Below are 115343 nucleotides of genomic sequence, written 5' to 3' on the forward strand. Positions count from 1 at the left end.
CGGCGGCGCCCATGTCCATGGCTGTCATGCGTCCACTCCTCGGTCAGGTGTCCTCGGCTCATCACGCTAGGCCGCCGCACTCCTGAGGAGGATGCCCGTGAACGCTGACGGACTGCCCGAGACTGCTGCGCCGCCGCCGGGCCTGGTCGTGGTCGGCCGCTACGACCAGCTCCAGGGGTACGGCGTCGACCGGCCGCGGGGCGCCGAGAGCTGGCTGTTCACCTGGACGACGGGCGGGCACGGCCGGCTGCGCCAGGGAGCGGCCGAGGCACGGGCGGGCGCGGGAGACCTGGTGGTGCTCGCCCCGGGCGTCCGGCACGAGTACGCCGTCGAACCGGGCGCCCGCAGCTGGCAGTTCTGGTGGGTGCACTGCCAGGCGCGCCCCGCCTGGTCGCCGTGGCTGCGTCCGTACGACACCGGCGACGGACTGTTCGTCGTCACGCCGACACCGGCCACCCTGCACGAACGGGTCGGGGCGGCCTTCCGCCGGATGCTCGCCGACGCCCGCTGGACGGGAACCGACGCACCGCCCGCCACCTCACCGGACGACCGGGTCGCGGTCGCGCACGGCACTGCGGCCCGGGAACTCGCCCTGTCCTCGCTGGAGGAGATCGTCCTTCTGTCGGCCGCCACCGCGCGGCCCCCGGCGCCCTCTCCCGGCGCAGACCCCCGGGTGCGGCACGCCGAGGCACTGATCGCCGCGGACCCCGGGGCCCCGCACACCGTGCGCTCGCTCGCCGAGAGCGTGTCGCTGTCGCCCTCACGGTTCGCCCACCTGTTCACCCGGCAGTCCGGGCAGTCCCCGATGCGCGCGCTGCGCGAGGCCCGCCTGCGGCATGCCGCTCGGCTTCTGGAGAGTACGGATCTGTCAGTGGACAGGGTGGCCGCGGCCTCGGGCTTCGCCAGCCCCTTCCACTTCAGCCGCGTCTTCCACGCGCGTTACGGTGCACCGCCCGGCGCCTACCGGAGGGGCGGCTCAATGGTTGAAACGTGAGCCGAAGTGCGCCGCACGACCCGTCGGATGTGCGCCGGGACGGCCGTTCAATGGTTGGGGAGGTGGGCCGCACCGCGAGCCTGCTGAATCCCATTCCCGATTACCGCCCGACAACGTTGACGATTCGTCAAATCTCCTCGGCGGGCAGGCGAAGCACAAAACCGCGAGATCTCTTGTTAGGCCTCCCTGACCTGTGTAAAGGTGTGCCCTGTCGGCGCACGGGCAATGGATTTTATTGCTGGGCGCACGAGGCCGCTCCCGTTCGACCTACGCTTCAAAAGAGCTTCCCCAGGTGGACGTTCGAGCTGCTGAATCCTGTACGGGCGGACACTGTCGCACGGGCGACGGGTCCTCATACCCATTGGTATGGACTTTATGCGCATGCCGCCGAGAGGAATGCAGCCGTGAAAGACGCCGGCCTGTCGAATTCCCCCATGTCCGACCGCCGGTTCGACGTCACCGACGAACAACTGAGCGCCGAGCTCAAGAAGTGGACGGGGACGACACCCGCGCTGCAGCCCGTCGGTGAGCTGCTCGACCGGCACTGGGAAGCGGCGTTCGCCTATGCCCGGCTGTGCACCGACGGTGCCCCTTCCGCGGGAATGCTCACGACCGCCGCATTCACCCGGCTCTTCGGCGAAACCCTGCGGCAGAACGGGCCGACGTCCGCCTGGCGTCCCCAACTGCTCGTCACCGTGCGCCGCATCGCGGCGGAGTGGGACAACGACCACAGACGGGAACACCTCCACCCCGAACTGTGCTCCCAGGGCGGTGACCGCGTCGCGGCCCGCCTGCTCCCGGCGGCCGACCGGCGCCTGCTGTCCGGAGCCTTCCAGCGGCTTCCCCAGTCGGCCCGCTGCCTGCTGTGGCACGTGGAGGTCGAGGCCGAGCCGTTGGACATACCCGGCGGCCTGCTGGGCCTGGAGGAGGACGACGCGCGCGTCGAGCTGGAGCGGGCCCGTGAACGCCTGCGCGAGGAGTGCCTCCAGGTCCACCGCGAACTCGCCCCCGACCAGGAATGCCGGCGCTACCTGCGCATGCTCGACGTGACCTACCGGCGCGGCGGTGTCGACATCGACCCCGACCTGAAGGCCCACCTCGCCGGCTGCCGGCACTGCCGCCACACGGCCGACCAACTCGCACAGTTCAACCACGGCATCGGCCTCGCCCTGGCGGAGGCGGTGCTCGGCTGGGGCGCCCGGGCCTACGTGGAATCCCGCGCCTCCCGGCCCGAGGAGCCCGGCGCTCTTCCCGAGGAGATCCCGGCCCCGCCCATACCGGGCGAGCCCTTCACCCGCGAGTACCCCTCTCCCGGCGCGGGCTCCCGTACCGGGGGCCGCGCCGCCGCCCGCCGCTCGGCCCACAGGGCGGCCCGGCACGCCGGAGCCCGCCGCCGCAATCTCGCCGCGGCCGTCCTGACGGTGAGCGGGCTGATCGTCCTCCCGCTGGTCCTGTGGTCCGTGCTCGGTTCCGGCGACGACGGCACCACGGCCGACGGCGGCCACCCCTCCGAGACACCCGGCAGCGGCAAGGGCTCGCCGGCGGCCGACCCGTCCTGGGTCAGCGCCGGCACGGGCTCCCAGGGCACCCTGCGCGGCGGGCTCCACAACGTCGACTCCGGACTGTGTGTCGCCGTCATCGGCAAGAAGGCCGTCGAGGGAGCCGAGACCGAGCTCGCCGACTGCTCCTCGGCCGCCGTCCAGCAGTGGTCGTACGAGACCGACGGCCGTCTGCGCAGCGTCGCGGACCCCGGCCTGTGTCTGGACTCCCACCTCGGCTTCGCGGTGCAGCTCGCCCCGTGCACGGGCGCGTCCAGGCCGGGTGCCAGGAACATCCGTTACGACTTCACCCTGCAGGGCACGCTCGTTCCGCGCTGGGACCAGGACCTGGCACTGACCCCCGCCGCCACCGACGGTTCGGGCGCGCTGGTCGTCAAGACCCGCGACGACGGCGCCGCCCAGCGCTGGGTCTTCGACACCTCCAAGGCCGACCTCCAGATGCAGGTGGTCAACTGGGACACCGACAGCGGTCCCCTGCACTCGCCCTCGGCGACGCCCACCCCCAGGGCCTCCAGGACACCGAGCCCCACAGCGACGCCGTCCACGACCCCGACGGCCACCCAGCCGACGCCGACCGGCACCCATCCCGCGAACCCCTACTGCTACTACAACCCGTCCCACTGCGGATGGGGCGGGTACGGCTCGGACCCTGGTCACGGATACGGCGGTGGCGGCCGCCACTGACCGGCAGGCTCAGCCGACGACCTGGAGCGACAGCCACAGCGCCGCCACGGCCGAGACGAGCGCGGCCGGGGTGGCGAGCAGACCGAGGCGGGTGAACTCCCCGAGCTCGACGTCCTGGCCGTGCCCGTGCACGATGCGCCGCCACAGCAGCGTCGCCAGCGATCCCGCGTACGTCAGGTTCGGGCCGATGTTCACGCCGAGCAGCACCGCCAGCACCGCACCGGGCCCGGCCGCCGCGGTCAGCGGCAGCAGGACCAGCACCGCCGGAAGGTTGTTGATCAGGTTCGCCAGCACGGCGGCCAGCGCGGCGATGCCCAGCAGCGCGAGCAGCCCCGACCCGCTGGGCAGCACGTGGCCGAGCGCGTCGGCGAGCCCGTTGTCCACCACGGCCCGCACGACGATGCCGAGCGCGAGGACGAACGCGAGGAAGGCGGGGGAGGAGGCCCGCAGTACGGAGAGGGGAGTGGCCCGCCGCCGTAGCATCGCGCGGCCGGCCAGCACCAGCGCACCCGCTGCCGCCACCCAGGCCGGATCGATGCCGACCGCCGAGGCCACGACGAACCCGGCCAGCGTGCACGCCACGGTGACCAGCGCGAACACGGGCAGTCCGGGCGTCTCACCGGGTTCGGGGGAGTGCAGGGACGCGGTGAGGTCGTCGGCGAAGTAGCGCCGGAAGACCAGGTACTCGGCGCCGATCGCGACCAGCCACGGCAGCGCCATCAGAGCCGCGAACCGGGTGAAGCTCAGCCCGCTCGTCTCGAAGGCCAGCAGGTTGGTGAGATTGGAGACGGGCAGGAGCAGTGAGGCAGTGTTCGAGAGGTGGGCGCACGCGTACAGGTGCGGCCTGGCCCGCACACCGGCACGGGCGGCGGTGGCGAGCACCACCGGTGTCAGCAGCACCACGGTGGCGTCCAGGCTGAGCACGGCCGTGATCGCCGAGGCCAGCACGAAGACCGCCGCGAGCAGTCGCCCGGGCGAACCCGCCGCTCGCCGGGCCATCCAGGCCCCGCACGCCTGGAAGAGCCCTTCGACGTCACAGAAGTGCGCCAGCACCAGTACCGCGGCGAGGAATCCGACGACGGGCCCGAGACTTGCCGCCTCAGCCCGTGCGTGGTCCAGGGAGATCGCGCCCGTCGCGATCACCACCCCGGCGGCCGGGACCGCCAGCACGGCCTCGGGCAGTCCCTTCGGGCGCAACACCGCCCATGCGAGGACGGCGACGAGCAGGACGACGGACAGTATTTCGGCGAGCGGGGTGTTCAGAACGGGGTCCTTCAGAGCGGATCTGGGCAGATCTGAGCGGATCTGGGCGGGCCGGGTCGGCGCCTTCAATGAAAGCAGGCCGACGTGAACGGTCCCGCCGGGCCCCCGCCCGCTCAGGGGCCGGTACCCGGGCTGAACACCATCAGGAACACGGAGGACGCGTTGCCGGACACCGGGACCGGTCCGCCCGTCCACTTCACCGAGAGGTGCGCCCGCTCGTCCGGCGGGGTCACCAGCAGCGAGGCCGGAGTGGCCGGGTGCGCGCCGCTGACCTCAGGGTTCGAGAACGTCATCCCGGCCCAGGCGCTCTTTCCCGGCGCCAGTGTCACCGTCGCGGGCGTACCCGACTCACGCTTCGGGTCCGGGCCCAGCTGCCGGCCCGACGCGTCGACGAACGCGGCACCCGGGTAGCCCCGCACGGTGCAGGTGCGGGCGGACGTGTTGGTCAGCACGATCGGGAAGTTCTCCTGCCCGGCACCCGGGTCGTTCCGCCCGACGCTCGCTCGCAGCTCGGAGGTGTGGCAACGTCCACGCATGCCGGCGCCGGCATGCGTGGACGTGGTCGTAGACCGGGGCGTGGCCCTGGACGCGGTCGCGGTGGCCTCGCCCTGCGCGGTGCCCGACGCGGAGGGGGACGCGCTGGCCTGGCCGGTGCTGTGGCCGCCGGTGGCGGGCGCGGCCGTACCGGACAGCGTGCGTGGCGAGCTCGCCGTGGTGCCGTCGCCGCTGCTGCCGCAGGCCGTCAGCAGACCCAGCACCGCGACCGCGCTCGCGAGCAGGGCCGTCCGGTGTACGGAGGGGGACTTCTTCGCCATGGTCCTCAACACTCCCGGTGATTCCACGCACACACCTTGGCGTGTGCGTACGGCGCTCTGTGCCCCGTCACACAGTTCCGATGCGCGCCGGGGCGGAAAAGTTCGCGCGCGACCCGAGTGGTCCGCGTCAGCTTGCGATGCGTACGGAGTCGAGGACGCGGTCGGTCGCCGAGGCCCGGCCACTCTGCCGGATCTGCACGTACACCCGAGTCTGCGCGCCGCCGGCCGTCGGGGCGAGTGCGGCCTCCGTGACCGACCCGCCTCCCGGGCAGCGACTCCAGCCGCGGATCCGGCCGTGCTCGGTCGGGCCGGTGTAGGCGCGACTGCCGTCGTAGTGACAGCCTGGGTGGGTGAGAGTGTTCACCGCGGCCGTGAGGTCGCCGTGCTCACTCAGGCCCACGAACACGCCGTTCACGTCGGCCCCCAGGTCCTGCCACTCGGTCAGGTGGTCGGCGACGACGAGCCCCGGCTGGTGGCCGGAGGGCAGGCCGAGCGCCCGCGGATCCCACCCCGAGTCGCGCAGCTGGCGGCCCCAGTCGCCCGGCACCTCGGCGACGATCCGGTCGCTCGTGTCCGTGACCCGCACGTCCGCGGCCGGGGACTGCCGCTCGACCAGCGCCGCGGTCACGCCGGCAGCCGCGACGAGGGCCACGGCGCCCGTCAGGGCGAGAGCCCTACGTCGTCTTCGGGGGCGGAGGCCGGACGAGGCGAGCCGATCCAGCTCGTCCGCGAAGGCCTCGGCGTCGGGCCAGCGGCGTCTGCGGTCCGGCGCAAGCGCCCGCATCAGGGCCCGCCGGATGGCCGGGGCCAGATCCGGACGCAGCCGGTCGGGCCGTACGACCCTGCCCGGCTCACCCGGAACCGTGCCGGTGACCAGGTGGTAGCCGACCGCGCCCAGACTGTACACATCGGCCCGGGCGTCGATGCCCGCGCCGGCCTCTGCCTGCTCGGGTGGCCGGTAGCCCGCGGAACCGGCCGCCTGCGTGAGACCCGACGCCTCGGCCAGGCTCTTGGCCAGCCCGAGGTCGGCGAGCAGCACCCGGGAGACGCCCTCGGGGGAGGTGCACAGCAGCACGTTGGTCGGCTTGATGTCCCGGTGCACGATCCCCGCCGCGTGCAGCGCGGCCGCGCCGCGGGCCGCCAGCGCCGTCAGACGCAGTGCCTCGGGCACCGGCAGCGGACCGGCGGCCAGCAGCTCGGCGAGGGTGCCGCCGTCGGCGTACTCCATCACGAAGTACGGTCTGCCGTCCGGGAGTTCACCGATGTCGTGGACCTGCACCACCCGGTCGGAGCCCGCCCGGCGCAGCATCCGCGCCTCGGCCAGGAACCGCTCGCGGACATCGAGCCGGTGGGACCAGTTGTCCGCGAGAACCTTGACCGCCACCGGTGCCCGCAGTTCGTCGTCGTGCGCGAGCCAGACCGTGCCGAACGCGCCCGCGCCCAGGCGCCGTTCGAGGCGGTAGCGCCCGATCCGCTCGACGGAGTGCATACGACTATCATGCCTGGCCGTGGATCGTTTCCGAGGAGAGCCCCAGGTCGCGCAGACCGAGGAGCTGGCCCGCGACGCCGCGGCGGGCGACACGGCGGCACTGGAGGAGCTGCTCCAGGCGATCCGCCCGGAGGTCCTGCGGCGCTGTGGCCGGTTCCTGCCCTGCCGCGAGGACGCCGAGGAGGCCGCACAGGACGTCCTGCTCCAGGTCGCCCGGAAGATCGGTACCTTCCAGGGCCGTAGCCGCTTCAGCACCTGGCTCTACACGGTCGTCGCCAACTGCTGCCGTCAGAAGTACCGCGAACTCAAGCGGCGCTCGGCCGAACAGCCGGCCCCGATCGACGCGGAGCGGCACGCCGACCCGCGCACGACCAGCGTCATCGCCGGATCCCGCCTCGACCTGCTGGAGGCGCTGGACCGGCTGGAGCGCGAGCATCCCCAGCTGGTCGAGCCGCTGGTGTACCGCGACATCTGCCAGCTGGAGTACGCCGAGGCGGCCGAGCGCGCCGGGATCCCACTGGGCACGTTCAAGTCGCGGCTGCACGAGGCGCGCCGGCAGGTCAGGCCCTGGCTGACGGACACGCCCTGAGCGCTCAGGCCTCGTCGAGCAGGCCGATCTCCGCCCAGATCGTCTTGCCGTCCGTCGTGTGACGGCTGCCCCAGCGCTCGGTGAGCTGAGCGACCAGGAGCAGGCCGCGGCCGCCCTCGTCCCACGTCTTGGCGCGGCGCAGATGCGGGGCGGTGTGGCTGGTGTCGGACACCTCGCAGATCAGCGTGGCCGTGTCGTGGATCAGCCGCAGCCGGATCGGGCGGGCGCCGTACCGGATCGCGTTGGTGACCAGCTCGCTCACCACCAGCTCGGCGGTGAAGGCCGCGTCCTGCAGCCCCCAGGTGTCCAGCTGCTCCACGGCCTGCTTGCGGATGGGCGCGACCAGCGCCGGGTCCGGGGGGATGTCCCAGGTCGCGACCTGGGAGGCGGGCAGTCCGCGGGTACGGGCCAGCAGCAGGGCCACGTCGTCCAGGGCGCCGCCCGTCGGCAGCAGGGAGTGCAGGACCCGGTCGCATGTCTCGTCCAGCGAGTCGGAGTACATCGCCAGCGCGTCGCGCAGCAGCTGGTGACTGGCGTCCACGTCCCGCTCGCGGCTCTCGATCAGGCCGTCCGTGTAGAACGACAGCACGCTGCCCTCACGCAGCTCCAGCTCGGCGGACTCGAACGGCAGCCCGCCCAGGCCCAGCGGCGGCCCGGCCGGCAGTTCCACCTGCTCCGGCTCGCCCCCGGGCGGCACCACGACCGGCGGCGGATGGCCGGCCCGGGCCAGCGTGCAGCGCCGCGAAACCGGGTCGTAGACCGCGTACAGACAGGTGGCGCCGACCTCGCCGGGACTGCCGTCGGTGCCGGCCTCCGCCGACAGCCGCACCACCAGGTCGTCGAGGTGGGTGAGCAGCTCGTCGGGGGCCAGGTCGATGTCGGCGAGCGTGCGGACGGCGGTACGCAGTCGGCCCATCGTGGCCGAGGCCTGGATGCCGTGGCCCACGACGTCCCCGACGACCATCGCGACCCGCATCCCGGACAGCGGGATCACATCGAACCAGTCACCGCCCACCCCGGCCCGCGCCGCCGGAAGGTAGCGCGAGGCGGCATCGACGGCGGCGGTGCGCGGCAGCGAGCGGGGCAGCAGGCTGCGCTGCAGGGCCAGGGCGGTCTCGCGCTCGCGGGAGAAACGGCGGGCGTTGTCGATGCACACGGCGGCCCGGGCGGTGATCTCCTCGGCGAGCAGCATGTCGTCGGCCGTGAACGGGTCGGGGCGCCTGAACCGGGTGAGGACCGCGACCCCGAGGGTGAGACCGCGGGCCTGGATCGGCACGGACATCGTGGAGTGGATGCCGTACGCCCTGACCCGCTCGGCGCGCGCCTTGTGCCAGCTGAGCCACTTGTCGAGTGCGCCCGAGGCGTACGAGGCGACGATCGTGCGGCCCGCCACCAGGGAGTCGGCCTGTGGTGAGCCGTCGGGATAGACCTCCAGCTGTCCGGGTTTGAGGACGGCCTCGGGCGTGCCGGGGTTGACCGAGCCGTGCGCGGCGCGGCGCATCTCGATCGGGGCGCTGAGCCGCGGCGGGGGCTCGACGCCGTGCTCCTGCAGGTCCAGCAGGTCGACACTGACCAGGTCGGCCAGCGCGGGCACGAACACGTCCGTCAGCTCCTGTGCCGTACGGGTGACGTCGAGGGTGGAGCCGATGCGCACGCTCGCCTCGTTGACCAGTTGCAGCCGCTCGCGGGAGAGGTAGTTGTCGGTGAAGTCGTGCGCGGCCAGGCACACGCCCCGCACCTGCCCCTCGGAATCCCTGACCGGGGCCATCCGGGCGAGCCAGGCGTGCGCGGCGACCTCGCCGCCGGTCCGCATGTACGTCTGGATGTCCGCCGCCCGCCCTGAGGCGAGGACCCGCAGCATGTTCTCCTCGAGCTGCTCGCTCTCCGGTCTGCCGCCGATCTCGGACAGGCGCAGCCCCCGGATGCGCTCCTCGGGCAGCCCGATCACGTCGGCCATGGCGTCGTTGATGTGGCGCAGCCGCAGCCGCTCGTCGTAGACGGCGACAGCGCAGGGTGACTGGGTAAGCGCGGCGGTGGCCAGTGCGTCTTCCGCGGAGCGGCTGCCGCCGCCGTCGAGCGGGCTGAAGGCGTGCCAGCGGCCGCGGCCGCCATCCTGCGCCCGTCGGTGGTGGGCCACCAGCCACACGGCCACCTCGCCTCCGTCCCGGCGGAGCAGGGTGACGGTGCCGTCCCAGCGCAGTCCGTCGGGCGGGAACGGCGTGTGCGGCCCGCTGCCGGCGAGCAGGCGCCCGGCGGGGCGCCCCACGACCTCGGCGGCAGGCCAGCCGAGCAGCCGCTCGGCTCCGACGTTCCACTCGACGAGCGTGCCGGAGTCGTCGACGGCGGCGCGCGCCGTCGCGGCATCGTCGAACGGATACTCCGGGTTCATCTCCGCCACTCCATCGCGAACACTCACAGTGAACCGGTGAGTCACTTGAGTTCCAGCCTAGTGCGTCCGCGTCGCGTACGGACGGGAACCCCGTCGCGCACCCGGCCCGACGGTCAAGGGGGAAATCCGGCCGTTGTGCCCCGTGGGGCAGAAGGAGGTCACCGCACCCTTGACGGCCACGTGTGGTCCAGCGTCAGAATCTGTTTGTTCACGATCAGTTATGAGTACTTCTGGGCCCTGATGAAGGGGAGCCGCCATGACAGTGACTCGGAGATCGGTCCTGATCGCTTCCACGGCCGCGCCGGCGGCCGGAGCGCTTCTGGGCACCCCGGTGGCCCGGGCCGCCGAGGCCGCGGCGGACGGATCCGGCCGCCGCACGCTTGCCCTGCGCGACGGATGGCGCTTCGCGCTGGTCGACCCGGGCGGGATCACCGACCCGACCGGCGCCTACGCACAGGCCGCCGACCCCGGCTACGACGACTCGGCCTGGCGCGAGGTCGCGGTCCCGCACGACTGGAGCATCGAGCAGACCCCGACCACCGAGCACGGCACCACCAGCGGCACCGGCTTCTTCCCCGGCGGCCTCGGCTGGTACCGCCTCGCCTTCACCCTGCCGTCCGGGTTCGCCGGCAAGCGGATCTCGGTGGAGTTCGACGGCGTCTACATGGACTCGTACGTCTACTGCAACGGCACTCAGGCCGGCCGGCACCCGTACGGCTACACCGGCTTCGCCTTCGACCTGACCGACCTGCTGCACACCGACGGCTCCACCGAGAACGTGATCGCCGTCAAGGTGCAGAACCAACTGCCCAGCAGCCGCTGGTACTCGGGTAGCGGCATCTACCGTGAGGCTCGCCTCGTGGTCACCGAGCCGGTGCACGTGGCCCGCTGGGGCACCCACGTCACCACGCCGGACATCACCCGCGAGCGGGCCGTCGTACGCGTACGGACCTCCGTGGTGAACGAGTCCCGCGCCGCGAGCGAGGTCGAGATCCGCTCGACGGTCAAGGACCCGGGCGGGCGGACGGTGGCCCGCCGGGCGACCACGGTGAACGTGACCGACAAGGCGGCCGAGATCCATGAACTCACGGTCCCCGGCCCCAAGCTGTGGGACATCGAAGCCCCGCACCGCTACACCCTGGAGACGGAACTGCGCGTAGGCGGCAAAGCGGTCGACACCTACCGCACCACCTTCGGCATCCGCAGCTACCGCTTCGACCCCGACGAGGGCTTCGCGCTCAACGGCACCCCCACCAAGATCAAGGGCGTCGACCTGCACCACGACCAGGGTGCCCTCGGCGCGGCGATCAGCATCGACGCGGTGCGCAGACAGCTGACCATCATGAAGTCGATGGGCGTCAACGCCTTCCGCACCTCCCACAACCCGCCCTCGCCGCAGATCATCCAGGTCTGCGAGGAACTGGGCATCGTGATGATGGTGGAGGCCTTCGACTGCTGGCGGACCGGCAAGACGACGTACGACTACGGCCGCTTCTTCGACGAGTGGTGCGAGAAGGACGCCACCGAGATGGTCCTCGCCGCCCGCAACTCGCCCGCCGTCGTCCTGTGGTCCATCGGTAACGAGATCCCCGACTCCACCTCGACCGCGGGCCTGGGCATGGCCGACCGGATCATCGGCGCGATCAAGGCCGTCGACGACACCCGGCCGCTGGTCATCGGCTCGAACAAGTACCACGGTGTGCCCGCCAGGGGCTCCGCGGCCGACCTGATGCTCGCCAAGCTCGACGGGCTCGGCCTCAACTACAACACCGCCACGTCGGTGGACGCTCTGCACGCGGCCTACCCACATCTGTTCCTCTTCGAGTCCGAGTCCTCCTCGGAGACTTCGACGCGCGGCGCGTACCAGGAGCCGGAGCACCTCAACACGGGCGAGAACCACACCCCTGGCAGGCGCGCCACCTCCTCGTACGACAACAACCTGGCTTCCTGGACCATGAGCGGGGAATACGGGCACAAGAAGGACCGGGACCGGAAGTGGTTCGCCGGCCAGTTCCTCTGGTCGGGCATCGACTACATCGGGGAGCCCACGCCCTACGACGTCTTTCCGGTGAAGGCGTCCTTCTTCGGTGCGGTCGACACGGCCGGCTTCCCCAAGGACATGTACTACCTGTTCCAGAGCCAGTGGACCGGCGAGCCCATGGTCCATCTGCTGCCCATGACCTGGAACCACGCAGAGGGCGACACGGTCGAGGTGTGGGCGTACTCCAACGTCGCCGACGTCGAACTGTTCCTCAACGGAAAGTCCCTCGGCACGCGCGCCTTCGACACGAAGAAGACCACGGACGGCCGTACGTATCTGGAGACCACGGAGGCGACCGGCGACGACAAGACCTTCACCACGGGCCCCTATCCGGGCAGTTACACCAGCCCGAACGGCAGCGCGGGCAAGCTCCACCTCGTCTGGAAAGTGCCCTACGAGCCGGGCGAGCTGAAGGCGCTGGCCCGCAAGGGCGGCAAGGTGGTCGCCACCGACGTGCTGCGCACGGCGGGCGCACCGCACGCCGTACGGCTCACAGCCGACCGCAAGTCCCTGGCCGCGGACGGGCGTTCACTCGTGTTCGTCTCCGCGGACGTCGTCGATGCCCGCGGAGTGGTGGTGCCCGACGCCGAGCACCTGATCACCTTCGACGTGAAGGGTGGCTCGCTCGCCGGACTCGACAACGGCCGCGAGGAGAGCGCCGAGCGTTACCAGGCGAGCACCCGCACCGCCTTCCACGGCATGGCGCTCGCGATCGTGCGCTCGGGTACCAGGGCCGGCACCCTGAAGGTGACCGCGCGGGCGGAGGGGCTGCGGCCGGGCACGGCGACCGTGCGCACCACACACGCCGGATCGGTCGCCACCACTCCGGCGCCCGCCTTCGCACCGCAACACCCGGCGCCCCCGAACCACCCGTCCGCTGACGCCAGTTACTCGGGCCGCCCGGACACGCTCCCCGCCGCGATGCTGGACGGCGACGCGGCCACCGGCTGGTCCAACGCCTTCGCCAAGTCGGCCACGGCCCTGCTGCCCGCCTTCAACGGCGCCCGGACGGAGGACTGGATCTCGGTGGACTACGGCCGGGCCCGCACCTTCGACCGCGTGGAGGTCTCCTTCACCGTGGACGCGACCCACAGCCTGCCCGCTTCGGTCGAGGTGGCCGTGTGGAACGGCCACCGGTACGTGCCCGTCACCGGAGCGGCGGTCGACTGGGCCACCGCCACGGACGCGCCGACGATCATCACCTTCGCCGCCGAGCGCGGCTCCCGGCTGAGGCTCACGCTGACCAGCGCTCACCCGGGTGAAGCCGCCGGCGCGGTGCGGATCAGCAAGCTGGAGGCGCCCGGCAGCTGAGCGGGTCGTGACGGTCCGGGCGGAAAACCAGTGCCGTCCGGACCGTTGACGGGATGTCATGGCGCGAACAAACATGAGCTGCATCCGCATCTGGGAGCGCTCCCATCGTCTTGGCGAGCGTCACCCGCCCCTCCGCCCGAGGAGCCCAGACGTGAAACGACGCAGAACCGTCCTGCTGACCATCACCGCCCTGTTGGGGACGGCACTCACCGCGTTACCGGCCGGACCGGCCGCCGCGGACGAGGTCGAGCAGCTGAAGAACGGCACCTTCGACACCACCAGCGACCCCTGGTGGACGACCACCAACGTCACCGCAGCCCTCTCCGACGGACAGCTCTGCGCGGACGTGCCCGGCGGCACCGCCAACCGCTGGGACGCCGCCGTCGGCCAGAACGACGTCACTCTGGTGAAGGGAGAGTCGTACAAGTTCAGCTTCAAGGCGTCCGGTTCGCCCGGGGGACACGTGGTGCGGGCGATCGTCGGGCTCCAAGCGGCGCCGTACGACACCTATTTCGAGGTGAGCCCGCAGCTGAGTGTCTCCGGCGACACCTACTCGTACACCTTCACCTCGCCCGTCGACACCACACAGGGCCAGGTCGCCCTCCAGGCGGGCGGGAGCCCGGACGCCTGGCGGATGTGCATGGACGACGCGTCGCTGCTGGGCGGGGTGCCGCCCGAGGTGTACGAGCCGGACACGGGGCCGCGGGTGCGCGTCAACCAGGTCGCCTATCTGCCGTCGGGCCCGAAGAACGCCACGCTCGTCACCGACGCCACCTCGAAACTGCCCTGGCAGCTGAAGAACGCCGAAGGGGCGACGGTCGCCCACGGCCTGACCGTGCCGCGCGGGGTCGACGTCTCCTCCGGGCAGAACGTCCACTCCATCGACTTCGGCGCCTACCGCAAGCGCGGCAAGGGGTTCACGCTGGTGGCGGACGGGGAGGCGAGCCGCCCGTTCGACATCGGCACCAGCGCGTACGAGCAGCTGAGGCTCGACTCGGTGAAGTACTACTACACACAGCGCAGCGGCATCGCGATACGGGACGACCTGCGGCCCGGGTACGCGCGTGCCGCCGGGCATCTCGGCGTGGCTCCGAACCAGGGCGACGTGAAGGTCCCCTGCCAGCCGGGTGTGTGCGACTACACCCTCGACGTGACCGGTGGCTGGTACGACGCGGGCGACCACGGCAAGTACGTCGTCAACGGCGGTATCGCCACCTGGGAGCTGCTGAGCACCTACGAGCGCGAACTGCTGGCCCGCACCGGGGAGGCCAGGAAGCTGCGGGACGGCACCCTCGCCATCCCGGAGAGCGGGAACAAGGTGCCCGACATCCTCGACGAGGCCCGCTGGGAGCTGGAGTTCCTGCTGAAGATGCAGGTGCCCGACGGGCAGCCGCTGGCCGGCATGGCACATCACAAGATCCATGACGAGCAGTGGACGGGCCTGCCCCTGCTGCCGAGCGAGGACCCGCAGAAGCGCGAACTGCACCCGCCGTCCACCCAGGCGACCCTCAACCTGGCGGCGACGGCCGCGCAGGCGGCCCGTCTGTACCGGCCCTACGACCGCGCCTTCGCGGCGAAGGCACTGACGGCCGCCCGCAAGGCCTGGTCGGCTGCCCTCGCCCACCCCGACATGTACGCCTCCGCCAGTGACGGCATCGGAGGCGGCGCCTACGACGACTCCAACGCGACGGACGAGTTCTACTGGGCGGCGGCGGAGCTGTATCTCACCACGGGGCAGAAGCAGTTCGCGGACTACGTGCTCAACTCCCCGCAGAACACGGCGGACATCTTCGGCGGCCTCGGCTTCGACTGGGGCAGGACGGCCGCGGCCGGACGGCTGGACCTGGCGACGGTGCCGAACCGCCTGCCCGGCCGGGACAGGGTGCGCCGGTCGGTCGTCGAGGCCGCCGACCGCTATCTGGCGACGCTCAGGTCACAGCCGTACGGGATGCCCTACGCGCCCGCGGACAACATCTACGACTGGGGCTCCAGCCACCAGGTCCTCAACAACGCCGTGGTCCTCGCGACGGCGTACGACCTCACGGGTTCCTCGAAGTACCGTGACGGCGCGGTCCAGAGCATGGACTACATCCTCGGCCGCAATGCGCTGAACATCTCGTACGTCACCGGTTACGGCGAGGTCAACTCCCATAACCAGCATAGCCGTTGGTACGCACACGAACTCGACCCGAACCTTCCGAACCCGCCGCACGGCACCCTGGCCGGCGGACCCAACTCGTCCATCCAGGACCCCTACGCACAGAGCAAACTCAAAGGCTGCGTAGGCCAGTTCTGCTACATCGACGACATCCAGTCCTGGTCGACGAACGAGACGGCCATCAACTGGAACGCGGCCCTGGCCAGGATGGCGTCGTTCGTGGCGGATCAGGACTGAGGCTCGCGCTCGACGAGTTCTCCCTGCCGCCGATGGGCGGTCAGGGTGTGCAACTCGGCCTGAGCGAGCGGCTGGTGCACCTCGACGTACTCGCCGTGCGGCAGCCGCTTGATCACGCCGGTCTCCCGGCCGTGCAACACCAGTTCACGGTCGCGCAGTTGGAGACCCAGGCAGATGCGACGGGTGACGACGAAGACGACCGCAGGGAGGAGGAACACCGCGACGCGGACCGTCCAGGTGACCGTGTTGATGGACAGGTGCAGGCGGGTGGCGACGATGTCGTTGCCGCCGCCCGCCAGCAGGATCAGGTAGAGGCTGATCCAGGCCGCGCCGACGGCCGTGCGGACGGGGCGGTTGCGCGGTCGGTCCAGGAGGTGGTGCTCGCGCCGGCCGCCGGTCACCCGGGACTCCAGGAAGGGGTAGATCCCGATGAAGACCAGGAGGAGGGGGAAGACCACGACCGGGACCAGCACACCCAGTACCAGCGTGTGGCCCCACAGGGTGATCTCCCAGCCCGGCATGACCCGGACCAGGCCCTCCGCGAAGCCCAGGTACCAGTCGGGCTGGGCGCCCGTGGAGACCTGGTCGGGGCGGAAGGGGCCGTAGACCCAGACCGGGTTGACCGTCGCCACGGCCGCGACGAGCGAGAGGGCGCCGAAGACCAGGAAGAAGAAGCCGCCCGCCTTCGCCAGGTACACCGGCATGAACGGCGTGCCGATGACGTTGCGTTCGGTCCGGCCCGGCCCCGCGAACTGGGTGTGCTTGTGGTGGACGACCAGGATGAGGTGCGCCACGACGAGCGCGGCCATGACGCCCGGGATCAGCAGGATGTGCAGCGAGTAGAAGCGGGCCACGATGTCGTGACCGGGGAACTCGCCGCCGAACAGGAACATCGACAGATAGGTGCCGACGACGGGCATCGACAGCAGGGCGCCGTTGACGAAGCGCAGGCCGGTCCCCGACAGCAGGTCGTCCGGCAGCGAGTAGCCGAACAGGCCCTCGAACAGGCCGAGGAGGAGCAGGGTCCAGCCGAACAGCCAGTTGATCTCACGGGGCCTGCGGAACGAACCGGTGAAGAAGTGCCGCATCATGTGCGTGAGCATCGCGGCCACGAAGACCAGCGCCGCCCAGTGGTGCAGCTGCCGGATCAGCAGGCCGCCGCGCACGTCGAAGCTGATGTCGAGCGTGGAGGCGTACGCCTCGGACATCCGCACGCCGTTGAGCGGGACGTAACCGCCGTGGTAGGTCACCTCGTTCATCGACGGGTGGAAGAACAGCGTGAGGTACACGCCACTGAGGATCAGCACCACGAAGCTGTACAGGCAGATCTCGCCGAGCAGGAACGACCAGTGATCGGGAAACACCTTGCGCAGGTACTTCCTGCCGAGTGAGTGGATGCCGAGACGGCCGTCGAGCCAGTCGGCGACGCGCTCGCCCTTGCCGGGGGTCTCCATGGCGCTCACTCCGCCTCCGCCCCCTCGCCCTGGTCCTCGTCCTCGTCCTCGTCCTTGTGCACATGCGTGAGCTTGTCGGGGTTGGTGACGATGTACACGTCGGACACCCGGTCGCCCTCGGGGGTGAGGTCCATGACCATCACGGCGTACGGGGAGTCACCCTCGAACAGGACGGCGGCCTCGTCGCCGTTGACGCGGCGGTAGCGCAGGTCGAGGTTCTGCGGGCCGCGCCGTGCCGCGTACGACGTGATGAGGCGGACCGCCTTGTCCCGGCCGTGCACCGGACGCAGCCCCGCCGGCCTGCGCTTGCCGCCGCCGTCCGTCCACACCGTGACGTCCGGCGCCAGGATCTCCATCAGCGCGGCGATGTCCCCGCCGAACGCGGCCCGTACGAACCGCTCGGTCGCCTCCCGCCGCACCCGCGGATGCGCCTGGTACAGCGGTCGCCGGGCATGGACATGGCCCCGCGCGCGGTGCGCGAGCTGCCGTACCGCCGCAGGGGTGCGGTCGATGATCTCCGCGATCTCGGTGTGGGCGTACCCGAACACCTCGTTGAGGACGAACACCGCGCGTTCCAGCGGGGTCAGTGACTCCAGGACCACCAGCATCGCCATGGACACGGACTCGGAACGCAGGACCGGGTCGTCGGCGCTCGCGTCGTCGGCGACCAGCGGTTCGGGCAGCCAGGGGCCCACATAGGTCTCGCGGCGGCGGGTGATCGAGGCCCTGCGCTGCAGGGCGTGGTTGACGGCGATGCGGACCAGGTAGGCGCGCGGATTGGCGACGCCGGCGGCGCCCCGGCCCGACCACGACAGCCAGGTCTCCTGCAGCACGTCCTCGGTGTCGGCGACGCTGCCCAGCATGTTGTAGACGAGGCCGAACAACAGCTCCCGATGGTCCATGAAGACATCGGTCGCCTCATCGGTCACAGCGCGTTCGGACATACGTGGGCCTCCCCGGTGGCGTACTCACTGCTGCGAGGCCGCCAAGGGGTCGGAATGTGACATCCAAGAGGCGAAATGTGACCCACGTCTCAGGAAAATCCCGCCGTGTCACACTCGCCCGCCGCCCCGCCCTCTTGAACGCGAGTCCGACACTAGGAGACCGACATCGTGTTCAAGAAGTGGCACGGCAACCCGTGGGCGATTCTCGCCACCCTTTCTCTCGGGTTCTTCATGACGCTCCTCGACCTGACGATCGTGAACATCGCGATCCCGCAACTGGGCGAGGACCTGGACGCGTCCCTCGACGAGATCCTGTGGGTCGTCAACGCCTACACCCTGGCGCTGGCAGTCCTGCTGATCACCGGAGGGCGCCTCGGCGACCTGCGCGGCAAACGCAACCTCTTCGCCGCCGGAGTCGCCCTGTTCACCCTGGCGAGCCTCGCCTGCGGCCTGGCCCAGGACCCCGCGCAGCTGATCGCGTTCCGGGCGGTGCAGGGGCTGGGCGCGGCGCTGCTGATGCCGCAGACCCTGTCGATCATCGCCGAGGTCTTCCCGGCCGACCGGCGCGGCGTGGCGATGGGGATCTGGGGAGCGGTCGCGGGCGTGTCCGGAGCGCTCGGGCCGATTCTCGGCGGGGCCCTGATCACCCACCTGAGCTGGCGGTGGATCTTCTTCGTCAACCTGCCGTTCGGTGTGATCGTGCTGGTGATGACCGTGGCGATCATCCCGGGCGCACAGCGCACGGTACGCCACAGCTTCGACACCCTCGGCGTGCTCCTCGCCTCAACTGCCCTGTTCTGTCTGGCCTTTGGGCTCACCGAGGGACAGCGCTACGACTGGAACCGCTGGATCTGGAGCCTGTTCACTTCGGCCGCCGTCCTGTTCGCCGCATTCCTGCTGCACGAACGCGGCCGGCAGACGGGCGAGCCGCTGGTCCCGTTCGCGCTCTTCCGCGACCGCAACTTCACCCTCGTCAACGTCGTCGGCGTCACGGTGTCGTTCGGTGTCGTCGGCATGTTCCTGCCGCTGACGATCTACCTGCAGTCCGTGCTCGGCTTCAGCGCCCTCAAGTCCGGTCTGGTCCTGCTCCCCGTCGCCATCGGCTCCTTCGTGACGGCCGGGCCCGCCGGCGCCCTCGCGGACAGAATCGGCGGCAAGTTCATCCTCATGGGCGGCCTGCTCGCCTGGGCGGCCGGTCTGACGTGGGTGGTGGCGGTCGCGGACGTCGGGTCGGGATGGCTGAGCATCGCCCTCCCGCTCCTGCTCACCGGGCTCGGCGTCGGCTGCACCTTCGCTCCGATGGCCACCGAGGTCATGCGGGGCGTCCCGGCCCGGCTCGCCGGAGCGGCCTCGGGTGTGACCAACGCGCTCAGGCAGGTCGGCTCCGTGCTCGCCGGCGCCGTCGTGGGCGCGGTGCTGCAGAACCAGCTCGCCTCCGCGCTGACGGACCGGGCCCGCGAGAGCGCCGGCCGGCTGCCCGCCGGGTACCGGGACTCCTTCGTCGCCGCCTTCTCCGGGGCCCGGCCCGATGTCGGCGCCCCGCAGCAGGGCGGCGTGCCGCACGGGGTGCCGCAGGACGTCGCCGAGCGCATGCGTGCCCTCGGCCAAGAGGTCTTCGGCCACGGCTTCGTCGACGCCATGGGCCCGGCCGTGTACGTGTCCGCGGCCGTGCTGCTCACCGGAGCGCTCGCCTGTCTCGCCGTACGGCGCCACCGCGGCCCGTCCGCCAACCCCCATGCCCTGCCCGTGTCCGATCCCGAACTGGAAGAGGCCAACCGATGACCGACAGTCCGCAGAAAACGATCGACTTCACCCCGATGTACGCCTCCCACGACGCCTTCCGCCGCGACATGGAGCGCCTCGCGGCCGCCGTCGCCGAAGGGCGGGCCCACTCGCCCCAGGTCCGCGCCGGCTGGGAGAACTTCAAGCGCCAGCTGCACATCCACCACACCACCGAGGACGGCGGTCTGTGGCCGCGGGTGCGCGAACGCGCCGCCGGACGGCCTCGCGACCTCGCCCTGCTGGACGACATGGAGGCGGAACACTCCCGCATCGACCCGCTGCTCGCGGCGGTCGACAACGCACTGGCCGACCGTGCGCCCGAACTACCCGATCTGGTACGGGCGTTGACCGCCACCCTCGACGACCACCTCAAGCACGAGGAGGACAGCGCCCTTCCGCTGATGCAGGACGTCCTGACGGCAGCCGACTGGGCCGCCTTCACCGGCCGCATCCGCAGGACCCAAGGTCTGCGCGGCGCCTCGGTGTTCGTACCGTGGATCGTCGACGGCGCCCCGCCGGCCGACCGCGCCCGCTTCCTGGGCGCCCTGCCGCCGCCGGCCCGGATCCTCAACCGCCTGCTGTGGGAGGGGAGGTACCGGCGCAAGGGCCTGTGGGCCGACGTGTAGGGGCTGCTGGTGTCCCGTCGGGCAACGATTACCCGTCAAGGAGCGGCGTCCGGTCCACGACGGGCAGGCGGACCTCCCACGCCCCCGCGGCAGGTGGGGCGGGCGTCGCGACGGGGCGAACGTCACCTGTCGGGGGCACTAGGACGCGTCATGGAAGACGATGCCCAGCGTGTGCCGGCGGCCTGAGCGGACCGTGCTCACGCCGTGCCGCATCGCTCCGGCCGACCAGCCGCGCCTGGTGCGCACCGGCCGGTCCCGGGTGGTGAAGACGAGGCCGTGGCCCTGCCGCAGCTCGGTCGCCGTACCCCGGGACTGGGCCCGGGGCCGCTGCTCGACCATCAGGAACTCGCCGCCGCAGTAGTCGCCGCCCGGTTCGTCGAGACCGACGACCACCTGCAGCGGGAAGAGCATGTCGCCGAACACGTCACGGTGCAGGGCGTTCCAGTCGCCCAGCCCGTAGCGCAGCAGGATCTGTGCCGACCGGTCCTGACCGGCCGCATGACACGCCTCCAGCCACTCCTGCAGGGAGTCCGGCCAGGGCGCCGGACGGCCGAGCCGCCCCGCCCAGTCCCGCGCGATCGGCAGCAGACGCGGGTACAGGGCGGCGCGCAGCGAGGACACCGGGGCCGGCAGATCGTGGGTGAAGTACCGGTACTCACCGGAGCCGAAGCGGTGCCGCGCCATGTCGACCGTGGTCCGGAACAGCTCCGGCTTCTCGTACAGCGCGACCAGTTCACGGCACTCGGCGGCCGTCAGCAGGGGACCGGTCGGTGCGCTGCCGTGCACGTCCAACTCGGCGGCGAGCGCTGCCCATTCGGTGCCGGCGACGCGCCTTCGGGCCTGGGCCTCGGTGAGAGTCATGCCGTCTCCTCCCCTCACACCAGCATCTGCTGCAGTGCACCCTCGTGCGTCAGCAGACGCACCTTGCGCTCGACACCGCCCGCGTACCCGCGCATCGAACCGTCGGCGCCGATCACCCGGTGGCAGGGGAGGACGACCAGCAGCGGGTTCGCGCCCACCGCGGCGCCCACGGCCCGGATCTCGCGCCGCGGCACGTCCAGCCGCGAGGCGAGTTCCCCGTACGTCGTCGTGGTGCCGTACGGGATCTCGTCGAGCGCCTGCCACACGCGCTGCTGGAACCCGGTCCCCCGGGGCGCGAGGCTCAGGTCGAAGCGGGTGAGCCGGCCCTCGAAGTAGGCGGAGAGCTGCCGGGCGGCCTCGCCGAACGCCTCGTCGTCGCGCCGCCAGCCGGCACGTACGACGGGGGCGTTGCGCTGCACCGGCATGGACAGTGAGGTCAGCGTCGTCCCCTCGCCCACCAGGAGCAGTTCACCCACGGGGCTGTCGATCTTCGTGTACGTCGTCATGGCTCAAGTCTGCTGCGCCGCGCGGCGAGTCACCGGCGGGAATCGGACCTGGTCCTCTGCCGGTCCGGGCCCGGAAGGTACCGTCGTGCAGGTGCTGTGACCTGCAGATATTTACGAGTAAGTACCCCAGCGGTACCGTGAAGGTATGCCAGCCCTGAATGTCGAGTTCAGCGACCGCGAACTTGAGGACCTGCGGCAGATCGCCAAGGAGCGCGGTACGTCGATGAAAGCGCTCGTGCGCGAGGCCGCCGCCGCGGACATAGCCCGGCACCGCGCGCTGCAGGAGGGCGCGGAAGCTTTCCGCCGCTTCTTCGCGTCCCACGCCGACGAGTTCGCGGCCGCCTTCCCCGATGACGAACCAGCCCACACGAGCGAGGGGTGGGTCGCCTGACCGATGGCACCCGTCATCCACATCGACGTGCCCTGGCTGCTGCAGCGCCACGAAGAGGTCCTGCCGGACCAGCCCACCGTCAACGACTTCTCCGCGCTGGTCGCCGCCGTCGCCCGCCACCGCGTCGACCCGCCGCGCCTGGGCGTGGACTCCGACCCGGCCTGGCGAGCCGCCGCCCTGCTGCACACCCTCGCCCTGCTCAGGCCCCTGCCCGCGGCCAACGCGCGCTTCGCCTGCGCGACGGCCGTGGCGTACATGTTCGTCAGCGGCGTCGGCATCGACCCGCCCTACGGCGCCCTCGTCGACCTGGCCCGCGATCTGATGTCCAACAAGGCCGATGTCTACGGCGCGGCCGACCGGCTGCGCTCCTGGCAGATCTGAGAGCCGTCGACCCGCCCCCGGGGCCGCCGACCGAGGGCGGGAGGAACAAGGTCGGCGGCCCGTGCGGCGCAGGAGAGCCGCCATCCTGCGCAGGGCCTCCGAGAAGGGCCGGTACCCAGTGCACTACGGCGTGGTGCGCGCCGGGAGCGTGCGCGGCGCTCCGGCGCGTGCGCCTCTTTCACACGGGGCGCATGGAATGACGAAAGGTCATGCGGGTGAGGCGAGTTGTCGCCGCTTCTGACCAACTTTCAAAGAGGCGGACGTTGCCTGAGTGCCTTGTTGGTCATGAGTGTGTTGTGCAAGAGTGAACTACCCGTGCGGGAGGTGTAATGGCCGGGTGTCGATCGGCCTATCGGAACCGGGTCGAATGCACATACCTGAATTCATGCCCTCCTGTATGTCCCATGCGCGTGGGAAGGAATCCGCTCAGTGCCCACCCCCCACCCACCTCGACCCCCCTACCCGCCGCCCGGCGGGGTTCCCGGAGAATCCGACGAGAACCTCGCCACCCGGCTCAGGGGCCGTCCCGACGGTGAGGTCGCCCCATCCGTCGCGCTGCTCATGGCGCGGCACTGGCAGCCCGCCCGCGATTACGCGGCCATCTGCCTCGCCTCCCAGGCCGAGGTCGCCTCCATGGTGACCGCGGCCACCTTTCACCAGGTCCTCGACCGGCTGGCGTTGGGCGAGGCCGCGCTCGCGGTGCGCCCCCGGCTCCTGGCGGCCGTCAGGGAGACGGTCCGTGTGTGGTCCGCCGAGGACCGGATATCCGGCGTTCTGCCGGAGCTGCTGAAACCCGCCGGCGGGCGCGGTATGCGTACGGCGAAGTCCATGACGCCCGAAAATCGCAAGCTGGCCGAGCGTTCATTCCAGGCCCTTCCCGGACTTTCCCGGTGTTTGCTCTGGCACACCGAGGTCGAGGCGGAGCCCATTTCCATACCCGCCGGCCTACTCGGCATGGATACCGACACCGCGTCCGCGGCACTCGAACAGGCGCGTGAAAAATTCCGTGAAGGTTGTGTACATGCCCATCGGGAACTCGCGCCCAGCAAGGACTGCCGGTTCTACAACCGCCTCCTCGACGTTCCGATTCGCCGGGGTGGGACCCTGCTGCCGGATGTCCAGCAGCATCTTGCGGAATGCCCCTACTGCCGTTTCGCCGCCGAGCAACTGAGCCATATCGAGGGCGGGTTGGGCGTACTCCTGGCCGAATCGGTGCTCGGCTGGGGTGCTCTCCGTTACTTCGACACCCGACCCGGCCGAGCACAGCAGCCAGAGCGCACGCGCAACTCCTCGGCACGGCACGGCGGCGGACGCCCGCGCATCATGCCCCGCATCCCGCTGCCGGGCCGCCGGTCTCCCGGGGCGCCACGGAACTCGCGGGCCCTGTTGACCGGAGTGGGCGTCGCCTCAGCCGGGCTGCTCGCGGCCTTGTTCGCGGCCGGACTGTTCTCGCACGACGACGGCGTCGACCCGGCCGCCTCCAACGCCTCCAACGGGGCGAACGGCGGCACCGCGCCGGGCGTCGGCTCCCAGTCGGCACCCGGCACCGCCCACCTCCCCACGGTGCCGGGCCAGTCCAGGCTGCGCAACGCCGGGGCGGACCTGTGCCTCGACATCAGGGGCGAGGTGAAGGCCGGGGCCGGGACCGAGCTGGCGGCATGCTCGGACGCACCCACCCAGCAGTGGTCGTACGAGAGCAACGGGCTGGTGCGCAGCGTGGCGGACTCAGGCCTGTGCCTGGACTCGCATGTGGACGCCGGCGTGGTCGTCCTCGGCAAGTGCGCCGCCGAGAAGGACAAGCGGGGCGAGGACGTGCGCTACGACCTCACCGCGCAGGGGGAGTTGCTGACCCGCTGGGACAAGCAGCTCGCCCTTACCGCCACCGCCGAGGACCCCGGCGCTGACATCGTCGTCAAGGTTCGCGAGGGTTCCTCGGCGCAGCGCTGGCTGGCAGATGCGACCGCCTCGGCCGACCAGGGCTCGCTGTCGATCCCGGGCACCGACACCCCCGTGGTGCGCGCCGCGCGGCTGTCGGAGCGGACCATGTGACCGGGTTCAGGCCACGACGTCCTTCGGCTGTCCGCCGGTCAGGAAGCCGGTCACGTTCTGCACGGCGGCCAGCGCGATGCGGACCACCGTTTCGCGGGTCACCCCGCCGACATGCGGCGAGAGCACCACGCCAGGGGAGCTGAGCAGGCGCAGGGCCCGGGTGGGCGGTTCGGGGTCGAAGACGTCGATGCCCGCCCCGGCCAGGGCGCCCTTCTCCAGCGCGTCCGCCAGGGCGTCCTGGTCGATGAGGGCGCCGCGCGCGGTGTTGATCACGAACGCCGTCGGCTTGAGGAGCGCGAGCCGCCCGGCATCGAGCAGATGCCGGGTCGCGGTGGTCAGCGGGACGTGCAGCGAGACGTAGTCGGCCGTGCGCAGCAGTTCGTCGAGCGGGACGTGGCGGGCGCCGCCGAGCCGGGCCTCCGTCTCCTCGGGCAGCCTGCGGCGGCCGGCGTACACGATGCTCATGTCGAACGCGACGGCGCGGCGGGCGACTTCCTGCCCGATGTTCCCGAGTCCGACGATGCCGAGCGTCTTGCCGGACAGCTCGGTGAGCGAGCGCTGCAGCCGGGGCAGCGCCCAGTCGGCCTCGACGAGCGCGGTGTGCGCCGGGATCAGCTGCTTGGCGAGCGCGAGCATGAGGGCGAAGGTCTGCTCGGCCACGTTCTGCGACTCGGCGCCGCTGGAGCCGATGTTGCACACGCGTACGTCGTGGGCCCGGGCGGCCTCCACGTCGACGTAGTCGAAGCCGTGGCTGGCGCACTGCACCAGCTCCAAGTCCGGTGCGGCGGCCAGGTGTTCGGCCGTCACGGGGGACAGCGCAGTGATGATCACATGGGCCGTGTGCAGGGCGGCCGGGTCCTCGTCGGTCGCCTCGACGACGATGACGTTCGCCTCGCCGGGAAAGAGGGAGGCGAGTCCGGCACCGGCGGCTCGGCCGCCGACATGCGGGGCGACGACGGCGAGAACGTTCTTCGGGGCAGTGGTCATGCGGATTCCTCGATGAGGTCGGCGGGCCCGATCGTGGCGGGAGTGGCGTGTCCGGACAGGGCGAGCGTGAGGTCGAACTCGGCGAGCAGGCAGCGGATCACGTGCTCGACGCCCGCCTGCCCGTCCAGGCCGAGCCCGTACACGTACGGCCGCCCCACCAGCACCGCCTGCGCGCCGAGCGCGAGGGCCTTGAAGACGTCGTCCCCGGTGCGCACGCCGCTGTCGAACAGGACGGTCAGCCGGTCGCCGACCGCCTCGGCCACCCGGGGCAGCGCGTCGGCGGCCGCGACGGATCCGGCGACCTGACGTCCGCCGTGGTTGGAGACGACCACGCCGTCCATGCCTGCGTCGGCGGCGAGCCGTGCGTCGTCCGGGTGCAGGATGCCCTTGAGAACGATCGGGCCGTCCCAGTTCTCCCGCAGGAACGCCAGGTCGGGCCAGGTCTTGCCCGGGTCGGCGAACATGCCGACGAAATGCAGCACGGCCGCGTTCGGGTCCTCGTGCACCGGCTTGGCGAGGCCCGCCTGGAAGGCCGGGTCGGAGAAGTGGTTCGCCGTACCGACCCCGTGCAGGAAGGGGAGATAGGCCTGGTCGAGATCGCGGGGGCGCCAGGCCAGCAACGGCGTGTCGAGGGTGACGACCAGCGCCGTGAACCCGGCCGCCTTCGCCCGGTTCAGGAAACTCCGCGTCACCTCACGGTCCTTGGCCCAGTACAGCTGGAACCAGCGCTCCGCGTCGCCCATCGCCTCCGCGACCTGCTCCATCGGCGTGCTGGACGCCGAGGACAGGATGTACGGCACCCCCTGCGCCGCGGCGGCGCGGGCGGCGGCCGGTTCGGCCTCCGGGTGCATGATCGACAGTACGCCGACGGGCGCCAGCGCCAGCGGGGCGGGCAGGGCACGGCCCAGCACCTCGACCGACAGGTCCCGCTCGTGCACGTCCCGCAGCATCCGCGGCACGATCCTGCGCCGCTCGAGTGCTGCCCGGTTCGCCCGTGCCGTGCTGCCGTCGCCCGCACTTCCCGCGACATAGCCGACCGGTCCAGGGCCGAGCCGCTGCTCGGTCAGCTCCTCCAGCCGGGTCAGGTCGGTGGGCAGCCTGGGTACGGCGCCCGACATCCCGTTGAGATAGATCTCGTACTGGAAGTCCGCCCAGTGCTTGGCCATGGAAGGGTCCCGTCTCTCGTCGCAGAGAACGCGCTGGACGCCGACGATACCGGCCGGTAGGTCGGGTGAAGAGGCAGGGTGCGACCTGCCGGCTCACGCAGGATGCGCGCCGGTTCACGAGGTGCGAGGAGAACGTGGGCCGGCCGGTCAGGCGCTGGGATCGAACGCGATCCCGGACGGCTTCGCCGACGAGAGATGTGCGGCGAAGCTGCTGTCCTTCAGACCGAAGTTGGCGCTCCCGAAGTCGTAGGCGCTCAGCTTGTCCCGCAGGCCCGCGGGGTAGCCGTTCCAGCCGACCAGCGGCGGGTACTGCCAGGTGTGCCGGTCGTTCTCCGGCGGCTCGTCGTTCGCGTTCGCCAGCCGGAAGCAGTGCGTTCTGATGCCGTCCTTGTGGTAGACGATCTTCGCGTGTGAGCCGTCGAAACGGACCTCGGAGGCCGTATGCACGGTGAATGAGCCGTGGTTGGACGTCGAGACGTACTTGATCTGGCTGTCCTGCACCCAGATCACCACGTGTTCCCAGTCGTGCCGGTGCCCGCCGATGCTGCTGCCGGCCAGGGCCTGGTCCTTCTCGAAGTACAGGCCGTACAGGTACGCGCACCAGCCGTTGTTGCACTTGTAGCGCGAGTAGCTGTTGGTGTTGTCGAGGTCGGAGGCGTCGTGGCACTGCCCGTTGAGGGCGCCGGTCGGCTTGAGGCCGCCGTTGATCGTGCCGTCGGGGCCGATGGCGGGGCTGGAGTAGCAGCCGTCCGTGTCGTAGTCGAAAGCCGGCTGGTACGTGAACTCCGCGGCCTCCGCGGCCGCGGGCAGCGCCTGGGGCGGGGCGGCGAAGGCGGCGGCGGGGAAAGCGATGACGAGCGTGGCGGCGCCGGCCAGGCCGGTCAGCCATCTCCTGCGATGCAGCTTGGACTTCTGCGACGACACCGCGTCCTCCTCCTGGTCCGGGCGCAGCCCAACGGCTGCGAGGGGCAAGGGAGTTCAGCATCCCGGGTTTTCACTTCCGGGCCAAGAGTCGCAGGCGTACCAGTGGTGAAGCGCAGCCCGGTGTTCGGCTGGTGACGGCGTGTCAGGAGGTGGGCGGAGCCGGATCCTCCGGGATGTCGGCCGAGGACTCCTCGGGTGTCAGGTCGGGTCTCAGCCGCAGCCACGACGGCTGGCGCAGCATTCCGGCCCGGGTACGGGTGCTGTAGCGGACCTCGCCGACCAGTCGGGGCACCACCCAGTGGGCCCCCGCGACCGGCGGTACGGGGTCGAAGGGGCATACGTCGGTCGCGGCGGACCCGAGCAGCCTCGCCAGTTGCGCACGTTCGGCCTCGCTCCAGCCGGTGCCCACGCTCCCGACATACCGCAGCCGCCCCGCCGCCCGTTGCCCGACCAGGACCGCGCCGGGCAGTCCCGACAGCCGCCCCCTGCCGGCCAGCCAGCCGCCCACGACGACGTCCTCACTGTGCATGTTGCGGATCTTGATCCAGGCGCGGGAACGCACCCCGGGTTCGTACACCGAGTCCAGTCGTTTGCACACCAGGCCCTCCAGACCGTGCTCACGGGTGGCCCGCAGGGCCTGATCGCCGTTCCCGACCAGCGCGGCCGGGGTGGACCAGAACGGACCGTCGAGACCGAGCCGCTCCAGTTGTCCCCGCCGCCGGGCATAGGGGAGCCCCGTGAGGTCCTGCCCGCCCAGGTGCAGTACGTCGAACAGGACGAGGTGCACGGGCACACTCGCCGCCTGCCGTGCCGCCCTGCCGGGCGCGTGCGCCAGCCCCATGCGGGACTGCAGCAACTGGAAGTCGGCGCGTCCCCCTTCGTCGAGCGCCAGCACCTCTCCGTCCAGCACCGCCGGTGTCGTACCGAGCACCGAGCCGAGCGGCCGCAGCTCGGGGTACGCGCCCGTGATGTTCTCCGCGGACCGTGCGCGCAGCAGGACGCTGCCGTCCCCTTCGAGGTAGGCCACCACGCGCTGGCCGTCCTGCTTGGTCTCGTAGGCCCAGCGGGCGTCCTGCGCGGTGGGCGGCAGCTTGCCGGCCCTGGCGAGCATGGGCGGAATCAGGGGGAGCGTCACGGGATGACTGTCGACGCCGCGGCCCGCCGCCATTCGCTCCGCGTGCCGCTTTCCCCTGAACGGCGCTGTCCGCAGGTGAACGAAGCTACCTACAGACTGCTTGCCCGGGTCAGCAGACCGTCCAGACCCACCCGGCGGAAGAACTCGACGCGGATGCGGTCGGCCACGGCGGAGACGACCTCGCTGCGGTCGCGGCTCGGTCCACGTGGATCCGGAACGGCCGCCTGCCGGGAGGCAGTTCCAGGGCCCGCACGACGGCCTCCGCCACGTCGGCGACATCGGCGGCACGCATGCCCCGCGTAGACCGGGTGCCCGAGCTCGGCGAGCGCGCGGACGGTGAGGGCGCCGAAACCGCTGGAGGCGCTGTTGCCCGGACCCGCGGTTTCTCCGGGCGGTTGCGCGACAGTGTGCTCGACTCGCTGACCCGTCCGGCCGGCACGGGCGAGCCGAGCGAGCGCGGCAGGGCCGTCCCTGTCGCCGCCGCGACGCCGGCCGCCCGCCTGCGTGCCCACCAGCCCCGGTGTTCACGGCCGCCGGGTCAGCGCTGCTGGAACAGTGGCTGGACAGACTCTCCGCAGGCTGAGCGCGTCACCCGTCGCCCGTCGCCCGTCAGCCGTCACCCGTCCGCCGTCAGCAGTCAGGTGTGGATGCCAGATGTCAGCCTCATCGCTCGGCGGGCGGCGACAGCGTCGTGAGGCCCGACTGGTAGGCGATGACGGCGAGTTGGGCGCGGTCGCGGGCGCCCAGCTTCGCCATGGTGCGGTGGAGCTGCGTGCGCACCGTGACCGGGCTGACGAAGAGCTTCTCGGCGATCTCCTCGTTCGAGTGGCCCTCCGCCACCCAGCCCATCAGCCGGCGCTCAGGGGCGGTCAGTGCGGGGAGGCCGGCGGACGCCGTCGGGTGCACCCCCTGTGCGGGGGCGGCCAGGAAGCGCGTGATCAGCGCGCGGGTGGCGAGCGGAGAGAGCAGCGAGTCGCCCACGGCCACCGTCCGGATGCCGTCGAGGAACGCGTCGGCGGTCACGTCCTTGCCGAGGAACCCGCTCGCGCCGGCCTGCAGCGCCTGGGCGACGTACTCGTCGATCTCGAACGTGGTGAGGATCAGCACGCGCGTGCTCGACAGATCGGGGTCGGAGCAGATTGCGGACGTGGCGGCCACGCCGTCGGTGCCGGGCAGGCGAATGTCCATCAGCGCGACGTCGGGGCGGTGCACGCGCGCGAGGGCGACGGCCTCGCCGCCTGTGGTGGCCTCGGCGACCACCTCCATGTCGTCGCAGGAGTCGATCAGGATCCGGAACGTGGCCCGGAGGAGGGCCTGGTCGTCGGCGAGCAGCACGCGGAGGGTCATGGTGTCCGTTCTTGTCGTCTCATGGCTGCCGTTCCCTGGTGCCGGGGAGTTCGTCGCGGGAGGGAACGGCGGAGTGCGGGGGGAGGCGGGTGGCGACCTCGAATCCGTCCTCCAGGCGGTGGCGGACCTGGAGGGCGCCACCGACGGAGCGGGCGCGTTCGGGCATGCCTATCAGCCCGGAGCGGTGCCCCGGGGCGGGGGTCGCGACGACGGCGGACGAGCCGTCGTCGTCGGTGAGGGCGATCGTCAGGTGGTCCTCGTCCTTCCGGCGCAGTACACCCACCGTGGCCTTCATCTCGCGCGGCGCGGACGTTCTCGTACAGGTGAGGTCGGTGAGGGTCTTCCGGGCGTGCTCGGGACGGGTACGCGCCAGATGGGCCGCCGAGCCCGAGGCGGTCATGGTGTCGACGGTGCGGACGTGGTCGTCCGCATATCGCTGCCAGGGGATGCTCATCGCGTCTTTCCGGTCGGGTCCTGGAAGCAATGGTGGGCGATGCACGCCGGGAACGACGGATGAGGATCGCCCGTGTCCCGCCACACGAGCGACGCTCTCGGGGGGAAGCCGGGGAGGTCAGACGGGGGGCGGGCGCCCCAGTGACCGGCTCCTCGGTGGCCGGATCGTCAGGGGTCCTTGCGGGTGAGCCGCTCGCCCGCCGCATCGACGAAGGACGCTGTGCCGGTCGGTCGACCGGACATACGCCCTGGCCGCCGTCGCCGACGGCATGCGCCACATGGAGCAGGGGCCCGCCCGCGGAAAGACCGTGGCCTCCCTGGCGTGAGAGAGCGGAAGGCCGCTCATGCCGGACGCCCGGGACGTCGCCCTTCTACCCTCCGGTAACATCGCCCGGCAGGTCATCAGAGGAGGAACCGTGCCACGGTCCGAACGCTCGCCCCTGCTGCTCGCCGGCCTGCTGGCCGCAGCAGGTGTCACCCACTTCGCCGCGCCGAGCCCGTACGACGCGACCATTCCGCGGGCCCTGCCGGGCGCGCCCCGGACATGGACGTATGTCAGCGGCGCCGCCGAACTCGCACTGGCCGCGGGCATCGCACTGCCCCGCACGCGCAAGGCCTCGGCGCTGGCCGCGGCCGCCTTCTTCGTCGGCGTCTTCCCCGCCAACGTGAAGATGGCCGTCGACTGGCGCCACCGCCCCACCCCGCAGAAGGCCGCGGCCCTGGGACGACTGCCCCTGCAGCTGCCCCTGGTGCTGTGGGCCCGCAGCGTCGCGAGGAGCGGGGAGGGACGGTCATGACGGAGCGCCTCACCATCGGTGACAAGGTCGACGACTTCGAACTTCCGGACGAGACCGGCACCCCTCGCATGCTGTCCGAACTGCTCGCCGACGGGCCGGTGGTGCTCTTCTTCTACCCCGCCGCCCTGACCGCCGGCTGCACGGCGGAGGCCTGCCACTTCCGCGACCTGGCAGCTGAGTTCGCCGCCGTCGGCGCCCAGCCCGTGGGCATCAGCGGCGACCCCGTCGAACGCCAGCAGGAGTTCGCGGGCCGCCACACGCTCGGCATGCCGCTGCTCTCCGACAGTGACGGAACGGTCCGCGAGCTGTTCGGAGTGAAGCGCGGCTTCACCCTGGCACCCACCAAACGCGTCACTTTCGTCATAGCCCAGGACCGCACCGTCCTCGACATCGTCCGCAGCGAACTCCGGATGAACACCCACGCCGACCGGGCCCTGACCGCTCTGCGCGCACAACAGAAGTGACACCCGTGAAACGGAGGACCCGGCCGGTCCTCCGTTTCGGTTGAAGCGGTGCGACAAAAGCACCATTCTGAAGGCTATGGAGCACGCCTCGAACGCGGCGGTCGTGGACGCCCTCGGCATCGTGACAGGGTGGAGCGAGGGCGCCCGGCAGCTGACGGGATACCCGGCGGGCGAAGTGGTGGGCCGGCCGGTGCGGGACCTGCTTGCCGAGGAACCCCCGCCCGAGGCCGTTGCGGCGCTGACCGGCACCGTCGTGGTGCGGCATCGTGACGGCTCCGCAGCCCCGCTCACGGTGCGGGCGTGCGTCGTACAGAGCGAGGGCGGCGAGGACGGCGGCTACATGATCACGGCCGAGCGCGCCGGTGACCACCACCGTTCGGTCCAGGCCGGCCGGGCCTTTCAACAGGCCGCCATGTCGATGTCCGTCTTCGACGTCAGCCAGCGCTATCTGCGCCTCAACGACGTCGCGTCCCGCGTCATGGGCGTGCCGGAGGACGCCCTGCTCGGCCGGTTCTTCTCTGACACGGTGGCGGACGCCGAGCACAGCAGCGGCTTCCTGGCCCATCTGCGCCACGTGGCCGAGACGGGCAGGCCGACCCGCTACGAGAGCTACGGCGGTGCCCCGGCCCTGAACCGGGATCATGCCTGGACCACGGAGATGTGGCCGCTGCGTGAGCCCACCGGTGAGGTGTACGCGGTCGCGCTCGCCTCGTTCGACAGCACCGAGCAGTACCTGGCCCGCCAGCGCCTGGCGCTGCTGAACGAGGCGGCGGCCTCCATCGGCACCACCCTGGACGTGATCCGCACCGCCGAGGAACTCATCGAACTCCTGGTGCCCCGGTACGCCGACTTCGCCAGCGTCGACCTGCTCGACTGGGTTCTCGGCGCGGAAGAGGGGCCCGTGATGCCGGAGGCCGACGTCATGATGCGGCGGGTCGCGCACGGCTCGGCCACCGAGGGCACGCCCGAGGCCGCCGTGCACGTGGGGGACACCGACATCTACCCGTCGTTCTCGCCGACTGCGAAGGCCCTGCACACGGGGCGGGCCGTCCTCAGCCAGGCGGGCGAGCCGGACTTCATGCGGTGGGTCGCCGAGCGCAACACACGGGAGCCCGAGGGCCGCCCGTACCGCAGGGGCGTCCACTCGATGCTCGCGGTGCCGCTGCGGGCCCGGGGCACCACGCTGGGCGTCGCGGTCGGCGTCCGTATAGCGAATCCTGACGACTACGGCGGCGACGACGCCGTCCTCGGCGAGGAACTCGCCAGCCGGGCCGCGGTCTGCATCGACAACGCGCGCCGCTTCGCCCGCGAGCGCACCACCGCACTGGCCCTGCAGAACAGCCTGCTGCCGAGGGGACTGTCCGGGCAGGCGGCGGTCGAAGTGGCCCACCGGTATCTGCCCTGCGGCTCGCCGGTCGGCATCGGCGGCGACTGGTTCGACGTCATCCCGCTGTCCGGCAGCCGTGTCGCCCTGGTCGTCGGCGACGTGGTCGGACACGGCATCCCGTCCTCGGCGACGATGGGCCGCCTCTGTACGGCCGTACGCACCCTCGCGGACGTGGACCTGCCGCCGGACGAACTCCTCACGCACCTCGACGACCTGGTCATCCACCTGGCGTCGGACGACAGCGGTGCCGAGGCCGCCGAGTTCGGCGCCACCTGTCTGTACGCCGTCTACGACCCCGTCTCGCGTCGCCTCAGCCTTGCCGCGGCAGGCCACCCACCGCCCGCCCTCGTGCTGCCCGACGGGACCACGAGCCTGATCCCCATGACGGCCGGGCCTCCGCTCGGTGTCGGCGGCCTGCCCTTCGAGGCCACCGAGCTGGAAGTGCCCGAAGGCTGCGTGGTCGCCCTGTACACCGACGGCCTGATCGAGGACCGCGACCGCGACATCGACCACGCCACCGACGAACTGTGCCGCGCGCTCACCGCCCCCGCCGACACCCTCGACACGCTGTGCGACGCGGTCCTCAAGGCCGTGCTGCCCGAGGAGCCCAGTGACGACGTGGCGCTGCTGCTGGCGCGCACCCGCGCGCTGCGCGAGGACCGGGTCGCGACCTGGGACATCACCCCGGATCCGGAGCGCGTGGCCGCGGCCCGGCAGGCGGCGACCGAGCAACTGACCGCCTGGGGCCTGGACGAGGCCGCGTTCGTCACCGAACTCGTCGTCAGCGAACTGGTCACCAACGCGATCCGGTACGGCTCACCTCCCATCCAGCTGCGTCTGATCCGCGACCGCACCCTCATCTGCGAGGTCTCCGACGGCAGTTCCACCTCACCGCACCTGCGCCGGGCGCACGCCTTCGACGAGGGCGGCCGCGGACTGCTGCTGGTCGCCCAGCTCACCCAGCGCTGGGGCAGTCGGCAGGCGGGCCAGGGCAAGACGATCTGGGCCGAACAGTCGCTGACCCCGCAGTGATCACTGGAACGAGCAGCCCGGGTTCGGCACGTCCTCCGAGAAGGGCGCGCCGTGCGGCAGGATGTACAGCACTTCCAGGATCAGTGGAGTGGTGCCCTCGTTGCGGCCGAGGTGGACATCGCTCGGTCCGCCCGGCTCGCGGAGGGCGGTGCCGGTCTTGTAGACACCGTCCCCGGCGCAGTCGGAGGCGTAGTGGCTGAGGGTGCCCTGTCGGACGAAGCCGTAGACGGTGCCGTCGTGGTAGTGCCAGCCGGTGCTCTGGCCGGGCGGGACGGTGATCTCCCGGACGACGTAGTCGGTGTCCCCGACGGTGGTCTGGCTGATCAGCCGCCCGGACACCCCCGGGCCGGGCGGTGTGGCTCCCGCGGAGTTGCAGGTCAGAACGGTGCCGGTGACGACCGCGCCGACCACGGCGGTACGGAGGGCGTTGCGCATGTGAAAGGCCTTCCCGAAACGAGGGACGAAGATCGACTGACGTCGTGAACATAGAGGCCCACAAGGGCGGCTGGGGCCGGATTCATTGAATCCGTACCGAGTGGCCAGACGGCGGTCCGCTCCCGTACACGTCAGCCGGTTTCCCGTCGCCCCTGAGACCCGGGAACCGCGGATGCCGCAGTATTCCGTCCCGGGACGCGGCGCGCCCGCGACGAGGACGCGCTCCGCATCCGGCCATGGAACATCCCTCGTGTTCCCTGCGAAGATCGGATACGAGACCGGCCGAGCCGAGCCGGTCCGGTGATCATCGGAGCGCGTATGACGACGGAGCGGGACACGGCGACGGGCGTCGAACAGGTCGCGGGGATCGAGGTGAAACCGGTCGCCGGGCACATCGGAGCCGAGATCACAGGAGTCGATCTCGCCTCCGCACCGGACGACGCCGTGGTCGCCGCGATCCGGGCGGCGGTGCTGCGCTGGAAGGTGGTGTTCTTCCGCGGGCAACGGCTCGACCACGCCGGGCACGTGGCGTTCGCGCGCCGCTTCGGCAAGCCCGTCGTGCTGCGCAAACGGGGCAGCGCCTCACCGCCGGACGTCCCCGAGGTCGAGACGACCGCCGACCGCCTTGAGCTGGGCGGAAAGTTCGGCATGGAGCACGACGAGTGGCTGCAGCGCCGACGGCACACGCTGCTGCGCGGCTGGCACTGCGACCACGGCGCGCGCATCGACCCGCCGGCCGCGACGATCCTGCGCGCCGAGGCCGTGCCGCCCTACGGCGGTGACACGACATGGTCGAACCTGGCGGCCGCCTACGCCGGACTCTCCGCTCCCGTGCGGGCGTTCGTCGACGGGCTCCGCGCAGAGCACCGCCTGGGCGTCGGCTACCAGCCGCGTCCGGGCGACGACAGCTATCTGCGCCACCTGCTGGACCATCAGGTCGCCTCCGTGCACCCGCTGGTGCGCGTGCACCCCGAGACGGGCGAGCGGGTGCTGTTCGTCAACGGCTACTACATCGAGCAGATCACCGACGTCTCCCGCCCGGAGAGCCGGGCGATCCTCGACATGCTGCTGGAGCAGGCGGTCCGGCCCGAGTACACGGTGCGGTTCCGCTGGGAGCCGGGCAGCGTGGCCTTCTGGGACAACCGGGCCACCATGCACCTCGCCCCCAGCGACAACACCCACCTCGACGTCCCACGGATCATGCACCGGGTGATGCTGACGGGCGACGTACCCGTCGGCGTGGACGGCAGACCCTCGCAGCCGGTAGTCGGGACCGAGCCGGGGCGCTGGTGACCTCAGCCGGCGGGCTGCCAGCCCAGCGCGGGACCGAGCTTCGAGGCCATGTCGGTGAGGATCTGCACATAGTCCTCGTGCCCGAAGGCGAACGGCAGCGCGAACGCGACCTCGTCCACCTCGCGGAACGCGGCATGAGCCTGGAGGCGTTCGGCGATCTCCTCGGAGGTGCCGACGATGTCCGGCGCGAACATCAAACGGGCCGGCCCCTGAGGTGAGGCCGTGCGAGGGGTGCGCCTGGCCGCGTACTCCTCGTATTTCGCGCGTTGTCCGGCTGAGGCGGAGTCGGTGGGGATGACGACCAGGCCCTGCGAGACGCGCGCGTTCTCGCCGTCCTGGTGCTGGGCGCGAAAGGCGCGGATGTGGGACAGCTGGATCTCCGCGAAGTCGAAGTCCCCTTCCCCGCCCGCCCCTTCGGCCTTCACGACACTGCTGGTGAGGAAGTTCATACCGTGCTCACCGGCCCAGCGCGCCGAACCCAGACTGCCACCGCCGTACCAGAGCCGCCGCCCCAGACCGGGGGAGTGGGGCTGGACCCGGTCCGAGAACACTTCGAAGCCCTCGACACCGCTGAAGTCCGTCGCGCTCCTGCCCCGCACGAAGTCCAGCAGGCGCCGCACCCGCTCGTAGGAGAAGTCCTCGACCTCGGCCGCGTCCGGGTACAGCGCTTCCTTCACCTGCTCGTAGTGCATCGGCGGCCCGACGCTGACACCCGGGTTGATCCGGCCCCCGGACAGGATGTCGACCGTCGCCAGGTCCTCGGCCAGGCGCAGCGGGTTCTCCCAGCCGAGCGGGATGACCGCGGTGCCGAGCTCGATACGGCTGGTGCGCTGCGAGGCCGCCGCCATCACCGCGACGGGGGAGGAGATGCCGTACTGGAGATGACGATGCCGCAGCCACGCGCTGTCGAAGCCGAGCCGCTCACCCAGCTCGATGATCTCCAGCGTGGATTCGTGCCCCCGGCGCGGATCTGTCTCGTCGAACAGGCCGATGGTCAGGAAACCCAGCTTGCGCAAGGGGCGTGAGGTCGTCGGCACAGCGTCCTCCGTCGTTCGTCGATCAAGGTCTACGGCTGCGTCAACCGGATCCCCGCAGGAAGTGTTCCCACTTTCAAGCTCAGGTCAGGGGAATGGTGAACTCGTCCTCGACCGGCGGTTCGACCTCCTGGGCGCGGTTGCCGGTGGCTGCGAAGCAGCGCAGCCGGATCGCCTCCGGAGTGACGTCCAGACGCAGGAAGCACTTGAAGAAGGGCGGACTGTACGTCGCCGAACTCGGCGAGAACAGCTGCGTGTAGATCTTGCGGACCGGGAGGCGGAAGCGCGAGGTGCGGTCGGGGCGGCCGCCGGCACCCAGCAGACTGGCCACGATGCGGGCACGGCGGGTGACGCGCACCGGCCCGCCGGGGGCACGGGTCGGCGGCATGCCGAGCCGCTCGGCGATCACGGCCATCGCCTCGTGCTCGGTGAGGGTGAACAGGCGCGGCAGGCGCAGTCGGCGTCCGTAGAGCCTGCTGTAGAAGGCGAGGGAGTCACCGCGCAACGGGTAGCAGCAGAAGTCCTTCTCGGTGACGTGCGCGATGTCGATGCGGGGGATGGTGTGGGTGGCGTGCATGAACGCGCCGCCGCCGCCCGAGACGACGTACTGGATGGTGCGATCGTCCACCTGGACCGGGTAGCGCTGGTAGTTGTGGATGTCGCCGCCTATCGCCGCGACGTAGTGGTGCTCGGGGTCCCGGACGATGTCGTCGACGGTGCCGTTGCCCCCTTCGATGGTGCAGGGGTGGTGCTCACCGTCGACGTACAGGGGCGAGCCGGTGATGAGGATCTTGGGCCGGGGGCCCTTCGACACCTCCCGCAGCCATGCGCCCTGTTCGGCGTCGATGGTGCCGAGCAGGCCCGTGTCGATGCCTATGATCCGCACCGGTCCGGCGTCCACGGCCCAGTACGGGCCCGGCTGCACGGCCCGTTGGTCCGGCTCCGACCGCAACTGCCGTGCCTCGTCCAGGTGTTGACCGTCCGTCGGGCGCGGTCGGTGCCACAGGAGACCGCGTGTCCAGGCCCGGGTCAGCGGGCGCGCTGCCGGCTCGGGCGCGAGGGGCGGGGCGTCGTCGCAGAAGACACGCATGAAGGCGCCGAGGTCCTCGTACCAGTCGTGGTTGCCGGGTATCGCGTAGATCGGCGCCCGGTAGTCCTGGTAGGGGCGGAAGAACTTCGTGGCGTAGCCGTCCGCGCTGCCCACCGGGTAGATGACGTCGCTGGCGATGACAGCGAACTCCGTCCCCTGACTGACCTTCAAGAAGCCCGGCACCACCGCGTATTGAGGGTCGTCGCCCTCCCCGGTGTCGCCGATGACCATGAACGAGAACCGGTCCGGATCCTCGCGCCGGATCACCTTGTCCGCGGGCGCGCCCGCGGCTTGGCGCTGGGCCACCCATCTGCTGCGGGTACGGCCCGTGGGGTCCCCGAACCAGGAGGCCAGCACGCCGTTGCGAGCTGCCCACAGCGTTTTCGGGCTGAGCCAGGAGAGCTTTTCCACTCTGTGCGGCATCAGCCGCTTGTACTCGCCGCGCTCTGCGGAGCCCCAGCCGGCGCCTTCGGCCGTATCGCGTGAAGAGTCAGACACCGCTGCACCGTAACAAGGGTGGCTTCCTCCGCCCCTGGTGGGGTGGGTCGCCCTACGCGGGAGTTCGGCCGGTCGCCCGGCCTACTGGTTCCTGCTTCGCGAACGGGCTGACACCGAGGCCTCCACAGGCTGGGACGGCGAGCCAGGCGGCCTTCGGTGTGCCTGGCTTCGCTGCCGAGGCTCCCGCCCGGTGCGCCGAACTGAGGGCCGGCTTCCCATGCGGACGGGCCGGCTTCCCGTGTGGAGGGGCCGCTGTACCGCCCGGTCCTTCCGCATGGGGAAGGCCGCCGCGGATCACCAGTCGTGGCCGGGCGGTGGGGCCCACTGTGGCGGAGCGGTCCCCTAGTGATCCAGCCGGGGGCGGGCGTGGCCGACCGGCCCGCCGAAGCCGGCGCTGCTGTGCTGCGGCGCTGGCTCTGTCGTCTCCTTGGCCGCCCAGGTCCGCTGGGACGTGGCCGACTTGCTCCACTCGCCGTCGCCCAGCACCAGCAGAGGGTCGAACATGACCACCACCCCGGCCAGCAGCAGGAAGACGGCCGGTCCCAGAAGCATGGGCAGCAGCAGGGAGGTGGGCGAGTCGCCCGCCCAGGCCCCGTTGCCGTTGCCGTGTACATGGACGCTCACGGCGGCCATGGCCGTGTAGTGCATGCCGGACACCGCCACACCCATGACCAGACTGGCCCCGAGGCTCGTCATGAAGCCGCGGATGCTGACGGCCGCCCACAGTGCGGCGGTCGCGGCGACGACGGCGATCGCGACGGACAGGACGACGGTGAGCGGGTCGTACCGGATGTCGCCGTTCACCTCCACCGCGGCCATGCCGAGGTAGTGCATGACGGCGACACCGATACCGGTGACCACGCCGGCGACGCCGAGGGTGATCTTGCCGGAGCCTCGGTAGCCGACGATGAACACGCCGATACCGACCACGATGATCGCCAGGGCCAGGCTCAGCAGGGTGAGGCCCGTGTCGTAGCGGATCCCGGTCTCCTCGACCTGGAAACCGAGCATGGCAATGAAGTGCATCGTCCAGATGCCGCAGCCGATCGACGCGGCGCCGAGCGCCAGCCAACCGGGCTTCCACGACTCTTCGTCGAGCAGGGACCGGACGATGCAGCGCAGTCCCAGCGCCCCTCCCAGACAGGCCATCAGATAGGCAGCCACAGGTGTCACCGCGCCATAGCGGAACCCGTCAACCGTGCTGTGCATGTGCCAACTCCCCCCAGAGCCATGGCAGATCGTGGGAAAGGTCTACGGGTGAAGGTCATGTGAAGGCAAGGCATTACCACTGGTAACTGAATAACTCTCAACTCTCAGCGGTTAACTCCGGTCACTCTTGGGCGAGTTTCAGTCATGTGCCACATTCAGTTGTCATATTCGTCGGATAGGGCCGGTCCGGCACCTCGGTGGTCGGCGGCCGGCCGGTGTCGGCCGGCCTCCGGCACATCCCGCTCACAAACGTCGCCGAATCCGGCACCTACCAGGTGCAGATCAGCCTCAGCAGCCTTGCCACCGGCACCGTTGACCTGACCCTCAAGACAGCCACCACGGCCACCACCGCCAAAGCCCTCACCGCCGATGTGCTCTGGCACGCAGACATCGCGATCCTCGCTCAGCCCGGAAGGCACACGTTCCTCGGGAAACCTGACCGTCGCCACGGTTACCCTTTTCCGGCCTCCCGGGCCGACCCAGAACAGCCGAGGTCACCCGGCGGCGGTGATCCGCCACTGCTGGTTGGCGCTGCCGGAGCTGCTGTACTGCCCCAAAGCGGAGCCGTTGCCGGTACGGCCCATCCCGTCGAGGTAGAGGCCTGTGGCGCGGTTCTTGATCCGGACGTTGTTGGCGTTGGTCAGCACCGACCATTGCTGGCTGCTGCCATTGGTGTCGGAGTACTGCCCTACCGCAGAACCGTTGGCGGTGCGGCCCTGGCCGTCGAGGTACAGGCCGGTCGCGCGGTTCTTGATGCGCACGTAGTTGCCGTCGTTCTCGATGCTCCACTGCTCCTCGGTGCGGCTGCCTGCGCCCGACCACTGGTCGGCCTCGGACCCGTTGGCGACGGCGCCGGCGCCGTCGACGTACAGGCCGGTGGCGGCGTTGCCGATCCTGACGTATGTGCCGCCTCCGTTGCCGTCACCCCAGGCGTACTGCAGCCGGGCCAGCCCCGAGGGGTTGACCAATGACAGCTTGGTGGCCGAGCCGGTGCCGACCCTGGTGGTCATGCTGTACCAGTCGCCGTCCCGCAGCCCCGGCCAGTACACGCTGCCCATGCCGAGCTTGCGCAGTTCGCTGCTGACGCCGCGGACGTAGTCGGCGAAGAACGACCCGCTGGGGATGCTGTAGTCGATCATGCCGTACTGGACGCCGTTCTTACTGCCCGGGCCCATCGGGCCGCCCCACTCGGTGGCTATCGTGCGATCGGCGTAGCCGCCTATGTAGCCGGCGATGTGGTTCGCCCACTCCGTCTCGTCCTCGTAGCCGGCGAAGAACGAGTAGTCGTGGACGGCGAGCATCGTGCCGTTCAGGCGGCTGTCGCCGCCGACCGCCGCGACGTTCTGGGCGTCGCCCGCTCCGTCGAGGACGACTCGCCCGCGCGGCACGCCGGAGTACCTGGCCAGCCAAGCGTTGTAGAAGTTGTCGAGGTCGCCGGTGCCGTAGCCGTACGGCTCGTTGATGACCTCGAAGTAGGCGTTGGGGTTGCTCCCGTACTTGGCGACGACGGTGTCCCACATCTGGTTGAAGCCGCTCGTGCTCGTCGGCTTGCCACCGGCGTGCGCCCAGTACGCCAGGATCACCTTGCCCTTGGTCAGCGCCGTGTCGATCGCCCCGGTGTACGTCGACCAGTAGGTCGAGACGGTGGGCTCGTTGATCGGCATGCGGACGGTGTTGGCGCCGGTGATCGAGTACATCTGGCCGACCACCTGGTTGGCCGTGGCGGCGGCCGACGTGTACGTGTCCGAGGGCCCGAGGCCTGACACGTAGAGGACGCCGTTGACGAAGTTGTCCCGCTGGTCTGCCCAGTTCACGCCTCTGAACTGGTTGGTGGAGGCGTGGGCCTGGCCGGATCCGAGGGTCGTGAGTGTGCCCGCCGCGAGAGCGAACACGGCGACGATCCTGCACAGCGTGAACAGGGCTCTTCTGGATAGGGCGTGAAATGACAATTCCACGGGCTGGTCCTTCCCTGCGGCTCCTCCCGCACGGTCGGCCCGCGCGGTCTAGAAAGGGCTTACCGTTCCGCAGAGGTTTTCGGAAGGCCCAGCTCCGAAGCGACGACCTCCGCACCCTAGTTCCGGCCACGACGATCATTTGCGAGGTACGCGCAAACCGCCATCGGCTCGCCCTTCCGGCCGACCGAAGCGGATGTCATCCACCCCGACGGCATACGGCCGGACCAGCCGGGAGTACACCGAACGCCATGCCGTCCCCCGCACACGGGTCAACTCGTGTGCGGGAACGCGGCGTTCGGCTTTCAGTTGAGAGGATCAAGGGTCAGGTACGCCTGCTGCGGGCTGCCGTCGTGCACCAGGGACTCCTGGTTGCCGACGTCGTCGAAGGCGAAGGCGTAGGCCTTGCCGTCGGCCATCTGAGCATGGATCTTGCGGGCGTACTGGTTGGTCACCGTGTCCCGGTAGAAGTTCGCCGTCGTGGTGTCCGGCTGGTTGGGGTTGACCAGGAGGGTGGAGCGGTTGAATCCCGCGCACAGGGTGCGGGAAATCGGTCCGCGCACCTGGTCGTTGGGAGCGTCGAGCAGCTTGTGGCACCCGAAGATGCTGTCCGCGTCCGGCTTCTGGAAGCTGGTGACGACGGCTCCCGAACTGTCGGTGAAGTTCATGACGTTGCCCGACACCCGGCCGATGTACTTCGTGTTCGGCTGGTCGGTGAACGGCGTCACCGTCAGTGTGGTCGTGGCGTACTTCTGCCAGACGCGGCTCACGTAGTCGTCCATCACGGACGCGGGGAGGGCTCCGTTCTCCAGGCCGTAGCCCGGTGCCAGTGCGCGCAGGACAGTGCCGTCGGAGCGCGTCTGGATCAGGTTGGCCCAGCCGCCCGGCTGTCCCCGCAGGGCGCTGAAGAAACCGTTGTAGCCACCCGACTTGAGGTGACCGGTGGTGGCCGTGCTGCCGTCGGCGCGCTGCACCCCGACCGCGTAGGGCGCGGAGAACATGTCCACCTGGGTGCTGTTGAGCCACAGGCCGGAGTCGTTGAGCGTGTACTCCGACCAGTTGAACAGGATGTTGCGGTTGGGGTCGCTCGGGTTCTGCACGGCGGGCTGCACCAGGCCGCCGGTCGTCAGCTTGAACACGAGCTTCTGGCCGTAGGAGAAGTAGATCCGGCCGGAGAACTTGGGGATCCGGATCGTCTTCGACTGACCGGCGGCGGGCCCGGCGATCGACGCGTCGGGTGCGGGAGTGGGCGGGTTTCCGCCCGCTGGCCAGGCATGGAACGTGCCGTTCGCGTCCGCCCAGCCCTGCCGGCCCGTCGAGAGCAGGGTGCCCAGGGTGTAGACGTAGACCGGCTCGCCGCGACCGGAGTTGTTGGTCAGCTTCAGGGGGATGGTGTCGGGCACCGCCGCGTCGGCGGACGACGGCGAGTGGATGGCGAGGACCGCAGCGAGCAGCGCGGCCGCCGCTGCCGGGGCCAGGAGCCGGTGAGTGAGCTTTCTGGGCACGCTCCACCTCCGTGGGGGGTTCACTTGTTGTGGGGGGATCACCTGAGGGGGATGGTCCGGACCTTGTTGAGAGCGCTCTCAAACTGGCACCGGGGCGCGCGCATGTCAATAAGTTGAACAATGGCCGACGAAAGGCGCCCGCGGAGCGAACTCCGCGGGCGCCTTGGCCGGGTCGGGCGGTACGCGTCAGAAGGTGCGCTCGAGGAGGTCGAGCAGCGCGGCCCAGTGCCGCTCGTCGCCGTCCTTGTGGTACGACGAGGTGTCCGCCTGCGTGAAGCCGTGGGCCGCGCCCGGGTAGACCTCGCAGCGGTGGCGTACGCCCGCCGCGGTGAGCGCGTCCTCCAGGCGCTGCATCTGCTCGGGCGGCAGCGAGGGGTCCTCGTCGGCGTGGCCGAAGTAGACCTCGGCGGTGACGTGTTCGGCCGCCAGGTGCGGGCTGTCCGGATCGTCCGTGGCCATGTGCCCGCCGTGGAAGCCGGCCGCGGCCGCCACCCGGTCCGGATAGTGGCCGGCGGTCAGCAGGGACAGCCGTGCCCCCATGCAGTAGCCGGTCAGCGCGACCGGGCCGTCGGTGACGAGAGGGGAGTCGGCCAGCCACTGCAGGTACGCGGCCGCGTCCCGCATGGCCAGGTCGGACGTGACGGACTGGATCAGCGGTCCGACCTTGCCCCAGATCTCCGGACGCGCCGCCGGGTCGATGAACTCGGGCAACTCGACAACGGGTGTCCGCCCGTGACGGTAGAACACGTTGGGCACCAGCACGGTGTAGCCGGCCTCCGCGATGCGGTCGGCCATCCCGGTCAGATGGGGACGGATCCCGAACGCATCCATGTAGAGCAGGACACCAGGACGGGCGCTGCCGTCTGCGGCGTGTGCCACATAGGCGTCGGCGACACCGTCCTCGGTGGTGATGTCCACAGTCGTTCCCTGTACGGAGGTCATGGGGGCTGCCTCTCTGCGCGCGGCGGCGACCAACTCTGCGGCCCGACGGGCCGGGTGCGGCCATCGTTGCATGCGCCACTCGCCTTCCCCGCGGTGCCCCCGGCCTCGTACGACGTGCGAGTTCACTCGAACCGCGTCGGGTCCCCGGCCCCCCGCCGCACGATCTCCGCCTCGCCGTCCGAGAAGTTGATGACCGTCGTCGGCTCGGTGCCGCAGTCTCCGGAATCGACCACCGCGTCCAGCACGTGGTCGAGGCGGTCCTTGATCTCCCAGCCCTGTGTCATCGGCTCGTCCTCGTCGGGCAGGAGCAGCGTGCTGGACAGCAGCGGCTCGCCGAGTTCGGAGAGCAGGGCCTGCGTGACGACGTGGTCGGGGATGCGCACGCCGACCGTCTTCTTCTTCGGATGCTGCAGCATCCGCGGCACCTCCTTCGTCGCCGGCAGGATGAAGGTGTAACTGCCGGGCGTCGATGCCTTGATCGCCCGGAACACGTCGTTGTCGACCCGCACGAACTGGCCGAGCTGCGCGAAGTCCTGGCAGACCAGGGTGAAGTGATGACGGTCGTCGAGGTGACGGATGGTGCGGATCCGCTCGATTCCGTCACGGCTGCCCAGCCGGCAGCCCAGTGCGTAGCAGGAGTCCGTGGGATACGCGATGAGGGCGTCGGCGCGGATGCTGTCCGCGACCTGGGCGATGGTGCGCGGCTGGGGGTTGTCGGGGTGCACGTCGAAGTACTTCGCCATTGGGCGAGCTTATGCCGTGGTCACGTTGGCGACGAACGCTGCGACGTTCGCCACGGTCCGCTCGATCTTCTCCTCCAGGGTGACCGTCTCGTGGAGCCGTGCGCCGGCGCCCGCGTCCCGCTTGCCGCGCACGTACAGGGAGCAGGCCAGATCGCTGCATATGTAGGCGCCCACCGAGTTGCCCTGCTGCCCGGCCTTCCCCGCCTTCGGCGCGACCATCAGAGACACCCCTCCGGAGTGAGTGGTGAGGCACATCGAACACATGCTGCGCCGTGTCTGCCAGGAGCCGGCGGTGGAACTGCGCAGCGCGAGGGCCCTGGGTCGGCCGTCCAGCTGGACCACGAGGTAGGCGCGGTCGGGGGCCTGTGGATCGCGCCAGCCGAGGTAGTCGAGGTCCTCCCAGGGCTGGAGGGCCAGGTCGCGGGGCATGTTCAGGCGCCTGGCCTCGCCCTTGGTGCAGTTCACGAACGCGGCACGGATCTCTTGCTCGGTCAGCGGTTCCATACGGTCACGCTAATTTGCCTAAAAGCTTTAGGCAAATACATAATTCACCCAGGCGAAGGAGAGGGTGGTTATGGCACGTGTGGGGCTGACGACGGAGCGTGTGGTCCGGGCTGGTGCGGAGCTCGCCGACGAGGTGGGCTTCGACCAGGTGACCGTCTCGGAGCTGGCCCGGCGCTTCGACGTCAAGGTCGCGAGTCTGTACTCGCATGTGCACAACTCCCAGGACCTCAGAACCCGGATCGCCCTGTTCGCCCTGGAGGAGATGGCCGACCGGGCTGCCGACGCCCTGGCGGGCCGGGCCGGCAAGGACGCCCTGGTGGCCTTTGCGAACGTCTACCGCGACTACGGCCGGGAACACCCCGGCCGGTCGGCCGCGGCCCGGCTGAGACTGGACCCCGGGACGGCAGCCGCCGGCGCGGGCGTCCGCCACGCCCAGATGACGCGGGCCATCCTGCGCGGCTACCACCTGACGGAGCCCGACGAGACGCACGCCGTACGGCTGCTTGGCAGCGTCTTCCACGGCTACTCGAGCCTGGAGACCGCCGGCGGGTTCAGTCACAGCGCCCCCGGTTCCGAGGAGTCCTGGACGCGGATCCTGGACGCCCTCGACTCCCTGCTGCGCAACTGGCCCCCACCACCCACCACTTGACCGACAGGCGGAGTACATGCACACCACGTACGACTGGATCACCACGCCCGTCACCGCCGACCTGCTGCGCGGCGCACTCGACGTGGAACCCACCGAACACGGCGTACTGCCGCACCGACTGCCCGCCCGGGCCCGCGCCCAGTGCGCCGATCCACAGCTGGCCGGCGCCGAGTCCCAGCCCTCGGGCGTACGGCTGGCCTTCCGCACGCGTGCGACCGCCGTCGAACTGGACACCCTGCCCACCAAGCGCGTCTACGTCGGCGCCCCGCCACGTCCCGACGGCGTGTACGACCTCCTCGTCGACGGCCGCTCGACCGGCCGGGCGAGCGCCACGGGCGGCAACACCGTGACCGTCGACATGGCCGCCGGCACCACCGAACTCCGTCCCGGCCCCGTGGGCACCCTGCGCTTCACCGACCTGCCCGAGGGAAACAAGGACGTGGAGATCTGGCTCCCGCACGACGAGACGACCGAACTGGTCGCCCTGCGCAGCGACGCCCCCGTGGAGCCCGCGCCGCCGAGCGGCCGCAAGGTGTGGCTGCACCACGGCAGTTCGATCAGCCACGGCTCCGACGCGGCGAGCCCCACCACCACATGGCCCGCACTCGCCGCCTCCCTCGGCGACGTGGACCTGATCAACCTCGGACTGAGCGGCAGCGCCCTGCTCGACCCGTTCACCGCCCGCACGCTGCGCGACACCCCCGCCGACCTGATCAGCATCAAGATCGGCATCAACCTGGTCAACACCGACCTGATGCGCCTGCGCGCGTTCACCTCGGCCGTCCACGGCTTCCTCGACACCGTCCGCGAAGGTCACGCCACCACACCGCTGCTGGTCGTCTCACCCATCCTGTGCCCCATACACGAGGACACGCCCGGCCCAAGCGCCATCGACTTCACCTCACTCGGCGAGGGCAGGCTGAAGTTCCATGCCATGGGCGATCCGGCAGAACGCGCCGACGGAAAACTGGCCCTCGGTGTGATCCGGGACGAGCTGAACCGCATCGTGGCCCAGCGGTCGGCCGAGGACCCGAACCTGCACTACCTCGACGGACGCGACCTGTACGGGGAGTCCGACTCCGCCGAACTCCCGCTGCCCGACCAGCTCCACCCGGATGCCGCCACCCACCTCCGCATCGGCGAACGCTTCGCCGAACTGGCCTTCGCCACGGGAGGCGTCTTCGGCCGTCGCAGCATGTGAAGGCGGCCGTCGCCTCGCCGTACGGAAGTCGTACTCGTGTCACCTTCGGGCACACGTGAGGTAACGTCCCCGACCGATATGCCGAGGTCGATGCGATGGACGAGGAGAAGTCCGAGATGGCTGGCCGAAAGGACGGGGCCCGCCCTGCTCAGGTGACGGGCGCCGACGGTACGACGTGGGCACAGGAACTGCTCGACCACCTCCGGCCGACCGGACGGGACATCCGCCGGGTCGCCGCCTGGCTCGCGGACGCGGTGCACGGGACGGCCTGTCTGCAGGACGACACGGGCAGCCTCCTCGCCGGAACGCCGACACCGCTCGACGAGGGCCTCGTCGCGGACATCGTCTCCGGCCGCATCGCCTCCGCGGCCTGGGACGGCGACGGGCGTCATCTGCGCCTCGTCAGAGTGGAGCTGCCGCCGCCCGCCTCGGCCGGTGTGCTGGTGGTGTCCCGCACGGACCCCTTCGACCGACGGGCCTCAGACATCGTGACCCACACCGCCCAGGTGGTCGAACTCCTGCTCAGGGCACACGAGTCGAGCATGGCCGGTCGCCGTCTGCAACGGGCGACGTCCGACCTGCGCCTGGCCATCCTGCAGCTCCTGATGGTCGAGGACACCGTCTCCGCCCGTCGTGTCGCCGCAGGCCTGTGGCCCGGCCTGCTCGACACCGACACCGCCTGCGTCTACGTGCTCGAAGCCGACGCCCAGGACCGCGACCGCATCGCCGAGGAATGCCTGGACGCGACGGACGAGCAGGCCCTGGTCGTGCGCTGCCCCGCCGTGGACGCGCACGTCATCGTCGTCGCTCCGTGCGACGCGGCCGCCGCGGAGCTGCGCCGGCTGGTCGGCAGGCAGCCGGGCACCTTCCTCGGCGGCAGCGCCCCGCAGAGCCTCGTCCGCACCGCGACCGCCTACGGACAGGCCGTCAGCGCCCTCGCCGTCGCCCGCTTCCGGCCCGACAAGCAGGCCGTCTACGCCGAACGCACCCACCCCGAACGCCTGATGGACCCGGCCGTGCTGCATGGCTGGACCACTGGGATCCTGCGCCCGCTGGACAGGCTCGCGCACCACACCCGCGCCGAACTCCTCGCCACCACCCGGCTGGGCCTGGAGTTCACCGCCGTGAACGCGGCCAAGGTCCTGGGCGTCAGCCGCAACACGGTCCGCGCCCGCATGGAACGCGTGGAGGGCCTGCTGCACGCGGACTTCTCCGACCTCCCCGCCCGCGCCGTCGTCCACCTCGCGCTCAACGCCCGCGTCGGCCTGCCGGAGGAAACCCGGGAGACCGGTCCCGCCGACACCGCGGACCCCCGGCTCGGCGACCTGCTGGCCGGGCCCGCACTGCGCACCTGGGCACACGACCTGCTCGGCCGCCTGGAGTCCGACGCCCGCGACCTCCGGCGCACTTTGCGCACCTGGATCGCGGCGGGCGGCAACGCCGAACGCACCGCCCACCTCCTGGGCGTGCACGCGCAGACCGTGCGCGAGCACGTGCGCAGCGCGGAACCGGTCCTCGAACGCCAACTGCTCGCCTCCGGCAGCGATCTCTACGAGGTCGTGCTCGCCCACCTGGCCCTCGGTGACCTCGACCAGCCCGACCTCAACCGGACGAACCGGGACCATCCGGGCCCGCCTGTGCACAAGTGAGCCCTGCGCACACCGCAGCGGGCACTGACGCGGTACCCAACGGATCCGCCCTAGACGTAAGTTCGACGGGCGGGGGCACGACCGGAACGGGGGACCGGTCGGGCCCCCTTTGCGGTTCTACGCACGCTGCATCCGCAGCGTCTCGTCGACGAAGCCGTCCCAGCCGATCCTCCCGGCTTGTACGGCGGCCAACTGGCCCCGGGTGCCGGAGCAGTGCGACGACCGCGTTGCCCACGAGGCTGACGGTGGTCTCGTACCCGGCGCCGATCACCAGCAGCAGTGCGTACAGCAGTTCCTCGGCGCTGAGCCGGTCGCCGTCCTCGTCCCGCAGCCGGATCAACGGTGGTCAGATCGTCCCCGGGATGCTCGCTGCAACCTCCAGTGCAACCGAGGGTCCTCGCTGACCGGCGCATCGGGAATCAGGTCTTTCAGGGTTGCCCGGCGAGCGCTACCCTACTCGCCAGTAACGAGACATGTTCAGGAGGCACGATGCCGCAGCTCGAGGTCGACGGCGCAGCGCTGACGTACGACGACGAGGGCCCCCGAGACGGCGACGGCGTGCCGCTGGTGTTCGTTCACGGCTGGACGGCGAACCGGCACCGCTGGGACCACCAGATGACGCACTTCGCAGAGCGGCGCCGGGTGATCCGCCTGGACCTGCGCGGTCACGGCGAGAGCAGCGGGGCGGGGGTGCGCACCGTCGCGGAGCTGGCCGGGGACGTCATCGCCCTCCTCGACCACCTGAAGGTCGACCGGGCGGTACTCGTGGGCCACTCGATGGGCGGCATGATCGCGCAGACCATCACCCTCGACCACCCCGACCGGGTCGAACGCCTCGTACTGGTCAACTCCATCGGACGCATGGCCTACAGCCGAGGCAGGGGTCTGCTGATGGCGGCCTCGACGCTCGTCCCGTACAAGCTGTTCGTCGCCACCAACATCCAGCGCGCCTTCGCCCCCGGCCATCCTCGCGACGAGATCCGCGCCTACGTCAAGTCCTCCGCCGACACCCCGCGCGAGGTGGTCATGACGCTCTACGGCGCCATGCGCGCCTTCGACGTACTGGACCGGGTCGGCGAGATCCGCGTACCCACCCTCATGATCCACGGCTATCACGACATCCAGCTGCCGGTGCAGCAGATGCTGCGCATGGCGAAGGACTACCCGGACGCGGTGGTCCGCATCATCGACGCCGGCCACGAGCTGCCGGTGGAGAAGCCGGCGGCACTGACCACGGCACTCGACCGGTTCGTGACTCCCGCCCGGGGCTGAGCCGAGGTGATCAGCGCGTCAGCTTGGCCCTGACACCGCCCACCGCCGCGGCGGGCCGTGCGGTGGCACCGACGGAACGCCGTACCAGACGAGCCTCACGGCGCAGGTCATGGGCGGCATGACGGCCCCGCCACGCCACGGAGGGGGCACCGGCGGTGTCGTCGGCCGCGATCAGCAGGCCCCCGAGCATCGACAGGTTCTTCAGGAAGTGGATGCGCTGCTGGGCGCGCTTGTCGGGATCGTCCTCCTCCCAGAAACGGTGACCGGCAAGCGTCGTCGGCACCAGCGTGGCCGCTATGGCCAGCGCGGCGGGCCGGGGCAGACGCCCGGTGCCCAGCAGCAGACCGGCCACCACCTGTATGGCTCCGTTGAGCCGTACGACCTGTTCGGTGCGGTCGGGCAGAGCGTCGATCCGCTCGGTGACGGGCTGGACGACGGGCTCGGCCACGGGGGCGACCTGCTCGGGAGCGCGCAGCGAGTTCAGTCCGCCGGTGACGAACATCGAGGCGAGCATGGGGCGGCCGACCAGACGCAGGAAGCTCATGACTTTCTCCCAGGGGTAGGAGCGCGTGCAGAGAGCCACCGGGTTCCCCGCGGTGCTGTGGTCGATGCCACGTCATCCGGCGAGGTGAGGGCATATCCCTCCCCGCAGCCGCGAGCTACCGTTTTTGCCCAGTTCCCTGTCCTCCCACAGTACGGACGGCCCCGCAGTGCTCGCAGACCTCTCTCCGCTGATCGCGGCGACCGCCCAGTGGCTGACCTGCGCCTACCCCGCGGGCGGTGGCGCCCTGGCCTCGGCCCTGTGCGAGGCGCAGGCCCGCCAGGCCGTGACGGTCGCGGCCTGGCTGCGCTATCCGACCCGGATGGACGCCGCGCTCGTCGGTATGGCGGGCCCGGGCGGATCGGCCCGGCTCGACCGGATCGCGGGCGCGCACGACCTCGCCGGCCGGGACACCGATGTCCATGCCTGGCGCACCTGGGTCGACGAGGTCGTCGCCAGCTGGGCGGCCGGCCTGCTGAGCGATCCGGAACTGGCCGGACTCGCGGTGGCAGCCGCCGCCGAGAACAGCCATACGGCCGGTACGCCCGTCGCGTTCCGACGCCTGCTCGCACCCGACGCCGGCGACCTGCGGGCGGCGACGCTGCTGCGCCACCCCGACCTGCTCGCCCCCGTCGCCGCGCTCCACCAGGACCAGCTGCTGTGCCTGCTCAGGCCGCCCCTCCCGCTCACTGCCTGACACCGGCCGCCTGCTGCTGAGGCGGTCGGCCGGCAGCTCGTCAGTCGTGCTTGCCGCGTCCGCTCAGCGCGTCCCGCATCCGGTCGACCGCTCCAGCCCCCGGCGCCAGCAGCTTGTTGGCGGGAGGGGTGTCCGGGGCCGAGGGATGAGGCCGGGTCGGCGCCAGCTTCTTGGCCCGGCGGACCTTGTCGCCAAGGTCGTCGAGTGCCTCCGCCGTGCACGCCGCGCGCAGCTGGGGGAAGAGGTTCTGCTCCTCGTCGGCGATGTGTGAACGGACCTCGCTCATCAGCGTCCCGACCAGCCGGTCGAACTCGGCGTCGCCCGCCTCGCAGCTCTCGAGATCCTTCATCAGCTGCTCGGCCTTGGAGTGGTCCTCGATCTCCCTGTCCGCCATGGTGTTCCCGTTGACCAGGTGTTCCCGCACCGCCGGGTAGAGGTACTCCTCCTCGGCCACCGAGTGCCGCACCAGTTCCATCGTGGCCTGGTCGGCGTACACCTTGCGGTCCTTGTGTCCGGACGGCAGTGCCTCGATCCGGCCGAACAGCTCCTCGACCTCCCGGTGATCGGTCATCAGCTCGTCAATGACGTTTCCACCATGTCCCATGCTCTCCACCTCCAGGCAGGAAGCGGTGGCTCCCGGTCCGGATCCACCGCGAGCCCCGAGTGCCCCGGCCTCCGCTGCGCTAACGCCCGACCACAGCAGCTCACCCGGCCGGACGTGGTGTGGGCCGCCGCCTTGTTGGAACCCGCCTACAAGAGCGGACATGGATGGCGCATCTGGGGAGGCCGGCGTGACGGACACGGTGGACTTGGCGGTCGGACGGGTGGGCGGGGAGGTTGCCGTGCGGGCGGAGCGCCTGTGGGAGATCGCCCTCGCCCTGCACGCAGACCCTGAGTACGCCTTCGAGGAACACCGGGCGGCCCGGCTGCTGAGCGGCGAACTCGAACGCGCGGGGTTCGTCGTCGAGCGTGATCTCGCCGGAATGCCCACCGCGTTCGTCGCGCGGGCGGGAAGCGTACGCCGCCCCGCAGTGGCCCTGCTCCTGGAGTACGACGCCCTGCCCGGGCTCGGGCACGCGTGCGGCCACAACCTGATCGCCGCGGCCGGCCTCGGTGCCGCACTCGCGGCACGGGCCGTGGTGGGGGAGGGCGCAGGGGCCGTATGGGCTGTGGGAACGCCTGCGGAGGAGGGCGGCGGCGGCAAGGTCGCCGAGACTGAGGCGGGCCTGTTCGACGATGTCGACGCCGCGCTGATGTTCCACCCGGGCGTGCACAGCTGGCAGTGGGCGCCCCTGACCGCCCAGACGCGTTACCGCGTCGGCTTCCACGGCCGCGCCGCCCACCCCACCGGGAACCCGACCGAGGGCATCGACGCCCTCGCGGCCCTCATCCAGCTGTTCAACACCCTTGCCGTCGTGGGCAGACGGCTCCCCGAGGCCTCACATGTGCAGGGCATCGTCACCGACGGAGGCGTGGCGACGAACATCGTCCCCGAGTACGCGGAGGGACTGTTCGGGCTGCGCGCCGGCACGACCACCGCTCTGGAGGAGCTGGCGGGGGAGCTGCTGACCTGCGCTCAAGGGGTGGCGCGGGCGACGGGGACGACGGTGACGTTCGGGCGCGTCTCCCCGTCCTACGAGCACTTCCGCGACAGCGGGGTGCTGTCGGGACGGTTCGCCCGGCACCTCGCACGCACAGGTATCGGCGTGACGCCTCCCCAGCCCGGCGTCTACCTGGGCTCCTCCGACATCGGCAACGTCAGCGGCCGCGTGCCCGCCATCCACCCCTTCGTCGCGATCATGGATCCGGACGGTTCCGACCACACCCCGGAGTTCGCCGCCGCGGCGTCCTCCGACCGCGGCCGCCGCGCGATGCTGGCGGCGACGGAGGCGCTCGCCTGCACGGCGGTCGAGCTGCTGATGTCCGCGGAACTTCGAGAGCAGGCGTGGCACGAGCACGAGCACGGGCGCAGTGCCGTGGTCGCGGCCGCGCGATGACGCCCGGAACGCACACCTTCGCGCCGCCGCCAGCCACGCGCGATGCCTGCGCCGTCATCCGACGACGGCGACGGCGAATCGCCGGACGGTGTCCGACGGCGGCCGGCTGTCGCGGTGACGGGTCCACACGCAGCGTGTGGACCCGTCACGGGAAGCGGTGGTCAGGTGTCAGGCGCGGGGCCGTTCGAAGGTGAGCAGCAAGCCCTCGACCGAACCGGGCCCTATGCGGCCCTTGACGTCGGCGGAGGTGATCGCCTTGAGGCCCCAGCCGTCCTCGGCGTGCTTGTTGAGGACCTTCTCCAGCTTGTCGCTGTCCAGAGCGTCACCGATCAGCGACTCCCTGAAGGTGACGACCTTGTACTCGTAGGTGTAGGCGTGGCTCATGGCTGCGGCGTCCTCCTGTGTATCGGCTGCGTGGCTGGAGCCAGCCAATCATGTGCAGGGGAACGTTCAGCGACCGGACGCCGACCCACCCCGGCGTGATCTTCTCCGGCGCGGGCAGCACGGGAGTGCCGGCAGGGGGCGCGTACTCCTGAGACCGTCAGACGTCCGGGCCGATGGGCTGCTCGTGGTTGTCGGTGGCGGTCTCGGCGGACGGCCACCGTGCCAACGAGATCATCCCCATCACGCGGTGGATCAAGTAGAAGGCGAGGGGCAGTTCACCGAACACCGCGAGCGCAGCCGACGGCCAGACCTCCGAGGTGCCGAAGGAGAGCGAGACGTCGAACCACGCATCGCAGACCAGCAGCACCGCTGTCGCCAGTGCCGACACCATCACGGCACGGTGCCGCAGCCAGCCGAGTATCGCGGTGGACGCCATCGCGACCAACAGCAGAACGTCGAATCCCACCCAGACCGCGCGCCAGTGGTGGACCCTGTACCCGGACGGCAACGTCAGCGCCAGCAGGACGGTCCACGGGACGAGCGCGATGGAGCAGACGGTCAGCAGTTCCAGGGTGTGCCGCCGGTGCCGGCGTACGCCCTCGAGCAGCTCGGCAGTCGCCGTCGGTACAGCAGCCCCTTCGCGGTCGCCGGTCTGCGTGTCGCTCACGTCGCCTGCTCCGTTCTCGTCTGTTCTCGGGCGGCCGGGCGTCCGGAAGTGTTGCAGCAACACAACCAGGCTAATGCCCGGGCCGGACGTGTCGTTCGGGGGTCCCGGCTGACCTGCCGTTCCGCGGCGAGCGATCATGTCCGCCATCGCGTTAGACCATGCCGTTCACCAGCTTGTTCGGGGTGCGGCCTCGGCCCTGGGCGCCGATGTCATCGTGGCCCAGGGCGTGGAAGCCGGGGCCAGGATGCCCGGAAGGGCGGTCCACGCTGCCGTTCGTGCCCCTGGTGGTGGACCTCGTGGGACCGGTGCCCGTGCGGGAGACCGGTGGGATCGCCGGCAGGCGCGGGGCGGCTGCGGCCCTGGGGCGGGCGCCGCCGACGCCCCGAGGCGCCCGATGGCCGACGAGATGCACGGCGCGCACCCTGGGCCACCCCTACCTGGTCTCCCACCGCGTCCGGTGTGGGTCGGTGAGGCCGTCGACCTCATCGACGACGCGCCGTCCGCCGCCGACGTCGTCGGGACTCTCGCCGAACAGGACGAGGAAGCACTGGCCTCGGCGGGCAGGCACTAGCCCTGTACTTCGCGGGTCGCCGTTTCAGGTCATTGGCCAGCGGGTTTGAGTGACTTCGATGCCGAGGAGGTCGAGGAGGTGGAGTTGGACTCCTCGGGTGATCTGGACGGTGGGTGGATCGGTGACGTTGCCGATCCGCAGGGCGAGTTCGCTCAGGTGGTAGAGGATCATGCGGCCGGTGGGCCGCACCCGGCGGTTGTCCGGGTAGAGGCCGACCATCGTCTGCTCGGGGCCCAGGGCTTGTCTGACCTGGCGCTCGATCAGGCTGAAGACCAGCAGGGCCAGGCAGATGACCTGGATCAGGGCGGCGACGCGGTGGTTGTGCTGCACGAACAGCGGGGTGACCGCCAGGGGGCCCTTGAAGTCCGCGTAACGGCGCTCGACCGATCCCTGGCCCTTGTACTGGATCAGGACCTGGCCCGGGTCGGCCTGCTCGGGGGTCAGCGCCGTCAGCAGCGCGTACCAGCCGTCGGCTGCCGCCTCGTCGTCCAGGACCTGATGGTCGAAGTGCCAGGCCAGGGTGGGCCTGCCGTTGTCGTCTTCGCCGATCTCGGTGCGCAGGCAGGAGGCAACCCGCCGGGTCTTGGCGATCACGCCGATACGGGCCGCGATCTTCTCGGCGGTGTTGTAGTACCTGCCGCCGGCTCCGTGCTGGACCTTGTCCAGGTCCTCGGCCGCGCGGGTGAGGCGTTTGGTGCGGGCGGCCTGCTGGCCCGCAGCGTTGCCGGTGGAGTGGACCAGGATTCGGCGAACGCTCAGGACCGGGTCGCGCCTGCGCGGACCGTTCAGGGTGTGAACGTCCTCCAGTACCCGGTAGACCTCGCGCTGGGCGGGGTCCTTGCCCGCGTCGCGGTCGGGCACCCAGTCCACGACAGTGGCGGCCTCCAGGTCCAAGGCGGCATAGAAACCGTCCTTGACCTGAGCCGCCGGGACCGGGGCGATGAATGCCGTCCTGGCTGCCAGCAGTGCGGCGACGTTCGGGTAGGAAACCAGCTTGGAATCGGCGACCAGCAGGAACTCCCGTTCGCCGGCCAGCTTCTGCAGATCCTTCATCGCCCCGACGACCTGGGACACCTCGGCCGCGCCCCCGCCGAAGACCCGGGCGTGGACCGGGATGCCGCCGTCACCGGTGACCGCGAGCCCGGCCTGGACCTGCTTCAGGTCCACCCGGCGGTCCTTGGGATGCCCGTGCTTGATCACCGGGAACGCGTCGTCCTGATCTTCCAGCGGGTAGGCCCCGTGGACGGACATGGACGTCATGTCCCAGTGCAACCGCGACACGTCGATGCCGAACTCGGTGATCGCCCGCGCGCCGACCGTGCCCGCGAGTTGCTCCAGCTTCGGGGCGATCGCATCCAGTGCCCGCGCGAGGCGGTCGTCGTTGAGCAAGCCCGCCTCGATGCCCAGGACCTCCTCCACCGCCCAGGTCCGGGCCCAGTCGCCGACCCGGAACAGCGGTATCGGCGAGGTCAGCCGGTTCGCGACCAGCGCCTCGATGACCTGCCCGTGCGTCAGGTGCGCGCTCGGCGCGGACGGGCACAACCCGTCGACGATCCCCGCCACGTCCAGCCGGCGCAGAAACTCGGCAGCGACAGGCAGAGCGCCCAGACGCTTCTCCACCACAGACGTCACCACGCACTCAAGGCGCTGACGCTGGGACCGAGGCCGCGGGGACCGGGAAATCATCGACACACCCGGCTAACGCCCACAGCCCCGACCCGGATACGACCGAACCCTCTACTCCAACCGATTCAACGACCCGCGAAGTACGGGACTAGCCGATACGACTCGCCCGCCGCCCGCCGCCGCCCGCCGCCGCCCGGCCCTCTCGACCGGAGACGCCAGAAAGCCCCGTGTTCCGCACATCGTCTCAGACGTGCAGAACACGGGACCTGGAGTGCCGCTCGATCCTCGTCGATGAGACGGCGACGTGGGCGCCGGACGGGCGGACCGAGGCAGGGGGCGGGCGCCCCGACGGGCGTCGCCGCTCCCGGCCGCAGGCCTCGAAGTCCGCTGGAACTGCCGCCGGTTGTCTGCCGACGGTTGTCCGCGCCCGGTCGGTTATCCGTGGCAGATGAGCACGATGAGGCCGTCGCAGTCGTCGCCGTCGTCGTCGTAGCCGCCGTAACCACCGTGGCCGCGATGTTCCTCCTGGCCGTGGCCACGGGACGGGGCGGACGAGGAAGCCTTCTCCCTGGCGTCGTCGTGCGGGGCGGGCGCCGCGGCCACGGCGGATCCGGCGGCTCCCACGAGCGCCGCACAGGCGATGCCCAGGGCGGCACCCACCGCGAGTATTCGCGGAATCCGGGTGCTGGTCCGCTCGGCGTGATCGGGCGTGCTCGGGTGGTTGCTCAGTGGTGTGTTCATGCAGTCACCCTCTACGGCCGCCCGGCCGATTTCGCGCCGAGCGCAGCCGATTGGGTGAGCTACGAGGAACGGTGTGCGCGAAAGGGTGTGCGCGGAGGCGGCTGCGACCGTGCCCGTGCCCAGGCCTTGGTGACAGCCGACCCGTCTTCCTGGCTTGCCCAACTCCCGTTCCTGGTAGGGGAGTTCGGTGGCCGGGAATGGCTGGAGTGCCAGGAGTCGAACGCGGCTTCGGCGCCGCTCACCGGGCAGGGTGCCCTCGGTCGCTCACAGGGTGACGGTCTTGTACTCGACGTACTGGGAAAGCCCGACCGTGCCGTACTCGCGGCCGATGCCGCCGGCCTTGTAGCCGCCGAACGGGCCGTCGAAGGCGATGGACGCGCCGTTGACGGTGACCGTGCCGGTCCGCAGGCGGCGCGCGATGTCGAGGGCGTGGGCCGGGTGGGCGGACCACACGCCGCCCGGGAGGCCGTACTCGGATGCGTTGGCGATCCGTACGGCGTCGTCCTCGTCGTCGTAGGCGATGACGACGAGGACGTGGCCCGTGGAACTCACCAGGCTGCGGTCCCACGAGGCGATCCGTGAACGGCGTGACGCGTTGATCCGGGAAGTCGACGCTTTTCTGAACCGTGCCGCGGACGAGGGGTTGTTCTGCGCCGATATCCCGGCGGGGTGGCCGGGTGCTCTGCTGCCGCAGCTGATGCAGCTGGCTTCACAGGAGTTGCCCGATCTCACCGCCGCGCAGGCCGCGGACGTGGTTGTCGACACCTTCCTGCGAGGGCTCGGCGCGCGCTGACGCCCAAGGGGAGGGGTGCGGTGCGCGACAGGTCCCGCGCCACACCCGGAGAGCCCAGACTTCCGCGCCCGCGTGCGGCACCTGGCCCAGGAGTACGCGGCCGACCGGCGGGACCGCGTTCCCGGCCGGCCGCGCCCGACTCTTCGCCCTGGACCCGCGATCCCCCTGGCCGGTCCTGCCATCCGGCATCAGCCCCGATGCACCGCGGGCCGCCCAGGCCTGAATGCCCCTACGGGTAGGGCAGAAAGGAGGCCGGGCCGGCCCTGTGCCGTGGCTTTCAGCCGAACGCTTCGCTGAGCTGGTTCCGCTCAGCCGCTGTGGGAGACGGTCAGTCCGTAGAAGGCCACGCGGGCACCGTTCGTGGTGCTGTCGGAGGACGACTGGTTGTAGGAACCGGCCTTGAAGTACTGCTTGTAGGAGAAGAAGGACGACGGGATGGGGTAGTGGGTGGTGCTGCCGTTGACCGTCAGGTCGATGGTGTCGCCGCCCGAGACGGCGATGGTGTACGTCCACGTCTTGCCCACGGAGACATGGCCGACGGTGTGCGGTGTCTGGCCGCCGGACGGGGAGTTCTCGGTGCCGAGGACGATGTCGCCGCTCGCACGGTAGTAGAGCTCCAGCAGCGGTTTGGTGGAGGAGCCGCCGGTGCCGAGGTGGATCTGGCCGACGCACACGTTCTTCGTCACCGACACGACCCGCAGAGTGGCGTTCAACTTGTGGCTTCCGCCGAGGGGCCAGTCGGCGGCGCTGCCGCTTCGGTTCATCTCTCGCAACTCGGAGCGCGCGTAGTTGGAGTTGGGAGTCGTGACGCCCTTCTCCGGAGCCCAGAAGGTCATCGCCCCGTCGCGCTTGTCGGTGTAGAAGTACGCGTCCTGGTATCCGCTCGCCCCTTGCAGGCGGGAGGAGGAGATGGTCGTGGGGGAACCGGGTGAGCCGACGGGCTCCTGGAGCTGCCATACGGACAGGTCGAAGGTGCCGCCGGGTGCCTTGCCGGGGTCGGCGGCGGTGGCGTTCCCGGTGACCAGCCTCGTCAAGAGGTGAAGGCAATGCGGCCGGGCGCTTCACGGCGTACGGCGCTTGTGGGAAGTGGCCAAGAATCACTGGCGAGTTGAGTGGTGTCTCACCCGGAGTGAATCGTCGGCACCTCCTTAGTCTGATCAGTCAGTGTCCATCTGTTCACTGAATGGTGGGGTCTCATGACGAAGCCTGAGCGCGAGCCCGGAAGGGTTCGCCGTGTCGCGCGCAAGACCGGGAAGATGGCGTTGGCGGCCGCGTTGGGCGCGCTCGTCCGCTGGGCCGTCACATGGCTCCTCGGACGCGTCGGCTGAGTCGGCGCCCGGGAGGCGGCAGGGGCAAGTGCCTTTTCCCTGCGATGCGTTGACGGCTGCGGCTCGCTGGTGTCGATCCGAAGGGACGGCTGTGGGCCGGTCGTCATGGCAACTTCATCGTGCCGGGGATCAGGGCGGGCCGACTGCGCGGTCACGGTCGGCGCGTGCCATGTGGCCTGCCGGAGACGGTAGTTGGGACCGGACCCGCACCATGTCGGCTGCCGCATGTGCAGCCGCAGCCGCTGCGGTTGGCGCAGGCGCAGAGGTCAGGGACGTCGGCGGGACAGCGGGCGGGTTGGCCCGTGCTCGCCCCTGGGTGCCGAACGAGGTTCCCTGGCCCGCCGTACGAGGTCGGCGGCGGCCTTGTCCCACTCGGGATGGGTGAAGGTGAACCCGGCCGCACACAGCCGGCCCGGAACCACCCGGCGGCTCTTCAGCAACAGCTCGGTGTCCGAGCGCATGGCCCACGCCCCCAGCTGCGCCATCAAGCGCGTCGCCGGCAGTCCCACCAGGACGCCCCTGGCCGCGCGCAGCGCCCGCATGAACTGCCGGTGCGGGAGGGGACCGGGTGAGGCGAGGTTCACCGGCCCCTCGATGTCGTCCCGGGCGATCAGGAACTCCACCGCCCGCACGAAGTCCTCGTCATGGATCCAGGAGACGTACTGCGCGCCGCCGGCGACCGGCCCGCCCAGCCCCAGCCGTGCCAGGCGCAGCAGGACATCGAAGACTCCGCCTCGGTCCGGGCTCATGACCATTGCTGAGCGCAGGGCCACCTTGCGGGTTCCCGGCGTGGGTGCCTCGGCCTGCGCCCGTTCCCAGTTCTTCGCGATCTCGACGCTGTACGCCCAGTAGTCCGGCACCCCTGCCTCCGAGCCGCCGATCACCCCCGTGGCCTCGTCGTTGGCCGCGTCGAAGCGATGGGCGTAGATCGTCGCGGTGCTCATCTGCAGCCAGACCCGCGGGGGTCGCGCGGCGGCGGCGATCGCCTCGCCGACGACCCGCGCCGAGTTCACCCGGGAAGCCATCATGTCCCGCAGGTTCTCGTCGGTGTAGCGACAGGAGACGCTGCGCCCCGCCAGGTTGATCACGACGTCGCAGCCGTCGATCACCTCGGCCCAGGGGCCGATCGTCTCCCCGTCCCAGCCGATCTCACGCTCCCGCTTCGGACGCCTGGTCAGCACCACCACCTCGTGGCCTGCCGCCGTCAGCGCCCGGTCGAGGACCGCGCCCACCTGTCCGGTTCCGCCGGGCAGCACTACCTTCATGAAGCCCCCTCAGCTCTGATGGGCTCAGCCTAACCGGATATTTGAACGCGTTCAAATGTGGGCTCGGCCTGCCGTTCCGAGACGTGTCGGCGCACTCCTGCCGGCGATGGCACCGGCGCATGGGCACTGTCCGCCCCGAGGCAGCGGGGCGGGCCCCGTGCCACCGCAGTCCGCGAGGAAAACAGCCGGGACGAACCGGGACGCTGTGGGTGACCGAGCCGGCCCTGCGGCTCCTGGTGCGTCCGTCGTGCCCGAAGTACGGGCTGTGCGAATCGCCGGAGATCCACGAGTCGTGGACCTCGGGAGCGACGGAGGGCCCGGGCACGTCTCAGGCCACGCGAATGCCCACGATGCAGGTGTCGTCGTCCGTGTCCGACCTGCTGTGTGTGAGCAGGCGGTCCAACTGCTGGTCCAGGGTGGGAGAATGCATGCGTGCGGCCGTCAGCAGCTGGGCGAGGGACTCCTCCACGGACCGGTCACGACGTTCGATCAGACCGTCCGTGTACATGAGTAGCGTGTCGTCGACGGCCAGCTGGACCTCGTGCTCCTCGTAGGTGGCCTCGGGTACGGCACCCAGCAGGAGTCCCTTGACCAGGGGCAGTGGCGCCGCCTCGGTGCCGCGCACCAGAACGGGCGGTAGATGGCCGGCCCGGGCCCATCGCAGGGTGTGGAGGTCGGGGTCGTACAGGCCGCAGACCGCTGTGGCGGTGACGGAGCCCGTCAGATGGTGGGCCACCATGTTGAGCCAGGACAGCAACTGCCCCGGCCCGGCGCCCGTCACGGCGAGCCCCCGCAGCGCGTTGCGCAGAACGACCATGCTGGTGGCCGCCTCGATGCCGTGCCCGGCGACGTCCCCCACGCACAGCAGAACCAGCCGGGACGGCAGCACGACCGCGTCGTACCAGTCGCCGCCGACCAGATGCTGCGTCTCCGCGGGGCGGTAGCGTACGGCGACGCGCAGTCCTGGAGCCGCCAGCGGCGCCTGCTCCGGAGGCATGATGGCGTGCTGCAACTGGAGGGTGAGCCGGTTGCGTTCACTGGCCTGCTGCTCGCTGTGGGCGAGCTGATCGCGGGTGGCGGCGAGCGCGACCTCGGTCCAGTGGTGGGCCGAGATGTCCTGATACGCCCCGCGTACGACGAACAGCTGGCCGTCGGAGTCGAGCACCGGCTCGGCCACCACGCGAATGTGGCGGGTCACCCCGTCGGGACGCAGGAGACGGAACGACGTGGACGCAGGCCGGCGATGGTGCAGCAGCGTCCGCAGGAACCGGCCGATGGTGACGGCGTCATCGGGATGTGCGTGAGCGGCCAGGTCCTCCAGCGGCACGGGGCTGCCGGAGGCGGGCTTGCCGTAGAGCTGGTAGAGCTGACCGTTCCAGGAGATCTCGCCGGTGAGGAGGTTCTCCTCGAAACCGCCGATACGGCCCAGGCGCTGGGCGTGCTGGAGCAGGTTCGCCAGGCGGGACGTCTCGTCCTCGATGCGCCAGATCAGCAGGACGCTGCCGCCGTGCCGGCTGATGCTGATGTCGGCGATCGCCGCCAGGGCCACGTCGTCCACCAGGGCGGTGAGTCTCATCCGGCGGGTGCGGTAGGGCTCGCCAGTGGCGTAGACGCGCTCCACGTGCTCGAAGAGCTCGCTCTGGCCGGCGGCCATCGGGTACGTCTCCAGCAGCAAGGCGCCGTTGATGACGCCGCGCGGCCGGCCGGCGGGGTCCAGGAAACGGCTGTTGACGTGGTGGATGCGGAAGTCGACCAGGCGTGCGTCGGCATCCAGGTGCGGCACGAGTACCAGGGCCGGGTCGTGGAGCCCGTCGCACAGGTCCATCAGTTCAGCCACGTCCGGCAGAACTCCGGCACTCGCCTCTCCGTCGGGACGCTGGGGGACGCAGGTCTCCAGGGTGTGCGCGCACAGCTCGGCCAGGGCCTCGATCTGGCGGACGATCTGCGGTGCGGGAGTGTCCAGCGGGGAGGCCCATGCGATCTCCAGCACCCCATGGATCCGGCCGACGGCACCGGCCGGTACGGCGACCCGGCCGCCGTCCGGATGGTGGTGCTGGCCGATCGAGGGCAGTCCGGTCTCGGACAGGCTGCGAATCCATTTGCCCGCGCGCTCGGCGAGCCCGCGCCGCGCGACCGTTGTCACGCCCGGGGGCACATGCCGCCATCGTCCGGCCTCGGCGGGAGAGAATCCCGCGCTGCCCGCCAGGGTGAGAGAGCCATCCGTTCCCAGGGCCCAGATGGCCACCGCCTCCGCACCCAGCGGGGTCAGAGCGTGCTCCAGCAGGGAATCGGCGACGGCCTGGGCGTCTTGGGCGGCCAGTGCACCGCTCTCGGCCGCCCGCAGCCGTACGGCGGAGGAAGGGCCTCCCGGTGAGCCGACGGCCACGGCACTGGCCGCGGTGGCGGCGAGGAAGGCGGTGGCCACCTCCGACAGCTGGTCGCGCGAGGCCTGGTTGATGACCTCGACCGCGAATTCGAGTGGCGTCATCCCGGCCTGCTCGGTGAGCTCGGCGAGCTGCCGCGCGGCCTGCGTCGGTCCGCAGCCCAGTCGTTCGACGAGGATGCCCTTGGCCAGTTCGATCAGTGCACGCCCGTCCGCCTCGGCCTGGGCCGCCCGCACCTCGCGGCGCAGGCGCTCCACGGTCGCTGCGAGCCTGCCGACCGGGGACGTGTGCCCGGGACCGGCGTCGCCGCCGCTGCCGGACTCGGGCGTGCCGGCGGAGCCCCGCGGCGTGGGCTGGTCGCCCCCGGCCTCCTGGGCACGGTGCGGCTCGGGCGGTTGACGGAGATCACTCACGGCTGGCCTGTTCCTCGGCTGGGACGTCCCGAACCCACACGGTCGGCTGGTGCGCACTGCGGTGACGCCTGGTCACACGGGCAGCCAGCGTCGGACGCGGGCGATGAGGTCATTGCTGTCGACGGGCTTGGTGACGTAGTCGTTGGCACCCGACGCGAGGCTCTTCTCCTGGTCGCCCGGCATGGCCTTGGCGGTGACGGCGATGATGGGCAGATCCGTGTACTGCGCCATCGTGCGGATCTCCGCGGTGGCGGCGTAGCCATCCATCTCCGGCATCATCACGTCCATCAGGACCAGGCAGACGTCGGGGTACGCGAGAAGCATCTCGATGGCCTTGCGGCCGTTGTCCGCGTGCAGCACGTGGAAACCGTGGAGTTCCAAAACCCCGCTGAGGGCGAACAGGTTGCGTGCGTCGTCGTCGACCACGAGGACGCTGCGGCCGAGGAACGAATCGTCCAGGACCTGTGCGGCAGGGTGGTGAGGCTCCTCGGCGCGCACCAGCGACAGTACGTCGCCCGGCTGTTCGGCGGACAGGTGCAGGGTGATGCGCTCACGCAGTTCGTCCAGGCTGGACAGGAAGTCCAGCGGCCGGTCGCCCGCTCGGGCGCGCAACGTCTGTTCCTGGGCCAGGTCCACGCGATGACCGGTGTGGACGAGCACGGGCACGCTGGCGAGCGCGGAGTCGCCGTGCATGGCGGCCAGGAAGCCCGTGCCCTCGTCGTCTGGCCCGCCGAGCTCGAGCACGACACAGTGGCAGGGTTCGGCGGCCAGTGTGCTCGCCGCCTCCTGCGCCCCGACGGCCGTGATGATGTCGATCGTCCCGCGCGGATCGTCGGGGTCGTGCGCGATGTCGGCGACGGCCCGTTCGGCGACCAGGGTGAGCAGACCGCGAGGCCGCTCCTCGATGACCAGCAGGCGGCGTCTGCGCTGTTCGGGGGCTGCCATGAGCTCGGAGACGGCAGGAAGCGCCGGCGCCGCCTCGGACCCGTCGGTGGCATGGGCCGGGACCGGCGGCCGGCCGCCGTGATCCAGCAGCTCCTCGAAGTCGGGGCGCGCGACTGGCAGATGGAGCGTGAACGTGCTGCCCTGGCCGGGTGTGCTGTCGACCGTGACGGCGCCGCCGAGCAGATGGGCGATCTCCCGCGTGATGGACAGCCCGAGGCCGGTGCCGCCGTACTTACGGCTGGTCGTGCCGTCGGCCTGCTGGAACGCCCCGAAAATCGTCTCCAGTTGCTGCTGGGGGATGCCGATGCCGGAGTCCTTGACCCGGAAGGCCACGATCGGGCCACCGCGGTGGACACCCGGAGGCACCTCTCGGTCGGCGGCCGGTTCGATGCGCAGCTCCACGCCACCCTGCTCGGTGAACTTCACCGCGTTGGACAGCAGGTTGCGCAGGATCTGACGCAGCCGGGAGTCATCGGTGAGCAGGTCTGCGGGCGTGCCGGGCGCCGTGTCCACCGTGAAGTCGAGGCTCTTTTGCGTCGTCATCGGCCGGAACGTCGCCTCGACGTACTCCAGGAGCTTGCGCAGCGCGACCCGTTCGGGAGCGACGTCCATCTTTCCGGCCTCGACCTTGGACAGGTCCAGGATGTCGTTGATCAGCTGCAGCAGGTCCGAGCCCGCCGAATGGATGATGCCCGCGTACTCGACCTGCTTCGGGGTGAGGTTGCGCGAGGGGTTCTGTGCGAGCAACTGGGCCAGGATCAGCAGGCTGTTGAGCGGAGTGCGCAGTTCGTGGCTCATGTTGGCCAGGAACTCCGACTTGTACTTGGAGGCCAGCGCCAACTGCTGTGCACGGGTTTCGAGTTCCTGCCGAGCCTGCTCGATCTGCAGGTTCTTGGCCTCGATGTCGCGGTTCTGCGAGGCCAGCAGGGAGGCCTTCTCCTCGAGTTCGGCGTTGGAGCGCTGCAGTTCGTCCTGCTGGACCTGCAACTCCTCCGACCTGGCCTGCAGTTCGGCGGTCAGGCGCTGGGACTCGTCCAGCAGTTCGTCGGTGCGGACGTTGGCCACGATGGTGTTGAGGTTGACGCCGATGGCCGGCAGCACCTGCGTCAGGAAGTCCTGGTGGATCTGCGTGAAGGGGGTGAGTGAGGCCAGCTCGATGACGCCGAGGACCTGCTCCTCGACCACGATGGGCAGCACCACCAGGGCACTGGGCACCGCCTGCCCGAGACCGGAGGAGATGGCCACGTAGCCCGCCGGAAGCTCCTCCACGGTGATCGGGCGGCGGTTGCGCGCCGCCTGGCCGACCAACGAGCGGCCGACAGGGATGCGGGTGGGCCGCTCGGCGTCGTCGGGGGAGCCGTACGAGCCCACCAACCGCAGTTCGGGACCGCGCTCCGTGTCCTCCGCCAGGTAGAAGGCGCCGTACTGCGCCGAGACCAGAGGGGTGAGCTCGTCCATGACCAGTTCGGCGACCACGGGCAGATCGCGGTGGCCCTGCATCAGGCCGGAGATCCGGGCGAGGTTCGTCTTGAGCCAGTCCTGCTCCTGGTTGGCCCGCGTCGTCTCGCGCAGGGACCCCACCATGGAGTTGATGTTGTCCTTCAGGTCGGCGACCTCGCCGGAGGCCTCCACGGTGATCGAGCGGGTCAGATCGCCCTCAGCGACAGCGCTGGTGACCTCGGCGATCGCGCGGACCTGGCGGGTGAGGTTGCCGGCCAGTTCGTTGACGTTCTCCGTCAGTCGCTTCCAGGTGCCCTCTACGCCCTCCACCTCGGCCTGGCCGCCGAGGCGCCCCTCGCTGCCGACCTCGCGGGCCACTCGGGTGACCTCGGCGGCGAACGACGACAACTGGTCGACCATCGTGTTGATGGTCGTCTTGAGTTCCAGGATCTCGCCGCGGGCGTCGACATCGATCTTCTTCGACAGATCGCCGCCCGCCACCGCGGTCGTCACCAGGGCGATGTTGCGTACCTGCCCGGTGAGGTTGTTGGCCATCGAGTTGACGTTGTCCGTCAGGTCCTTCCAGGTGCCGGCCACGTTCGGCACGTGCGCCTGGCCGCCGAGGCGTCCCTCGGTGCCGACTTCGCGGGCGACGCGGGTGACCTCGTCGGCGAAGGCGGAGAGCGTGTCGACCATGGTGTTGATGACGTCCGCCAGGGCGGCGACCTCCCCCTTGGCCTCGACCGTGATCTTCTGGGAGAGGTCGCCGCGAGCCACCGCCGTGGCGACCTGGGCGATCGAGCGGACCTGCCCGGTGAGATTCGACGCCATCACGTTGACGTTGTCCGTCAGATCCTTCCAGGTCCCCGACACGCCCCGGACGATCGCCTGGCCGCCGAGATTGCCCTCCGTGCCGACTTCGCGGGCGACGCGGGTGACCTCGTCGGCGAAGGCGGAGAGCTGGTCGACCATCGTGTTGATGGTGTTCTTGAGTTCCAGGATCTCGCCGCGGGCGTCGACGGTGATCTTCTGGGAGAGGTCGCCCTGCGCCACCGCCGTGGCGACCTGGGCGACGTTGCGGACCTGCGCGGTGAGGTTGCCACCCATGAAGTTCACGGAGTCCGTGAGGTCGCGCCAGGTGCCCTTGACCCCCTTGACGTCCGCCTGCCCGCCCAGGCGGCCTTCGGTGCCGACTTCGCGGGCGACGCGGGTGACCTCGTCGGCGAAGGCGGAGAGCTGGTCGACCATCGTGTTGATGGTGTTCTTGAGTTCCAGGATCTCGCCGCGGGCGTCGACGGTGATCTTCTGGGAGAGGTCGCCCTGCGCCACCGCCGTCGTCACCTGGGCGATGTTGCGGACCTGGGAGGTGAGATTGCCCGCCATGAAGTTGACCGAATCGGTCAGGTCGCGCCAGACACCGCCGACACCGGGAACCTGCGCCTGGCCGCCCAGCCGCCCCTCGCTGCCCACTTCGCGGGCGACGCGGGTGACTTCGTCGGCGAACGCGGACAGCTGGTCGACCATCGTGTTGACGGTCTCCTTGAGCTGCAGGATCTCCCCGCGCGCCGGTACGTCGATCTTCTGGGACAGGTCACCCCTGGCGACCGCCGTCGCGACCTGGGCGATGTCGCGGACCTGCGTGGTGAGATTGCCCGCCATGGCGTTGACCGAATCGGTCAGATCCGCCCACGTACCGGAGACTCCCGGCACCTCTGCCTGACCGCCCAGCGTTCCCTCGGTGCCCACTTCGCGGGCCACGCGGGTCACTTCCGACGTGAACACGGACAACTGGTCGACCATGCCGTTGAAGACGGTGGCGATGTCACCCAGCAGACCCTGGCCGTCGGACGGCAGCCGAGTGCCGAAATCGCCGTCTCGCACGGCGGTCAGCCCGGCCAGCAGCTGCCGCAGCTCCTGCTCGCCCGGAGCCTGCTCCCGGGCGTCCATCGACTTGGTGGTCATGCGCACCCTCGTTCCGCTCCCCAAGAGTCCCCACCCCGAGGACCCGGAACCGCGAGCGGGCCGGGAAGGCCTCGCTCAATAGCGGCATTTCCGCAGTTCACGGATCTGCCCGATGAGAAATCGGTGGAAGATTAGCTCAGTTGCCGCCCGGCAACAAAAGCTTGGGGCGAGCATCACAGCTCGCCGAAAAAGGCGCCGCGAAGACGGAATGACGGTGCTGAACCGGGGTACTCAAAGCGTTTTGCACAGGGCGACGGCGAGTCCGATGGGCAAGCCGTGAGGGGATCGGAACCGGCGGTGGGCATGCCGGTGCCGCCGAACCACCTGGCTCACGCGCCGAGGTCGTCATGGCGCCAGGGCGTCCCGGACGGTAGGACGACACGTGACGATCGTGTCGAGCCCCACGAGCTGAATGGTGCGCAAAACGGCGCCCCGTGCCCCCGCGAGCCGCAGCCACCCCCGTGCGGCCTGCGTGGCCTGATGAGCGGCGATCAGGGCGTTGATGCCGCTGGAGTCCATGAACGTGACCTGGCTCAGATCGACGACGACCCGTTGTCCGGTGGTGGCGTCCGCCGGAGGCATGGCCCGGGTCAGGGCGCCCGCGCTCTGATGGTCGACTTCTCCGTCGAGGCTGAGCACGGTGATGCCTTCGGCATCAGTGCGGACGACGGTCAGCCGGCCGTGACCGGCTGGTTCCTGTTTGTCTGCCACTCGCATCCTCTGCGCACATCGGTGGGGTCGGCACACGCCTTTGTTGCCAACGCTGCCCCGGGATCGTAAATGCGATGCACACAGGTGGCCCATTCATACGCTCGCGCCACAGGAGTACTGCGCGGCGCACGGGGTAAACGCGCGCATGAACGGGGTACCGCAGATCGCCACGCGCCCACGAACGGGACAACGTGGATCATGGCAGGGAGCCTGTGTTGCGCCCGAGGAGGGTTCCTGGATGCACGATGTCGCACCCGCTGAGGTGACGGTGGCCCTGGACGGAGCGGCGGGCTGTATCGCCGGCTCGAGGGCCCGGGCAACGGATTTCCTGACACGGGCCCGGTCCGCGTACGGGCTGCCCGTGTCGGCCCGCGCCATGGACCTGGCCCAGCTGGTGGTCAGTGAGCTGGTCACCAACGCGCTGAAATACGCTCCCGGACCGGTGCTGTTGCACCTGCGCATCACCGGCGGCGCGCTGGAGATCGCGGTGTGGGACACCGAACCGACGCTTCCGTCCGCCGAGACCGCTGACGCCGGGCGGGTCGGCCAGCACGGTCTGGAGATCGTGATGGCGGTGGTGCAGCGCTTCGAGTCGCACCGGGAGCCCGGCGGCAAGCGCATCACCGCCCGGCTCGCCCTGTTCGAGGGTCCGCTGGACCGCGCGGGCTGAGCCGGGCCGGACGAAGCGAGCCCGCCTGGAAGCGTCGAGGCCCGCCGGGTCGCCGGGTCGCCGGGTCGCCGGGTTCGCCGGGTTCGCCGGGTTCGCCGGAAAGGCAACTCCACGGCCGGTCGACGGGTAGACGGCGTCAGGAATCGCGAAGCGTGCGCTGCGCTGCGGTGCGGTGCGGTGCGGTGCGGTGACCCGTCGTAGGACTCCCGGTAGTGCGCGGCCGACTGCCGTCGCTGAAGCCGAGGCCGTGTTGTGCGCCGGCCGGCGCGATGTTCACGACGGTCGCATCCAGCGTGACCACGAGACATGTCCCCATCTGCCCGCCGCTGCATGCCAGTTGGGTCGGGCGGGGCGCCCAGGGCCACCCCACATCGCACTGTCGGGCGTTGCCCTGACGTCCTCGGACCGGCGAGGCGTAAGTCGGCCGGGTGCGGGCAACGGGGATGTGGGCAGGGGGGGCGGCGCAGTGCCTGGGGAGGTCGTGCGCCGCCCCCCTGCCTGCGTGGGAGGCCCCGACGGGCCGCTGCATCCGGCCCAACCGGGGCGCCGCAGATGCCCGTTGCCGCGTCGTCCTCCACGGCTGGAGCCGGCAAGAACGGCGAGGGCGGGATCGTACTCGTCCTGGATGACCACGTCCTCCTTGGAGGGGAAGTACCTGAAAACGAACGTGGGAGTCGAGGGCCGATATCGAGTTGTTCTCGAAGTCAGCTGATGTAGTCGGCAACCAGCGCGGCGAATTCGTCGGGTGTCGCTAGCCGGATACCGAGGTCGTCTGCCTTGGCCCGTTTGGATCCGGCGCCCTCACTGGCGACGACCAGCGTGGTCTTCTTGGACACGCTGGACGAGGAGCGGCCGCCGGCCCGCTCGATGAGTTCGTTCATCTGGTTGCGGCTGAGCTGTGCCAGCGGTCCCGTCATCGTGCCGGTGACCACGACCGTCATACCGGCGAGCGGGGCCTCGGCCGGGCCGCTGTCCGCGGCATCGCCGGGGTCCGGTGTGTCGCTGCCGACGGGCGGCGGGGGAGTGGCCCCGGGTTCGGTCATGTTCACCTCGGCCGCCGCGAGTTTGTCGATGAGGCCGGCGAGGCCGGCGAGTTCGGCGACGATGGAGGGCGCCTTCTCCGGACCGATGCCCTCGACCTGCTGCAGTGCCTTGGCGTCGGCCGCGCGAATACGGTCCATGGTGGCGAAGTGCCGCGCGATGCGGCGGGACATGGAGCGGCCGGTGCCGCGGACGCCGAGCGCGCACAACACCCGCGACAGCGGCCGCGTCCTGGCCGTCGCGAGGGCGGCCAGGAGGTTGTCGGTACTGGTCTCACCCATCCGCTCCAGCGCGAGGAGCTGGTCGCGAGTGAGGGTGAACAGGTCGGCGAGGTCGCTCACCAGGCCGGCCTCGACGAGCTGGACGACACGGGTCGCGCCCAGGCCTTCGATGTCGAGCTGGTCGCGGCCTGCGGCGTACGAGAGGGAGGCGACCAGGTGGCAGTTGCGGCCTTGTTCGCACCGCCAGCGCTCCTGGCTGGTGTCGATACCGGATCCGCAGTGCGGGCACACCTCGGGGAAGGAGATGGCCTGTTCCTCGCCGGTGCGCAGGTGGGCGACGGGGGCTTCGATGCGGGGGATGACGTCGCCGGCGCGATGCACCATGACGTGGTCGCCCAGGCGCAGGTCGCGGCGGGTGATGTCGGCCGGGTTGTGCAGGGTTTTGTAGGGGGCGATGTTCTGTGGTGTGACGTGGCATGACAGCCTCTCAAGACCCGGTGCGCAACACACCTGTTGGGGTGTAGCTCACGTTGCATGGCGTACATCAGTTGAGAGAGAGCACCAGGTTGAGAGCGTTTCCTGTGACCTTGCCTTCAGGGCAGAGGTACTGGACGGTGTTGGACCACTTGTTCGTTCCAGTGGCGGCTGCGGATCGGTTCCTGCAACACGTCCGGTTCGGCAAGGGCAAGGCCGAGTCGACTACGGAGACCTACGCGTACGCGCTCGCGTTGTTCCTGCGCTGGTGTCTGCGCACGGACCGGGATTGGCACACTGCGGCACCGGACTTGGGCCTGTTCATGACGTGGCTGCGGCACGCGCCGAAAGGCATGTCGGGCATCGAGCCGTCGCCGGGGGCGGCGCTGATGGTCGGTCCGGGGCGCAAGCCAGCGCGCGGTGAGAAACGGGTCAACGGGGTACTGACAGCGGTGCGTGGGATGGTCGCGCATGCGGTGACACATGGTGACGCACCGCAGTGGGTACTGCCAGTCCTGTTCGACTTGGCTTCAACGGCGGATCTGCCAGCCGCGGCAAGGGGTGAGGGCTCGACGGCGGGGGTGCGTCTGGGAGTACGGCACCGGGTGAAGGAGCCGAAGCGACCGGTGGACCGGGCCAGCGATGAGGAGATCCTCGCGCTGCTGCGGGCCTGCCGGACGGCGCGGGACCGGATGATGCTCCTCTTCATGGGCAGGGGCGGTCTGCGCAGGGGGGAACTGGTCGGGCTGCGGCGGGAGGACATCCATTTCCTGCTCAGTTCCGTGTCTCTGGGTTGCGCGGTGGCCGGACCGCACTTGCACGTGGTGCGGCGCGAGCTGAACCCGAACGGAGCGTGGGCCAAGTCCCGCCGCGAGCGGGTGGTCCCTGTCGATCGGCTGCTGGTGCAAGCGCACGACCGGTATGTGATGGAGCGGATCGCCTGCCGCGCGGCGGATGCGTGCGACTTCGTGTTGGTGAACCTGCAGCGGGAGCCACTGGGTGCGCCGATGCCGCCGCGAGCAGTCAACGAGTTGATGGCCGCGCTCAGCGAGCGGGCCAGCTTGGGACGCAGGGTCCGGCCGCATCAGCTCCGTCATGCTTTTGCCAGTAACGCGCGAGCGGCAGGGGCGGACTGGGATGAGTTGTCGGAGCTGATGGGCCACGAATCGCCTGAGTCGTTGCTCCCCTATTTGCATCCCGACTCACAAGCCTTGCGGAACGTCGTCGAGCGGGTCCCCTCACCACGGGTGCTGACCACGGACGGAGCGGGCAAGTGATGACAACGCTCGCAGAAGTACGTGAGAGTGAGCGGTCCATCGGTGCTGATCCGAAGGTGGAGCGGTTCAAGGCTCGCCTGGATCCGCAGTTCCTGGTGGAGGCTGCGGGCTGGGATGAGGACAGTCGAACGCTGACGATTCAGCCGGGGCACCCGCTGCTGGCGTGGACACCTTGTATCAATGCCATCTGCTCTGCTGAGGCAATCTTGACGTCAGGGTTGTGCAGTCTCTGCCAGAGCAAGTGGAACCGCTCCAAGCTCCCGCTGGAGGAGTTCGTGGGCAGCGCGGAGGCAGAGAAGAAGAAGCCGCGGGAGCGCTGTTCGGTTCTGAACTGCGCGCGTATGTGGAGCAGTTCGGTGTCCAAGCTGTGCGGGCCACACCGCTCGCGGTTCCGCAAGCTGGGTTTGTCGATGGAGGAGTTTTTCGCGCACCCGCAGGTCAAACCGATGCCCCCGTTGGGGATCTGCGGCGTGCTGGCGTGCTCGCGCGAGCGGGAACTGACCACGAGCCCGTACTGCCAGGCGCACAAAACGAAGTGGAAGCGACTGGTGCGGGACGGTGAGCCGGAGGCCTCGGATGAGGCGCGCTGGGCCCGGACGGAGGCGCCGACGCTGACGAGTCCGGGGGTGGTGCCGCTGCTGGGGCTGTCTCCGTTGCTGGTCGTCGAGGTGCTGTTCGCGTTGCAGGAGCGGATCGGGCAGGAGGTGAAGGTATCGCCGCAGAAGTTACGGTCGACTATCAACTGGCTGCGTCGGCAGGAGTTTTGGTCCTTGATGGGACTCTGCTGCGCAATTCGCTGCGGGGGTAAGGCCGGGTCGGCGATGATCGTTGGCGGGGTCGCCTTCCTGTCGTGCGGTCCTGGAGGCGGTACGGATGTCGATGCGGCCGGTGGGGTTGCCGGAGATCCCGGAACAGACGGTGGTGGTGGCCCGGGCGGCGTTTCCGAAGGGGAGCCTGGCGATACGGGCGCGGGATCGCCTCGCGGAGGTCTTCGTCGATGAGCCGTTCACGGAGGCGTTCGGGGTGCGCGGGGCGCCGGGACTGTCGCCGGGGGTGTTGTCGCTGGTGATGGTGTTGCAGTTCGCGGAGGGCCTGACGGATCGGCAGGCCGCGGCGATGGCGGTGCGGGCGATCGACTGGAAGTACGCGCTCGGTGCGGAGCTGACGGACACCGGATTCGATGCGAGTGTGCTGTGCCGGTTCCGGGCCCGGCTCGCGGACAACGGTATGGAGCGGGTGGTCTTCGACCGGCTCCTTGAGCACTGCAAGGACGCCGGCCTGGTGGCGGCCGGAGGCAAGCAGCGCACCGATTCCACCCATGTGATCAGTGCGGTGCGGGACTTGAACCGTCTGGAGCTGGCCGGGGAGAGTGTGCGGGCGGCCCTGGAGGCCCTCGCGGTCGCGGCACCGGCCTGGCTGGCCGGACACATCAACGTCACTGAGTTCGCCGAGCGGTACGGGCCGCGGGTCGACGGCTGGCGCATGCCGCCCTCGCAGACGAAACGTGACCGTCTCGCCCAGGTCTTCGGGCAGGATGCCATCGCCTTGTGCCGGGCGGCCTGGGCCGATGACGCTCCGGCCTGGATTCGCGAGATCGAGGCCGTGGGCTTGTTGCGGCAGGTCCTCGTGCAGACCTACATCGTCCGGACCGATGCCCGGGGACGGCAGGTGATCAAGAAGCGGGACGCCGACGACGGCGTCCCGCCCGGCCAACTCCGCCTGGCCTCCCCCTACGACTCCGACGCACGCTGGGCGGCCAAGGGCGACGACCTGTTCTGGATGGGCTACAAGATCCATCTCACGGAGACCTGCACCACCCTCCCCGACGCCGACGCCGACGCCGACGCCGACGCCGACGTGGGCACAGGGGTGGGCACAGGGGTGATGCCGAATCTGATCACCGACGTGCACACCACCGACGCGACCGTGCCGGATGTGAAGGCGACCGCCCCGATCCAGCGCAAGCTCGCCGAGCACGGAGTGCAGCCCGGCGAGCACTACCTCGACTCCGGCTACCCGTCGGCCGACCTGATCACCAAGGCCCTGAAACAGGGCATCCGCATGGTCACCCCGGTCCTCCAGGACCACTCTGACCAGGCCAAGGCCGCCGAAGGCTTCGACAAGAACGCCTTCACCATCAATTGGAAGACCCGCCAGGTCCGCTGCCCCGCCGGCAGGACCAGCTCCCACTGGAACCCGGTCAAACAGCACGGCAAAGACGCGATCGTCATCACCTTCAGCGTCCTGACCTGCCGGGACTGCCCTCTCCAGAAGCAGTGCACCACCTCGAAGACCGGGCGCCGCATGCTCACCCTGCGTCCCGAGGAACTCCACGAGAACCTCGCCCGGGCCCGCGCCGAGCAGAAGACCGACACCTGGAAGAACAAGTACGCCCTGCGTGCCGGAGTCGAGGGCACCATCAACCAGGCCCTCGACATCACCGGCATCCGCCGGGCCCGCTACCGCGGCCTGCCGAAAGTCCGCCTCCAACACGCCTTCTCCGCCACCGCACTCAACGTGATCAGGCTCGACGCCCACTGGACCACAGGCCCCCTCAACCGCCCCCGCACCAGCAGACTCGAACGACTCAGCTACAGACTCTCCGCCTGAACGAATTGCGCAGCAGAGTCTGATGGACGTGCCCGACGGCGAGCGGACGGGCAAGAAGAACACCGCGGCCATTAACGCCCGGCTGCTGCGGGATCACGTGGTCCAGGCGCTCCTGGACCCGGAGGTGGAACGGCGCAAGCCGGACCGCTGGGACGCTCGGGCCTGGGGTCACCGTGGAGTGCTGGACTTCACGGGCATCACCCAGAAGTGGCTGCGCGAGGCGGTGATGATGTGGATTGTCGAGGAATTGCCGCGTCACTATGGCAAGAGCGCGACCCGGTTCCTGCAGGCTCATATCGGCGCGGTCGGTCGGCTGTCGAAGAGTTTGCGGGCCTTCCGAGAGGACCGTGGTGAAAACCCGACCTCCGTTGACCGGGCGGACATCGAGAACTTCCTCGGCCGGTTGACGTTCCAAGTCAGCCAGCACGATTCCGACATGACCGACAACCTTCGGTGGAACACCCTTCGGATGCTGCGGAAACTCCTCAACCGCACCCGCGCGCTCGGCGCGTCACGTCCGGGCGGCCCGATGGCGGGCGTATCGGAGGACTTCGCACTGCGCGAGTCGGATATCCCGAAGGAAGACAAGCGTAAGAAGCCCCGAGACCTGCCGGCGGTGGTGATGCGGCAGGTCTGCGGGCAGCTGGACCGGCTGGAGGAGATGGCCTCGCGTGAGGTCCGGGTGGCCATCGACCTGATGATTGACACCGGGCGCCGGCCCGATGAGATCTGCACTCTGGAGTGGGACTGTCTGGCCACTGACTCCAAGGGCAAGCACGAGCTGATCTGGACAAACATCAAGTGCAACCGGCTGGGCATCCGTCTGCCGATTGCCCAGGCCACCGTCGATGTGATCCGGGATCAGCAACATCGAGTTCGTACGCGGTTCCCGGACACGCCGCTGTCGGAGCTGGTGCTGTTGCCGGCCCCGATTCGCAACCCGCGTGGCACCCGGTCGGTCGCGATGGGCACGGTGGGGGAACGGCACTCGGACTGGGTTGCGGAGATGCCCCCGCTGCTGATGGAGGACGGCAAGACGGAGTTCGACCGGTCCAAGGTCGTGATGTATGCCTACCGGCACAGTTATGCCCAGCGACACGCTGACGCGGGCGTGCCGATCGACCAGCTCCGCAAGCTGATGGATCATGATCTTCTGGAGTCGACCCGCCGGTATTACAGGGTGACGGAGGAGCGAACCCGCAAGGCGGTTGACACCGTCGCGCGGTTCCACTTCGACCGGCACGGGAACCGGATCTGGCGCGAGGCCAGGCAGTTGATGGAGTCTGAGCATGTGCGACGCGGCCTGGAGTCGGTCCCGGTGCCGTTCGGTGGGTGTGGGGAGCCGTCCAACGTCCAGGCTGGTGGGGGCGAGTGTCCGATCCGGTTCCGGTGCGTGGGCTGCGACCACTTCAACACCGATGTGTCCTACCTTCCGGACCTGGAGCGATACCTGTCCGATCTGCTTCAGACGCGTGAGCGGATCGCCGCGCTTACTACCGCGGACGAGTGGGCCAAGGCCGAGGCGACGCCGTCGGAGCACGAGATCCAAAGAGTGCGCCGGCTGATCGCCAACGTGAAGGAGTCACTCGCTGAGCTCGAGATGGACGAGCAGGACCAAGTGCAGGAGGCGATGGTGACCATCCGCAAGAGCAGGGCTGTCATGCTCGGCATGCCCCGCGTCGGCCAGCCGGTGCCAGACGTTCGACCAGAGAGGCCTGATCGATGAGCAAGACCGGCTCCCATCGCACGGAAGCGATGGTCCTTGGCCGCCAGGCCGACACTGAGCGCCGTCGCGCTCGAGTTGCCCAGGCGCTTCGCGATCTCCAGGCCACAGGCGAGGAGGTGTCGGTGACTGCAGTGGCCAGGCGAGCGGGCGTGGACCGCACGTTCCTCTACCGCCACCGCGACCTGCTGACGCAGATCCACACGGCCGAGCAGACGCCGGCCGGAGGCGGCGCAGTGGGCGCGGCGGTCTCGCGGGCCTCGTTGATGGCCGACTTGGCCGCCGCCCATGAGCGCAATGCACGGCTGACGGGCCGGATCACTCTCCTGGAACAACGACTGTCGCAGTTGATGGGCGAGCAGACCTGGAGGGATTCCGGTCTCGGCGCCCCCGACAGCGTCGACAAGCTCCAGCAGAGAATCGTCCAACTCGAGCAGGAAAGGGGAGACCTCAAGCTCAAGCTGGATGAGGCCATAGAGGACCTCGACGCCGCCCGGTCCACCAACCGCGAGCTGACTCGAGCCCTCAACCAGCCTGGCTGACCAACGAATTAACGCGTCCCCAGTAGAACACGGTCGTGAGCAACGCAGGCGAGTCACAAGCCGACGGAAGGGCTCGTGCAACTGACGCCAATACCCTCGGACTTGACCAGGATGAAGAGAGTGATCGACAAGGTCTCCCTGACGTAGACGGCGGCTAATTTACCCATCCTTCCTCGGTAACCGTTCCCCGGGTGGGTCCATGCAGATCGACAGGGAAGGGCGTGCCCTGGCGTTTCCGAGCCGGCGGAGTGTGTTCGCCGTCGCGGCTCTGGGCACCGAGCGCCAAGGCGGAACCCTGGATCCAGTGGTGTGGAGGACCTTCCACACTCTTCATCAAGTTCTGCGAGGTGGCCGCAGTGACCCCCCTTGGGACTGCGATGTCGTAACGCCACTGGTTTGGGCGAACTCATGAACATCGAGAAGCGCCAGTACGCCCTTTTCGCGCTGCCGACAGTCCTGGGTTGGCGGACGCCGGCCGAGGTCTTCGAAGAACAGCTACGCTCGCTGCAACAGCCCGGTGTTGCAACGACTGGTTGAACTCGCCCAGTATGTGTCGATCCGCTACAGCGAACGGCTGACGGACGTGGGCGCCGCAGCCTCGGTCGGCACCGTCGCGGACTCGTATGACAACGCCATGACCGAGGCCCTGAACGGCTCCTTCAAGGCCGAGCTGATCGAGCACCACGGGCCCTGGCGGGACGCTGACCAGGTCGAACACGCCGTCGTCCAGTGGGTCGGCTGGTACAACACCGAACGGCTCCACTCCGCCCTCGGCTACCTCCCACCCGAGGAATTCGAGGCCCAGCACTACCGCTCCCAGGCGACACCGAACGCCGCCTGAAACACACAAGATCGGCCTCTACGAAACCCGGTTCAGCTCACGGCTGGTGTAGTACCGCGACCTGTTCGTGGACTGGGAGGACAAAGAAGCTGTTTCAGATCCGGTGATCTGTGACGTTCTGTGACTGGCGGACCGGTCGGTGGTGCCGGGCGCCGTGGGCCCAATAGGGGCCGGAATCAGCCATGTCGGCTTGGAGTCTGGTGATGTTGGTGGTGTGGGGTGGAGTCTGGGCGCATTGCCGGGCCGGGGTTCCGCAGCCGACGCAGGACGCGGACTCCGCCTACGGCGGAACCCTCGTCGACTGGTCCCACACCTTCCTCGGCATCACCCTCAAGACGGTGCCCCGCCGAAAAGACCAGGACGGCTTCGCCGTCCTCGCCAGGCGGTGGCGAGTCGAGCGCGCCATCTCGTGGATCATGAGAGCCAGGAGAAACGTCCGCGACTACGAGCGGCTCATTTCCCACAGCGAGGCCCACATCACCTGGACCTTCATCACCCTCATGGTCCGCCGCCTCACCCGCCCTCCCCGACCACCGCGCACCACGCCACACCCCGTCGAACCGGTGAAAGCGGTCCGCAAACCCAAGCCCATACGCCTCCGGATGCAGCAGCCACAGACGATCCGACTGGCCCCCAACACCTTGCGCTGACCGCGGTCACCGGGGGCCGCGCCGACAACGAGGCCTTGGGGGGGTTCCGATGAGCTGGCCGATCATCACCGACCAGGCGTCAGCGACTACGCCGAAGCCCCGCAGGTGTTACTCGTCGAGGAACTGAATGGCGTGCTTCAGGAACCGCTCGGGGTACTGGAACTGCGCTCCATGCCCGGCATCGGGGTAGATCAGCAGCTGAGCGTTGGGGATGTTCTGGGCGAGGTGCCAGGAGTTGATCGAGGCGATCATCACGTCGTTCTCGCCGTTGAGGACCAGCGTCGGCTGGGTGATCGCATTCAGGAACGCATAGGGATTCTCGCCCGGCAGCGGTTCCGCATAGGCCATCACCGCTTCGACCTGCGCCTGTGCGACCGCGGGCGAGCTCAGCGTGTCCTGGTCGGCCCGCTGGTGACGCCGCTCCCAGAAGGCCCGGCCGGCTTCGATCGCGGCTTCCGAGCGGCCGAAGAACAGGAAGAGGAAGTTCTCCAGGACGTGGACCGGATTCAGCGCGTGGTCAGGCACCTGGGGGTCACTCGTCGGGTCCCCGCCTCGGAGACCGGTGCCGAGCAGGAGGAGCTTGCGCACCAGCTGAGGGTGGCGCAGCGTGACCTCCTGTACCTGGAAACCGCCGATCGAGAAGCCGAGCAGATCGACCTGCTCCAGCCCCAGCGCCCGGATGACCGCGGCGATGTCGTCGGCCATGTCCTCGAACCGGTTACGCGGCTTGCCGGATGACGAGGCGATGCCGCGCCCGTTGAACAGGATGACCTCGCGGCCTTCGGCCAGGCCGTCGGTGAGCAGGGGGTCCCAGTGGTCCATCCCTCCGCGGAAGTGCTGGACCAGGAAGATCGGGACGCCGGAGGGCTTGCCCCAGCGTCGGTAGGCGAATCGGTCGCCGTCGACCTCGATGTACTGAGTCGGTGCGGTCACATGCGTGTCACTCATGGCCTGAGCCTTTCTGGAGGGGGTGAGTACCGGAGGTGAGCATTACGATGACGATCGTCATCTAAAAAGTCAAGGCTTTTGATGTCGATCGACATCTATGTATGCTTGGCCGTGAGACGCGAGTGGAGTGTCGACCGAGGACAGGGCGGCTGGACATGCGGGTCACCAAGGCACAGGCGAAGCAGAACCGTGCGCACATCGTCGCGACGGCCGGCAGGCTGTTCCGCGAGCGCGGCTATGATGGTGTCGGCGTGGCGGACCTGATGGCAGCCGCCGGGTTCACCCATGGCGGGTTCTACAAGCACTTCGGCTCCAAGGCCGACCTCATGGCCGAGGTGTCCGCGAACGCGCTCTCACAGACCGCGGCACAGGCAGAGGGCCGGGACGCCACCCAGTTCGTCGAGCGCTACGTCACGCGGGAGCATCGCGACGGCCGCGGTGACGGCTGCACCATCGCCGCCCTCAGCGGCGACGCCGCACGTCAACCGGGGGACATCCGGAAGGAGTTCGAGGCAGGGATCGAAAACCTGCTGACGGCTCTCCAGGTCGCCCCCCAAGGGGACACGCTCGGGGATGCGGACGGGCGCGCGGCCCGCACCACGATGATCGACATGCTCGCCCATTCGGTCGGCGCGATCGTGTTGTCGCGGGCATGCCCGGACGATTCTCCGTTGGCGGACGAAATCCTCGATGTCTGCCGCAAGGAAATTCTCGCGTCACTGGCACACGGCAACAGCGACCAGCCGGCGGCAAGGAGCCCAGAAGCCTGACCGCAGCCGATCGACGCAAGCCCACGACGGGTGGCGCCGCCAGATGGCGGAACATGGCCGGGAGCTCATGGATGAGGCACTTTCCAGGCCCCGCCGTGTACCGGAAGGTGTTGCGGATCAGGTGGATGATGCAGGTCTGCACCACTGCCTGCGGGAAGACCGCCTCGACCGAGTCCGGCAGGCCCTTGAGGCCGTCGCAGACCACAAAGAAGACGTCGGCCACGCCGCGGTTCTTCAGCTCGGCGAGCACGCTCATCCAGAACTTCGCGGTCTCCCCGCCGCCGGTGCCGGCCCACAGGCCGAGCACGTCCTTGTGCCCGGCCAGGTCGACTCCGATCGCGGCGTAGACCGGCCGGTTGTCGACCTGCCCGTCGCGACCTTTGACGTAGATCGCGTCGACGAAGATCGCCGCGTAGACCTTCTCCAGCGGCCGGGCGGACCACTCGGCCATCTCCGCCACGACCGTGTCGGTGATCCGGCTGATGGTGTCCTTCGACACCGAGGCGCCGTAGATCTCCTCGAAGTGGGCGCTGATCTCCCCGGTGGTCAGGCCCTTGGCGTACAGCGAGAGCACGATCGTGTCGACATCCCCGGACCGGCGCTGCCACTCCTTCACAATCGCCGGGTCGAAGCTCCCGGCCCGGTCATGGGGCACCTCGATCTCCACCGGACCGCAGTTGTCGGTCAGCACCGTCTTGGTCCGAGTGCCGTTGCGGGAGTTGCCCGAGCCCCGACCAGCCGCGTCGTGCCGGTCGTAGCCAAGGTGGTCGGTCATCTCCTCGTCCAGCGCGGTCTCGATCACCGTCTTGGTCAACGCCTTGAGCAGCCCTCCCGGACCGGTCAACGCGGTCCCTCGCTCACGGGCCGAGCGCACGAGCTCCCGGGCTACCTCCAGCTCCTCGGCCGACGGCCGGGTAAACGCCTTTGGGAGCTGCCCGTCGTCGCCAGTGGCGTGGTGCTCGTTCTCCTTCTGCGGCGCCTCGGCCGCCTTCGCCGATGCAGACATGTCCTGCATGTTCTCGGTCATCACTGACCCTTCCCCGCCAACCAATCACGTCGGCGTGTCGGGCCACTTACACCGAAATTCCGACAGTCCCCAGGGATCAGCCTTCTGGCTCTTCTTCGAGGTTGATGGTTTCGGGCCACTTGAGTGGTTGCTGGTCGGCGTCTAGGAGTGCCTGCGTCATGACTGCCCGGGCACGGTCGTGGGCCCGGATGTTGCCGGCCGCTGCGGCGCGGGCTCGGCGATGGTCTGGCCGTTGTCGGTGAGGTCGACGTTGACGGGGAGTCCGCCGGGGAGTGCCATGCCGGTCACGAGGGTTGGGGATGGCGAGGTCGGAGATGAAGCGAGCGATGCCGTCGAGCTCGGGCCCGATTGCGACCCATGTCCCGTCGGGTCGACGGACGAGGAGCGCGGGGGAGAACTCCATTCCGCTAAAGCAGGCGTTCAATGGCTTCGCCGGCGAGCTGATCAGCCCAGATTGCGGCACGCGATAGCGTCCGCTGGGCTTCCGGCAGGAAGCCGAACAACGTGTATACGTGCACCGAGTCCTCGATCATCTCCAGGGTCACATCGGCGCCGGCAGCCTTCGCCAGTTCGGCAAAGCGGGTGGTGTCACTCTCCAGTACCTCACCGTGCACCGCAGAAAGATAGAGCGGCGGGAGTGAGGAGAGGTCACCAAACAGCGGCGAAACCATCGGATCGGTGGGTTCGTGCCCCTGGAAGTACGAGGCGCCGAGCTGGGTAAGGCTGTCACGGTGCGAGGCAGGATCTTCCCCCGAGTAGGTTGCGACGCTCGGTCCGCTGAGCGTCAGGTCGGTGAATGGGCACACCGCCAGTACGCCCGCTGGTCTTGGAAGGCCGGCGCGATCCAGCGACAGCGCGAGAGAGAGCGCCAATCCGCCTCCTGCGGACTCCCCGCTGAGGATGATCGACGCGGGGTCGACCCCTCGTCCCAACACACCACGGTAGGCGGCGAACACATCATCGATCGCGGCCGGGTACGGGTGTTCAGGCGCCAGACGATAGTCGACCGAGAACACCTCGGCATGGAAGGCTGCCGACAAGCGACTCGCGTACTCCACTGAACTCTCCGCCGAGCCAAGCACGAACGCCCCACCATGCAGATGCAGCATCGTACGCCGCGGCTGCGTGACTTCCGGCGCTGTCACCTTCAGGCTGGCTACGCCGTTCAATTCGCAGCGTTCAACCCGAACATCGGATGGCGGCGGGAACTCGGTGCGCAGGAATCGATCGTAGGCGGCGCGTTGGCCTGGATGACCCTGTGCGATGTCTTCCTGGCCGATTGCCCCCCTCCACAGATCGAAAGCACGCTGACTTTCCGGCCTGGCCATCTGCTTGCCCTCCTTGGAAGAGCTCAGTCCGATCACATCGGCCACAGGCTGGTCCATCGCAGCAAGGGCATCGTGGCCCCAAGCGAACTCCCAGGATGTGAGGGCAAGTGGATCGATGCGCTGGGTGCCCTTCCAGCGACCATTTCGGGCCCGCACCGAAGCCTCATCCGGTTCGTGAGCCATCTTCACGGCGAAGCGCGCGCCAGCTTGGATGCGTGTGGTGCGAGGCTGGCGGCGCCTCTCGTACTCCACGAGGGCCTTCTGAACATCGTCACCGTGCCGGGCCACGGTTGCAGCGAGGGTCCAGGCGTCTTCCATCGCTTGACAAGCGCCTTGCGCGAGATAGGGAACCATCGCGTGGGCGGCGTCACCAAGGAGCGTGACCCGTCCGTACGTCCAGCGTTCGATCGGATCGCGGTAGTACATTCCGGTGATGAAGGTGGAGTCGATGGCCTCCAGGAGAGCGCGAACCGTCGGTTCGGCTCCCTCGAAGGACGACAACAACTCCTCGGTATCGCTCGTGTCGGTCCACGACTCCCGCTGCACCTCAGTGGCGGGGACGGCAGCCAGCACACTGTAGAGGTCCTCACGCACCCAGTAGGTGATGACGCTTCGCTGAACGCCGAACCAGTTGTTTCCGGCGACCGGGAGGTCGAGGCCTTCAAGCCGATCGCGCGGAATGAGGGCACGCCACATCAAGATGTTCGCGAACTGCTTCTCCTCGGGCCCGACGACAAGGTCGCGCACGATCGAGTGGATACCGTCGGCGCCGATGACAGCATCGCCTCGGATCTGCTCCCCCGACGCCAGAGTGACGCTAGCGCCCGTTTCGTCCTGTTCGATGCCGACGACCTGTGCCGACAGTTGCAGACACTCGGGCGGAAGCGCATCGCGAAGAATCCGGATCAAGTCGGCCCGGTGCACGTTGTACATGACCGCGCCGTACTGCTGCGCCACCTCCTCGCCCAGGGGCGCCAGGTAGAGCAGCTCACCCGTATCGAGGTCTCTGTAGTCATATCTCTGGGGTACCGTCGCCACGGAGGCCAGCGCCGGCTCCAGGCCGAGTTCGCGCATAACTATCGTTCCGTTGGCCGCGATTTGCACACCCGCGCCGATCTCGGTGAGATCATCCGCGCGCTCGAGCACGTGGACATCGATGCCGTGATGGCGCAGCGCGATCGCGGTGGTGAGACCGCCGATACCTCCGCCGACGACGATGATCTTCATACTGGGTCCTACCTTTCAAGGGTGGTTGCTCTGGTCATTCGTAAGATCGGAGGGCCCGGGGGCTCTGGGTATGGCTGTCATGGGGAAGCCGTTGGCAAGGCTCAAAGGACTTGGCCGCCCGGAGCCCCGCGACGACTCGACCGCCAATTGGGAGACGCGACTCGATCGCTGCTGTAGGACAACGTCGGCGAGGTCGCCTGCGGGATCGATGCAACGACGAACTGGCGGAGGAAACGTGCCCGAGATCTGGGCCGGGGTGGACATCGGCAAGGAACATCACCACTGCGTGGTGATCAACTCGGACGGCGAACGGCTGCTGTCCCGCCGGGTCCTGAACGACGAGACCGAGCTGCTCCAGCTCATCGGCGACGTCCTGGCGATATCCACCGACGTGTTGTGGGCCGTCGACCTCAACCACGGCGGCGCCGCCCTGCTGATCGGCCTGTTGCTCAGCCACGACCAGCCCATGGCCTATCTGACCGGCTTGGCGGTCTACCGGGCCTCGGCCACCTACAGGGGCGAGGGCAAGACTGACGCGAAGGACGCCTTCGTCATCGCCGACCAGGCCCGCATGCGCAAGGATCTCGGGCTGCTGCGGCCTGGCGACGAGATCGCCGTCGACCTGCGCACGCTGACGACACGGCGCCTGGACGTGGTCTTCGACCGCACCCGGCAGATCAACCGTCTCCGGGCCCAACTGTTGGAGATTTTCCCTGCATTGGAGCGGTCGCTGGAGCTCGTCAACAAGGGGCCGGTCATGCTCCTGACCGGCTACCAGACCCCGGCCGCGATCCGTCGTGCCGGCGCCAGGCGGATCGAGACCTGGCTGAAGAACCGCAAGGTCCGCGGCGCCGCCGCTCTCGCGAAGACGGCCGTGGAGGCCGCCCAGGCCCAGCAGACCGCCCTGCCCGGCGAGAAGCTGGCGGCTGCCATGGTGGCCCGCCTCGCGAAAGGGGTGATGGCCCTCGATGAGGAGATCGCCGAGCTCGACGCCCTGATCGAGGCCCGGTTTCGCGAGCATCCGCACGCCGAGGTGATCCGCAGCCTGCCCGGCATGGGCCCCAGGCTCGGCGCCGAGTTCATCGCCGCGACCGGCGGTGACATGGACGCCTTCGGCAGCGCCGATCGCCTGGCCGGCTTCACCGGCCTGGCCCCCAGGCCCCGGGACTCCGGCCGCGTCAGCGGCAACCTGCGCAGACCCAAGCGATACCACCGCGGCCTGCTGCGGAGCATGTACCTCTCGGCGATGGTCAGCACTTCGACATGCCCCGCCTCCAAGGCGTACTACCAGCGCAAGCGAAACGAGGGGAAAGGCCACAAGCAGGCCCTGCTCGCCCTCGCCCGCCGACGCCTCAACGTCCTGTGGGCGATGATCCGTGACGGACAGTGCTACCAAGATTCACCTCCCGTCACGGTCGCGGCTTGACATCACGATTGGGAAGTCCTTTCGTTCACGCATGCGCGATCAGGGCGTAGAGCGCACCAAGCGCCACGCCTTGCATCAGAAACTCGATCATGCGTGTCCCCCGACCGTGCACGAGGCAGAGTCCGCCTTCGCTCGACTCCACTCGCTGGGCACCTCATCCCATGACCCCTCAGCGCTCTTGCGCCTCAGTTCCGGCTTGAGCACCTTGCCGGCCGCGTTACGCGGCAGACCCTCCGAGCGCAATCGCACCCGCTCGGGGACCTTGAAGCCGGCCACCCGGGAGGCGACAGACTCGATCACGGCACGCAAGTCGAAACCAGGACCAGGCACGATCACGGCGCCGACGCGCTCCCCCAGCCGCTCATCTGGAACGCCCACGACCGCGGCATCGACCACACCGGGAGCCGCGATCAGGGCACTCTCGACCTCGACACAGAAGACATTCTCTCCACCGCGGTTGATCATGTCCTTGAGTCGGTCGACGAGGTAGATGCGGCCTTCGGCATCGATCCGCCCGCCGTCCCCGGTACGCATCCACCCCTCAAAGCCATCGGGGCTGCGTAGGCCATCGGTGCCCCAATATCCGCGGGTCACTGTCTGACCCCGAAGTACCAACTCACCGACACCAGTGCGCGGGTCGGCATCGAGCACGCCGACGTCCATCGCGGGTACCGGGTAGCCGATTGAGTCAGCGTACGGAATCGACTCAGCGCCACTTATCACCGCGGCGAGAGAACTCGTTTCGGACATGCCGAAGCCATTTGCGACAACGGCGGTTTCAAAACCTTTCGCAATCTGCTCGACGAGCGCCGGCGAGACCGGCGCCCCGCCATAGATGGCCCATCGGACACTCTTGACGCGTTCGGGGGCAAACTCTGGAGCACGGACGACAGCGTGGTAAAGGGCCGGGACCAGGACGAGCAGGGAGGCGCGATAGCGCTCCACCAGATCAAGAAACTCCCCGACGACAGGCGTGGCTTGAACCACGACCTTGCCCGCATTGAGCAAGGTTGCAAGCATTTGACCGTTGCATCCGGTCACGTGAAACAGCGGAACGGCGACCACCGTGACGACACGATGGGGTCCACCTACGGGCAGGTCGAAGGTGCGACGGACCGACTCCACTATCGACAGCAGGGCCTCGTGGGTCGAGGTCGCACCCTTCGGTAGGCCCGTCGTACCACTCGTGTAATAGATCGCCGCGAGATCGTCTTGCCCGACCGAGTCGTCCCAGTCGGGTTCACCCAAGAGGAGCTCGTCGACCGACCGGATCGTCAGCTTGGGTGTGCAGTCGGCAAGGATCTGGTCGAGTTCGGCTGCAGACAAGCGCGTGTTCAGCGGTACGGCAATGGCTCCCGTCGCGATGATGCCCAGGAACAACTCGATGAAGGTCGCCGAGTTGTCAAGGGTGAAGGCCACCCGATCGCCGCGGGTAACGCCGCGATCGCGCAGGCCACCGGACACCTGCAACACCCGATCCCACAACTGCGTGAAGGTGATCTCGCGACCGTCGACATCCACGATGGCCACGTCGTCCGGCCTGTGCGCGGCATGCTCGCGCAACGCGTGAACGACCGATGTCGGGAGGTCTCGATACCGGGGCACACCGCCGCCATCTCGCACCACCCCCGCGTGGTCACTAGGACCATCAAGTCCATTGACTACGGGATCCACGCGGTGAGTGGTCGCTGCCTGAAGGTGCTCCATGCCCCTAACCCTCAGCCAAATGTGACGGACGTCTCTAGAGGCGGACGGACAAACTCAATAGCGGCTTCTTGTCGAGACCTCTAAAGAAGAGCGCAAAATCGGCCCGATCGGTTGAGTGTGGGCAGCCTTCTCGTAGCAACCGCTAGTCTCCAGGCATTAGTCTCGAGCCATGCCGTCCCCGGTTTCGTCCGACCTGGTTGACTTCAACACGCTCGCGGTTCGGATGCTCCAGAGCACCGACCTGCTGGCGCGGCGGCTGCGTAGTCGCCTCGTTGAGGAGATAGAGGGATATCGTCTCGTCGACCCCGACAACGTCGTCGCGGAGCTCGCCGTCAACATCCGGGTTGTGCTCACCTCGTGCCTTCCAGACGCCCCACCCCCGCCTGAAGAGGCCCTCGCGGAGGCGGAGATCCGCGGCGCCGATCGCGAACGCCTCGGCGTCCCCCTAGAAGATGTCCTGCGTGGTTGGCGCATCGGTTTTGAACTCGCTTTTGATCATGCTCGAACGCTCGCGCATGAGTTGGATCTCAGGTCAGAGCCCGTGCTCGACTACACGCGCATGTTGCTTCGCGCCTTCGATCTCTACACGTCAGCGATCGCGACCGGTCATCGCCGGGCCGAGTTGGATATGGCAGTCGTCTCAAATGAGCGGCAGAACCGCCTCGTTCGCCAACTGCTGCTCCACGACGGATCTGCCGCCGACTCACTGAAGCATCTCAAGGCCCTCGGCTTGGACTCGTACGGCCAATGGCAGGCATTTTGCACCGAGAACCTAAACGACGACACCCGCACAGCCGTAAACCGCTGGATTCAACCCAGCCATCCTTCAGGTACACCCGCGGGTGTGGCGAGCGTCGTTGATCAGCACGTCATAGGTTTTCTTGCACGTACTCCGCCGAAACCTCCAGCGCTCATTGCCCTTGGCGCCGAGGTGACACGGGAGGAATTGCCCGAATCGCTGCGCCAAGCACAGCGAGTGCACAACGCCGCACGGGCAGCAGGATGGTCCCGCGGGGTCGTGACGATCGACGATCTTGGGATCCGCGTCGCCGTCCACGACGATCGCGATGTCAGCGAAGTGATGCTTCGTCGCTACATCGACCCGGTGACACAGACCCGGAGTGGGGCTGCGGTACTTGAGACCGTCTGGCACTACTTCAACGCCGGGCAACAGGTGGACCGTACGGCCGAAGCAATGTTTGTCCACGCCAACACCGTCCGCTATCGGCTGCGCCGCTTCGAGGAACTCACGGCAACGGACTTGCGTGATGGTTGGGTGATCGCCAACGTTGTCTGGGCATTGATCCGACAGAACCCGACGCTCCGCCCTGGTCTCGACCGCTGACGGTGGACACCTCGTAAGAGAGGATCTGCATCGCGGGAGGACAAATGTCCGGAGTACAGGAACGAGGCCGTGAAGTTGGTGATCAACGCCGGCCGGACGGTGGCTGTGGTCGCCCGCGAGCCGGCGTGTCGCGTGCCGGGTTCAGTGGAGGCTCTGAACTAACGCGCCGACGGTAGTCGGTGCGACTCGACGCTTGCCGAGCCTGCGGGACGGAAGTGATCGGCGGTGAGTACGTCGAGCCCCGCGGAACCGTCGCTGACACTGATCAAGTTCTCCCGGCTCGCCATGCGCGGGATCCTCCTCGGATTGTCAGGTCCGCAGCTGGTGATGGCGAGCCTTGCCGCGGGCACCTTGATCCTGGGCCTCCATCTAACGGAAAGGCCCGTTTCATCTGGTCTCGGAACGTCCCGGCGGACTCACTCCCCACCTCGGTTACGGTGGAGTTTACTGACGCCCAAGGCGGCAGGTGGGCCACCAACCCAGGCGGGCACCTTGAAGCGCGGTGATCTGCTCGGCCGACTTCCCATGTCTTTGACGCGGTCGTGTGATGTCCGCTTGGTGATCATGCGAGCTCGAGGATGGTGAGTTGGTGCTTCTGGGCATGCATTGTGCCGGGCGATCTACACGGCGTCGCCTTTCTTGATCATGGTCACGTCATCATGCCATGTTGCAGCGACTCGCCTCCACCATTCGGCGACAGGACATGGGAACTTGGCCGATCGATCGAGTGAAATCCACAGAAGCGCAGCCCCTTGCGCGACACCTGTTGCACTCGGTAGCTTCCAACGCAGAAGGCTTCTGAGCTGCACCTATCGAGACTTGATCAGCCACACGGAACCGCACTCCCCGACAGAAGCAGCGTGGCGTAGGTGATGGTGGCGCCGTCGATCTCCACGGGCTCGAGCACACCGCGGGGGGCGATGATGCCCGTGCGGCCCACGTTCCACTCCACGTCCAGCAGGCGGGTGACCTTCTCCACGGCGGGGAGCTTGTAGGCGATGGCCCAGCGCGGCGCCCGCGACCCGGATCCCGCTGCCCGCTGGTCGGCGGCCGGGTCGGCCTTGATGACGATGCCGTCGATACCGAACGGCAACTCGGCGCGCAGGGCGGCGATCTCGCGCACCCGGACCACAACCTCCTCCCCGGTGGTGACGACGATCCCGGGCACCGCGGTGGCGGCGGTGGTGTTCACCCCCAGCTGTACGGCCAGGGCCATCAGGTCGCTGTGTGCGAGCTCGCCGAGCCGCCCGGCGAGTGCGGGCGTGGGAGACGTCCTCCCCGGCGATACCGTCGCCGCGGGTGATCAGCCGGAACTGACGAGCCGTCAATTGGCTAGCGGACAGCTTCGTTTGGTCTCGCAACCGGTCGAATGACATGGCCTCCTGATCGGCATCCTGCCCGCCGTGCCCTTCACCAGCGCCACGACCGTCCTAATGCCCGGTGACACCCTCCTGCTCCACACCGACGGGCTCACCGAGGCCCGGATCGGCGAAGACGTGCCACCTTGTACGGGGACGACTCCCCCGCGATTTCGCCGCCGACCACGCCGGCAAGCCTCCCCATCGCGTGCTCCACGCCCTGACCGACCTGCTGGACAGCTTCGGCGACGGCCTCGACGACGACACCGCCCTGCGCGCCCTCGGCGTCCCACTCCCCGCCCCCAGACGGGAAGACCAACAAACGGAAAACGCGCCCGTCTGCCCCGTCACGGGTCCGTCAGCAGGACGGAAGAAGACGGTGCCGCATCACGGAAGTCTCGGCTGCCCGCTCCGACGGCGCACACACCGACATCGCGTGCGTCGGTCCGGCTGCGGCGTCGCGTGCTCCGCCATAGAGTCGGCACGGAGCGAGGAGGCCGTACTCGCGATGCCTCCGTCACTCCGAGACCGTGGTGCGAGTGCGAGTGCGAGAGCTGGCGCTGAGCCGCAAAGACGATGAACGGGAAGGGTGGGGCGCATGGCCGGAGAGGTCGCGGCACCGACTCCGCAGTTGGTCCTGTCCCCGCTCACCAGAGCCGCGATCTTCCTGGTCGCGACGATCGACCCCGGCGGCGAAGCGGTCACCCGGGACGTGCTGTCCCAGGTGAGTTCCCTGCAACGGTCTGTGGGCTTTCGTGCCGAGCCCGAGGGCAGGCTCAGTTGCGTCACCGGAATCGGCTCGCGGGCATGGAACCGTCTGTTCGCCGGTCCCCGCCCGGCTGACCTTCATCCCTTCCGTGAGGTGAGCGGGCCCGTACACCGCGCCGTGTCGACACCGGGCGACCTGCTCTTCCACATCCGTGCCGCACGCCTGGACCTGTGCTTCGCGCTCGCCGCGGAGATCATGGTCCGCCTCGGCGAGGCGGTGACCGTCTGCGACGAGGTGCACGGCTTCCAGTACCTCGACAAACGTGACCTGCTCGGGTTCGTCGACGGCACGGAGAACCCCACCGGGCCCGCCGCCGGCGCCGCCGTCCTGGTCGGGGACGAGGATCCCCGGTTCGCCGGCGGAAGCTACGTCACCGTCCAGAAGTACCTCCACGACCTCGACGCCTGGAACGCGCTCCCGGTCGAGACGCAGGAGAAGATCATCGGCAGGACGAAGCTGTCGGACATCGAGCTGGACGACAGCGCCAAACCGGCGGACTCGCATGTCGCCCTCACCACCATCACCGACCCCGACGGCACGGAACACGAGATCCTCCGCGACAACATGCCCTTCGGCACCGTCGGGCGGGGCGAGTTCGGTACCTACTTCATCGGTTACGCCCGCACTCCCACGGTGACGGAGACGATGCTGGAGCGCATGTTCCTGGGCGCCCCGGGCGCGTCGCACGACCGGATCCTCGACTTCTCGACCCCTCTCACCGGATGCCTGTTCCACGCCCCCACAGCGGACTTCCTCGACGACCTGCCCGAACCACCCGGCGCGGAAGCGAGGAAAGGGGAAGAGGACGCGCAGGTGGACACCGACACCGAACCGCGCTCCGTCGTCACGCCGTCCGACAATCAGCCCCGGTCCTGCGATTCCTCGCTGGGGATCGGCAGCATGAAGCGGAGCACTCCCGATGAACAACCTGCACCGTGACCTGGCGCCCCTCTCCACCGCCGCATGGAACGACCTGGAGGAAGAGGCCCGGCGTACCTTCAGACGGCACGTCGCGGCACGCCGTGTCGTCGACGTCCCCGAGCCGTACGGAGTCGAACTGGCGGGCGTGGGCACCGGGCACCTCGACACCGTGGACGCTCCTGCCGACGGCGTGATCGCCCACACGCGCCGCTTCCAGCCGCTGGTCGAGCTGCGCGTTCCGTTCACCGTCGACCGCCGGCAGGTCGACGACGTCGCCCGCGGGGCCAAGGACGCCGACTGGCAGCCGGCCAAGGACGCCGCACGGCAGCTTGCGTTCGCCGAGGACCGTGCGGTCTTCGAGGGATACGCGGCCGCAGGCATCGTCGGCCTGCGTGAGAGTTCCTCCAACTCACAGGTGCCGCTGCCCGCCGATGCACGCGACTACCCGGACGCGATCAGCCAGGCGGTCACTGCCCTGCGCCTGGCAGGTGTCGACGGCGTGTACTCCCTGGCCCTGAGCGCCGAGGCGTACACGGCCGTCAGCGAGACCTCCGACCACGGCTATCCGATCATCAAGCACATCGCCAGACTGCTGGACGGGGACATCGTCTGGGCGCCCGCGATCGACGGCGCCTTCCTCCTGTCCACCCGCGGCGGCGACTTCGAGATGCATCTCGGCCAGGACGTGTCGATCGGCTACCTGTCCCACGACGCGACCAGCGTCACCCTGTACCTGGAGGAGACGCTGACCTTCCTCGTCCACACCGGCGAAGCAGTCGTGGCACTCGCTCCGCCGCCGGCCGGCACTTGACGGTCGGTTCCCGACTCGCGCTCGCGGAGTTGCTCGTCTCCGAGTCTCAGGCGAGGAGCCCCGCAGGCTCGGCAGGAACGATCGGCAGGAGGGACCGGGGGACCGGGGGACCGGAAGGATCGTATGAGCGGACGGCCACGACGTCCTCCAGCCGGCCGGAGCCGAACGCGGGCCGTCGGCGCAGCGCAGCATACGTTCGCTCGGCGACGGAGGCGTCACATCTCTGGCCCGAGCAGAGGTGCTGTCCGCGCGGCGTCAGCGCGGACCGATAGCCGCCTCGGCAGCTGTCTTGATCCGGGCTCCGAAGGCGTCGGCGTCCTTGCGGGCGGCGGCCAGCGCCAGAGCGACGACGACCTTGCCGAGGCCGTGCCCCTCCAGAACGTCTGCCGCTGCTGCACTGTTTGTGGACTTCCCCTGTCCGGGGGTGCGCTGGGCAAAGGCGATCGACGCGGCCGGCCGTGGGAATTCGGCGACTTCGGCCGCTTTCTGCTCTCTGTCGCTGGACTGCTGTCTTTGAAAGGTTCTCCCGCACCATGCCTTTGGCTCTGTTGGCCCTGGCTGTCGTCGCCTTCGGTATCGGCACGACCGAGTTCGCCACGATGGGGCTGCTGCCCCAGATAGCCGACGGGGTCGGCGTGTCGGTGCCACACGCCGGCAACCTCGTGTCGGCCTATGCGCTCGGTGTCGTCGTCGGTGCCCCTCTGCTGACCGGTATCGGTGCGCGCGTACCGCACAAACGGCTCCTGCTGCTTCTCTCGGGGCTGTTCGTGGTCGGCAACGTCGCGTCCGCGCTCGCTCCTGACTTCGGTCTGCTGTTCGCGGCGCGTTTCCTGGCGGGCCTGCCGCACGGGGCGCTGTTCGGCGTCGGCGCCGTCGTCGCCTCCCGGCTGGTCGCTCCCGAACGGGCTGCGCGCGCTGTCTCGAAGATGTTCCTCGGGCTGACCGTCGCCAACATCGTCGGCGTCCCGGCCGGCACCGCCCTCGGGCAGCAGTTGGGGTGGCGGTCCGCCTATGGCGCCGTCGCCGTCATCGGCCTCGTCGCGCTCGCCGCGCTGGCCCTGTTCGTCCCTCACCAGCCACGCGGGCGGCAGTCCGGCATCCGGCACGAGATGCGGGCCATGGGCAACAGGCAGGTGGCGATCGGCCTGGCCACGGCAGTTGTGGGGTTCGGCGGGTTCTTCGCCGTCTACAGCTACCTCGTGCCGATGCTGACGCACCTGACGGGCATCTCCGACTCCTCGACCACGCTGGTCCTCGCGCTGTACGGGGTCGGCATGACGCTTGGCACGCTGATCGCGGGCCCCCTCACGGACCGTGCCCTGCGCCCGACCCTGTATGCGGGTCTCGCTCTGCTCGCGGCAGGGCTGGTGACGTTCTATTTCACTGTCCACAGCACCGTGCCGGCCCTGGTGACGATCACCTTCATCGGTGCGATGGGATCCTTCATCACCACACCCGTCCAGATGCTGCTCATGGCCAAGGCGAAGAACGCTCCCACGATGGCCGCGGCCTCCAATCACTCCGCCTTCAACCTGGCCAACGCAGGCGGCGCATGGCTGGGCGGACTGGCCATCTCCGCGGGCTGGGGCTGGGCGTCACCCAACCTGGTGGGCGCCGCCCTTGCCGTAGCGGGCCTCGGTCTCGCGTTCACTGGCGGCCTCATGGACCGGGGAAGCCGACGCTCCGAGCTGATCACTGCGTCGGCCGTGGAAACCACGACGGAAGCGGGACAGGCCACGACAGGCCGGCCGAGGGGCGAAGCCACTCGCGTCGCACCACCGACGGCAACGCCGGGGGAGCGGGGGTAGCGGTTCGCCGCCCCGCGACCGAGGGTAGTGGCTCGTCGCCGGCACCACCGCTTGGTGGCGGGCGGGGCCTGTACGGGGACGATGCTTCGCCCGAATCAGGAGGGGTCTGCAGGTCCGGGTCTGCAGGTCCGGGTCGGGGGACCACGGGTAGCTGCGCCAGGTGCCGCCGCAGTACTGCCCGCAGTGTGTCGGGCGGCAGCCGGCCGGGGTAGGGGGCCGCAGCGGTCACCAGTGCCCGGTGGCTGTCGAAATAACGCCCTACGGAGCCGACGGCGAACCCGGCCTCCGCGGCCACGTTTTGAAGGTGGTCAAGGACACCTCAGCCTGTGGCCACGGCTCCCTCGTGGCCGCCGCGGTTGATGAGTTCTGCGAACCGCTGGGCGCTGATGTTGCCCCCGGAGGCGATGATGCCGATCCTGCGCGGGAGGCGTTCGAGGCGCCCGGCCATGAGGGCGGCCAGACCGGTGGCGCCGCTGGGTTCGAGGACGATTTTCAGGTGTTCGAAGGCGAAGCGCATGGCGTCGATGATGTCGTCGTCGCTGACGAGGGCGATGGCGTTGACCAGGCGCTGGTTGATGGGAAAGGTGATCTCGCCGGGAGTGGGCAGGGCTTGGCCGTCGGCGATGGTGCGGGGCACGGGGACGGTCACGCGTTCGCCGACGGCCAGGGAGCGCTTGGTGTCGTCGCCCGATTCCGGTTCGACACCGATGACCTTGATGGTGGGGTGAAGCTCCGTGGCGGTAATGGCACTGCCGGCGATGAGGCCGCCGCCACCGACGGGTACGACGAGTGCGTCGAGTTCGCCGGCCTCCTCGAAGAGTTCCAGCGCCGCGGTGCCCTGTCCGGCGATGACATGAGGGTGGTCGTAGGGCGGGATGAGCGCCAGGCCGCGTTCAACGGCGAGGGCCTCGCCGAGGGCGGTGCGGTCCTCGGTGTACCGGTCATAGGTGACGATCTCCGCGCCGTAGCCGGCGGTGGCGTCCATCTTGTTCCGAGGGGCGTCCTCGGGCATGAGGATGACCGCGGTGGTGCCCAGTTCGCGGGCGGCGAGGGCGGTGGCCTGGGCGTGGTTACCGGATGAGTAGGCGGCGATGCCCTTGGCCAGCTGGTCGGCGGGCAGTTGGGCGGCGGCGTTGTAGGCGCCGCGGAACTTGAAGGCGCCGATGCGCTGGAAGTTCTCGCACTTGATGAACACCTCGGCGCCGACCAGTGCGTTGAGGGTGCGGGAGGTGAGAACGGGGGTGCGGTGGGCGATCCCGTCGAGACGTGCGGCGGCCTCGCGGACGTCGTCGAACGAAACCGGGTGTGCAGCGGCCATGGTGGATTCCTTGCGGTGGTGAGAAGTCGGACGAAGTCGGACCAGAAGCCTGCGGGTGCTCGGGGCGACAGCTACCAGCCCGTGATGCGCGGCCGGAAGCCTCTATCGCGACGGCGACATCAGACCCGTACTGCCGATCAGCGACAGTGCCGTGAACGTGGGGCCGGGCGAACCGGCGCGGGACATGAACACCCTTTCACTTGGTGTAGTTGTAGACCGTCGCCCGGGACACACCCAGCAGATTGGCTATGGCCTGCGCGGCATCACGAGAGTCGAAGAAACCGTCCTGGTGCAGCTGCTGCACCAGTTCCTTCTTGTCCTTGCGGCTCAGCGAGCGCGGAGTGCCGGCGCGTTCCGCGGCCAGGGCCTCGATGGTCCGGCGCAGCTCGCGAGCATTGCGGTCGCGCAGGCTCTCCAAGGGCCGGTCACGGTCCTCGGGGTCGGTGGCGACCAGATTCGACAGCGCCAGGGTGACCGGGGAGAGCACGGACACATCGAGGTTCAGGCACAGTGCCGCGATGTAGTCGCCGGCGGCGTTCTTGATGCCGATCGACGTGCTCTTGGCCGGGCGCCCGTCAGGGAACTGGTTGGGGTAGTTCTGGATGACGCTGGGGTACGCCGGGTCGGCGATACGAGCCAGGCCCAACTCGGTCGCGGAGTCCCCTACCTGACGTCCCGAGAGGTTGTTCTCAATGGCTCTGATCGCGTGCTGCGGGTCGCGCAAATCGTGCAGGACCACCTCGCACAACCCGGGGAACATCCGCCCCAGCGCAACGGCGATCGTCTCGGCCTCCCGGATGAGGTGCTCATCCTCCGCCGCAGGGCCAAGTCCGTCGGCCACGGCACGCCGACCTTGTTGCTCATTAGCGACGTGATCCATAAATCCTCTTCTGTCGACTGCGGATACGGGGCGTGTGCGGCTCCGCTCCCGAAGCGCCAGCAGGTGGGCCAGGTGGTTCCCGTCGGCGCATCTCCTGAGCCACGGTACCTCGACTTGTCATATTCATCTAGATCTGTAATCAGCGTCTAAAGACTGTGTTGAGGATGCGAGGATCGACTACTGACGATGCGAGGATCGACTACTGGAGCAACTCGGGCGACTCGGAGGGAGCCAGAGAAATCAGCTACCTACTGGCCGCCGCCGTCGACCGCTCAGACGCCGAACGAGAAGTGGCGCGCGACAGACTTTGGCGCCCCAGCCTCGCGCGTACGAGACTTCCACCCTGGCTTCACGGCGGCAGGGACCTGGTGGGACCTGGTCGTGCTCAACTCCCGCAACAGTGGCACGCGAACCAATGCCCCAACGCGGTCGACCTGCTTGCCTCCTTGATCGTGAGGGGAAGAGACTGGGGTTTTGAGATTTCGGCGGCGGGCGGCGGGGGAGACGAGCGGTGACCACGGTGAGGACAAGCGATGCCCCTGAGGCGGATGGAGCCATGCCGTCCCCGCCGAGGGCCAGCCGGAACCGGCTGGTGGGTGCGCTGCTGGTGTTGTCGTCCCTGGCCGCCGCGCTGGCCTGTTATTTCGTTTTCGCCGCCTGGCTGCCCAAGGACCGCGCCCTCTACCGGGCGTACACGGCGGCCGAGGCGTGCGCAGCCCGCACGGTGATACCGAGGTCGGAGGACTGCCTGCGGCAGCTCACCTTCACTGTCGAAGGCACCCGGAATTCCACCAAGAACATGCGGGCGACGCTGCTCGGCCCCGCGCCGTTTGCGAGGGTGGTCGTGCCGTTCGGGGACTCGGGGCCGGTGCTGAGTGGGCTTCAGCGAGGGGAGCGGGTCACCGGCACTGTCTGGCGTGGCGTCGTAGTAGTGGTTGCCGAGGGTGACGTCCGTCAGAATTCCTCCGACGCACCGCGCGACGAACCCCAAATGACCGCCGCTCTCGGCACGTTCGCCGGGCTGCTGGCTGCGTTGACCCTCGCGTTCGGCGCAGTGCGCTTGGCCAGGCCCCGCGATCCCGGCGTCTTCAGCTGGCGCCCGTATGGCAAGTGGCTGCTCATCGTTGCGGGTGCCTCCTGCGCCGGCGTGGGCCTGTGCACCGTGTGGACGGGCCTGCCGTGGTTGCTCGTGCCCACGATCTGCGGGGTGGTCGTCGCAGGTACGGCGTGGTTCCTCTACCGAGATCTCGCTTCCCTGGACCACTGACCCTTTCAAGGCTGCGTGGCGAGCCCAAAAGCAGCCGGGCGTTGTGCTGTTGTCGCTGCCAATGAGATCAAGTAGTGTCCCCGGCGTGAACACCGGACCGGCGCTACGCCACACACGGATTGGCTACCCGGTGGTGGGCTGATCGCAGAGCGGGTGCGTGGAAGGCACCCTCTCGATTCGGCACGCGGACCTCCCAGTGCTCGTACACCACGAGTCCTCTTTCCGTGTCGAGCAACAGCGAGGTCAGCTATATGGCAGTCACGTTCAACCACACCATCATCGCCTCCAAGGATCGCAACCATTCGGTTCGGTTCTTCCGCGAGTTGTTGGAACTTCCGGAAGCGCCGTCATGGGGCCCGTTCACCAACATCCAGCTGTCCGACGGGGTGTTGCTTCAGTTCGCTGAGCCTCCGGTGGAAATCCAGATGCAGCACTATGCGTTCCTGATCGACGACGAACTGTTCGATCGGGCTTACGGACGGCTGTGTGATCGCGGCATCGAGCACTGGGCCGATCCGCAGATGCGGCGCTCAGGCGAGATCAACAATGAGCACGGTGGTCGAGGGGTGTACTTCAAGGACCCCTCCGGTCACGCGATTGAGCTGATCACCCGGCCGTATTCGTAAACCGGGAGAGCGCTTGGTCGGGCACAGGAAAAACGTGCCCGACCAGGGCAACCGACTGCTGCTACCCCAGGGCACTGCGATGACCGTCAGGGAAGGCCGCGGCGGCGGGCATCGGCCACGCGAATGCGGCGACATACCTGCGACGACGGCGCGTCAGTGGTGGTGGCCCTTCCGGCCGAGGGTGTCCACGGGGGTCGCGCCGGGGCGGGTCCACTGCGGCACGGGGCGGCTGGTCGGGCCCCAGGTGGCGTTCCCTTCCGCGTCCGATCGCCAGGACCAGCACGCGTCGCGCCCCTCGGGCCAGCCCTCGGGGTTGCCCTCCCATGCCTCACCGCGGCCGTAGGGCGTCAAGTCGAGCAGGCCGAGGGACCCGTTGACCCGCTCGTTGCCACGGCCGGTTGTGGAGTAGGTGAGGAACACGCGGTCGCCGTCGCGCAGGAAGCAGGTGATGGATCCCATGCTGTCGCCGACCGGGGCGTCCAGGTCGCGTACCGAGTACCAGGGCTGCGTGTAGCCCATGAACTCGACGTAGGAGGCCACCTCGTTCGGGCGGCCCGAGGTCAGGACGGCGAACGAGACGTCGCGGGCGTCGAGGTAGACGGCGTCCTTCAGGTGCCAGGCAGTGGTGGTGCAGCCTTCGCACTGCCCCTGGTGCGGCGCGCCGTCGTACCACATGTGCTTGTAGACCACGAGCTCATCGCGGCCCTGGAAGAGATCGAGGAACGGGACCGGGCCATCGGGTCCGACGACCTCGACCGCCCCGTCGAACTCCACCATCGGCAGCCTGCGGCGGGCGGCGGCGATGGCGTCGCCCTCGCGGGTGTGGGCCTTCTCTCGGGCCAGCAGCTCGTCGCGGGCGGTCTGCCAGGTGGCCAGGTCGACCACGGACGGGCGGCCGGGCAGCGTGGGGGTCGGGTCCTCCGGCGCGGGAGTCATGGTGTCCTCCGTGGTGTCGCGTGTCTGGTGCTGGGCAGCGGCGTACGCCGTTCTGCGACGGTCACAGATCAGACCCGTGTTTCGGCCGGAACTCATCGCGGCCGGTGCGCCTCGTCCGATTCGAAAGCATCGAGCCTGACCCACCACACGCGGCGCTCCCGTTCGGCCTCCCGCCGCCGGGCCATCCGGCGCAGACCGGCCTGCACGACATCTGGGGGGACCAGCGCCGAGCGGTCGGCGGGCGTGACGTCGAAATCCAGTGTGACCACCCGCGCGGGCCGCGGTCCGTAGCGGTACGCCTCCTCGTACCCGACGTTGAACCGGACGGTGCCGAAGAGGATGTAGAAGCCTTCGTCGTGTCGGGCATGGCGGTGCTGCGGCGGTCCCTGGATGCGCGGGGCCACGCTCGGTAAACGAGTGCAGGCTTTTTTCCGCGGACTCGGCACCAGAAAAAGGAGCGGACTACCGCCGGCCTGTCCCGTAGCCTTTCCATGCGCATTGTTGTGAGACGAGCACCCTCGTGGTGCGGCCGGCTGGGTCGCGATACCCGCGAGGCGGCCCCCATGAAGCCGGAGCCCGAGGATGGTGCCGGTGCCCGGCACACCGCCGGGCATGACAAGCTGTGGTTTCCACCGCCCGATCCCAGGAGGTCACCATGACCGAAGAGGCTGCATCCCCAGAAGGTTCGGAGCCGGCTGACCCCGAGACGTCCGCTCTCGCGCCCGACAGCGATGGCCAGTACGACCTGAAGCGCAAGTTTCGCGAGGCCTTGGCGCGCAAGAAGGGCGTGCAGACGGACGGTGCCGATCTTTCTGCCAGCCCCGGTGCCTCGAAGGTGCGTGGGGCGCACGGCCCCGCGGCGAGCCAGCGGTCGTTCAAGCGCAAGAGCGGCGGCTGAGCCGGCGGCCTTCGAGAGCTGACCGCGCGGCACCACCCCCTGGCGCCACTGAATTCGCACGCCCTGTGGCCGAGGCCCCAGGGCGTGCGCGCGATCTGCTTGCCGGCTGCTGGTGAGGTCGTGGCCGGGGTGTTGCGCCTATAAGGGGGCCCAGTTGGGGCGGGCGCGGGTGGGTTGGACGGTGGTGTGGTCGGGCCGGGACGAGGGGCCTGTGACTCAGGCAGCGTTTGCGACGACGCTCTCACCCTCGTGATGCCGACCGGGCGACATTTCACGGGTTGAGGTAGCTCGATCCCTGTGAGGAACTGCGGACAGTCGTCGTGCTCGCTCAGCTGGTCTGCGCGACGCCCGAGCGACCGACCAGTCGTCCGAGTGGAGCCGTTCCCATTCCGTCGTACGGCGTCAGGGACGCGGCGCTAAGTATCCGGGCCCGGGGCCGCCGGCGTTCGCGGCCGTGTGGTCGGCAGTGCCGAGGCCGTAGTGCATCGACGCCGAGGTCGCTGTGATCCAACTGCCTTGACCACACTCCTGATTGTCGTGCGCACATCTCGCCATGCCCTTGGGTCGATCTCCACTCAAGTTGGTGCCGGTGCCGGTGCCGGCACCGGTGTGCGGTGTCGGACATCTGTCAGGGGCCGTCGGATCGATGTCGGCGGCTTGTCGGCGGGGCCTGGTCTCCTTTCCAAAGAACCTGCGGGTACTCAGCCGGCAGGCGTGCGACTGGTAAGGGATCACCATGACCACTGACGTCACGATCATCGGCGCCGGACTCGGCGGCCTCACGCTCGCCCGCGTCCTGCACACCCACGGAATCCCGGTCACGGTCTACGAAGCCGAGTCCTCATCGTCGGCTCGCGCGCAGGGCGGGATGCTCGACATCCACGACCACAGCGGCCAAGTTGCTCTGCGGGCGGCAGGTTTGATCGACCAGTTCCGCAGCCTCATCCTGGATGGCCGCGAGGCGACACGCGTCGTCGCCTGGGACGGGACCGTACTGTTCGACGAACCCGACGACGGCACCGGCGGACGTCCCGAGGTGCAGCGCGGCCAGTTGCGACAGCTCCTGCTCGACTCGCTCCCGGACGGCACCGTCCACTGGGGCTGCAAGGTCAGCAGTACCGCTGCCCTCGGCGAGGGCCGCTACGAGGTGACCTTCGTCGACGGCAGCACCGTCGTCACGAGCCTGCTGGTCGGCGCGGACGGCGCGTGGTCACGGGTGAGGCCGCTGCTCTCCACCGCCACACCCGAGTACGCCGGCCGGTCGTTCGTCGAGACCTATCTGTTCGACGGCGACGCCCGGCACCCGGCCGCCGCGAAAGCGGTCGGTGGTGGGGCGCTGTTCGCACTCGCGCCGGGTAAAGGGATCCAGGCTCATCGAGAGAGCGGCGGCACCCTTCATACTTACGTGGCGCTGTCCAAGCCGCACGACTGGTTCGCCGCCATCGATTTCACCGATGCCGCCGAGGCCACCGCACGGATCGTGCAGGAGTTCGATGGCTGGGCGCCGGAGCTCACCGCGCTGATCACCGAGAGTGACACCGCGCCGGTCCTGCGCCTCCTCAACACTCTGCCGACGGGGCACCGGTGGGACCGGGTGCCAGGAGTGACCCTGGTCGGCGACGCCGCCCACCTCGCGCCCCCGAACGGCGAAGGGGCGAACCTGGCGATGCTCGACGGTGCCGAACTCGGCCATGCCCTCGCCGCGCACCCCGATGACGTCGAGGCCGCGCTCACCGAGTACGAGCAGGCCATGTTCCCCCGCAGCGCCGACTCCGCCACCGGCGGCGCCGAGCTCTATGAGCACATGTTCGGCGACAACGCACCCCACAGCATGATCAACATGTTCACCGGACACGAGCACACCTCATGACCTTCTCAAGCCCTAACTGAGGCTCTCCTCCTCGGCCTCGCTCGATCCGCACCCGCTGGGCGCGTTCGCCCCGCCGACCGCGGAAGCCATCGACACCGTGCGTCGGCGGATGTCGACCGGAGGGCAGAGGCTCCCCCGCAAGATGGACGGCTCACCGTGGCCTTGCCGGAAGAGATCCTCTGCGCCAGCCGTACCAGCGGATCGTCCGCGAGGGTGAGTCGGGCTTGGTTCAAGGGGTACGCGCGGAAGGAATCCACAGCACAGGCGGAAGGTATCCACAGCACAGGCCGCGGAAGGAAGCCGCAGCAAAGACTCAGAGACTCAACGACAGGCAGGAGTACCTGATGATCGCGCAACCCGAGAACGTCGCCTCGCAACCGGATCCGGAGCCCCGTCCCACCCCGCATCCCAAGCCCGCGCCGCCCGGCCCGGCGCCCACCCCCGCGCGTCCTCCGGCCCCAGCACCCGAACCCCCGGCTCCGGAACCGGCGCCGCCTGGCCCCGCCCCGACGACGGAACCGGCCCGCGACTGAACGCACCGCGTTCCGGCCTCGACCAGCAGCGCCCACGCCGCCGGGGCGATGGGGGGTGGTGCGTGCCTGCGCCGCCCCTCGGGGGCGGCCCGGGGACGACGCCCCCGTCGTCGGAGAAGCCCCCACGCGATCCGTCATCCGGCAGGGCGGCGAGCCGGATCCGAGCCGGACGCATCTCACGCGGCGGTCAACGCGGCGTTCCGTTGGCCGAGTTCGGGCGCTCTCAGTCGGTCACTGTGTCGCCGTGACGATGAGCGACCCTCCACTCGCCTTCCTCGCGGCGGTACACCTGGGTGGCCCGCAACGTGTAAGTGCGCGGTTCTCCGCCGACGGAGGCAGACGTGTGCTCAAGGCCGGCCGTATAGGCCATGTCTCCCGACACGTCGTACGCCTGCAGTTCGAAAACGTACGACGTGCAGTCCGAGAAGCTCTTCTCAAGGGCGGCGAACAGCTCGTCGATCTCTCGCCGGCCGTAGCCGTTGCGCCACGCCCCCAGGACGCTCACGGGCTCATTGCGTGACCAGAGCGCCCGCCGGGGGGCCGCGTCGCCGTTGTGCAGCGCGAGTTCCGCCTCGTACAGGGCGGTCTTGACCCACGCCAGGAAATCGTCGCGATCGGTCATGCCTTCATCATGCGCCTGTTGATTGGGGCCGCACACTCGTCAGCGTCGGCGCCAGGGCTGCGTGCCGCGTCGGGGTGGCTGTCGTGCCCGGTGCTCGACCTTTTCCTGCCCCACATGCGCGCAATCGATTTGAGCGTGCCGGAGTGAGTCGGCTCAGCCGGTGAGAGCGATGTGGTGGATGCGGGAGGGAGGCGACGCCGCACTGCTCCGGAAGGTGCTCGTGGGTGATGGCGCCGGCCACCGCGCCGATCCGGCCGGCTGCGATGGTCGAGAACGGTTGTCCATCACTGGTCCGTGCTTGCTTCGGTGACGTCGGCCGAGGCTGCTTCGGACTTGGTGTGGAGGACTTCGCGGGCCTGTTCGGCGGCGCGGGTGATGCTTTCGCTGATGAAGTCGAGAAAGCGCGCGATGTTCTCCAGGCGGGTGGCTGCAGGGGTGCGCGGGCCGAGGATAGCAACGCCCTGACGTGCGGTTTCGACGAGTTGGTCGTTGGCTCGGGCGCTGGCGATCGTCGCCTGGTAGAAGAGCTCGTCGTCGACGACGTAGCGGTCGCGGCGGCGCTCGTCGCGTTCTCGGCGCACCAGGCTCTGGCTCTCCAGGAAAGCGATCGATTTGGAGATGGACGCCGGGCTGACCTGGAGGCGCCGGGCGAGTTCGGACGCGGTGAGACTGCCCGCGTCGGTGGTGAACAGGCAGGTCAGGACGCGGGCCGCCATCTTGGGCACTCCCGAAGCCATGAGCACGGTGGTGAGTGTCTCCTCGTACCGCGCCACGGCCTCGGCGTCGCGTCCGTGCGGCTGAGGGAGCGACCGCGCCTCTCGGGAGGAGGCGGGCCTGCGCCGGTGGGCGCGCTGTTCGGTGGCGCGGTGAGCCAGGTCGGCGCGGTAGGCGGTGGGGCCGCCGTTGCGCATCACCTCACGCGTGATCGTCGAGGTCGGACGCTCCAGGCGTCGGGCGATTTCGGCGTAGGGGAGGCTGTCGGCCAGCCCTAGCGCGATCTGCTGGCGTTCCTGCTGGGTGAGCCTGCCTCCCGGCATCGCGATCTCCCTCGGTGGTTGTTCGTGTGGCAGTCCCTGATTCCGCTCACGATAGCGTTCACCTCTCAGTCATTGCAATGATCGGTTCGGCTGACGTTGCGTTACTGGCTTAATCATTGCAACGTTTTGGTGCATTTGACCTGCATAAGTAGTCATCGAATGCAACGAAGTAGTTGCCATAAAATGGAATGCAACGTAGCGTTTCTGGTGTTGGAAAACACGAGCGAGTACAGGAGAGCATGATGCAGAAGTTCGACACCCCCGCGCCCATCTCCGCCGTCCTGGACATCCCCGCCGGACGCATACGGTTCATTGCCGCCGACCGCGCCGACACCACCGTCGAGGTCCTGCCCGCCAACCCCGCCAAGAGCCGCGACGTCCAGGCCGCCGAGCAGACCACCGTCGCCTACGCCGAGGGCATCCTGCGGATTCGCACCCCCGAGCACAGGAACCAGCTCTTCGGCCCCTCCGGATCCCTGGAGCTCTCCGTTCAGCTGCCCGCGGGTTCCCGTATCGAGGCCAGGGCTGCCAGCTGTGAATTCCGCGGCGTCGGCCGCCTGGGCGACGTCGCCTTCGACGGCGCGTACCGCCAGATCAAGATCGACGAGGCCGCGAGCGTCCGCCTCACCGCGGTCGACGGCGACGTCGAGGTCGGCCGCCTGGGTGGCCCGGCGGAGATCAGCACAGCGAGGGGCGACATTCGGATCACCGAGGCCGTGCGCGGCGCGGTAGTGCTGACCACCCAGTCCGGCGACATCACGGTCGGCGCCGCCGCGGGCGTCTCGGCCGCCCTGGCCGCCGACACCGACTACGGCCGCGTCAGCAACGCCCTCAAGAACGATGGCTCCGTCGAACTCGACATCCGCGCCACGACCTCCCGCGGCGACATCACCGCCCGCAGCCTCTGAACGAGCAGAACCAGAACCGTCCGGCCGGGTCCACCGCGATCGAGATCCTCTCGGTCGCCGCCGAGGACGCGGCCGTCCGCCCCCTCCGGCCTGCGATCCAGGTGCAGGGCCTTGAAGAAGTCGTACGCCACACCTCACGCGATCAGGTGGAACACATGACCAAGAACAGCACTGCCTCGACCACTTCGACATGGACCGGCATGGTGCCGGTTGACGACACGGCCCTGGCCGTCACCGACACGGGCGGTCCCGGTGTGCCCGTGGTCTATCTCAATGGGCAGTTCGCCACCCAGGGGTACTGGCGGCGGGTCATCGCCGAACTGGGAACGGGATGGCGTCACATCGCCTACGACGAGCGGGCCCGCGGCAAATCGAAACGGTCGGCGGACTATTCCTTCGAGGCGGCCGTCCGGGACGTCGATGCTGTTCTCGCGGCCAGAGGCGTGGACAGGGCGCTGGTGGTGGGCTGGTCCTACGGGGCGTGCGTGGCGGCGCACTGGGCCGGCCGGAACCCGGAGCGTGCCGTGGGCGCGGTCCTGGTTGACGGCGCGTTCCCCTACGACTGGCTCGATGCCGCGATGGAGCAGCGGATCCGGAAGCTTTTTCGGCGACTCGGCTGGTTTCTGCCGCTGCTGCGCCCGACGGGCCTGGCCCCGCGGATGACCGCCGAACAGCAGGCGGACAGCAACATCGAGCTCGGCAAACTCTCCCGCGAGCGGGAGCTGGGCCCCGTGCTGGACGACATCACCGTCCCGGTGCGGTACGTGGTCGCTTCGGGGACGTCCTTCGGAAGCCGCGGTGAGGAGCAGGAACAGATACGCGGCAGCCTCGATGCGGTGACCGCCCGCAACCCGAACATCCGGATCGGCGCGAAGGTCGCCAGCAACCACGGCGCGATCCTGAAAAGGGAGTTCCCGGCCATCGCCGAGGCCGTACGCGAGGTCGCCGCCCTCGACCGCGGGGCGCGCTGAAACCATGGACAGGGCAATGACCACAACGACACGTCCGCGCACCGATGCCGGCCAGGCGGTCACGTTCCGATGTGAGTCAGGAGGTGGCGTCAGCGGACAGGCCCAGGACCCGGATGTACGGCGGAGGTGATGCCGGCGCGCGCCGCTTCCAGCTGGGCGGCGAAGGCGATGCCGAGGAAGAGGGCGACACCGGTGACGTTGGCCCACAGCAGCAGGGCGACGAAGGCGGTCAAAGGTCCGTAGACGGCCCCGAACGCGGTGCTTTTGCCGACGTACAGCGCCAGCAGCCAGGTGGCCGAGACCCACAGGAGGAGATGGGCCGCGCTGCCGAAGGCGAGCCAGGTGTAGCCCGGCTGCCTGCGGCGCGGCGACCACCGGAAGATCACGGCGGATGCGATCCACGCGAGCGCCAGCCCCACCGGGATCTCGAGCGTGCCCCACCAGCTGTCTGCGCCACCGGGGGAACCCGGCGTGTGCCTGTTTCGACTGCCCCGGAACGGCTGCTTCAACGGTCGCGCGACTGCTTCAGCGGTCGCCGCCCACGTTGCGCGTACGAACGCCGGTGAGCGGTGAAGGGCTTGCGCGGGGAGGTCGTGGTTGTGGTCACTGGGCAGGCGCCAGGCGCCAGGCGCCAGGCGTCCGGCAGTCGTCACGCTTGCGGCCGGCCCACGGGGTGGTCGTCCAGGGGGATGCCCAGTTGGTCGGCGAGGGTGGTGAGGGCTGTTCCGAGCGGGAGCAGGATGCGGGTGAGCGCGTGCCGGTCGCCCCGGGTCGGATCCCGGTTGACGATCAGTACCGGCTTCTCGGCCTCGGCCGCCTGGCGGACGAACCGGAGTCCGGACATCACCGTCAGCGAGGAGCCCAGGACCAGTAGTGAGGCTGCTTCCCTGACCAGCGTGCGGCAGTGATCGACCCGCCGCGGCGGCACGGTCTCGCCGAAGAAGACCACGTCCGGTTTGAGGATGCCGCCGCAGAGCGTGCAGGGCAGCACACGGAAGTCGCCGACCTGGTTATCGGTGAGGTCGGCGTCACCGTCCGGGTTGATTGCGGCGGCCGCCGGCTCGAAACCTGGATTGGCGGCCTCCAGCCGGCGGGCGAGTTCGCGGCGCGGGCTGACGGCGCCGCACGAAAGGCAGACGACCCGGTCCAGGCTTCCGTGCAGCTCGACGACGTCCTCACTGCCCGCGACCTGGTGCAGACCGTCCACGTTCTGGGTGATCACACCCGCGAGCAGTCCGTGCCGGCCGAACGCGGCCACAGCCCGGTGACCGGCGTTGGGGCGGGCCCGGCCGAAGGTGCGCCAGCCGAGGTGGCTGCGGGCCCAGTACCGGCGCCGGGCCTGGGCGCCCGCGGTGAAGTCCTGGTACGTCATCGGGGTGTGCCGGCTCAGGCTCCCGCCCTCGCCCCGGTAGTCGGGGATGCCCGACTCCGTGGAGATGCCGGCCCCGCTGAGCACCAGCACACCGCCGGCGCGCAGCGCATCGGCGACCGGCGCCAGATCCGTGGTGCCCGCAGGCAGGTCCTCGGTAGGCATCCAGCTCAGAGTGGGGCGCATGCGCATGCCGCCAGGGTACGGAACAGACTGCCCTGCAGCCGCAGGTATCTTCATCCGCTCGGCACGCTGATCCAGAACACACGGACTGGCTCCGTCCCTCGCAGGGTAGGACCAGTCTGCGCTGTTCTGCTCAGTCGCTGGACAGCCCGTCTCGTCCGAGCGCGCCGTCAAGCCCAGGAGATGTCCATGCGGAAGCTGCGACTTCGAGCCCTCTTGCTCACGCTGCTCGCCATGACGGTCAGCGGCGTGGTGCTCGCCCCGACGGCATCGGCTGCCGAACCCTGCGGCGCCGGATGGCTGTGCCTGTACAAGGGCCGCAACTTTACCGACATCGCCTACATGACTCAGCGGCACGGCTATTGCCGGAACCTCCTCGACTTCGGGATCGGCAGCGTCGGGTCCTACCGCAACAACCAGTCCGTGTACGTCGACTTCTTCGATGCGAGCCAGGACGACAAGGTGTGGAGCATCCGGCCCGGCGGCAGCAGCTCCGACGCCACCACGTTCCAGGACGAGCGTTACGTCTGTACCCGCTGAGGCGGTGCGCAGCAGATCGTCCGTCGGCGGTACTCTCCCGCGCGGCTGCCCCGCGCGACCGCCCGCCATCCCGCGGCGTGCTGACGGACGGAGAGGCAGTGGCATCGGCGCTCTACGGCCGTTCTGCAGCCGCTCTACGACTGCGCAACGCGGTGCGTCAGGCGGACGGCGGCGGCATGACCTCCTGGGGTCGGTCGGCCTTCCCCACGAGCGTCCGGGACAGGGGGAGCACAGACCCCACGACGAAGAGGCCGAAGAGGGTGATGGGCAACAGCGGCAGCAGCTGCGCGGAATCGTCGTGCAGCCAGTGCCGGTTGCCCCACCAGTTCGCGCAGACGTCCAGCACCATCACCGTGCCCGCCAGCCGGACGCCTTCCTTCCGTACGAGCACCACCAGCACGGCAACCAGCGGATCGAGGACCGTCAAGCCAACGAGGAAGACCTGCAAGGGCACTTGCTGAAACGACGCATAGGCGTGCATCCCGCCACGGATCAAGTCGAGGAGATGGGCGCAGGCTCCCTCAAGGAATCCGAGTACGTACACCACGAGAACCCATCTCGCCCAACGTGGCTGCCCGCTCCACCGCTCCCGCAGCTCACATCCCACCGGGCCACCCTGGGCGAGACGTCAAACGCCAATCGGCCAACTGTGCTGTGCGCAGCGGCCGATCGGGGGTGGGGTGTCTGGTCAAGGTTCGAGCGAGGTGCCGCTGACGGTGTCGTCGCCGCACCGCGTCACAGCGTCGCGGTCGTCTGTTCTCCGGACGCACTGCCTGCCAGCCACTGGTCCCAGCCGAGGTTGAAGTCGGCGTAGCCGTTGTCGGCCGGGGCCTTGGCGCGGGAAGAGCCGGTGATGGTGACGGGATCGCCCTGCTTGACCTGGCCGTAGAACCACTTGGCGTCCGACATGGACAGGTGGACGCAGCCGTGCGAGCCGCGGGCGCTGCCGCTGCCCGGGTTGGGGTCGCCCGTCGAGTAGTGCACATACGTGCCGGACTGGGTCAGGTGGACGTCCCAGGGCAGCGTCAGGTCGTAGTAGTTGGGGCTGCCCTTGTCGCAGCTGATGCCGACACTGCAGGAGGTCATGTGGACCTTCTCCTGCTTGTCGATGACGGCCATGGTGCCGTTCCACGTCGGGTACTCGGGGCTGCCCGCGTTGATCGACAGGGTGCGCACCGGCTTGCCGTTCCGGGTCACCTTCATGGTGTGTCCGGTCACCGAGACGTCCGCGCGCACGTCGTCGCCGATCGTGAAGCTGTGCGTGTAGCCGTGTACGCCGTAGCGTCCGTTGCCGTTGCTGACGCCCTTCAGGTCAGCGTCGATCTTCACCTTCGTGTTGGCGGGCCAGTACGTCTTCGGCCGCCAGTCGGCTCGCTTGTCGCCCATCCAGTGCCAGGCGCCGGCCACCGGCTGCGAGGCGCTCACCTTCATGTGCTTCTCGACCGTGGCCCGTGCCTTCGCCGCCACCGGGTTCGTGAAGATCACCGAGATCGGCATGGCCACGCCGACAGTGTTCCCCGTCTGCGGGGTGATCGTATCCAGCAGCATCGGCGGGCCCGCGGGCTTCGTCGGCTTGGGCGAGATACTTGCACTCGCCTTTCCTGCCGCGTTCGCGTCGTCGCCGCTCGCCTTGTCGCTACCGCCTCCGCCGCAGGCACTCGCGCCCACCAGCACCGCGACCGTGACGAATGCGATCCCTATGCCGCCCTTGCGCCGTCCCACGACCTGCCCCGCTCTCTCGTGCCCCGGCCCTGACGGGCCCCACTCACTGTCAGATGGTTTCGGCATGGGCCGCAGTTGCGTGCGGCACGTAGATCTTTAGTGATCCACGTCACTCAAACCTCCTGACGTTCTGCTGCGGGAACCTTCGGACTGCTCAGCCGCGCAGGAGCGCCGGGTCCGGCTTTCTTGTTTCTGCCACTTGAGGCTCCCACCGATCGGCCGCCCGGTGTCCCACGACAATTCGGCTGCCCATCACGAACTGCGGCTAACCGCTTCGTTGGGATTCGCAGGGAATCGACCGCGAGGTCGCCCGCGGGAACGTCAGCGGCACAGCGACATACGGTGGGCCACTGTCGCGACGGGACGCCGGCCTTGCGAGAGACGAACCCGCCCCGATGGCCGGTGCTCCAGTCCTGCCATTCAGCGCGCCTCCGAGGGCTACCAGGGCGAGGGAGAGACCCACCTCCCTCCTTTGGCGATCCGCGGAGTCGAGCGCCTTCAGTGGGCGGATCCGCGCCAGGGAGTCACGTGCGGCCGCTTCGTCGGCGCGGGTGGTCAGAGGGGCTGCAGCCGGGTGCGCAGCAGGCAGAATTCGTTGCCTTCCGGGTCCGCCAGGACGTGCCAGCTCTCGGTGCCGGTCTGGCCGATGTCGGCGGGTCTGGCGCCGAGAGCGAGCAGTCGCTCCAGTTCGGCGTCCTGGTCGCGGTCGGTGGGGCTGACGTCGATGTGCAGCCGGAGCTTCCCTGGCCGCGGGTCGCTGCTGGGGCTGAGGACCAGGACGGGCTGCGGGCCGCCGAAGCCGACGTCGGGCGGCCCGATCTCGATGCTTCCGTCGCCCTCCCGGCCGAGTTCGACGTAGCCGAGGACCTTGCTCCAGAACTCGGCGAGCCGGTCGGGGTCGGCGCAGTCGATGACCAGTTCGCTGATGCGGCATGCCATGACCGCCAGTGTACGGAGACAACCCGAATGCCGAGCGCCGACCGCGTTGTGGAGGACCGCGCGCCCCGAGAACGCGTCCTTCTCGGCGATATCGCTCCTGCCAGTCGTTCCGTCCTGCCAGGCGTTCCGCCCCGTCAGGCGTTCTGCGTCCACGAGGACGATTCGTCTGCACGGGACGAGCAGGATGTGGCCGGCGGGTGACTGGCCCCTGCGCACCGCCGTCGGCGGTGGGCAGAGGGCCTGCTGAGGCGAGACGGGTGACGGGGGCTCAGACCTTCTGCCGGGTTGAGCGATAGAGGGCCTCGGCGCTGGAGAGCAGTTCGCGCTGTTCGTCTTCGGAGCCCACCATCGGTTGGGAACCGTTGAGTGGCACCTGTGCGCTCTCCGGCAGGAACTTCACGGTGATCAGTCCGATGACCCCGGCCAGCATCAGGTAGTAGGCGGGCATCAGGTCGTCGCCGGAGGCGTTGACCAGGGCGGCCGTGACCAGTGGCGTGGTGCCGCCGAAAGCTGCGACGGCGAAGTTGAAGCCGATGCCCATGGCCGCATAGCGCACGGCGGTGGGAAAGAGCGCGGGCAGAGTGGCGGCACTTGGTGCGGCGAAGCAGGCCAGCAGCGTCGACAGGATCAGCACACCCAAGATCGGCGGCCAGGTGCCGTGCATCTTGATGAGTTGGAAGGACGGGATGGCCAGGAGGATCATCGCCGCCGCCGATACGGCATAGACGGGACGTCGACCCACGTGGTCGCTGAAGCGGCCGAGGAAGGTGATCAGCACGACGATCCACACCATGCCGATGAGCACCAGCACGTCGGAGGATGAGCTGGACCGGTTCAGGGTCTCGGTCTGGTAGGTCGGCAGGTAGCCGGTCACCATGTAGTTGGTGACGTTGTACAGGAGGACGAGGCCCATGCAGATGAGCAGGGCAGGCCAGTGGTCCTTGACGATGGTCTTGAACTCGCTGCCGGCCGACGTCTGCGCGAGGCCCTTCTCGTGCTCGTCGAGCTGCTGCTGGAAGGCGGGCGATTCCTCCAGCTTCAACCGCATGTACAGACCGATGGCGCCCAGCGGCCCCGCGATCAGGAAGGGGATCCGCCAGCCCCACGAGAGCATCTGGTCGTCGCTCAGGGCGAGGTTCAGTACGGTGACCAGGGCGGAGCCGAGCGCGTAGCCGACGAACGTACCGAAGTCCAGCCAGCTGGAGAGGAAGCCCCGGCGCCGGTCGGGGGAGTACTCGGCCACGAAGGTGGTGGCGCCGCCGTACTCCCCGCCGGTGGAGAAGCCCTGGACCATCCGGGCGAGCAGCAGCAGGATCGGCGCGGCGATGCCGATCGTCGCGTAACTGGGGATCAGGCCGATGGCAAAGGTGCCGATCGCCATCATGATCATGGTGGTGGCGAGCACCTTCTGCCGGCCCAGACGGTCGCCGAGCGGCCCGAACACCAGCCCGCCCAGCGGGCGCACAACGAACGCGGCGGCGAACGTGGCGAACGAGGAGACGACCTGCGCACCGGGCGAGGCGCCGGGGAAGAAGACCTTGCCGATCGTGGCGGCGAGGTAGCTGTAGACGCCGAAGTCGAACCATTCCATGCAGTTGCCCAGTGCGGAGGCACCGACGGCGCGCCGCAGCAGTGGCGGCTCGACGACCTGGACGTCCTCCTTGCGCAACGCGCGCCTGCTGCGGCGGAGCCTGCGGGTCAGCTCGTCACGGACCTGCCGCGGCATGTCCGCCGCGCTCTGCCGCACCTGCTCCCTGTGAGGGGAGTCTGCCTGAGGGTGCCTCGGGCTCGCAGTCATTAGGCATGCCACCTTGCCAAGTCGTTCGTGTTGCCGCACTTCCAGTCGTCCGCATCGTGCGGAGGGCAGGCCTCCGATGCGTGAAGGGACGGATGCCCAGAAGGGCACTGTTCACGCGTGCAACGTCCCGAACGGGCTTATGGGCGGCCCGCGACGAAGGATGCCCACCAACCTCCTTGCGCCGATCGGCGTAGCAACGGCGCGCCTTGGGTGGGGAGGCGGGCGCCGGTGCAGGATCTGTGGGGCGGCGGCCTCAGGACGGGCCGCCCGGCATTGCCCCATCGCGCAAATGAGGTCCGGCAATGAAACCGTTGGACGAGCTCACCCGCCTGACATGCCGCCCGTTTTCCCGGCGCACCGCGTGCGGCGGCCTCCCGTATGTCCGGCGCACCGCGTGCGGAAAGCCCGGTCACACCGGGGTATGGAACCGGAACCGCTCCCTGTCCGCGCGGCGGTTGTTCGACCGGCTCGATGGCACTCTCAGCGTCACGCCGGTCGCGTCGTGAGTGCCGCTGCGCGCGGAGATGCGCCGGGTGAGGGCCGTTACGGCGAAGCCGTCTTCCCTCCGCAACAGGCGGGCGAGGGGGAGCGCATCGACTTCGGCGCCCTGGCCTACGACGACATCACCGTGGCGCGGTTGCGGGCACTCGGGGTCGGCCCGGGTTGGCGCTGCCTCGACGTCGGCGCCGGGACCGGCACGGTCGCCCGCCGGCTGCTGGAGGAGGCCGGGGTGACGAGCGTGCTCGCCGTGGACCGCGATGTTCGCTTTCTCGCGGAGCGAGCCGTGCCCGGGCTGGACGTGACAGAGGCCGACATCACTGCTCCGGGCTTCGTCACGGGCCGCCGGTTCCGGCTCGTCCACGCGCGGTTCGTGTTGATGCACCTGGCCGAACGCGAACGGCTGATCACGACACTGGCCGAACTTGTCGCGCCCGGCGGTGTTCTGGTACTCAGCGACGCGCTCGACCTGACGAGCGACCGGACGCCCAGCACGCCGTACACCAGGGTGATGCAGTCGATGTGGCAGGGGCTGCGCGCCACCATCGGCACCGATGTCTCCTGGGTGCCGTCGTACCCGCACCTGCTGCGTGGGGCGGGGCTCGGGCCCGTTGCCGCCGAGGCCCATGTGCCTCCGCTGGTGCCCGGCAGCCCCATCAGCCGTTTCTGGGCGGACACATGGGAGCGAAGCAGGGGGGCGATGGTTGCCACCGGCCTGGTTGACGACGCAGCCGTCGACTCGGCGCTCCGGTACCTCGACTCCGACGAATGCGCCGCACTGTCAGCCGGCATGCTCACCGCCTGGGGCTGGAAACCCGAGGAGACGGCGAGCTGACCGCGAGCTGACCTGCGGCAGTTCGGCATGGTGAACGTCTGGTTCAGGCAATCGCGGGCCACCACGAGGCTCGGGCACGGCGTCCTCCCGGACCAGGTCGAGGCAGCCTGTTCGCCTGCGGCAAGCAGCTTCAGGGACTCATCCCTGTGCCGGGTACGGCACCACGCTCACGTGCAGTGTGAGGGCACCGCGCGCCGCGCCCGCCACGTCCGGGGCCTTCGCCAGCGCGGTGATCTCGACCGTGCCGCCCCGGGTACCCGCGCACCGCAGCGAGGCGTGGGCCGTGCCGTCGGCATCCAGCCGCCAGCCGGAGACCTGGACGACGGCCGGCGTAGAACTGCGCACGGCGATCCAGCGCTTGTCGTCAGCACGGGGCCGCAGGACGAGGGACATCGCGGTTCCGGGCCGTACGCACAGCCGCTGTTCGACCGGATCGCCCGGGGCGACGCTGACAGACGTGTGCCCGGCGGCACAACCGGCCGCCGAGGACGAGGGCGCCGTAGCTGATCCGCTCGGGACTGCGGGCGAGGACGTCGTGGCCGATTCGCCCGGACTCGCGGACGAGTGCGCCGGTGCCGTGGGCGACGGCCGCGTCGAGCCGCTCTCTGAGGCGCTTCCCGTGGAGCCTCCGCCCGCAGACGTGCCGCACGCTGCCAGGACAACCGTCCCGGCGACCACCAGCCCACCGGACCACCACCGCATCCCAGCACCTCCCGAGGTGGAAGTGTAAATCCAACGGCGATACGACGCTCATGGAGAGACGTCAAGGGACGGGCGGGGGCCGACGGCGGGGCGTGGATGTGGCACCTCCTCGGATGGCGCCAGGGTCGAGCCGGGGTCCAGCGCCGATCGCGGAACTCCCGTATGAGCGAGGCGACTCCCTGAGATCACGCCAGGTCCCGGCGCGCGAAAAGCACTCGCGAACCCGTGATCGTCATGGCGTGGAACGAGCGTTTGCGGTGAGCTCCGCGTTGGTCGTCGTTCTGAGCGGAACAGGATGCCGGATACTCGCGGGATGGATGGATCAAGGGCTTCGTGGATCAACACCACCCACGACTGGGCCAGCGCCGTGGACCTGGGCCATCTCGCCCGGATCCGCCGGGAACCAGCGAAGTTTGCTCCTGGTGGCCCAGCGCACCTCGTCCTTGAAGTCGTCGCCTACGCCGCTGACGAGGCATCGAGTCGAGGGGGTGGACGCTGTGCGATCACTCTGCACCGCGACGGCTCGGTGTCCGTGGTCGACGACGGACGAGGCACCGACACCCGCGTCGATGATCACGGCCGGATCGTGAAGAAGCCGGTGATGGCATCGAAGGACCTGCGGTTCTTCGACTCCCCGGACGCCGAGCGACTTCCGGACGGGCATCCACGTCGCGGCATGTCCGTCGTAGCGGGGCTGAGCGAGTGGCTGATTCACACCAACCGCCGTGGCAACGGGGCTTG

At 69.4% G+C, this 115343-nt stretch carries 98 protein-coding genes and 8 pseudogenes (2 of these 106 running past the window's edge); 47 read left to right on the top strand and 59 right to left on the bottom strand.

Annotation, left to right across the window (positions count from 1 at the left end; translation table 11 throughout):
• Positions 1-28: the 5' portion of a phytanoyl-CoA dioxygenase family protein gene (locus tag OOK07_RS40335; RefSeq protein ID WP_266801553.1), read on the bottom strand. It extends 791 nt beyond the left edge of the window; the window shows 28 of its 819 coding nt (coding positions 1-28); the start codon lies at positions 26-28; its stop codon lies off the left edge, out of view.
• Positions 29-91: 63 nt separating this feature from the next.
• On the opposite strand from OOK07_RS40335, the gene OOK07_RS40340 reads away from it, so the two are divergent.
• Positions 92-994, top strand: coding sequence for a helix-turn-helix domain-containing protein (locus tag OOK07_RS40340; RefSeq protein ID WP_266801554.1), 903 nt, complete (start codon positions 92-94; stop codon positions 992-994).
• A 404-nt stretch (positions 995-1398) separates the two neighbouring features.
• Positions 1399-3237, top strand: coding sequence for a ricin-type beta-trefoil lectin domain protein (locus tag OOK07_RS40345; protein ID WP_406313131.1), 1839 nt, complete (start codon positions 1399-1401; stop codon positions 3235-3237).
• Positions 3238-3246: 9 nt separating this feature from the next.
• On the opposite strand, the gene OOK07_RS40350 is transcribed toward OOK07_RS40345, so the two are convergent.
• The 3 genes from OOK07_RS40350 to OOK07_RS40360 form a co-directional block, all read right to left on the bottom strand.
• Positions 3247-4500: an SLC13 family permease gene (locus tag OOK07_RS40350; protein WP_266802283.1), complete on the bottom strand. Its 1254-nt coding sequence runs from the start codon at positions 4498-4500 to the stop codon at positions 3247-3249.
• A 113-nt stretch (positions 4501-4613) separates the two neighbouring features.
• Positions 4614-5315 (bottom strand): DUF4232 domain-containing protein, encoded by a 702-nt coding sequence (locus OOK07_RS40355; protein ID WP_266801556.1) that lies wholly within the window; start codon positions 5313-5315, stop codon positions 4614-4616.
• Between the two features lie 127 nt (positions 5316-5442).
• The gene (locus tag OOK07_RS40360; RefSeq protein ID WP_266801557.1) at positions 5443-6804 is read right to left on the bottom strand and encodes a serine/threonine-protein kinase; all 1362 of its coding nucleotides are present in this window, start codon (positions 6802-6804) and stop codon (positions 5443-5445) included.
• Between the two features lie 19 nt (positions 6805-6823).
• On the opposite strand from OOK07_RS40360, the gene OOK07_RS40365 reads away from it, so the two are divergent.
• Complete coding sequence (locus OOK07_RS40365) at positions 6824-7393, top strand: RNA polymerase sigma factor (protein WP_266801558.1); 570 nt, start codon at positions 6824-6826, stop codon at positions 7391-7393.
• Between the two features lie 4 nt (positions 7394-7397).
• Here OOK07_RS40365 and OOK07_RS40370 read toward each other — a convergent pair whose 3' ends face one another.
• On the bottom strand, positions 7398-9782 hold the full coding sequence (locus OOK07_RS40370; RefSeq protein WP_266801559.1) for a SpoIIE family protein phosphatase: 2385 nt from the start codon (positions 9780-9782) through the stop codon (positions 7398-7400).
• A gap of 256 nt (positions 9783-10038) precedes the next feature.
• Here OOK07_RS40370 and OOK07_RS40375 point away from each other — a divergent pair, with 256 nt between their 5' ends.
• Both OOK07_RS40375 and OOK07_RS40380 read left to right on the top strand, forming a co-directional pair.
• Positions 10039-13134, top strand: a complete 3096-nt coding sequence (locus OOK07_RS40375) for a glycoside hydrolase family 2 TIM barrel-domain containing protein (RefSeq protein ID WP_266801560.1) — start codon at positions 10039-10041, stop codon at positions 13132-13134.
• Between the two features lie 151 nt (positions 13135-13285).
• Positions 13286-15529 (top strand): glycoside hydrolase family 9 protein, encoded by a 2244-nt coding sequence (locus tag OOK07_RS40380; protein ID WP_266801561.1) that lies wholly within the window; start codon positions 13286-13288, stop codon positions 15527-15529.
• Here OOK07_RS40380 and qcrB read toward each other — a convergent pair.
• Entirely contained in the window at positions 15520-16983 is a 1464-nt protein-coding gene (qcrB, locus tag OOK07_RS40385) for a cytochrome bc1 complex cytochrome b subunit (RefSeq protein WP_266802285.1), read from the bottom strand. The two genes, OOK07_RS40380 and qcrB, sit on opposite strands and share 10 nt — an antisense overlap.
• Positions 16984-16988: 5 nt before the next feature.
• Complete coding sequence (sigJ, locus tag OOK07_RS40390; protein ID WP_266801562.1) at positions 16989-17927, bottom strand: RNA polymerase sigma factor SigJ; 939 nt, start codon at positions 17925-17927, stop codon at positions 16989-16991.
• 168 nt (positions 17928-18095) lie between these two features.
• On the opposite strand from sigJ, the gene OOK07_RS40395 reads away from it, so the two are divergent.
• Both OOK07_RS40395 and OOK07_RS40400 read left to right on the top strand, forming a co-directional pair.
• On the top strand, positions 18096-19709 hold the full coding sequence (locus OOK07_RS40395; RefSeq protein WP_266801563.1) for a DHA2 family efflux MFS transporter permease subunit: 1614 nt from the start codon (positions 18096-18098) through the stop codon (positions 19707-19709).
• Complete coding sequence (locus OOK07_RS40400) at positions 19706-20335, top strand: hemerythrin domain-containing protein (protein WP_266801564.1); 630 nt, start codon at positions 19706-19708, stop codon at positions 20333-20335. The genes OOK07_RS40395 and OOK07_RS40400 overlap by 4 nt, the downstream gene beginning before the upstream one ends.
• 138 nt (positions 20336-20473) lie before the next feature.
• Here the strand turns inward: OOK07_RS40400 and OOK07_RS40405 are convergent, their stop codons facing one another.
• Together OOK07_RS40405 and OOK07_RS40410 are read right to left on the bottom strand one after the other, a co-directional pair.
• Positions 20474-21196 carry a 2OG-Fe(II) oxygenase gene (locus OOK07_RS40405; RefSeq protein ID WP_266801565.1) on the bottom strand — a complete coding sequence of 241 codons (723 nt, stop codon included), beginning with the start codon at positions 21194-21196 and terminating at the stop codon, positions 20474-20476.
• A 14-nt stretch (positions 21197-21210) separates the two neighbouring features.
• Complete coding sequence (locus OOK07_RS40410) at positions 21211-21702, bottom strand: methylated-DNA--[protein]-cysteine S-methyltransferase (protein ID WP_266801566.1); 492 nt, start codon at positions 21700-21702, stop codon at positions 21211-21213.
• Positions 21703-21847: 145 nt separating this feature from the next.
• On the opposite strand from OOK07_RS40410, the gene OOK07_RS40415 reads away from it, so the two are divergent.
• The 3 genes from OOK07_RS40415 to OOK07_RS40425 all read left to right on the top strand — a co-directional run bounded on the left by OOK07_RS40415 (position 21848) and on the right by OOK07_RS40425 (position 24523).
• Positions 21848-22093 (top strand): hypothetical protein, encoded by a 246-nt coding sequence (locus OOK07_RS40415; protein WP_266801567.1) that lies wholly within the window; start codon positions 21848-21850, stop codon positions 22091-22093.
• A 3-nt stretch (positions 22094-22096) separates the two neighbouring features.
• A complete protein-coding gene (locus OOK07_RS40420; protein WP_266524452.1) occupies positions 22097-22474 on the top strand; it encodes a toxin Doc in 378 nt (125 codons plus the stop codon).
• A 429-nt stretch (positions 22475-22903) separates the two neighbouring features.
• Positions 22904-24523, top strand: coding sequence for an RICIN domain-containing protein (locus OOK07_RS40425; protein WP_266801568.1), 1620 nt, complete (start codon positions 22904-22906; stop codon positions 24521-24523).
• A 6-nt stretch (positions 24524-24529) separates the two neighbouring features.
• Here the strand turns inward: OOK07_RS40425 and OOK07_RS40430 are convergent, their stop codons facing one another.
• From OOK07_RS40430 to OOK07_RS40455, 6 genes are all read right to left on the bottom strand, one after another.
• Positions 24530-25510, bottom strand: a complete 981-nt coding sequence (locus OOK07_RS40430; RefSeq protein WP_266801569.1) for a 2-hydroxyacid dehydrogenase — start codon at positions 25508-25510, stop codon at positions 24530-24532.
• The gene (locus OOK07_RS40435) at positions 25507-26676 is read right to left on the bottom strand and encodes a lactate 2-monooxygenase (RefSeq protein ID WP_266801570.1); all 1170 of its coding nucleotides are present in this window, start codon (positions 26674-26676) and stop codon (positions 25507-25509) included. The genes OOK07_RS40430 and OOK07_RS40435 overlap by 4 nt, the downstream gene beginning before the upstream one ends.
• Positions 26677-26823: 147 nt before the next feature.
• Complete coding sequence (locus OOK07_RS40440) at positions 26824-27600, bottom strand: NPP1 family protein (RefSeq protein WP_266801571.1); 777 nt, start codon at positions 27598-27600, stop codon at positions 26824-26826.
• A gap of 142 nt (positions 27601-27742) precedes the next feature.
• On the bottom strand, positions 27743-28735 hold the full coding sequence (locus OOK07_RS40445; RefSeq protein ID WP_266801572.1) for an ATP-dependent DNA ligase: 993 nt from the start codon (positions 28733-28735) through the stop codon (positions 27743-27745).
• A gap of 663 nt (positions 28736-29398) precedes the next feature.
• Positions 29399-30082 (bottom strand): response regulator transcription factor, encoded by a 684-nt coding sequence (locus OOK07_RS40450; RefSeq protein ID WP_266801573.1) that lies wholly within the window; start codon positions 30080-30082, stop codon positions 29399-29401.
• A gap of 19 nt (positions 30083-30101) precedes the next feature.
• Positions 30102-30536: an ATP-binding protein gene (locus OOK07_RS40455; RefSeq protein WP_266801574.1), complete on the bottom strand. Its 435-nt coding sequence runs from the start codon at positions 30534-30536 to the stop codon at positions 30102-30104.
• A gap of 415 nt (positions 30537-30951) precedes the next feature.
• Here OOK07_RS40455 and OOK07_RS40460 point away from each other — a divergent pair, with 415 nt between their 5' ends.
• The 3 genes from OOK07_RS40460 to OOK07_RS40470 all read left to right on the top strand — a co-directional run bounded on the left by OOK07_RS40460 (position 30952) and on the right by OOK07_RS40470 (position 34215).
• A complete protein-coding gene (locus OOK07_RS40460; RefSeq protein WP_266524483.1) occupies positions 30952-31332 on the top strand; it encodes a DoxX family protein in 381 nt (126 codons plus the stop codon).
• Positions 31329-31796: a peroxiredoxin gene (locus tag OOK07_RS40465; RefSeq protein WP_266801575.1), complete on the top strand. Its 468-nt coding sequence runs from the start codon at positions 31329-31331 to the stop codon at positions 31794-31796. Before OOK07_RS40460 ends, OOK07_RS40465 begins: the two co-directional genes overlap by 4 nt.
• A gap of 76 nt (positions 31797-31872) precedes the next feature.
• A complete protein-coding gene (locus tag OOK07_RS40470; RefSeq protein WP_266801576.1) occupies positions 31873-34215 on the top strand; it encodes a SpoIIE family protein phosphatase in 2343 nt (780 codons plus the stop codon).
• On the opposite strand, the gene OOK07_RS40475 is transcribed toward OOK07_RS40470, so the two are convergent.
• Complete coding sequence (locus OOK07_RS40475) at positions 34216-34650, bottom strand: cupin domain-containing protein (protein WP_266801577.1); 435 nt, start codon at positions 34648-34650, stop codon at positions 34216-34218.
• A gap of 318 nt (positions 34651-34968) precedes the next feature.
• On the opposite strand from OOK07_RS40475, the gene OOK07_RS40480 reads away from it, so the two are divergent.
• Positions 34969-35943, top strand: a complete 975-nt coding sequence (locus OOK07_RS40480) for a TauD/TfdA dioxygenase family protein (protein ID WP_266801578.1) — start codon at positions 34969-34971, stop codon at positions 35941-35943.
• Positions 35944-35945: 2 nt separating this feature from the next.
• Here OOK07_RS40480 and OOK07_RS40485 read toward each other — a convergent pair whose 3' ends face one another.
• The 9 genes from OOK07_RS40485 to OOK07_RS40525 form a co-directional block, all read right to left on the bottom strand.
• Positions 35946-36980 carry an LLM class flavin-dependent oxidoreductase gene (locus OOK07_RS40485; RefSeq protein ID WP_266801579.1) on the bottom strand — a complete coding sequence of 345 codons (1035 nt, stop codon included), beginning with the start codon at positions 36978-36980 and terminating at the stop codon, positions 35946-35948.
• A 79-nt stretch (positions 36981-37059) separates the two neighbouring features.
• Positions 37060-38565, bottom strand: coding sequence for a metallophosphoesterase family protein (locus OOK07_RS40490; RefSeq protein WP_266801580.1), 1506 nt, complete (start codon positions 38563-38565; stop codon positions 37060-37062).
• Positions 38566-38907: 342 nt separating this feature from the next.
• On the bottom strand, positions 38908-39774 hold the full coding sequence (locus tag OOK07_RS40495; RefSeq protein WP_266801581.1) for an MHYT domain-containing protein: 867 nt from the start codon (positions 39772-39774) through the stop codon (positions 38908-38910).
• Between the two features lie 155 nt (positions 39775-39929).
• The gene (locus OOK07_RS40500) at positions 39930-40223 is read right to left on the bottom strand and encodes a hypothetical protein (RefSeq protein ID WP_266801582.1); all 294 of its coding nucleotides are present in this window, start codon (positions 40221-40223) and stop codon (positions 39930-39932) included.
• Between the two features lie 45 nt (positions 40224-40268).
• Complete coding sequence (locus tag OOK07_RS40505) at positions 40269-41666, bottom strand: RICIN domain-containing protein (RefSeq protein WP_266801583.1); 1398 nt, start codon at positions 41664-41666, stop codon at positions 40269-40271.
• Positions 41667-42031: 365 nt separating this feature from the next.
• Positions 42032-43231: a glycoside hydrolase family 64 protein gene (locus OOK07_RS40510; RefSeq protein ID WP_266801584.1), complete on the bottom strand. Its 1200-nt coding sequence runs from the start codon at positions 43229-43231 to the stop codon at positions 42032-42034.
• 186 nt (positions 43232-43417) lie between these two features.
• Positions 43418-44173 carry a dienelactone hydrolase family protein gene (locus OOK07_RS40515; protein ID WP_266801585.1) on the bottom strand — a complete coding sequence of 252 codons (756 nt, stop codon included), beginning with the start codon at positions 44171-44173 and terminating at the stop codon, positions 43418-43420.
• Positions 44174-44295: 122 nt separating this feature from the next.
• Positions 44296-44916: an L-threonylcarbamoyladenylate synthase gene (locus tag OOK07_RS40520; RefSeq protein WP_266801586.1), complete on the bottom strand. Its 621-nt coding sequence runs from the start codon at positions 44914-44916 to the stop codon at positions 44296-44298.
• 9 nt (positions 44917-44925) lie between these two features.
• Positions 44926-45420, bottom strand: a complete 495-nt coding sequence (locus tag OOK07_RS40525) for an FBP domain-containing protein (protein WP_266801587.1) — start codon at positions 45418-45420, stop codon at positions 44926-44928.
• Between the two features lie 70 nt (positions 45421-45490).
• On the opposite strand from OOK07_RS40525, the gene OOK07_RS40530 reads away from it, so the two are divergent.
• The 3 genes from OOK07_RS40530 (at position 45491) to OOK07_RS40540 (ending at position 48919) form a co-directional block, all read left to right on the top strand.
• On the top strand, positions 45491-46069 hold the full coding sequence (locus OOK07_RS40530; RefSeq protein ID WP_266801588.1) for a TetR/AcrR family transcriptional regulator: 579 nt from the start codon (positions 45491-45493) through the stop codon (positions 46067-46069).
• A gap of 16 nt (positions 46070-46085) precedes the next feature.
• The gene (locus OOK07_RS40535; protein WP_266801589.1) at positions 46086-47270 is read left to right on the top strand and encodes a GDSL-type esterase/lipase family protein; all 1185 of its coding nucleotides are present in this window, start codon (positions 46086-46088) and stop codon (positions 47268-47270) included.
• Positions 47271-47386: 116 nt separating this feature from the next.
• The gene (locus tag OOK07_RS40540) at positions 47387-48919 is read left to right on the top strand and encodes a helix-turn-helix domain-containing protein (protein ID WP_266801590.1); all 1533 of its coding nucleotides are present in this window, start codon (positions 47387-47389) and stop codon (positions 48917-48919) included.
• 129 nt (positions 48920-49048) lie between these two features.
• Here the strand turns inward: OOK07_RS40540 and OOK07_RS40545 are convergent.
• Positions 49049-49290: pseudogene (locus OOK07_RS40545) on the bottom strand (cytochrome P450); the annotation flags it as partial.
• Between the two features lie 118 nt (positions 49291-49408).
• On the opposite strand from OOK07_RS40545, the gene OOK07_RS40550 reads away from it, so the two are divergent.
• Positions 49409-50191 carry an alpha/beta fold hydrolase gene (locus tag OOK07_RS40550; RefSeq protein ID WP_266801591.1) on the top strand — a complete coding sequence of 261 codons (783 nt, stop codon included), beginning with the start codon at positions 49409-49411 and terminating at the stop codon, positions 50189-50191.
• A gap of 10 nt (positions 50192-50201) precedes the next feature.
• On the opposite strand, the gene OOK07_RS40555 is transcribed toward OOK07_RS40550, so the two are convergent.
• Entirely contained in the window at positions 50202-50735 is a 534-nt protein-coding gene (locus OOK07_RS40555) for a DoxX family protein (protein WP_266801592.1), read from the bottom strand.
• Between the two features lie 166 nt (positions 50736-50901).
• Here OOK07_RS40555 and OOK07_RS40560 point away from each other — a divergent pair, with 166 nt between their 5' ends.
• The gene (locus tag OOK07_RS40560; protein ID WP_266801593.1) at positions 50902-51429 is read left to right on the top strand and encodes a hypothetical protein; all 528 of its coding nucleotides are present in this window, start codon (positions 50902-50904) and stop codon (positions 51427-51429) included.
• 40 nt (positions 51430-51469) lie between these two features.
• Here OOK07_RS40560 and OOK07_RS40565 read toward each other — a convergent pair whose 3' ends face one another.
• Positions 51470-52033 carry a hemerythrin domain-containing protein gene (locus OOK07_RS40565; RefSeq protein WP_266801594.1) on the bottom strand — a complete coding sequence of 188 codons (564 nt, stop codon included), beginning with the start codon at positions 52031-52033 and terminating at the stop codon, positions 51470-51472.
• A gap of 160 nt (positions 52034-52193) precedes the next feature.
• Here OOK07_RS40565 and OOK07_RS40570 point away from each other — a divergent pair, with 160 nt between their 5' ends.
• Entirely contained in the window at positions 52194-53426 is a 1233-nt protein-coding gene (locus OOK07_RS40570; RefSeq protein ID WP_406313145.1) for an amidohydrolase, read from the top strand.
• A 168-nt stretch (positions 53427-53594) separates the two neighbouring features.
• Here OOK07_RS40570 and OOK07_RS40575 read toward each other — a convergent pair whose 3' ends face one another.
• The 6 genes and pseudogenes from OOK07_RS40575 to OOK07_RS40600 form a co-directional block, all read right to left on the bottom strand.
• On the bottom strand, positions 53595-53810 hold the full coding sequence (locus OOK07_RS40575) for a DUF4177 domain-containing protein (protein WP_266524541.1): 216 nt from the start codon (positions 53808-53810) through the stop codon (positions 53595-53597).
• 157 nt (positions 53811-53967) lie between these two features.
• On the bottom strand, positions 53968-54477 hold the full coding sequence (locus tag OOK07_RS40580) for a hypothetical protein (RefSeq protein ID WP_266801596.1): 510 nt from the start codon (positions 54475-54477) through the stop codon (positions 53968-53970).
• Between the two features lie 151 nt (positions 54478-54628).
• Positions 54629-54898, bottom strand: coding sequence for a hypothetical protein (locus tag OOK07_RS40585; RefSeq protein ID WP_266801597.1), 270 nt, complete (start codon positions 54896-54898; stop codon positions 54629-54631).
• A 174-nt stretch (positions 54899-55072) separates the two neighbouring features.
• Positions 55073-56671, bottom strand: coding sequence for an IS1634 family transposase (locus OOK07_RS40590; RefSeq protein ID WP_266679595.1), 1599 nt, complete (start codon positions 56669-56671; stop codon positions 55073-55075).
• 438 nt (positions 56672-57109) lie between these two features.
• Positions 57110-57415, bottom strand: coding sequence for a hypothetical protein (locus OOK07_RS40595; protein WP_266801598.1), 306 nt, complete (start codon positions 57413-57415; stop codon positions 57110-57112).
• 264 nt (positions 57416-57679) lie between these two features.
• Positions 57680-57955, bottom strand: a pseudogene (locus OOK07_RS40600) (aldehyde dehydrogenase family protein); the annotation flags it as partial.
• 1 nt (position 57956) lies between these two features.
• Between OOK07_RS40600 and OOK07_RS40605 the strand changes: the two are divergent.
• Positions 57957-58208 carry a hypothetical protein gene (locus OOK07_RS40605; RefSeq protein ID WP_266801599.1) on the top strand — a complete coding sequence of 84 codons (252 nt, stop codon included), beginning with the start codon at positions 57957-57959 and terminating at the stop codon, positions 58206-58208.
• Between the two features lie 308 nt (positions 58209-58516).
• Here OOK07_RS40605 and OOK07_RS40610 read toward each other — a convergent pair whose 3' ends face one another.
• Positions 58517-59242, bottom strand: coding sequence for a polysaccharide lyase family 7 protein (locus tag OOK07_RS40610; protein ID WP_266801600.1), 726 nt, complete (start codon positions 59240-59242; stop codon positions 58517-58519).
• 162 nt (positions 59243-59404) lie between these two features.
• Here OOK07_RS40610 and OOK07_RS40615 point away from each other — a divergent pair, with 162 nt between their 5' ends.
• Entirely contained in the window at positions 59405-59536 is a 132-nt protein-coding gene (locus tag OOK07_RS40615) for a hypothetical protein (RefSeq protein WP_266801601.1), read from the top strand.
• 266 nt (positions 59537-59802) lie between these two features.
• Here OOK07_RS40615 and OOK07_RS40620 read toward each other — a convergent pair whose 3' ends face one another.
• The 4 genes from OOK07_RS40620 to OOK07_RS40635 form a co-directional block, all read right to left on the bottom strand.
• Positions 59803-60801 (bottom strand): TIGR01777 family oxidoreductase, encoded by a 999-nt coding sequence (locus tag OOK07_RS40620; protein ID WP_266801602.1) that lies wholly within the window; start codon positions 60799-60801, stop codon positions 59803-59805.
• A gap of 328 nt (positions 60802-61129) precedes the next feature.
• Positions 61130-63598 carry a SpoIIE family protein phosphatase gene (locus tag OOK07_RS40625; protein ID WP_266801603.1) on the bottom strand — a complete coding sequence of 823 codons (2469 nt, stop codon included), beginning with the start codon at positions 63596-63598 and terminating at the stop codon, positions 61130-61132.
• Positions 63599-63670: 72 nt separating this feature from the next.
• Positions 63671-67945, bottom strand: a complete 4275-nt coding sequence (locus OOK07_RS40630; RefSeq protein ID WP_266801604.1) for a HAMP domain-containing hybrid sensor histidine kinase/response regulator — start codon at positions 67943-67945, stop codon at positions 63671-63673.
• Positions 67946-68290: 345 nt separating this feature from the next.
• Positions 68291-68662, bottom strand: a complete 372-nt coding sequence (locus tag OOK07_RS40635; RefSeq protein WP_406313149.1) for an STAS domain-containing protein — start codon at positions 68660-68662, stop codon at positions 68291-68293.
• 232 nt (positions 68663-68894) lie between these two features.
• On the opposite strand from OOK07_RS40635, the gene OOK07_RS40640 reads away from it, so the two are divergent.
• Entirely contained in the window at positions 68895-69326 is a 432-nt protein-coding gene (locus OOK07_RS40640) for an ATP-binding protein (protein WP_266801606.1), read from the top strand.
• A gap of 704 nt (positions 69327-70030) precedes the next feature.
• On the opposite strand, the pseudogene OOK07_RS40645 reads toward OOK07_RS40640, so the two are convergent.
• Positions 70031-71035: pseudogene (locus tag OOK07_RS40645) on the bottom strand (helix-hairpin-helix domain-containing protein); the annotation flags it as partial.
• A gap of 167 nt (positions 71036-71202) precedes the next feature.
• Here OOK07_RS40645 and OOK07_RS40650 point away from each other — a divergent pair.
• The 8 genes from OOK07_RS40650 to OOK07_RS40685 all read left to right on the top strand — a co-directional run bounded on the left by OOK07_RS40650 (position 71203) and on the right by OOK07_RS40685 (position 78705).
• Positions 71203-72339: a tyrosine-type recombinase/integrase gene (locus OOK07_RS40650; protein WP_266801607.1), complete on the top strand. Its 1137-nt coding sequence runs from the start codon at positions 71203-71205 to the stop codon at positions 72337-72339.
• On the top strand, positions 72339-73340 hold the full coding sequence (locus tag OOK07_RS40655; protein ID WP_266801608.1) for a hypothetical protein: 1002 nt from the start codon (positions 72339-72341) through the stop codon (positions 73338-73340). The genes OOK07_RS40650 and OOK07_RS40655 overlap by 1 nt, the downstream gene beginning before the upstream one ends.
• Positions 73264-74949, top strand: coding sequence for an IS1182 family transposase (locus OOK07_RS40660; protein WP_266802287.1), 1686 nt, complete (start codon positions 73264-73266; stop codon positions 74947-74949). Before OOK07_RS40655 ends, OOK07_RS40660 begins: the two co-directional genes overlap by 77 nt.
• A gap of 22 nt (positions 74950-74971) precedes the next feature.
• Positions 74972-76675, top strand: coding sequence for a tyrosine-type recombinase/integrase (locus tag OOK07_RS40665; RefSeq protein WP_266801609.1), 1704 nt, complete (start codon positions 74972-74974; stop codon positions 76673-76675).
• A complete protein-coding gene (locus OOK07_RS40670) occupies positions 76672-77214 on the top strand; it encodes a DUF6262 family protein (protein ID WP_266801610.1) in 543 nt (180 codons plus the stop codon). The genes OOK07_RS40665 and OOK07_RS40670 overlap by 4 nt, the downstream gene beginning before the upstream one ends.
• Before the next feature lie 408 nt (positions 77215-77622).
• The gene (locus tag OOK07_RS40675) at positions 77623-77751 is read left to right on the top strand and encodes a hypothetical protein (RefSeq protein ID WP_266801611.1); all 129 of its coding nucleotides are present in this window, start codon (positions 77623-77625) and stop codon (positions 77749-77751) included.
• Positions 77735-78055 (top strand): integrase core domain-containing protein, encoded by a 321-nt coding sequence (locus tag OOK07_RS40680; protein WP_266801612.1) that lies wholly within the window; start codon positions 77735-77737, stop codon positions 78053-78055. Before OOK07_RS40675 ends, OOK07_RS40680 begins: the two co-directional genes overlap by 17 nt.
• A 182-nt stretch (positions 78056-78237) precedes the next feature.
• Positions 78238-78705 carry a transposase gene (locus OOK07_RS40685; RefSeq protein ID WP_266801613.1) on the top strand — a complete coding sequence of 156 codons (468 nt, stop codon included), beginning with the start codon at positions 78238-78240 and terminating at the stop codon, positions 78703-78705.
• A 108-nt stretch (positions 78706-78813) separates the two neighbouring features.
• On the opposite strand, the gene OOK07_RS40690 is transcribed toward OOK07_RS40685, so the two are convergent.
• Positions 78814-79653, bottom strand: coding sequence for an alpha/beta fold hydrolase (locus tag OOK07_RS40690; protein WP_079657350.1), 840 nt, complete (start codon positions 79651-79653; stop codon positions 78814-78816).
• Between the two features lie 155 nt (positions 79654-79808).
• Here OOK07_RS40690 and OOK07_RS40695 point away from each other — a divergent pair, with 155 nt between their 5' ends.
• Positions 79809-80423 carry a TetR/AcrR family transcriptional regulator gene (locus OOK07_RS40695; RefSeq protein WP_266801614.1) on the top strand — a complete coding sequence of 205 codons (615 nt, stop codon included), beginning with the start codon at positions 79809-79811 and terminating at the stop codon, positions 80421-80423.
• A gap of 96 nt (positions 80424-80519) precedes the next feature.
• Here the strand turns inward: OOK07_RS40695 and OOK07_RS40700 are convergent.
• From OOK07_RS40700 to OOK07_RS40710, 3 genes and pseudogenes are all read right to left on the bottom strand, one after another.
• A pseudogene (locus OOK07_RS40700) lies at positions 80520-81318 on the bottom strand (IS256 family transposase); the annotation flags it as partial.
• A gap of 288 nt (positions 81319-81606) precedes the next feature.
• Positions 81607-81729 carry a hypothetical protein gene (locus OOK07_RS40705; RefSeq protein WP_266801615.1) on the bottom strand — a complete coding sequence of 41 codons (123 nt, stop codon included), beginning with the start codon at positions 81727-81729 and terminating at the stop codon, positions 81607-81609.
• A gap of 128 nt (positions 81730-81857) precedes the next feature.
• The gene (locus OOK07_RS40710) at positions 81858-84005 is read right to left on the bottom strand and encodes an alpha/beta hydrolase fold domain-containing protein (RefSeq protein WP_266801616.1); all 2148 of its coding nucleotides are present in this window, start codon (positions 84003-84005) and stop codon (positions 81858-81860) included.
• A gap of 208 nt (positions 84006-84213) precedes the next feature.
• Between OOK07_RS40710 and OOK07_RS40715 the strand changes: the two genes are divergently transcribed.
• Complete coding sequence (locus OOK07_RS40715; RefSeq protein ID WP_266801617.1) at positions 84214-85431, top strand: IS110 family RNA-guided transposase; 1218 nt, start codon at positions 84214-84216, stop codon at positions 85429-85431.
• 87 nt (positions 85432-85518) lie between these two features.
• Here OOK07_RS40715 and OOK07_RS40720 read toward each other — a convergent pair whose 3' ends face one another.
• The gene (locus OOK07_RS40720; protein WP_266801618.1) at positions 85519-87138 is read right to left on the bottom strand and encodes a class I adenylate-forming enzyme family protein; all 1620 of its coding nucleotides are present in this window, start codon (positions 87136-87138) and stop codon (positions 85519-85521) included.
• Positions 87139-87307: 169 nt separating this feature from the next.
• Between OOK07_RS40720 and OOK07_RS40725 the strand changes: the two genes are divergently transcribed.
• Entirely contained in the window at positions 87308-88483 is a 1176-nt protein-coding gene (locus OOK07_RS40725; RefSeq protein WP_266801619.1) for a PucR family transcriptional regulator, read from the top strand.
• An 856-nt stretch (positions 88484-89339) separates the two neighbouring features.
• Here the strand turns inward: OOK07_RS40725 and OOK07_RS40730 are convergent.
• Positions 89340-89738: pseudogene (locus OOK07_RS40730) on the bottom strand (NAD-dependent DNA ligase LigA); the annotation flags it as partial.
• 121 nt (positions 89739-89859) lie between these two features.
• On the opposite strand from OOK07_RS40730, the pseudogene OOK07_RS43875 reads away from it, so the two are divergent.
• The 4 genes and pseudogenes from OOK07_RS43875 to OOK07_RS40755 form a co-directional block, all read left to right on the top strand.
• Positions 89860-90148, top strand: a pseudogene (locus OOK07_RS43875) (SpoIIE family protein phosphatase); the annotation flags it as partial.
• Positions 90149-90439: 291 nt separating this feature from the next.
• Complete coding sequence (locus OOK07_RS40740; protein WP_266801620.1) at positions 90440-91549, top strand: Dyp-type peroxidase; 1110 nt, start codon at positions 90440-90442, stop codon at positions 91547-91549.
• Positions 91530-92342, top strand: coding sequence for a family 1 encapsulin nanocompartment shell protein (locus tag OOK07_RS40745; protein WP_266801621.1), 813 nt, complete (start codon positions 91530-91532; stop codon positions 92340-92342). The genes OOK07_RS40740 and OOK07_RS40745 overlap by 20 nt, the downstream gene beginning before the upstream one ends.
• 533 nt (positions 92343-92875) lie before the next feature.
• Positions 92876-94150, top strand: a complete 1275-nt coding sequence (locus tag OOK07_RS40755; RefSeq protein ID WP_266801622.1) for an MFS transporter — start codon at positions 92876-92878, stop codon at positions 94148-94150.
• A 319-nt stretch (positions 94151-94469) separates the two neighbouring features.
• Here OOK07_RS40755 and OOK07_RS40760 read toward each other — a convergent pair whose 3' ends face one another.
• A complete protein-coding gene (locus tag OOK07_RS40760; RefSeq protein ID WP_266801623.1) occupies positions 94470-95468 on the bottom strand; it encodes a threo-3-hydroxy-L-aspartate ammonia-lyase in 999 nt (332 codons plus the stop codon).
• Between the two features lie 196 nt (positions 95469-95664).
• Positions 95665-96348: a helix-turn-helix transcriptional regulator gene (locus OOK07_RS40765; RefSeq protein WP_406313157.1), complete on the bottom strand. Its 684-nt coding sequence runs from the start codon at positions 96346-96348 to the stop codon at positions 95665-95667.
• Between the two features lie 556 nt (positions 96349-96904).
• On the opposite strand from OOK07_RS40765, the gene OOK07_RS40770 reads away from it, so the two are divergent.
• Positions 96905-97615 (top strand): hypothetical protein, encoded by a 711-nt coding sequence (locus OOK07_RS40770; protein WP_266801625.1) that lies wholly within the window; start codon positions 96905-96907, stop codon positions 97613-97615.
• Positions 97616-97866: 251 nt separating this feature from the next.
• A complete protein-coding gene (locus OOK07_RS40775) occupies positions 97867-98241 on the top strand; it encodes a VOC family protein (protein WP_266802289.1) in 375 nt (124 codons plus the stop codon).
• A 153-nt stretch (positions 98242-98394) separates the two neighbouring features.
• Here the strand turns inward: OOK07_RS40775 and OOK07_RS40780 are convergent, their stop codons facing one another.
• Together OOK07_RS40780 and OOK07_RS40785 are read right to left on the bottom strand one after the other, a co-directional pair.
• Positions 98395-99177, bottom strand: a complete 783-nt coding sequence (locus OOK07_RS40780) for a DUF899 family protein (RefSeq protein ID WP_266801626.1) — start codon at positions 99175-99177, stop codon at positions 98395-98397.
• 299 nt (positions 99178-99476) lie between these two features.
• Positions 99477-99581 (bottom strand): annotated as a pseudogene (locus OOK07_RS40785) (cupin domain-containing protein); the annotation flags it as partial.
• 251 nt (positions 99582-99832) lie between these two features.
• Here OOK07_RS40785 and OOK07_RS40790 point away from each other — a divergent pair.
• Complete coding sequence (locus OOK07_RS40790) at positions 99833-100075, top strand: DUF5302 domain-containing protein (protein WP_266801627.1); 243 nt, start codon at positions 99833-99835, stop codon at positions 100073-100075.
• Positions 100076-100811: 736 nt separating this feature from the next.
• Positions 100812-101945 (top strand): FAD-dependent oxidoreductase, encoded by a 1134-nt coding sequence (locus OOK07_RS40795; protein WP_266801628.1) that lies wholly within the window; start codon positions 100812-100814, stop codon positions 101943-101945.
• A 756-nt stretch (positions 101946-102701) separates the two neighbouring features.
• Here the strand turns inward: OOK07_RS40795 and OOK07_RS40800 are convergent.
• Positions 102702-103100 carry a nuclear transport factor 2 family protein gene (locus OOK07_RS40800; RefSeq protein ID WP_266801629.1) on the bottom strand — a complete coding sequence of 133 codons (399 nt, stop codon included), beginning with the start codon at positions 103098-103100 and terminating at the stop codon, positions 102702-102704.
• Between the two features lie 284 nt (positions 103101-103384).
• Positions 103385-104137, bottom strand: coding sequence for a helix-turn-helix domain-containing protein (locus OOK07_RS43880; RefSeq protein WP_405669998.1), 753 nt, complete (start codon positions 104135-104137; stop codon positions 103385-103387).
• A gap of 242 nt (positions 104138-104379) precedes the next feature.
• Between OOK07_RS43880 and OOK07_RS40815 the strand changes: the two genes are divergently transcribed.
• Both OOK07_RS40815 and OOK07_RS40820 read left to right on the top strand, forming a co-directional pair.
• Positions 104380-105045, top strand: coding sequence for a DUF4097 family beta strand repeat-containing protein (locus OOK07_RS40815; RefSeq protein WP_266802293.1), 666 nt, complete (start codon positions 104380-104382; stop codon positions 105043-105045).
• Positions 105046-105200: 155 nt separating this feature from the next.
• On the top strand, positions 105201-106016 hold the full coding sequence (locus tag OOK07_RS40820) for an alpha/beta fold hydrolase (protein ID WP_266801630.1): 816 nt from the start codon (positions 105201-105203) through the stop codon (positions 106014-106016).
• An 89-nt stretch (positions 106017-106105) separates the two neighbouring features.
• On the opposite strand, the pseudogene OOK07_RS40825 reads toward OOK07_RS40820, so the two are convergent.
• Both OOK07_RS40825 and OOK07_RS40830 read right to left on the bottom strand, forming a co-directional pair.
• A pseudogene (locus OOK07_RS40825) lies at positions 106106-106468 on the bottom strand (YhjD/YihY/BrkB family envelope integrity protein); the annotation flags it as partial.
• Between the two features lie 197 nt (positions 106469-106665).
• Positions 106666-107577 carry an NAD-dependent protein deacetylase gene (locus tag OOK07_RS40830; protein ID WP_266801631.1) on the bottom strand — a complete coding sequence of 304 codons (912 nt, stop codon included), beginning with the start codon at positions 107575-107577 and terminating at the stop codon, positions 106666-106668.
• A gap of 180 nt (positions 107578-107757) precedes the next feature.
• On the opposite strand from OOK07_RS40830, the gene OOK07_RS40835 reads away from it, so the two are divergent.
• A complete protein-coding gene (locus tag OOK07_RS40835; RefSeq protein ID WP_266801632.1) occupies positions 107758-108108 on the top strand; it encodes a hypothetical protein in 351 nt (116 codons plus the stop codon).
• A gap of 157 nt (positions 108109-108265) precedes the next feature.
• On the opposite strand, the gene OOK07_RS40840 is transcribed toward OOK07_RS40835, so the two are convergent.
• From OOK07_RS40840 to OOK07_RS40855, 4 genes are all read right to left on the bottom strand, one after another.
• Positions 108266-108535: a hypothetical protein gene (locus tag OOK07_RS40840; protein WP_266801633.1), complete on the bottom strand. Its 270-nt coding sequence runs from the start codon at positions 108533-108535 to the stop codon at positions 108266-108268.
• Positions 108536-108843: 308 nt separating this feature from the next.
• Entirely contained in the window at positions 108844-109830 is a 987-nt protein-coding gene (locus OOK07_RS40845) for a L,D-transpeptidase (protein ID WP_266801634.1), read from the bottom strand.
• 555 nt (positions 109831-110385) lie between these two features.
• Entirely contained in the window at positions 110386-110769 is a 384-nt protein-coding gene (locus OOK07_RS40850; protein WP_266801635.1) for a VOC family protein, read from the bottom strand.
• Between the two features lie 268 nt (positions 110770-111037).
• Positions 111038-112567, bottom strand: coding sequence for an MFS transporter (locus OOK07_RS40855; RefSeq protein WP_405669988.1), 1530 nt, complete (start codon positions 112565-112567; stop codon positions 111038-111040).
• Positions 112568-113069: 502 nt separating this feature from the next.
• Between OOK07_RS40855 and OOK07_RS40860 the strand changes: the two genes are divergently transcribed.
• Positions 113070-113900 (top strand): class I SAM-dependent methyltransferase, encoded by an 831-nt coding sequence (locus tag OOK07_RS40860; protein WP_266801636.1) that lies wholly within the window; start codon positions 113070-113072, stop codon positions 113898-113900.
• 138 nt (positions 113901-114038) lie between these two features.
• Here the strand turns inward: OOK07_RS40860 and OOK07_RS40865 are convergent, their stop codons facing one another.
• A complete protein-coding gene (locus OOK07_RS40865) occupies positions 114039-114293 on the bottom strand; it encodes an acetyl-CoA synthetase (protein ID WP_266801637.1) in 255 nt (84 codons plus the stop codon).
• A 622-nt stretch (positions 114294-114915) separates the two neighbouring features.
• Between OOK07_RS40865 and OOK07_RS40870 the strand changes: the two genes are divergently transcribed.
• Positions 114916-115343, top strand: partial view of an ATP-binding protein gene (locus OOK07_RS40870; protein WP_266801638.1) — the 5' portion only. The gene runs 211 nt beyond the window's last position; the window shows 428 of its 639 coding nt (coding positions 1-428); the start codon lies at positions 114916-114918; its stop codon lies off the right edge, out of view.

It is taken from the genome of Streptomyces sp. NBC_00078, assembly GCF_026343335.1.
GTDB lineage: Bacteria > Actinomycetota > Actinomycetes > Streptomycetales > Streptomycetaceae > Streptomyces.

What these genes read in the sequence shown, in the direction of transcription:
- OOK07_RS40495 (WP_266801581.1), bottom strand. Translation starts at nt 39,774, where the DNA reads ATGCACAGCACGGTTGACGGGTTCCGCTATGGCGCGGTGACACCTGTG.
- OOK07_RS40725 (WP_266801619.1), top strand. Translation starts at nt 87,308, where the DNA reads ATGCCGTCCCCGGTTTCGTCCGACCTGGTTGACTTCAACACGCTCGCG.
- OOK07_RS40775 (WP_266802289.1), top strand. Translation starts at nt 97,867, where the DNA reads ATGGCAGTCACGTTCAACCACACCATCATCGCCTCCAAGGATCGCAAC.
- OOK07_RS40355 (WP_266801556.1), bottom strand. Translation starts at nt 5,315, where the DNA reads ATGGCGAAGAAGTCCCCCTCCGTACACCGGACGGCCCTGCTCGCGAGC.
- OOK07_RS40595 (WP_266801598.1), bottom strand. Translation starts at nt 57,415, where the DNA reads ATGAACACACCACTGAGCAACCACCCGAGCACGCCCGATCACGCCGAG.
- OOK07_RS43880 (WP_405669998.1), bottom strand. Translation starts at nt 104,137, where the DNA reads ATGCCGGGAGGCAGGCTCACCCAGCAGGAACGCCAGCAGATCGCGCTA.
- OOK07_RS40410 (WP_266801566.1), bottom strand. Translation starts at nt 21,702, where the DNA reads ATGACGACGTACACGAAGATCGACAGCCCCGTGGGTGAACTGCTCCTG.
- OOK07_RS40690 (WP_079657350.1), bottom strand. Translation starts at nt 79,653, where the DNA reads ATGAGTGACACGCATGTGACCGCACCGACTCAGTACATCGAGGTCGAC.
- OOK07_RS40405 (WP_266801565.1), bottom strand. Translation starts at nt 21,196, where the DNA reads ATGACTCTCACCGAGGCCCAGGCCCGAAGGCGCGTCGCCGGCACCGAA.
- OOK07_RS40865 (WP_266801637.1), bottom strand. Translation starts at nt 114,293, where the DNA reads ATGTCCCTCGTCCTGCGGCCCCGTGCTGACGACAAGCGCTGGATCGCC.
- OOK07_RS40470 (WP_266801576.1), top strand. Translation starts at nt 31,873, where the DNA reads ATGGAGCACGCCTCGAACGCGGCGGTCGTGGACGCCCTCGGCATCGTG.
- OOK07_RS40415 (WP_266801567.1), top strand. Translation starts at nt 21,848, where the DNA reads ATGCCAGCCCTGAATGTCGAGTTCAGCGACCGCGAACTTGAGGACCTG.
- OOK07_RS40475 (WP_266801577.1), bottom strand. Translation starts at nt 34,650, where the DNA reads ATGCGCAACGCCCTCCGTACCGCCGTGGTCGGCGCGGTCGTCACCGGC.
- OOK07_RS40535 (WP_266801589.1), top strand. Translation starts at nt 46,086, where the DNA reads ATGCACACCACGTACGACTGGATCACCACGCCCGTCACCGCCGACCTG.
- OOK07_RS40480 (WP_266801578.1), top strand. Translation starts at nt 34,969, where the DNA reads ATGACGACGGAGCGGGACACGGCGACGGGCGTCGAACAGGTCGCGGGG.
- OOK07_RS40340 (WP_266801554.1), top strand. Translation starts at nt 92, where the DNA reads ATGCCCGTGAACGCTGACGGACTGCCCGAGACTGCTGCGCCGCCGCCG.
- OOK07_RS40615 (WP_266801601.1), top strand. Translation starts at nt 59,405, where the DNA reads ATGACGAAGCCTGAGCGCGAGCCCGGAAGGGTTCGCCGTGTCGCGCGC.
- sigJ (WP_266801562.1), bottom strand. Translation starts at nt 17,927, where the DNA reads ATGTCCGAACGCGCTGTGACCGATGAGGCGACCGATGTCTTCATGGAC.
- OOK07_RS40855 (WP_405669988.1), bottom strand. Translation starts at nt 112,567, where the DNA reads ATGACTGCGAGCCCGAGGCACCCTCAGGCAGACTCCCCTCACAGGGAG.
- OOK07_RS40565 (WP_266801594.1), bottom strand. Translation starts at nt 52,033, where the DNA reads ATGGGACATGGTGGAAACGTCATTGACGAGCTGATGACCGATCACCGG.
- OOK07_RS40420 (WP_266524452.1), top strand. Translation starts at nt 22,097, where the DNA reads ATGGCACCCGTCATCCACATCGACGTGCCCTGGCTGCTGCAGCGCCAC.
- OOK07_RS40670 (WP_266801610.1), top strand. Translation starts at nt 76,672, where the DNA reads ATGAGCAAGACCGGCTCCCATCGCACGGAAGCGATGGTCCTTGGCCGC.
- qcrB (WP_266802285.1), bottom strand. Translation starts at nt 16,983, where the DNA reads ATGGAGACCCCCGGCAAGGGCGAGCGCGTCGCCGACTGGCTCGACGGC.
- OOK07_RS40370 (WP_266801559.1), bottom strand. Translation starts at nt 9,782, where the DNA reads ATGAACCCGGAGTATCCGTTCGACGATGCCGCGACGGCGCGCGCCGCC.
- OOK07_RS40820 (WP_266801630.1), top strand. Translation starts at nt 105,201, where the DNA reads ATGACCAAGAACAGCACTGCCTCGACCACTTCGACATGGACCGGCATG.
- OOK07_RS40715 (WP_266801617.1), top strand. Translation starts at nt 84,214, where the DNA reads ATGCAACGACGAACTGGCGGAGGAAACGTGCCCGAGATCTGGGCCGGG.
- OOK07_RS40720 (WP_266801618.1), bottom strand. Translation starts at nt 87,138, where the DNA reads ATGGAGCACCTTCAGGCAGCGACCACTCACCGCGTGGATCCCGTAGTC.
- OOK07_RS40745 (WP_266801621.1), top strand. Translation starts at nt 91,530, where the DNA reads ATGAACAACCTGCACCGTGACCTGGCGCCCCTCTCCACCGCCGCATGG.
- OOK07_RS40520 (WP_266801586.1), bottom strand. Translation starts at nt 44,916, where the DNA reads ATGGCGAAGTACTTCGACGTGCACCCCGACAACCCCCAGCCGCGCACC.
- OOK07_RS40760 (WP_266801623.1), bottom strand. Translation starts at nt 95,468, where the DNA reads ATGGCCGCTGCACACCCGGTTTCGTTCGACGACGTCCGCGAGGCCGCC.
- OOK07_RS40550 (WP_266801591.1), top strand. Translation starts at nt 49,409, where the DNA reads ATGCCGCAGCTCGAGGTCGACGGCGCAGCGCTGACGTACGACGACGAG.
- OOK07_RS40850 (WP_266801635.1), bottom strand. Translation starts at nt 110,769, where the DNA reads ATGGCATGCCGCATCAGCGAACTGGTCATCGACTGCGCCGACCCCGAC.
- OOK07_RS40800 (WP_266801629.1), bottom strand. Translation starts at nt 103,100, where the DNA reads ATGACCGATCGCGACGATTTCCTGGCGTGGGTCAAGACCGCCCTGTAC.
- OOK07_RS40665 (WP_266801609.1), top strand. Translation starts at nt 74,972, where the DNA reads ATGGACGTGCCCGACGGCGAGCGGACGGGCAAGAAGAACACCGCGGCC.
- OOK07_RS40530 (WP_266801588.1), top strand. Translation starts at nt 45,491, where the DNA reads ATGGCACGTGTGGGGCTGACGACGGAGCGTGTGGTCCGGGCTGGTGCG.
- OOK07_RS40740 (WP_266801620.1), top strand. Translation starts at nt 90,440, where the DNA reads ATGGCCGGAGAGGTCGCGGCACCGACTCCGCAGTTGGTCCTGTCCCCG.
- OOK07_RS40830 (WP_266801631.1), bottom strand. Translation starts at nt 107,577, where the DNA reads ATGCGCATGCGCCCCACTCTGAGCTGGATGCCTACCGAGGACCTGCCT.
- OOK07_RS40630 (WP_266801604.1), bottom strand. Translation starts at nt 67,945, where the DNA reads ATGACCACCAAGTCGATGGACGCCCGGGAGCAGGCTCCGGGCGAGCAG.
- OOK07_RS40640 (WP_266801606.1), top strand. Translation starts at nt 68,895, where the DNA reads ATGCACGATGTCGCACCCGCTGAGGTGACGGTGGCCCTGGACGGAGCG.
- OOK07_RS40430 (WP_266801569.1), bottom strand. Translation starts at nt 25,510, where the DNA reads ATGACCACTGCCCCGAAGAACGTTCTCGCCGTCGTCGCCCCGCATGTC.
- OOK07_RS40515 (WP_266801585.1), bottom strand. Translation starts at nt 44,173, where the DNA reads ATGACCTCCGTACAGGGAACGACTGTGGACATCACCACCGAGGACGGT.
- OOK07_RS40695 (WP_266801614.1), top strand. Translation starts at nt 79,809, where the DNA reads ATGCGGGTCACCAAGGCACAGGCGAAGCAGAACCGTGCGCACATCGTC.
- OOK07_RS40835 (WP_266801632.1), top strand. Translation starts at nt 107,758, where the DNA reads ATGCGGAAGCTGCGACTTCGAGCCCTCTTGCTCACGCTGCTCGCCATG.
- OOK07_RS40635 (WP_406313149.1), bottom strand. Translation starts at nt 68,662, where the DNA reads ATGCGAGTGGCAGACAAACAGGAACCAGCCGGTCACGGCCGGCTGACC.
- OOK07_RS40570 (WP_406313145.1), top strand. Translation starts at nt 52,194, where the DNA reads ATGGATGGCGCATCTGGGGAGGCCGGCGTGACGGACACGGTGGACTTG.
- OOK07_RS40555 (WP_266801592.1), bottom strand. Translation starts at nt 50,735, where the DNA reads ATGAGCTTCCTGCGTCTGGTCGGCCGCCCCATGCTCGCCTCGATGTTC.
- OOK07_RS40465 (WP_266801575.1), top strand. Translation starts at nt 31,329, where the DNA reads ATGACGGAGCGCCTCACCATCGGTGACAAGGTCGACGACTTCGAACTT.
- OOK07_RS40400 (WP_266801564.1), top strand. Translation starts at nt 19,706, where the DNA reads ATGACCGACAGTCCGCAGAAAACGATCGACTTCACCCCGATGTACGCC.
- OOK07_RS40790 (WP_266801627.1), top strand. Translation starts at nt 99,833, where the DNA reads ATGACCGAAGAGGCTGCATCCCCAGAAGGTTCGGAGCCGGCTGACCCC.
- OOK07_RS40685 (WP_266801613.1), top strand. Translation starts at nt 78,238, where the DNA reads ATGTCGGCTTGGAGTCTGGTGATGTTGGTGGTGTGGGGTGGAGTCTGG.
- OOK07_RS40710 (WP_266801616.1), bottom strand. Translation starts at nt 84,005, where the DNA reads ATGAAGATCATCGTCGTCGGCGGAGGTATCGGCGGTCTCACCACCGCG.
- OOK07_RS40675 (WP_266801611.1), top strand. Translation starts at nt 77,623, where the DNA reads ATGAACATCGAGAAGCGCCAGTACGCCCTTTTCGCGCTGCCGACAGTC.
- OOK07_RS40455 (WP_266801574.1), bottom strand. Translation starts at nt 30,536, where the DNA reads ATGAGCATCCCCTGGCAGCGATATGCGGACGACCACGTCCGCACCGTC.
- OOK07_RS40795 (WP_266801628.1), top strand. Translation starts at nt 100,812, where the DNA reads ATGACCACTGACGTCACGATCATCGGCGCCGGACTCGGCGGCCTCACG.
- OOK07_RS40780 (WP_266801626.1), bottom strand. Translation starts at nt 99,177, where the DNA reads ATGACTCCCGCGCCGGAGGACCCGACCCCCACGCTGCCCGGCCGCCCG.
- OOK07_RS40435 (WP_266801570.1), bottom strand. Translation starts at nt 26,676, where the DNA reads ATGGCCAAGCACTGGGCGGACTTCCAGTACGAGATCTATCTCAACGGG.
- OOK07_RS40770 (WP_266801625.1), top strand. Translation starts at nt 96,905, where the DNA reads ATGCCGTCCCCGCCGAGGGCCAGCCGGAACCGGCTGGTGGGTGCGCTG.
- OOK07_RS40765 (WP_406313157.1), bottom strand. Translation starts at nt 96,348, where the DNA reads ATGGATCACGTCGCTAATGAGCAACAAGGTCGGCGTGCCGTGGCCGAC.
- OOK07_RS40620 (WP_266801602.1), bottom strand. Translation starts at nt 60,801, where the DNA reads ATGAAGGTAGTGCTGCCCGGCGGAACCGGACAGGTGGGCGCGGTCCTC.
- OOK07_RS40360 (WP_266801557.1), bottom strand. Translation starts at nt 6,804, where the DNA reads ATGCACTCCGTCGAGCGGATCGGGCGCTACCGCCTCGAACGGCGCCTG.
- OOK07_RS40815 (WP_266802293.1), top strand. Translation starts at nt 104,380, where the DNA reads ATGCAGAAGTTCGACACCCCCGCGCCCATCTCCGCCGTCCTGGACATC.
- OOK07_RS40375 (WP_266801560.1), top strand. Translation starts at nt 10,039, where the DNA reads ATGACAGTGACTCGGAGATCGGTCCTGATCGCTTCCACGGCCGCGCCG.
- OOK07_RS40705 (WP_266801615.1), bottom strand. Translation starts at nt 81,729, where the DNA reads ATGGCACTCCCCGGCGGACTCCCCGTCAACGTCGACCTCACCGACAAC.
- OOK07_RS40655 (WP_266801608.1), top strand. Translation starts at nt 72,339, where the DNA reads ATGACAACGCTCGCAGAAGTACGTGAGAGTGAGCGGTCCATCGGTGCT.
- OOK07_RS40525 (WP_266801587.1), bottom strand. Translation starts at nt 45,420, where the DNA reads ATGGAACCGCTGACCGAGCAAGAGATCCGTGCCGCGTTCGTGAACTGC.
- OOK07_RS40575 (WP_266524541.1), bottom strand. Translation starts at nt 53,810, where the DNA reads ATGAGCCACGCCTACACCTACGAGTACAAGGTCGTCACCTTCAGGGAG.
- OOK07_RS40540 (WP_266801590.1), top strand. Translation starts at nt 47,387, where the DNA reads ATGGCTGGCCGAAAGGACGGGGCCCGCCCTGCTCAGGTGACGGGCGCC.
- OOK07_RS40450 (WP_266801573.1), bottom strand. Translation starts at nt 30,082, where the DNA reads ATGACCCTCCGCGTGCTGCTCGCCGACGACCAGGCCCTCCTCCGGGCC.
- OOK07_RS40755 (WP_266801622.1), top strand. Translation starts at nt 92,876, where the DNA reads ATGCCTTTGGCTCTGTTGGCCCTGGCTGTCGTCGCCTTCGGTATCGGC.